This is a genomic window from Solimonas sp. SE-A11 (assembly GCF_030345715.1).
Taxonomy (GTDB): Bacteria; Pseudomonadota; Gammaproteobacteria; order Nevskiales; family Nevskiaceae; genus Solimonas_A.
Genome location: NZ_JAUASX010000002.1, coordinates 1 through 115,008 on the forward strand (window position 1 = coordinate 1; position 115,008 = coordinate 115,008).

Genomic DNA, 115,008 nt, shown 5'->3' on the forward strand with positions numbered 1-115,008 from the left:
ACCCAAGAAAGCACTCGGCGGGCTGGCGCCCGCCGTCTACGCCAAGCAGCTTGCTGCAAAGGCTATTACCATCAACCCAGGGCTCTAAACCAAACCGCTACTCAAGGCGGGGTAACGTCGGGCGCTCGCTGACGCCGAAGCGGTCCTGCAATTGGCTCACCCAGATACGTCTCTGGGGAGCCGTTAGAGCTTTTTTGCGACCACCTCCTGGAGCATCGCCTTGTCGAGGCTCAGGTCGGCCACCAGCTGCTTGAGCTTGCGATTCTCCTCCTCGAGCTGGCGCAGCCGCTTCAGCTCCGAGGGCCCCAGGCCACCGTACTTCTTCTTCCAGTTGTAGAAGGTGGCGTCCGAGATCCCCATCTTGCGGCAGATCTCCGGAACCCCCGTACCCAGCTCCACCTGCTTGAGCGCGAACGCAATCTGCTCTTCCGTAAACCGCGACTTCTTCACTGAACACCCCTGTCTTCGCCACGGGGCCCAGATTGCCGGTTTTTCTACTTCAGCGTGGCACAATTTTCAGGGGGTGGGTCAGGGTATATCGCGGCATGCGGCGATGATGCCAGCATGGCGAAGGTTCGCGACAGGCGGGTCAAGATCCGCCCTATACGGGCTATACGTGCTGCGCGGTTTAGACGATCGGGACGAGATCAAAAGGATAAGCAAGTTTCCATCCGCACTTAAGGAGATCCTCGACCTGAGGGGTCACATAGGCTGACCTCTTAGTGCTTACGACCTTTCGCGACGACTCTTTTAAGGGAGTAATAAAATCAGAGAAGACGCGCTTGATATCTTTTCCCGCATTCTCCGCCATTCCAGATTGCGGATTTTTCGTCTTGGAAAGATAAGAGAATAGGGAGCACGGAACTATAAGTTGGCCGTTTTCCTCAAAAGGCTCGAAGTAGTGAACTTCGATAACTGGGCCGCCCACGCTGGAGAAGGGATGCCAAAATTCCCTCACCCCCCTTTTTACATGCATGATTTCAATGGGATTTCTCATGAAATCATCATGTTCAAGCAAGAAGGCATGCTGTTTTCGTGCGAGGGCCGAGGCTATATCTGCTTCTGATAGGCAGTACTCGGCGTTGGGGCTAGGGAGCTTCTTGCTTTCCTGAATCTTAAATCCATCTACATGTGCTTTACGCAGAAGGGTTTCAAGCTCTTTCTTGGTAATAAAGATATTGAACTCATTTGCCATGATTAATCCAATGGGTAGGTTTCATGTGGAATTCCAAGATCATCATATTCTGCAGATCTATTTCTGCTACGCAGGCTATTAGGATGACGCTCCGCTTCTAGAATTTTCCGAGCCCTGCCTTGCCGGTCCACAAGTTGAACGTCTGGCTTCCGCCTGGAGTCGTACCCCTGAATTTTCCTGTTCTGCAGTACTTGCTCACCCTCTTCTGCTTCATCTAGTGCCTGTTGCGTAAGATCTCGAACCTTACGCTGATGATCTTCCCTACCATTGCATCCATTGGGATTGCGACACACTCTCTTCTTCAGTGCGCCAGTGTCAGCCGTTGGGCACGACTGACTATCCTCAGGGTGAATTGAATTGTAAATATGTACGCCAATAGGGAGGCCAGTAACGGCTTCTACCTGCGAATTTATCCCCCTACCAATACTGCTTCCAATCGCCCAGCCGTTACGGGTCGCCGCTAGAGGTGTCAACCCCGCCGGATCGCTAAACTCTATCGGATTAGCTGCGCTGTACTGATAGGTATTAAGCCCCCCCGCCAACCCAATCGGATCACTCTGCACATACCTGCCAAGCGCCGGGTGATAATCCCGATGCCAGTTCTGGAACAGCCCACTCTCCGCATCGAAGACCTGCCCCGGATGCCGTAGGTTGTAGGTGAAGGAGATGCCGGTGGACAGCGGATCCTCATCCGGGCTCGACGATCCAAACGTGATCGTGTCCCACACCCACACCGGATCGCCGCTGGCATCGTTGATCTGCCGGGGCGTATTCAGATGATCCGCATGCACGTAGTAGGTGCCGGAGCCCTTGACCACCGCGATGGGCGTATCGCCCATCCAGACCGTCTCCTGGATGGCGGTGCCCGTGGCCGCGTCGTACTCGCCCACCAGGTGCCCCGCCTCGTCATAGGCGTAGACCGTGCCTGAGCCCGACACCGTCTTGCTCACCCGCTGGCCCAGGCCGTTGTAGGCGTAGGCGGTGGCATCCACGCTCACCAATCGTCCGGTCTTGTCGTAGCCGTAGGTGTGGCTGCCATCGTTGAGCAGGCTGCCATTCGCGTCGTAGGTGAAGCTCTGCGTGGCGCCGCCCACAGTCAGGCTGTCCAGTCGGTTGCTGGTCAGGCTGGTCGTGTAGTCGGTGGTGCCGGCGGTACCGGACTGCTGGCTGCGGTTGCCGTTGGCGTCATAGCCATAGCCGATGCTGAAGCTGGCCCCCAGGTAGCCGGTCAGCCGGTCCAGGCTGTCGTAGCCGTAGGTCTTGGAGCCCGTGAGCTGGGAGAGGCTGCCGTGGGCCAGGCCGGTGATGCGATCCGCCGTGTCGTAGCCGACGGTCCCCAGGCTGTGCGCCGTTAGGCGCCCGGACAGGTCGAAACTCTTCTGCACCTGCTGGCCGTTGGCGAAGTCCCACTGGCGGGTACCGCCGAAGGGCTCCTGCTGCAGGTTGCTGGCCACGGGGTTGCCGTCCACCGCCATGCCGGTGAGGCGGTTGAGGTTCCAGGCATAGCCCACGACCTTGCCGGAGGGGAGGATCTGGGTGGCCAGGCGGCCCTGTGGGTCATAGCCATAACTGGTGACCAGCGTACGAGCCCCCACCACCTGCGTCTGGCTGGCCACGCGCCCCTGGGCCGTATACGTCCAGTTCAAGGAGGCGCCGGGCCGGCTGATGCCGGTGAGCCGGCCCTTGCCGTAGGTGCCCTGGTCATAGCTGTAGGTGATCGTGGGGCCGCCGGTGTAGACCGCCTGCGTCACCCGGTTGAGCGCGTCATAACTGTAGGTGACGACCTGCCCCTTGGCATCGGTGCGGGTCTTGAGATTGCCGGCCGAGTCGTAGGTGGCCGTGCTGGTGCCGGTGTCCGGGCTCTGCAGCTGGGTCAGGTCGCCGTTGGCATTGAGGGTGTAGGCGGTGACCAGCCCGCGCGGGTCGGTGACGCTGGTGAGTTCGTCCCGCGGGTTGTAGGCGTACTGCGTCACCCCGCTGCCCGGGTCGGTGACCTGGATCAGGCGATCCAGGGCGTCGTAGCCGCGGGTGGTGACCTGGCTGCCGTCGACCGTGGTGCTGGACAGGTTGTGGTTGTCGTCATAGCCCAGCTGCGTGAGCTGGCCGTTGCCGCCCTGGATCTGCCGCAGGCGGTTGAGACCATCGTAGAGCCGGGCCTGGCTGCGGCGCAGCGTGTTGGAGGGGTCGTAGACCGCCTCGGCAGTGCGGTTGCCGGCCCAGTCCAGCGTGTACGCGATGCGGTTGCCGTCCGGGTCGGCGATGCCGGTCAGGCGATGGGCGGCGTCGTAGGTATAGGCCAGCCAGGCCCCGTCCGGCGTGGTGACCTTCCTGAGCTGGCCGACCTTGTCGTATTCGAAGCTCGTGGTTTCACCGGCCGTGGTTCGTGTCTTCAGGCGCTGGCGGGCGTCGTAGGCCAGCAGGGTCTCGACGCCGTTGGCGTCGACGATGCGCAGCGGGTTGCCGTGCGCGTCGTGATCAGTGATGGAGGTGATCTGGCCCAGGGCATTGGTGACCTGGATCAGGTTGCCCTGGCCGTCGTAGGCGAAGCTGCTGATGTCCGAGACGTCGGTCCGCGGGCCGTTGATCGTGGCCAGGCGCTGGTTGCCGGCGTGGTAGGTGTAGGTGGTGCTGCGTGTGGCGGTGCCCAGGACGCGGTACTCCGTCAGCTGGCCCAGGCTGTTGTAATAGTAGCGAGTGGTACGGCCAGGCTCGGTGATCTGATAGGGCGTATCCCAGGTGGTGTTCCAGCTGGTGGAGATGGTCCGCGCCAGCGGCGTGCCGGAGGCTTCGGTACGGCTGTTCTCGCGGTTGTTGCTGGTGCTGTAGGTGGTGACGAGGCCGCGCCGGTCGGTGTGGGAGCTCAGGCCGCCCGTGCTGTTGTAGGTATAGCTCTCGGTGCTGTTCGTCAGGCCGCAGTCCGGGCAGGCGCCGTAGCCGATTGCGGTGATGCGCGAGCCCTGAGTGCCGAAGACGGCGTGGGTGACCAGTTCGTCGGTGTAGCGCGTGGCGTCCTGGTAGGTCCGGACCCGGGTGCTGGTGGGGCTGAGGTACTCGAAGGTGGTGCGGCCGGCGCCGCCGGCGTGCTCGCTGAGCGTCACCCGGCCCTGGGCGTCGTAGGCGTAGGTGGCGTAGCGGTCGCCGTTCTCGTCGAGGATGCCGGTCAAGGCCCGGGGCGTCGGCTCGTTTTCATAGAGGTAGGTCCGGACGGGGTTGTCGTCCGGATCTTCCGGGGTGTCGTCGGGATGGGTGACGGAGGCCAGTCGGCCCAGGGCATCCCAGTGGTAGCGGGTGGTCTGGCCGGCGGCGTCAGTGAAGGCGCGGATGCGGCCCAGCGGGTCCATGGCGACGGCGTAGCTGCGGCCGCTGGCGCTCTGCCATTGCTCGGTGTCGCCGCCCCAGGCATTGCCGCTCAGGCGGCTGATCGAGGTCTGGCGGCCGTCGGGTTCGGTGATCAGGATCGCCAGGCCCTGGCCATCGAAGGTGTAGCGGCGCCCGGAGGCTTCGCGGAAGACGTTGGCGCCACTCACCACTTCCAGCTTGCCGTCGTCGCTGCGGTTGCTGGTCCAGTTGGTCTGGCCGGTCTGGCGGATGAAGGCGCGGCGCCAGGGGCCGTAGGTGAACACGGCGACGTCGTAGATCAGGGTCTGGCTGACGCTCAGCCGCGGCACGGCGAAGCGCCAGTCCATCTCCGCCGGCAGGCCCCGCCCGTCGAAGCCGCGGCGCCAGGCGAAGTCGGCGCTGCGGTAGTCGGTCTCGTCCTGGACCTTGCGGCCGTCGCTGCAGTCCACCGGATTGCTGCGCAGGCGCGAGGGACCCGAGGCCGGCACGGCACCCGTGCTGCTCGGGCGCGGGCAGCCTTGGCCGCTGCCGGGGGTCTGGGGTTCGGTGCGGTCCGGATCAGGCTTCGGACAGTAGGCGCTGTTGAGGCCGCCGGTACGGTAGATGATCAGGGTGTCGTTCTGATAGACGTGCCGGGGCGTGTTGTGCTGCGGGCAATACCTATAATGAGCAGCAAAGTAGGGAGAACCGGTCAACGGTCCGGCATGCTGAAACGCGCCTCCAGAGTAATAACTGTATTCAGTATTTCCAGAGGAGCCGCAATACCCAGCGGTGTAGTTGTGTGATGCGGCTACCTATATACAGGCCGCTTGTGCTTCCTCCCTCAGGTCGCAGTGCCCACGGTGCAGAAAATAATCAGGAGTGGTGCCAACTTGTAGTAATTCTTCCTGGCAAGCTGCTGATGCTAAGGGCGTGTAGCCCAGGCTGGATACCACGAGCAGGAAGCAGAGAAACGCCCAGCGGGCAGCGCCGCCGGACAGGATGGTATGAGTGGGCATGGATGACATTCCGGATAAACCAATAAATCCGGAGTGAACAGGAGTGCAGACGGTTCAGCAATCTGACGTGGTCGTCAGGTGAGACTTTCTTGGCAGTCCAACCCCACTAAATTCTCCGGCCAGCGCAGGCGGCCTGCGGCATGCAAGCAAGCACGGCTGGACAATGAAGACCGCCAACGAAAAAGCCCGCCGTTCGGCGGGCTTTTTCACTGACGAACGACCTTACTTCCGCTTCACCACCCGCAACTCCGGCTTGCCGCGCGGCACGTCGACCACGGCGCCCACGCTCTCCAGCTTTTCCTTGCACTGATCCAGCGTCTGGCTGATCAGGGTCTGGTTGCGGATCATCTCGATGCGCGGCCAGGTGGCACGTTCGCCTTCCAGCATGAAGCGCTTGATCGATTCCATCGTGGGGTTGGCGGTGACGTTGGCATAACGCCAGATGCTCACCTCGGGGAAGATGTTGATGTGCCCGCGGTAGTCCTGGTCCAGGATCGAGCTGGCCGTGTCCAGCGGCGTGCGCAAGACGCCGTTGGGCATGTTGGAGCGCGCCAGGTCGAGGATGCCTTTGGCCTGGCCACTGACGGTAGCGTAAGCGTAGGCGCGCGCCGAGCGCAGCAGGCCACGGGTGTTGGGCTCGTGCTTGGACACGAAGGGCAGCACGTGCGGATTGGTCTGGCTGACGATGAAGTGATTGACGTTGTGCAGGCGGCGCATGCGCAAGGTCGGCAGGTCGGACTTCAGCGAGCCGTCGTTCCAGCGCAGCAACGGCATGTAGGGTACGCGCTCGCCGTTCTCGTCCTGCGTCATGAGCATGACGGGCGGGAACAGGATGGGCACCGCACAGGACGCCAGCACGGCCTCGCGCATGTACAGGTAAGGGAAAGTCAGGTGATTGAGCAGCCGGGGCTGCTGGTTGACGCCCGCCGGCGAGACGGTGATGTTGGTGATACGGCCAGACAGCTTCTGGGCTTCCTCGAAGGTCAGGTCCTTGACGTTCTTGGCGATGGCGCGCTTGAGCTGGCTCTGGTCCATGACGGCACCCCGTCGCAGCATGTGACGAACCGGCAGGATGCGCCAGAAGTGATAGTACGCGCTCTCCGGGTCCATCAGTTCTTCGATTTCATGCGGCGCCCGGCTGCCGACGGTGGCGGCGACGACGGAGCCGGCACTGGAGCCGGACATGACCGCGGGCACCAGGCCCTCGCGGAACAGTGCCTTGACCACGCCCACATGGAACAGGCCCAAGGTAGCGCCGCCGGAAAGCATCAGGGCAGAGCGACCGTAGGACTGCCAGACCTCCTCGAAGAACTTGAGCTTGGCGGCGTGCGGAAACTCCGCCAGCTCCAGGTCGCATAGTTCGTTGAGGGCGGAAGCAACCTCGGTGATGTAGTCGCGGATCAGGTGCTTGGTGCTGATGCGGCAGATGCCATACAGCTCGGGATTGCCAGTGTTGCCCAGGTTCCAGTGCAGGCCCTGGCGCAGGTGGTGGATCAGCTTGATCCAGGACCGGTCCTCACGGTATTGGCGGATCTGACGCAGGCGCGAGCGGATCAGGCGCCAGTCGTAGTCGTTGGAGGTGTCGTCCTCCTTCCACTCGGTAAGGCCGTCGCGGCGATCCAGCTCATCGGAAGCCTCGTACCAGGTGCGGTAGTCGGTCGCGTGCGCCAGTTCGCGGTTCAGTTCGCGGCTGTATCGGTCCACCTGCTCTCCGGTTCCGGGTATTGAATGCCCGGTATGGTGGCCCAGTTCCGTCGGGGTCGCAAACACCGCAAAGGAACTGCAGCGGCCCGGAATTGCCATTCATCCGCAGCCAGTGGCGGTGCGTATACACTGGGACATCCAGACGACCCAGACCCCGATGACCCACGCCATCCAGCCGGCGCTCGACGCGCTCAACCAGATCATCCTCGGCAAGCACAACCAGATCCGCCTGGCGACCGCCTGCCTGCTCGCCCGTGGACACCTGCTGATCGAAGATATTCCCGGCATGGGCAAGACCACGCTGGCGCTGAGCCTGGCCAAGATCCTGGGCCTGGATTTCCAGCGTGTGCAGTTCACTAGCGACCTGCTGCCGGCGGACATCATCGGCGTGTCGATCTACGAACCGCAGGCGGCCGGCTTCCGCTTCCATGCAGGGCCGATCTTCTCGCAGCTGGTCCTGGCCGACGAGGTCAACCGCGCCAGCCCCAAGACCCAGTCGGCGCTGCTGGAGGCCATGGAAGAACGCCAGGTAACCGCGGAAGGCGAGACCCGCCCCCTGCCCGATCCCTTCTTCGTCATTGCCACACAGAATCCGGCCCACCAGATCGGCACTTTCCCCCTGCCGGAATCGCAGCTGGATCGTTTCCTGATGCGCATCTCTATGGGCTACCCGGCGGCTGAGGCCGAGAAGGCCCTGCTGCTGGAGCGCGAGCGGCGCGATCTGCTGGCCGAGGTGCCGCCGGCCCTGTCGCCGCAGCAACTGCTGGAACTACAGGCGCAGGTCAAAGTCGTGCGCGTCATGCCGGCGCTGGTGGACTACATCCTGGCCCTGGTGCGCCACACGCGCGACCACAGCGGCCTGCGGCAGGGCCTGTCGCCGCGCGCGGCGCTGGCGCTCAAGCGTGCCGCCCAGGCCTGGGCTCTGCTGGCCGGCCGGCAAGGCGTGCTGCCGGAGGACGTACAGGCGGTATTTGCCGCGGTGGTCAACCACCGACTGATCGCGGCCAGCGAGCGCGAGGGCGGCGCGCCCAACGCCGACGACATCCTGGCCCGCGTCGCCATCCCCTGAGCGGCAACCGATGCGACCCTGGCTGGTGTTCAAGCTCCTGCTGCACCCGATCCGCTTTGCCCAGGCCCGCATCGACGCCTGGGTGATGGCGCGGGTCAAGCGCCAGCCCGGCCCCATTCAGGTGCCGCGAACGCGCGTCTACATCGTGCCTACGCGCTTCGGCTATGGCTATGCCTTCATGGGCCTGGTGATGCTGCTGGGCTCCATGAACTACTCGAACAGCATGGGCTTCCTGCTGACTTTCCTGCTGGGGGCCCTGGGGCTGGTGTGCATGCACCACACCCATGGCAACCTGGTGAATGTCCAGCTGCGGTCCGGCAAGGCACCGCCCGTGTTCGCGGGAGAGGTGGCGCATTTCGAGATCCTGGTGGACAACCCGGCTCCCGCCCAGCGCTACAGCTTCTCCCTGGCCTGGCCCAAGGACTCCCAGCCGCCCGTCATGACCGATGTACCCGCGCAAGGCACGGCTACCCTGCGCATCGCGCTGCCGGCGGAACGGCGGGGCTGGTTGCCGGCGCGGGTGTTCAGCCTGTCCACCGAGTTTCCGCTGGGCCTGTTCCATGCCTGGACCTGGGCGGAGCTGGATATGGCCTGCCTGGTGTATCCGAAGCCGGCCGCCGCCGGGCGGATGCCGCCGCCCGCCTCGGGTGCGATCGGGCAGATGCCCAGCAACATCGCCGGCCAGGACGAGTTCGCCGGCCTGCGCAACTATCATCGCGGTGATCCGATGAAATCGGTGCACTGGAAGAGCCTGCCCAAGTCGCCGACCGCGCCGATGGTCAAGCAGTTCACCGAACTGCTGGACCAGGAGTTGTGGCTGGAGTGGGACAGCCTGGGCGATCTCGACCCCGAGGCCCGCCTCTCCCAGCTGACCCGCTGGGTGCTGGACATGGAAGACCGGCAACATGCCTACGGCCTGCGCTTGCCCGGCCTGGTGCTGAAGCCCGGCCGTGGCGAGATGCACCAGAACGATTGCTTGCGCGCACTCGCCCTGTACAAGCCGGCCTGATCCCTCGCCTGCCCGCCATGAAAGCCGCAACCCTGTCCGACTACCTCAATCAAGTCTCGTTGCTGCGCCTGATCGCGGTACTGGCACTGGTGCTGGTCGTCCACCTGCCCAGCCTGCCAACCTGGGAAGCGGTACTCGTGGTCGCCGGCCTCGGATGGAGGCTGCTGATCGCACTGCGCCAGTGGCAACTGCCTCCACCCTGGCTACGTACCGGCATCGCCGTGCTGTCGCTCGTGGGCATCTACGCCAGCTATGGCCGCATCCATGGGCAAGTCCCCGGCATCGCCCTGCTGATGATCATGTCGGTACTCAAGCTGCTGGAGATGCGCTCCCGCCGCGACGTCATGGTCACCGTGTTCCTGATGTATTTCATCCTGCTGACCCATTTCCTGAACTCTCAGGAAATATGGACCGCGATCTACCTGCTGGTCTGCGCTTCCGCGATCACAGCCCTGCTGATCGACGTCAATCACCCTGGCGAAGCGCTGCCGCTGAAAAGGATCCTGGCAAGCGGCAGCAAGATGGTGGCGATATCCCTGCCGGTGACGCTGCTGTTCTTCCTGCTGTTTCCGCGTGTTCCCGGGCCGCTCTGGGGCATCCCCTCGGATGCCGGCGCCTCACTCAGCGGCATGTCCAACGAAATGGCGCCCGGCGACATCTCCAACCTGATCATGTCGGACCGCCACGCCTTCTCGGTCAAGTTCCTCGACCACGAACCGGCACCACGTGAACGCTACTGGCGCGGGCCGGTGTTCGACAGCTTCGACGGGCGCGCCTGGAAATCCAGCGGCGTTTCGCAGCGAGTCCAGATGCCGGAGGTGGAACTGCTGCCTCCCGCGGTGCGCTACGAGATCATCGTGGAACCGCATCGCGGCCCCTGGCTGTTCGCACTGGACGTCCCCGACCCCGCAACGCGGCCCGATAAAAGCTTCATCGCCTCCGAGTACCAGCTCATGAAGGGCCGGGACATCATCTCGCGCGAATTGCACGTGCTGACCTCCCATCCCAACCACATCCTGCAAAAGGAACTCCCGGATCTCACCCGGCGAATCAACCTTTCGCTGCCGCGCGGCTTCAACCCCCGCACGATCGCGCTCGCCCGGCGACTGCAAGCGGAGCACGCCACACCCCAGGCGATCATCCAGGCCACGCTGCGGATGTTCCGGCAGCAGCCCTTCGTCTATACCCTGCAGCCGCCCCCCCTGGGCCGCAACAGCGTGGACGACTTCCTGTTCGAAACCCGTCGCGGCTTCTGCGAGCATTACTCAAGCGCCTTCACCTTCTTGATGCGCGCTGCCGGAATTCCCACCAGGGTGGTGACCGGCTACCAGGGCGGCGAGAAGAACGAGCTGGGCGGCTTCTTCCGCATTACCGACGCCGACGCCCATGCCTGGAGCGAGGTCTGGCTGGAGGGCAAGGGCTGGGTGCGGGTCGACCCCACCGCCGCCGTGGCGCCCAATCGTATCGAGCTCGGCTTATCGGAGGCGATGCAGGCCAGCGGCGAACTGCCCAGCTTCCTGAAGCGGGGAGGATGGAACTGGATCCGGGACAACCTGACCGCACAGTGGGACTGGATGAACACCCAGTGGAACCGATGGGTTCTCGCCTACGGACCGGAAGTGCAGATGGATCTGATGCGGCGTATCGGTATCGAGGACTGGCGCGGCATGATCATCGCGTTGACCGTATCCGCAAGCCTGATCCTGGGCGTCATCGGACTGCTGCTGCTGCGACAGTTCGCGCCCGCTCAAAACCAGGAAGTGGCGGTCAGGCTGTGGGCAAAACTGCAGAAACGCCTGCTGCGTGCCGGCATCGCACAGCGCCCTGCAGAAGGGGCCGGCAGCTTTGCCGAACGCGTGGCCTTGGAGACCCCGGAACTGGGCGACGCCGTGCGCCACGCTGCAACCATCTACCAGCAGCTCCGCTATCTGGAAGGTGCCACGCCTGTGCTGCAGGAAGCACTGGCGCAGGCCGTCAAGGAGATACGGACCTGAAGCCGATGGCACCCGCGCAGGCCGAGCGCTTCATCGTGATGGCGGGCCCTTCCGTTCCGCGGGCACCCAATCGTTTCCGTTACTGGATCGGCCGCAGCATCCTGACCCTGGCGGGCTGGAGCGTCGATGTGCGCCTGCCGGACGAACCCAAGCTGATCATCATCGCGGCACCGCACAGCTCCAACTGGGACTTCGTCTACGGCCTCGCGGCGATCTTCGTCACGCAGCTGCATTTCAACTTCTTCGGGAAGCACACCCTGTTCAAGGGACCACTGGGCGGACTGTTCCGCCGCGTCGGCGGCATTCCCGTGGACCGTAGCGTGCCCGGTGGAGTGGTGGCCGAGACGGTACGCGTGTTCGAGTCGCGCCCTAAGCTGCTGCTGGCGCTGACACCGGAAGGCACCCGCTCCAGGGTCACGTCATGGAAGCGCGGCTTCTGGCACATGGCGCAGGCCGCGAAAGTACCGGTAGCGGTGGCCTACATCGACTACCAGCGCAAGCAGGCCGGCATCAAATGGCTGTTCCGCCCTACCGGCGACTGGGAGCAGGATATGCGCCCGGTGTTCGAGTTCTACCGCACGGTGGGCGCGAAGCGACCGGAAGACTTTGCCGTCGAAGAGCTGCCACCCCGCTGAACCCTGGCCTAGGCCGGCTTGCGCGTTTCCGGTCCGTCCACCTTGCTCAGCAACCACGCGCCGATCACGAAGAACGGCAGCAAGGTCAGGATCGGCAGGCGCTGGTTGTCCACCAGCAGCGCCGTCTGGCCCACCACGATGGGACCCAGAACCGCGGCGAACTTGCCCAGCATGTTGTAGAAGCCGAAGAACTGCCCGGCCTGGTCAGGCGGAATCAGCTTGGCGTAGTAGGACCGCGACAACGACTGGATGCCGCCCTGCACCGTTGCGATGGCCGCCGCCATCCAGTAGAACTGCGCCTCGGTCTGCAGCGTGTAGGCCCAGCAGGTCACGCCAATGTAGATGCCGATGGCCACGTATAGCATGGTCTTGGTGCCGAAGCGGTCCGCCAGCCAGCCGTAGGCCACCGCCGCCGGGAAGCCGAGGAACTGCACCAGCAGCAGCGCCTTGATCAGCGAGCCGGGATCAAAGCCCAGCTTCACGCCGTAGTCCACCGCCATGCGGATGATGGTGTCCACCGCGTCGATGTAGAGCCAGTAGGCCGCCAGGAAATACAGCACCGGCTTCATCGTCAGGATCAGGCGGAACGTCGCCTTGAGCTCCTGCCAGTCGTTGCCCGCCGAAGGCTTGGGATGTTCCTGCACGTTGCGAAACAGCGGCAGCGAGAACAGCACCCACCAGATGCCCACCATCAGGAACGACAGCAGGATCGCCTCGGCACCGTTGTCCAGGCCGAAGCTCTGCGGTTTCTGGAACATGAACACGTTGAGCGCGAACAGCAGGCCGCCTCCGAGATAACCCAGGCCATAGCCCAGCGCCGAGGTGCGGTCCATGTCCTTTTCGGAGGACACGTTGACGATCAGCGAGTCGTAGAACGAGGTGCCGGCGAAGAAGCCGATGGACGCCAGCGTGAACAGCAGCAGTGCCGTGCCCCAGTCACCCTTGGCCACCCAGTACATCGCCGCGGTGGAACAGGCGCCCAGCAGCGTGGTGACGAACAGGAAGCGCTTCTTGTAGCCGCGCCGATCGGCCAGGCCACCCAGGAGCGGCGCCAGGATCATCACCACGATGCTGGAGACCGAACTGGCCACGCCGAGCCAGAAGGTACGCTCGCCGGGAGCCAGGTCGCCAGCCCAGTACTGGGCGAAGAACAGGGGAAAGAAGCCGGCCATTACCGTGGTGGCGAAGGCAGAGTTGGCCCAATCGTAGAAGGCCCAGGAGATGCGCTGCTTGCGGCTGTTCGGCACGCTATCCATCAAACGACTCCGCTATTGCTCCGACAACCCGCGAAGCACCCGTTGGTGGAACCTAATGGTGCCAGAGATACCTCACGCCTCACGCGAAGCATCAGACCAGATCCAGCCCCAGCACCAGCGCATCCTCGCGCCCGCCATCGGCCGGATAGTAGTTCTTGCGCAACCCCAGCCGCTTGAAGCCGAACTGGTCGTACAGCCGCTGGGCCGGCCGGTTGGACGTACGCACTTCCAGCAGCACCAGCGTGACGTTGCCAGCCCGCGCCACCATCAGCAGGTGGCGCATCAGGAACTGCGCGATACCACGGCGCTGGTGCTCGGGGCTGACGCAGAGGTTCAGGATGTGGGCCTCGCCCACCGCCATGCTCATCAACGCGTAGCCCAGCACCTCGCCCAGGGTATTGGTGACGACCCAGGAGCTGTACCCCACGCGCAGGCAGTCATGGAAGATGCCCTCGCTCCAGGGAAAGGTATAGACGCGATGCTCGATCTCCAGCACCTGCTTCAGGTGCGAGGGATGCATCGGCGCCAGGCGCCAGAGCTCCTGCGGCTGGGCACTCACCGACGGATGCTCATGTCAGTGAACCCGTGCGCAGGAAGCGGTGGACCTTCTTGAGGTCTTCCCAGCTCTTGGCCTTCTCGCGCGGGCTGCGCAGCAGGTAGGCCGGGTGATAGGTGATCAGCAGCGGCGTCTGGTCTGGCCCATAGTGGTACAGCGGGCCGCGCAGGCGCGAGAGCGGATCCGTGCTGTTGAGCAGGCGCTGCGCGGCGATGCGGCCGAGGCCCACGATCAGCCTGGGCCTCACCAGCCGGATCTGCTGTTCCAGGTACGGCCGGCAGGACTCGACCTCATCGGTCTCCGGATCGCGATTGCCCGGCGGCCGGCACTTCACCACATTGGCGATGTAGGTGTTCTCGCGACGCGAGTGGCCGATGGCCTTCAGCATCTCGTCCAGCAGCTTGCCGGCACGCCCCACGAAGGGCTCGCCCTGCGCATCCTCGTCGGCCCCAGGCCCCTCGCCCACCACCATCAGCGGTGCGGTCTCGACGCCCACGCCGAACACGGTCTGGGTGCGGGTCTGGCAGAGCTTGCACTGGCGACAGTCCTTGACCACCGCCCGCAGGCCCTCCCAGTCCGCCGGCACCTCGATCAGCGGCGCCGGAGCGGGCGCGGCGCGCCCCTGGACCGGGGGAGCCGCCGGGCGCGGGCTGGCCGCCGGCGCAACAGGCGGGGAGCGTGGCGCGGCGGGAGGCGGCGCAGCCGGCCTTGCCGCTGGCGCCGGAGGCGGAGCTACAGCCTCCGCCATCACCGGTTCCGCCACCGCTTCTGCCGGCTCACCACCCGCACGCAGTTGCCAGCGCTCGATCCCGAGCGCATCGAGCACCTGCTGGCGGTGAGGCGAATGCATGGAGGTCATTGTACCCGCGCCGCCGCTGCCTGCAGCGCGTGGCTCAGGCCGCGCGCTGCTTGCCCTCGGCCGCCTGCGCCAGGGCGCGGTTCACGCCCGACAGGATGGCCTTCAGCGAGGCGGTGACGATGTTGGCGTCACGGCCGACGCCGAACAGCGTCTTGCCGCTGCCCAGCTTCAGCTCGATATAGCTGACCGCCGCGGCATCGGCACCCGCGCCGATGGCATGCTCGTGGTAGTCCTGCACCGTCAGGCGCTCGCCCACGACCTTGGACATGGCGTTGATGAATGCGTCGATCGGGCCGTTGCCCTGGCCGGAAATCCGCTGCGCCTTGCCGTTCACCGTGATCTCCGTGGACAGCTCCACCGAATCACGCTTGGAATCCTCCACCAGGTGGTGGGCGACATAGCCGTACGGGCTCTGCGCCTCCAGGTAGCTGCGGCGGAACACGGACTCGATGTCGGAGGCCGTGACTTCCTTGCCGGTGGTGTCAGTCACTTCCTGGACGATCTGGCTGAACTCGATCTGCAGGCGACGCGGCAGCACCAGGCCGTACTCGTGCTCCAGCAAGTAGGCGATACCGCCCTTGCCGGACTGCGAATTCACGCGGATCACCGCCTCGTAGCTGCGGCCCAGGTCCTTGGGGTCGATCGGCAGGTAGGGCATCTCCCAGATATCGCCTTCCTTGCGCGCCGAGAATGCCTTCTTGATGGCGTCCTGGTGCGAGCCGGAGAACGAGGTGAAGACCAGGTCACCCACGTAGGGATGGCGCGGATGGATCGGCAACTGGTTGCTGTACTCCACGGTCTTGCGGACCTCGTCGATGTCGGAGAAATCCAGGCCCGGATGCACGCCCTGCGTGTACATGTTCAGCGCCAGGTTGACGATGTCGACGTTGCCGGTGCGCTCGCCATTGCCGAACAGGCAGCCCTCGATGCGGTCGGCGCCCGCCATCATCGCGAACTCGGCGGCGGCGGTGCCGGTGCCGCGGTCATTGTGCGGGTGCACCGACAGGATGATCGCCTCGCGCCGCGCCAGGTTGCGATGCATCCACTCGATCATGTCGGCGAAGATGTTCGGCGTGGAGTGCTCGACCGTGGACGGCAGGTTGATGATGACCGGCTTTTCCTTGGTACCGCCCAGCGCGTCGACCACGGCATCGACCACGCGCTTGGAGAAATCCAGCTCGGTGCCGGAGAACATCTCGGGCGAGTACTCGAAGACCCAGTCGGTCTCCGGGCGCTCATTGGCCAGTTCACGGATCAGGCGGGCATGGGCCACGGCCAGTTCGTCCAGCACCTGCTCCTGGCTCATGTTGAACACTACGCGACGCATGATCGGCGCCGTGGCGTTGTAGAAGTGCACGATGGCGCGCTTGGCACCCTTCAGGGCCTCGAAGCTACGGCGGATCAGCGGCTCGCGGGCCGGCGTCAGGATCTGGACGGTGACGTCGTCCGGGATCAGGTTCTTCTCGATCAGGTGCCGCAGGAAAGCGAACTCGGTTTCCGAGGCACTGGGGAAACCGACCTCGATTTCCTTGAACCCGATCTTCACCAACTGGTTGAACATCGCCAGCTTGCGGTCGTGGTTCATCGGCTCGATCAGCGACTGGTTGCCGTCGCGCAGATCGGTGGACAGCCAGACCGGAGGCCGAGTGATGACGGCATCCGGCCAGCGGCGGTCGGCCAGCTTGACGGGGGCGAAAGGACGATACTTCGTCTCAGGATTCTTCAACATGGTCATGGGGTTACCTCGCATGAGGTGCCGTCAGGAGAATCTATGGATTCTACTCCCGGCGGCGGGAGATTGGGGTATTTCGGTGGTTTTTGCACGGTTTGGGCCCCGTGCGGGCGCGCGCTTTAGGTTCTGTCTTACGACAGAAGAAGGAGGCTAAGAAGCGCGCGCGCAAACGGCCGTGCGCCCTGGGGCGCAGCGGGAACAGCGAAATGGCCGTTTGCGGATGACATGTCCTGGATATTAGAGCATCTACAGGCCAGCTTTCAAACCACCCGTCCAGCGGTTCACACCGTTGGGGCCGGCTTCCGGCGCAGCTTGCGCCAGGCCACCACCGCCGGCCCGGACAGGGCATAGGCGAAGAACAGCACGAACAGGATGCGCGGCGGGTCGATCAGCACCAGGGCCAGCACGCCGACCACCGAGGCGAAGGACAGGAACTTCAGGCGGGCATTCAGGTTGAGCTTCTTGAAGCTGTTGTAGCGGAAGCTCGACACCATCGACAGCGCCGTGGCCAGGGTCAAGGGCGCGGCGACGATCAGGGCGTCATGCCCGTCGATGGGCACATGGCCGGCCACCCAGGCGAACAGGGAGTGGCTGTCGTCCACGCAACTCCAGACGAAAAAGGTCACCACGGCCGCCGCCGCCGGGCTGGGTACGCCGTAGAAATCCTTGTTGGAACTGGCAATGGCCGCCAGCACGTTGAAGCGGGCCAGGCGCATCGCCGCGCAGGCGGCGTAGGTGAAGGCGATCACCCAGCCCAGCTTGCCGCCGATCCAGCGGTAGTCGGCCAGGCCATTGAGGGAATAGGCGTAGATCAGGATGGCCGGGGCGATACCGAAGGCCACCATGTCGCAGAGGGAGTCGAACTCCTTGCCGAAGTCGCTCTGGGTGTTGGTCCAGCGTGCCACGCGGCCGTCCAGGCCGTCGGCGATCATGGCCGCCAGGATGCCGAAGACAGCGTTCTCGAAGCGCCCATCCATGGCCATGACGATGGCGTAGAAGCCACCGAACAGGGTGCCGGTGGTGAACAGGTTGGGCAGCAGGTAGATGCCCTTGACACGCTTCTTGGCAGGCGCGCTGTCGTCCATTGATCTGTCCTCGGGATTTTGGGCCATCTTACTGTTCTGGAAGGGGGAAATCCAAAGCCTGCCGCCGCTCGCCGTGACACGGGGGAAAAAGGAAGGCCGCCCGGAGGCGGCCTTCTCAAAAGTACTACCGCGCTTTCGCGCTTGTTCTTAGTTCTTGCTCTTGTCGACCAGCTTGTTCTTGCCGATCCAGGGCATCATCGCGCGCAGCTCGCCGCCGACCACTTCGATCGGGTGCGCGGCGTTGAGGCGGCGCATGGCGGTCATTTCCGGGTAGCCCAGCTTGCCCTCGGACACGAAGGCCTTGGCGTACTTGCCGGTCTGGATGTCGAGCAGGGCCTGCTTCATGGCCTTGCGCGACTCGTCGTTGATGACCTTGGGGCCGGTCACGTACTCGCCGTACTCGGCGTTGTTCGAGATCGAGTAGTTCATCGTGGCGATGCCGCCTTCGTACATCAGGTCGACGATCAGCTTGAGCTCGTGCAGGCACTCGAAGTAGGCCATTTCCGGAGCGTAGCCGGCGTCCACCAGCGTCTCGAAGCCGGCCTTGACCAGTTCCACGGCGCCGCCGCAGAGCACGGCCTGCTCACCGAACAGGTCGGTCTCGCACTCGTCCTTGAAGGTGGTCTCGATGATGCCCGAGCGGCCGCCGCCGATGGCGGAGCCGTAGGACAGCGCGATCTTCTTGGCGTTGCCGCTGGCGTCCTGGTAGACGGCGATCAGGTCGGGGATGCCGCCACCCTTGGTGTACTCGTTGCGGACCGTGTGGCCAGGGGCCTTCGGCGCGATCATGATCACGTCGAGGTCGGCACGCGGCACCACCTGGTTGAAGTGGATCGCGAAGCCGTGGGCGAAGGCCAGCACCGCGCCCTTCTTGATGTTGGGCTCGATCTCGTTCTTGTACAGCTCGGACTGGAACTCGTCCGGCGTCAGCACCATGACCACGTCGGCCCAGGCGCAGGCTTCCGCCACGCTCTTGACCTTGAGACCGCCGGCCTCGACCTTCTTGGCGGTGGCCGAGCCCGGGCGCAGGGCGACGACGACATCAACGCCGCTGTCCTTGAGGTTCAGCGCGTGGGCGTGGCCCTGCGAGCCGTAGCCGACGATAGCGACCTTCTTCGACTGGATGATGGAAAGGTCGGCGTCCTTGTCGTAGTAGACGTTGATGCTCACGGTTGGCTCCAGGGGTGCTGATGGATGACGCGGCACGGAGCCGGCGTCGGATAAGTTGAGGTTTCGGGGGTCAGGCGGCTACAACGACCCGGCGGCCGCGGGCCATGGCGGCTACGCCGCTGCGGTCCACTTCCAGGATGCTGGTGATCTTGCCCAGTTCGGAGACCAGCGCATCGATCTCCTGGCCGGTGCCGGCCAGCTGGATCATGCGGGTGTCCTCGGTTTCATCGAGTATCTGGGCACGGTGCTCGCGCACGCACTCCACCACCTTGCGGGCGGATTCGGCGTTCACGGCGACCTTGGCCATCAGCAGCTCGCACTCGATGTGGTCGGTGCTGGACAGGTCGGCGATCTCGACGACATCGATCAGCTTGCGGGTCTGCTTGATGATCTGCTCGATGACGCTTTCGCTGCCGGCCGTGACCAGGGTCAGGCGGGAAACGGTCGGGTCATGGGTCGGGGCGACTGAAAGCGAGTCGATGTTGTAGCCGCGTGCCGCAAACATATTGGCCACACGCGCCAGGGCGCCGGCTTCGTTTTGCAGCAGGATCGTGATGATGTGACGCATAAGGGCGCGCAAGATAAGCGCCTTTTGGCGTCGGCGCAATAGTTTTCAGTGCTTTTTCGGTGCTTTTCCGGATGACTGAGGCCGAAATGCCATGTCATAATGTGCGCTTCTCTCGCCGCTTGGCCGGAATGGGCCCGGAATGCCATGAATGCCGTCCTGAAACCCTCGACCCACCCTCTCGCCGGCAAGGCCATGACCGGCGCGGAAATCGTCGTCCAGCTGCTGGCGGACGAAGGGACCAGCGCGGTATTCGGCTACAGCGGCGGCGCCATCCTGCCGACCTACGACGCGATCTTCCGCTTCAATCGCGAAAACCGGGCCGAGAACGGCGGCGAGAAGATGCCCCTGATCGTGCCCGCTAACGAGCAGGCCGCCGGCTTCATGGCCGCCGGCTATGCCCGCGCCTCCGGCAAGGTCGGCGTCTGCCTGGTGACCTCCGGCCCCGGCGCCACCAATACCGTGACCCCGGTGCGCGACTGCATGGCGGACTCGATCCCCATCGTGGTGCTCTGCGGCCAGGTGCCGACCGGCGCCGTAGGTACCGACGCCTTCCAGGAAGCCCCGATCAGCACCATCATGGGCTCTGCGGCCAAGCACGTGTTCCTGGTCACCGACCCCACCAAGCTGGAGGCCACCGTCCGCACTGCCTTCGAGATCGCCCGCACCGGCCGCCCCGGCCCGGTGGTGGTGGACATCCCCAAGGACGTGCAGAACTGGAATGGGACCTTCAAGGGTGAGGGCGTGCTGCCCATCCCCGGCTACCGCGCCCGCCTCAAGCAGGTCTACGAGAACCGCCTCTCCGCCGAGCAGCTGGCGCAGTTCCACGAGCTGATCAAGGCCTCCAAGCGCCCGCTGATCTACGCCGGCGGCGGTGTGATCCACGGCCAGGCCTCGGACTCGCTGCGCAGCTTCGCCAAGGCCTTCGGCATCCCGGTGACCACCACGCTGATGGGCATCGGCGCCTTCGACACCACCGACCCGCTGTCGCTGGAAATGCTGGGCATGCACGGCACCGCCTTCGCCAACTACGCGGTGGACGACTGCGATTTCCTGATCGCCGTCGGTGCGCGCTTCGACGACCGCGTGGCGGGCGTGCCGGCCAAGTTCGCGCCGAATGCGAAGGGCATCGCCCACTTCGACATCGACCCCTCCGAGATCAACAAAGTCAAGCGCGTGAGCTGGCATCACGTGGGCGAGTTGAACAATGCCCTGGCCCGCGTGGAAGCCCATCTGGGCGAACAGGGCTTCAATCCCGACTACAGCGCCTGGCATGCCCACATCGCCGAGCTGAAGCAGAAGCACCCGATGAACTACGAGCGCGGCGGCGATCACATCCAGCCGCATGCCGTGATCGAGGAGATCAACAAGATCACCCGGGGCGAGGCCATCGTCGCTACCGGCGTGGGCCAGCACCAGATGTGGGCTGCGCAGTACTTCGACTTCAAGCAGCCGCGCCTGTGGCTGACCTCCGGCTCCATGGGCACCATGGGCTTCGGCCTGCCGGCCGCCCTGGGCGCCCAGTTCGCCTGCCCGGACAAGATCGTCATCGACATCGACGGCGACGCCTCCATCCGCATGAACCTGGGCGAGCTGGAAACCGCCACCACCTACGGCACCCCGGTGAAGGTGGTCGTGCTGAACAACTTCGGCGACGGCATGGTCAAGCAGTGGCAGCGCCTGTTCTTCGACAGCCGCTACGCCGGCTCCGACAAGAGCCTGCACCAGAAAGATTTCATCAAGGCCGCCGAGGCCGACGGCTATCGCTACGCCGTGCGCGTCAGCAGCAAGGCCGACCTGCCCCGCGTGGTCAAGGAATTCATCGAGTTCAAGGGCCCGGCCTTCCTGGAAGTCATCATCGACCCGATGGCCTCGGTCTACCCGATGGTCGGCCCCGGCATGTCCTACGGGCAGATGATCACCGGCGACTGGATCCCCTCCCGCAACGCCGCCCCGGTCTCGGACGACGTCAAGAACACCCAGATGTTCTGAGGCCGTCGGCCGGGGCCTGATCTGCCCTGCGCTTGGCCCTAAACGAACGGTACGGCGGCGACCCGGCGCGGCTATGATGGAAGCCCTATGAGGCTACCTCGGTCATGAACGACGCTCTGGACCCGCTCGCCATCGCGCGCCAGCCCACGCAGCAGCGTGCACGGGACCGTTTCGACCGCATCCTGGCGGAAGCCGAGAAACTGCTGATGGAAGCCGGCCTGTCCGGCTTTTCCGTGCCGGTGCTGGCCGAGCGCCTGGACTACACCCGCGGCAGCATCTACGCCTACTTCCCCACGCCCTACGCCATCCTGAATGAACTGGTGGCGCGTTACCTGGTCGAGATAGAGAGCCAGTTCCGTGCCCGTGCCGACGAACTGCGCGGCATGACGCTGCGCGAGGCGATAGGCGCGGTGGTGGACCATTCCGTGAGCTTCTACGAGGCCAACCCGGTGGCCCGCTTGCTGATCCTGGGCGGCGCAGTTACCGATGACAGCTTCCGGGCCCAGGAAATGACCATCAAGCACCTGGGCGACCTGGGTCGCGCGGTGTGGAAGGACAAGGGGGTCCGCCTGCCCAAGGGGCAGCCGGACGTGACGACACTGTCGGTGGACATCGCCACCGCCTGTTTCCGCCGCTCCTACTTCGAACACGGCTCGATCACGCCGGCCTACCGCGATGCCGCGGTGGCCGCGATGATCGGCTTCCTGATGCCGTACGTGGACACGGCATCCGCATCACCCGCTGTGCCGACAAGTAAAAAACCGAGGAGGAAAGCATGAGCAAGACCAACGACGCCCGCACGCCGCTGGCCTGCCTGTATCACTGGGAGAAGACCACTCCCGACACCATCCACCTGACCCAGCCCGTGGGCGGCGGCAAGGTGGTGGACTACACCTGGAAGCAGGCCATGGACGAGACCCGCCGCATGGCGGCACACCTGCGGTCGCTGAACCTGCCGCCGAAGAGCCAGATCGCCATCCTGGGCAAGAACACCGCACACTGGATGCTGGCCGACTGGGCCATCATGATGTCCGGCCACGTCAGCGTACCGCTGTATCCCACGCTCAACGCCGAGACCGTGCGCTACATCCTGGACCACAGCGAGTCCAAGCTGCTGTTCATCGGCAAGCTCGACGAGTGGGAGCAGATGAAGGCCGGCGTGCCGGCCAGCATGCCCGCCATCACGCTGCCGCTGGCGCCCGCCAGCGCACCGGGCAGCAAATGGGAAGAGATCGTCGCCAAGACGGCGCCGCTGCAGGGCGAGCCCGACCGGCCGCTCGACGAGATGGCCACCATCGTCTACACCTCGGGCAGCACCGGCCAGCCCAAGGGTGTGATGCAGACGTTCCGCTCGTTCAACGTCTGCGGCACGATGATGCGCGACGTGATCCCCGCCAACCAGCATGACCGCATGCTGTCCTACCTGCCGCTGGCGCATGTCGCCGAACGCCTGGTGGTGGAGAACAACTCGACTTACCACGGCTTCCATGTGTTCTTCGCCGAGTCGCTGGAAACCTTCGTCAGCGACCTGCGCCGCGCCCGCCCGACGATCTTCTTCTCGGTGCCGCGCCTGTGGACCAAGTTCCAGCTCGGCGTGCTCGACAAGCTGCCGCTGAAGAAGCAGAAGCTCCTGTTCAGCATCCCCTTCCTCGGCAAGAAGGTGAAGCGCAAGATCCTCGAGCAGCTCGGCCTGGACTCCGTGCGCGTGGCCTTCACCGGCGCCGCGCCGCTGCCGCCTCCCACCGTCTCCTGGTACCGCAGCCTGGGCCTGGAGCTGCTGGAGGCCTACGGCATGAGCGAGAACTTCGCCTACTCCCATTTCACCCGCCCGGGCAACGCCCGCGTCGGCTACGTCGGCCCCACCAACCTCGGCGTGTCCTGCCGCATCGGCGACAACAGCGAGATCCTGGTGAAGAGCCCGGCGCAGATGCTGGGCTACTACAAGGAGCCCGAGAAGACCGCCGAGTGCTACACCGAGGACGGCTTCTTCAAGACCGGCGACATGGGCGAGATCGACGAGCAGGGCCGCCTGCGCATCACCGGCCGCGTCAAGGAACTGTTCAAGACCAGCAAGGGCAAGTACGTGGCGCCCGTGCCCATCGAGAACAAGCTCGGCAGCCACCCAAAGATCGAGGCGGTCTGCATCGGCGGCGCCAATCAGCCGGCGACCTTCGCCCTGGTACTGCTGTCGGAGGATGCGCGCAAGCACATCGCCGCCGGTGGCGACAAGACCGAGATCGGCACCGAGTTGACCTCGCTGATGGAACAGGTCAACGAGACCCTGGACCCGCATGAGCAGATCCAGTTCACTGTGGTGGTCAAGGACACCTGGAACATCGACAACGGCTTCCTGACGCCCACGATGAAGATCCGCCGCAACATCATCGAGAAGCGCTACGAGCCGAATGTCGACCAGTGGTTCGGGTCGCGCAAGACGGTCATCTGGGAAAACTAGGGTTCAACGCCTGAACCGGCCCGGCCTCGCCCAGCGACGCCGGGCTTTTTCATGCCCGCTACAATCGTCCCCAGATGAAATTCCGCCGTCTGCCACCACTGCATACACTCGAGGCCTTCGATGCCTCGGCGCGGCGGCTGTCCTTCAAGCTGGCAGCGGAAGAACTGCACCTGACCCCCTCGGCGGTCAGCCACCAGATCAAGGCACTGGAAGCCTTCCTAGGCTTCGACCTGTTCCGCCGCGGCAACCGCTCGCTGGAGCTGTCCGACGGCGGCAAGGCCTACCTCGCCGTGGTGCGCGACACCCTGCAGCGCCTGCGCGACGGCAGCCACCGCGTGGTGCAGCGCCATGCCCGCGCCAGCCTCAAGGTCAGCATGGGGCCGTTCATCGCCAGCGAGCTGATCCTGCCGGCCCTGCCCTCGTTCCAGGAAGCGCACCCGGACATCGACGTGCGCATCGACACCAACCTGAGGCCGGTGGACCTGCTGCACGAGGATCTCGACCTGGCCCTGCGCTTCGGCAATGGCCATTGGCCGCAGCTGACGGCCGAGCACCTGATGACCATGTGGGCCGTGCCGGTCTGCACCCCCGAACTGGCGCGCAGCCTGCGCAAGCGCAGCCCCGCGGACCTGGGCGACATCTCCCTGATCCACTCCTCGCCGATGGCCGAAGGCTGGGCCATGTGGTCGCAGGCCGCCGGCGTCACCCTGGGCAAGGGCAAGCGCGACATCTGGCTGGACAGCTACCTGGCTATCCTGCGCGCCGCCGAGCAGGGCCTGGGCCTGGCCCTGGGCCTGCTGCCGATGGTGGAGCCGCAGCTCAGGCGGCGGCGCCTGGCGGCGCCCTGGCCGCAACTGAAGATCGAGGTACCGCAGGGCTATTACCTGCTGCACCGCGCCAGCGACGGCGACCGGCCCGAGGTGGCGGCGTTCCGCGACTGGCTGCAGGCCCTGCTGCGCTCCGGCAGCCTCTTCAAGTGAACTGAGTTCACCCGAAAGCACTCCCGATTTCGTTTGTCGCCCCGCGCGCGCAGGCCTAGCCTGAAGCCTCAATCCATTGAGGAGCGCGACATGCGCGAAATCCACACCACCCTGGAGTCCCGCGACGGCCACCCGCTCGCGGCCACGCTCTACGAGCCCGAGAAGGCACCGCGCGCCGCGGTGCAGATCAACGCCGCCACCGGCGTCCCGCGCCGCTACTACGCGGCGTATGCGAGATTCCTGGCGGAGCGCGGCTTCGCCGTGCTGACCTACGACTACCGCGGCATCGGGCAGAGCGTCTGGCCCCTGCAGGTCAGCGGAGCCTCCCTGCGCATGCGCCACTGGGGCGAGCACGACCTGGCCGCCACGCTAGGCTGGCTGCACCAGCGCTACCCCGGCCTTCCCATTGCCGCCATCGGGCACTCCGCCGGCGGCCAGATGCTGGGCTTGGCGGACAACAACCACCTCGCCAAGGCCGCGCTGTCCATCGCCTCCCAGAGCGGCTACTGGGGCCACTGGCCGCAGCGCCTGCGCCCGGTGATGGCGGCGCTGTGGCACGTGGTGCTGCCCGGCTCCGTGGCCCTGTTCGGCCGGGTTCCCGCCGCGGTCATGGGCGCGGAACTTCCGGCTGGCGTCGCCCTACAGTGGGCCAGCTGGTGCCGGCACCCGGATTACATCACCCATCGCAGCGGCCAGCCGATCCGCCAGCATTTCGCGTCCTACCGCGGCCCGATGCGCTTCTACGCGATCGGCGACGACATGTTCTATGCCCCGCTCAAGGCCGTGCAGGCCCTCGCCGGCTTCTACCGCAACGCTCGCATCGAGGTGCGCGTGCTGCAGCCGGCCGACCACGGCCTGCGCCAGATCAGCCACTTCGGCTTCTTCCGGCCCAGCATGCCGCAGGCGGCCTGGCAGGAGACCGCGGACTGGCTGGTCCAGGCCCTGCGGCTGCCCCCGACGAATTCCCATTCCCCTTGAGAGCCCCCATGACCCAGCTTGCCCAAACCTTTTCCCGCCTGCGCCGCTACCCCCTCGGCCGCAACCTGTTCTCGCGTGCCGTGACTTGGCGCGCACCCTACTTCGCGTCGATCTCGCCGACCTTCCACGAGCTGAAGCCCGGCCTGGCCGAGGTCTTCATCCGCAACCAGCGCAAGGTGCACAACCACCTGGGCTCGGTGAACGCCATCGCTATGTGCGCCATGGCGGAGCTGGCCGCCGGCACGATGATGGAGACCTCCCTGCCCCGCAGCCTGCGCTGGATCCCGCGCGGCATGACGGTGCGCTACGTCAAGCAGGGCAGCACGGACCTGGTGGCCCGCGCGGAACTGCCGCAGCCGCTGGCGCCGGATTTCACCGGCGACATCGTGGTGCCGGTGCGCGTGCGTAACAGCGCGCAGGAGGTGGTGATGGAGGCCGACATCGCCATGTACGTGTCGGCCAGGAAGGCGAAGGGCTAGAAGCGCTCTAGCATCCTATGTCTGCTACCCCGCCGGCCTGCAACGCCGGCGGTCTTAGGGCCTGTCATCCATTTCCCCGTTGCTGCGACGGGGAAATGGATGATAAGCCCTAGCGTACGAGTAAAGGCTCTGCGGCACGCCGGACTTCGCTGCAACCGCTGCATGAGGCCGGGACGCGCCCCGCGGCCAGGTCGGCACGCAACTCGGCGGAAGACCGGAAGGACGACGTGTCCTTGATGAAGCAGCAAGGCAACTCGGTGCCGTCGAGCGTGTAATAGCTCGTGATGGCCTGCTCCAGGTAGCGGCACTGCAGCGCAAACGGCGCCTCGGCCGGCAACTCACGCGGCGGGGGCTTGTAGCGGTAGCTGCGCACATAGTCCGCCTTGCCCTGCAGCGGCTGCACCCGGTGCTGGCCGAAGCCCTTGGCGCGCGCCCACTCCCGGATATCGTCCAGCGGCTGCCCAAAGTCCACCGTGTGCAGCACGATGCGCCGCGCCCCCATGGCCGCGATCAAGCGATCCACGCCCTTGAGGGCCCGGTGCAGCTTGAGGCGGCCGATGGATTCGGCCAATTGCGCATCCAGGGTGTCGATCGAGATGCCGATCAAGGGGAAGGCCTGCGCGAACCATAGCGGATCGCGAATCAGGCTGGCGTTGGTGATGGTGTAGGGCTCCAGGCCCCGCTGCCGCACCGCCGCCACCAGGTCACGAAAGCGGTTGTGCGCGGTGGGCTCGCCCTCACCCTGCAGCGACACCTGACGCACGCTGGGCGGCAGCCGCTCCAGGATGCCGAGGAAGCGCTCCATCGGCATGTGCTGCTGCGGCATGTCGCGCCCGGCGCAGTAGAAGCATCGGTAGTTGCAGATCGTGGTGATCTCGATCTGGGCGAAGGGCGGTGCGCGCGCTGGCGTCATGGCGGGTGTGCGGTCCCATGCAAGGCGCACAGACTATCAGCAGGGGTGCGGGGGCTGTAAGGACAAGCGGGGAGTAGCCCGGGAGCCCCCGGGGATTCAGTACACGTCCCGCCGGTACCGCCCCTCTTCGAGCATGCTTTCCACCGTCGCCTCACCCAGCACCTCGGTAAGTACGCGCCACACCGCTGGCGCCATGCCTTCCAGGCTGCCGCAGACGTAGACCGCGGCACCCTCGCTCACCCAGGCCTTCAGGTCGGCTGCGGCTTCGCGCAGCCGGTCCTGTACGTAGAGGCGCTGCTCCTGGTCACGGGAGAACACCACGTCCAGGCGCTCGAGATGGCCAGCCCGCTGCCAGGCCTCGATCTCTTCGCGGTGGAAGTAATCCTTGTCGCGGCTGCGCTCGCCGAAGACCAGCCAGTTGCGTTTATGCCCCGCGGCGATGCGCGCCTTCAGATGCGCGCGCAGGCCGGCTAGGCCGGTACCGTTGCCGATCAGGATCAGCGGGCGCCCATCCGGCGGCGGTTGGAACCCCGGGTTCTCGCGGATGCGCAGCGAGATCACATCGTCAACCGCGGCATGCTCGGTGAGCCAGCCGGAGCCCAGGCCCAGGCTGCCATCGGGCTGTCGCATCTGCCGCAGCAGCAGCTCCAGGCGCCCGTCGGCGGGAATCGAGGCAATGCTGTACCCGCGGTGCGGCAACGGCTTTAGTCTTTCCGCGAGTTGCTGCGCCGTAGTGCCACGCAGATCGGCAAGATCCCGCGGCAGCAGGCTGCGCGACAGCCAGGCAGACAAGGTCTCTTCGTCCGGCATCGGCGTAGCCGAAGGCAAGCCGATAGCCTGCAAGGCCTCGGCGACGCGCTGCGGGGCATTGCGCGGACCGATCTCGGCGATGTCACCCGCGCTCCACTTGGGAATGCCCTCCAGCGGCTGCAGCGCCAGATGGTAGGCAGGGCCGCCCAGGCTGCCCGGGTTCAGCAGGCGGCGTTCCACCAGCCGCCAGCGCTGGTACTCGGGAGCGCTCCAGTCCGGCAGCGGCTGCCCGCCGCCGAGCAACTCCAGGTGATGCTGCCAGTGGCGCAGGGCACCCTCGTCGGCATTGTCGACTTCCACCGCGTCGAACAACGGCTGGGCACCGCGCTGACGCAGCCAGCGCTCCAACTCATGGCCAAAGCCGCAGAAGTGGCGGTACTCACGGTCGCCAATGGCCAGCAGGCCGTAGTGCAGGCCCTGCAGGTCCGCGTCCGCGCGCATGACCTTGCGCACGAAAGGAATGCAGGTGTCCGGCGGATCGCCTTCTCCCGTGGTGCTGGCCACGAACAGCACGCGGCCGGCGGACTGCAGCATGGCCGCCGTCACTTCTCCCAGGGGGTACAGTTGCACCGGTGCGCCACTGGACTGCAGGGATTGCGCCGTCTGCAGCGCCAGGCGCTGTGCGAAGCCGGTCTGGCTGGCATAGGCCACCAGGATGGGACTGCTGCCGGCGGGCACCGGCATCCGCAGGCGACGCCGCGCCCGTGCCCGCGACCAGGCGATGAACACGCAGAGCAGCAGCCAGGCGAAGACGACGGCGCCAGCCTTGAACGCACGCTGCCCGTCCGCGGTCGCTAGCCAGTCAGTCACTGGCCAGCGCCTTGAAGGCCGGGGTCAAGCGTTCGACAAAACCGCCACCGCTACGCAGAACGAACTGCGCGGCGAAATCATGCCGGGTAGCGAAGTCATGTGCCTCGTCGGGCTCCAGCACGCCCAGCACAGTGGCCAGGGCATCGGCGGCCATGCATTCCGGATGTAGCACCGTGACCGATGCCAGCGCATGCGTCACCGGCCAGCCGCTGCGCGGGTCCAACGTGTGGGCATAGCGGCGGCCCTCGTGCTCGAAATAGCGGCGATAGTCACCCGAGGTCGCCACCGACAGGCCGTGCAGCGCCAGCACCGTGTGCGTCAGGCTCTCATCCACGCGCTCCAGCTCCACCCACCAGGGCTGGCCGTCGGGCTTGCAACCCTGCCCGCGCAGTTCGCCGCCGACTTCCACCAGCCAGTGATCGACACCGGCACGGCCGAGGTAGCGCGCCAACTGGTCCACGGCATAGCCCTTGGCGATGGACGAGAAATCCAGTTGCAGGCCGCCGGGCTGCAGCAAGCGCTTGCCGGCATCGTCGAGCTGCAGGCGCTGCCAGCCGACGCGTGCCCGTGCGGCGTCGATCTCGGCCGCGGAAGGCGGGTTGTCGCGCTGGGACACGGGTCCAAAGCCCCAGGCATCGACCAGGGGACCAATGGTGGGGTCGAAAGCGCCGGCACTGACCTGCGCATACTCCCGCGCGGCCTCCAGCACTTCCATGAATTCCGCTGGCAATGCGTGCCAGCTGCCGGCCGTGGCGGCGTTGTAGCGGCAAAGATCCGAGTCCGGCTCCCAGTGGCTCATCTGCGCCACCACGCGATCCAGCTCCTGCTGCACGCCGGCACCGAGCCAGCGCAGATCGTCGGCGGGCGCCACCAGCAGCACCGACCAGGTGGTGCCCATGCTGCGGCCCTTGAGCGCATGCAGGCTCCCGCCATCCGGATGCGGCGGCAGGGACTGCGGGCTCAGGTTGCGGGGAACGAGGACACGGTTCATGCGGGGTACCGGAAAGCAGACGACGCCCGCCCCCTTGGAGGGCGACGGGCGTCGTGCCGGCCGCATCAGGGCGACAGCACCTCGAAGCTGGCGGTGTAGCTGCTGCGGCGCTCGGTAGCGGGCTTGTCGGCCTTCTTGTCCTGCACCGAGGCGCTGAGCCAGTACAGGCCCGGCTGCGGCCATTCGAGGGTGAAGCGGCCGTCCTTGCCGGTCTTCAGCTCGATCTCGTTGACGGCACTGCGGTAGCGCGTGCCGTCGGCGACCACTTCCACTTCCACGTCCGCCGCCGGCTTGCCGTCGATCAGGAACTGGAAGGTGGCGGACTCGCCGGTGTAGAGATCATTGAAGCCGGTGACCTGCACCAGTTCCAGGCCCTTGCCGGTGGGCTTGAGCGCGGTGTCGTTGGGCTTGCCGGCGGTGACGAAGGTCTCCAGGCGGCCGATCGACTGTGTCACCTTCAGGTCCTTGGCCTTCTTCGGCACTTCCTGGGCGAAGCCTTCGGGCGTGAACGGCGTGCCGCGGGCCGGCCAGCGCTTGGTCTGGCCATTGTCATCCCAGCTAGCGCTGATGCCGGTGTTGACCACCGCGATCTTGTAGGTGCCGGGCTGCTTGAGCTGCAGGTCAAACGTGGCGCGCAGCTTGCCGGAGGACTGGTTCTCCGGCGCCACGGTGCTGCCATCCGGCGCGGTGATGACCAGGTTGTCCAGGCGCGCGGCGTTGTGGTCGCGCACGAAGGGATCGGTGGACGAGCCGGCGTCGAAGGTGACCCACTGGTCGACGTTCAGCACGGTCTTGGATGGGGCGATCCACTGCTTGTGCGCCAGGGCGGACAGCGGCAGCAGGGCGGCGGCGATGGCCAGCGGCTTGATCAGGTTTTTCATGTCGTTGCTCCGTCCGTTGATCAGGGCTTGACGCTGAGGGAGATAGCGCCAAGCTCGCGCGAGCCCTTGGCCTTGATGACCTGCGCGTCCTTGGCAGGCACCTGGAAAGGCACGTCGACCAGTTCACGGCCGCCCTCCTCGCGCGCCGCCTCGACCACCAGCTTGTACTGGCCTGCAGGCAGGTCGGCCACGTTGAAGCTCATGGCGTGCTCGCCCGGGGCACGGGTGGCGCCGGTGATGCCATCGGCCGGCAGCGTCAGCTCGCGGCCACTGCGGCGCCACCACTGGCGCAGGTCCGGCAGCCACTTGGCACCGCCCTGGGGATTGGCCGCGGCGCCCTGCATGCCGCCCGGCGCACCGGCGGCAGCGGCGGCCGGTACCTTCTCGCCCTTCTTGGGCTGCTGGTACCAGACCGCCAGGTTGGCGGCCACGCTCTTGTCCTCACGTTCGAGCCAGACGGCGACGTAGGGACGGTGATACTCGGCCACGTCCAGGCGGGGAATCTCGATGGTCAGGTCCAGGTTTGCGGCCAGTACGGTGCCCGGCAGCATGCTGCAGAGTACGAGGGGAATGCGGTGACGCATGTGGGAGCCTCGAAAGTTTTTAGTGAATGAACAGGATCGCCAGTACCAAAGGAATCACCAGTCCCAGCCCGACGATCGGCCAGGTGGCGGGCCGGTTCCCTGCATGGATCTGCAGCAGGAACAGGCCGGTGATGCAAAAGATCAGGCAGGCCACCGCGAACAGGTCGATGAACCAGCCCCAGGCCACGCCCGCATTGCGGCCCTTGTGCAAATCATTGAAATACGAAATCCAGCCCCGGTCGGTCTGCTCGTACTCCACTTCGCCGCTCTCCAGGTCAAAACTGACCCAGGCATCGCCGCCCGGCCGCGGCAGCGAGAGATAGATCTCGCCATCGTTCCATTCCGGATCGCGCTGGCTGGCTTCGACCGACAGGGACTCCTGCAGCCAGGCGGCCAACACCGGCGGCAATGCGCCCTTCGTGCCTGCCTGCGCTGCGGCCGCGGTCTCGGCCCGCAGGGGCTCCGGCAACTGCGCCGTCTGCGTCACCACCTCGACCTTTGCCTTGATCTGCGAGGCATGGTTCAGCGTGATGCCTGTGGCGGCGAACAGGATCATGCCGATCAGGCACAGGGCCGAGCTGATCCAGTGCCACTGGTGCAGATGCTTAAGCCAGAACGCCCGGCGTTTTTGGTCCTGCTTGGCTTGCATGCCCGTCCCTCAGACCTCGACCCAGCGACGCAGCAGGTTGTGATACACCCCCGTCAACTGAGTAACGGATGGATGGTCCGGTACGTTGACAGCCAATCGCTGGATCGCGGTATCCATGTCGAAAAGCAGGCTTCGCTGCGAATCTTCCCTCACCAGGCTCTGGATCCAGAAGAAGGACGCCAGCCGTGTGCCCCGCGTGACCGGGTTGACGCGATGCAGGCTGGTACCGGGATACAACACCATGTCACCGGCGGCAAACTTGATGCTCTGTGCGCCATAGGTGTCCTCCACCACCAGCTCGCCGCCGTCGTACTCGCCCGGCTCCACCAGGAACAGCGTGGCGGAGATGTCCGTCCGCACGCGATGCGGCGTGCCGCGCACGTCGCGGACGGCGTTGTCCACGTGCACGCCAAAGTTGCCGCCACCCGAGTAGCGGTTGAACAGCGGCGGGTAGATCTTGGCCGGCAGCGCCGCGGAGCGGAACAGCATGTTGCGCGCCAAGGTCTGTGAGATGAGATCTCCCCACTGCCGCGCAACGGGGTGGTCCTCGGACAACTGCTGGTTGTTCTTGACGCGACCCGACTGGTGTCCGGCGGTCACGCGGCCATCGACCCAGTCGGCCTGCTCTAGCGCGGCACGGCACTGCTCCACCTGTTCGGCCGTCAAGACACCCGGAATCTTCAGCAGCATGTCGCGTCCTCGGAGAAAGCAAAAACCCCACCCAATATAACGGGTGGGGTTTTTGCTGCGTTACTACGATCAGAACTCGTAGTTTGCCGTCAGCACGGCTTGGCGGCCCTCGCCCGGAGTGGCCCAACCGGTACCACGCACGCGGGTGTAGTACTCCTCGTCCGTGAGGTTGTTGAGGTTCAGGCGCAGGTTGAACTCACGGCTCGCCTGCCAACCCAGCGAGGCCTTGTATACCCAGTAGCCGTCGACCCGGACATTGTTCGGCGCGGTGGCCGAGTTGTTCGGCAGCACACTGCCCTGGTACTGCGCGCCGTAGCCCACTTCCAGGCGCAGCGGCAGCTTGTAGGTGGTCCACAGGTTGAAGCCGTTCTTGGGCGTATTGGGCAGGTCCTGGCCCTTCTGCGTGTCGACCACCGGGGTGGTCGCATTCTTGGCGACGCTGCGCTTGATCTCGCTGTCGAGGTAGGCGTAGCTACCGAAGACCGACCACTTGCTCGTGATCAGGCCCGTGGCGCCGAGCTCGAAGCCCTTGACGCGGCTTTCGCCGTCGAGCTGCTGCTCCGGAACGGTCACGTCAGCCGAGGCCACGCGAAAGTTGGTGCGCTCGATGCGGAAGATCGCGCTGGTGAGCTGTAGCTTGGCGTCGAACAGGTCCCACTTGGCGCCGATCTCGTAGCTGCGGGCCTCTTCCGGATCGACGTTGCAGTTGGCGTTGTTCTGGGGCGGCGTCGGAGGAGGCGTGGTGACCACCGTGCAGCTGCCGTTGACCGAGGCCTTGGACGGGGTTTCCGAGTTGCCGTAGTTGACGTAGATGCTCGCCGTCTCGACCGGCTTGAACACCACGCCGGCGCGGTAGGAGAACAGGGTGTCCTCATTCTCGGCGGGCGCGCCCTTGGCGGTGACGCTGCCAAGGTTGCTGTTGTCCGGGGTCGGGTTGGTTCCCGTCGGCGCCGTGTAGGTCTTTACCGTATACGCCGTGGAGCTGCCCTCGTTGCGCTCCACGCGCAGGCCGCCGGTCACGGCCCACTGCTTGGTCAGGTCCAGCGTATCGGAGATATAGATGGCCGCGTTCTTCTGCTCACCCTCGCTCTTGCTGGTGCGGAAGTAGTTGGCCGGGCCGGTGTAGACGTGGTCGGGGTTGTAGATGTCCATCACCGGCAGCGTCGCCGGGCTTCCATCGGTCTTGCGCAGCGTGTTGCCCCCTTCCAGCTCGAAGGTCTCGCGCGTCAACTGCACGCCAGTCACCAGGGCATTGGTCATGCCGCCCAGCGTGGTACGCCAGGTCAGGTCGGTCTGGTTGGATACGATCTCGTTGACGGTATCGCGTACGTTGCCGCGCGGGCCGGACGGCGTGTAGCCCGCCGCGGCGCAAGTCGCCGTGCCACCCAGAACGGTTTGGCCGGCCGCGAGACAAACGTTGCCCTGCGGCGGATCGACGATGAGGAACTGGGTAGTGCGGCCCACGCGCGACAGGTTGCGCAGGCTCAGCGCGTCGTTGAACTTGTGATCCAGGATACCGGTGACCGCGGTGTTCCTGATTTCCTGGGTGTCGAGGTTGCTGTAGCCGTAGTAGTTGCTGCTGTCCACGCCCGGCACCGGGCGGTTGTTGCGGAACAGCACGCCGTACTGCGGGATGTTGTCGTCTTCCTGATGGAACAGTGCCAGCGAGAACTGCGTGCTGCCGCCGAGGCCGAAAGCCACCGAAGGAGCGATACCCCAGCGGTCGAATTTCTCGACGTCGCGGCCCGGCACATCGTTTTCGTGCTTCATCGCATTCAGTCGCAGCGCGATGCCATCGGACACCGGCTGGTTCACATCCACGGTGGCACGGTAGTAGTTGTCAGTGCCCAGGCCAGCGCTGACGCGGGCGAACTGATCCGCCTTGGGCGTCTTGCTGACGAGGTTGATCGTGCCGCCGACGGCTCCGGCGCCGGAGTTGGCGGAGTTGGCGCCCTTGACCACCTCGACGGACTCGAGGTTGAAGGGATCGGAGCGGGTGTACTGGCCGCTATCCCGGATGCCGTCGGTAGTGACGTCGTTGCTGCCGGCGTAGCCGCGGATGCTGATGCTGTCGCCATAGCCACCGCCTCCCTCGCCCGCGCCGAAGGTGATGCCCGGAACGTTGCCGAGGATGTCACGCAGCGTCAGGACGTTCTGATCCTCGATGACCTTCTTGGAGATGACAGTGATGTTCTGCGGCGTGTCCAGCAGAGGCTTGACGTACTTGGGCGACTGCAGGGTTTCGACCTTGTACTCATTGACCTGGCGGTCCTGAACCTTCACGGCCGGCAACTGCACCTTGTCGGATTCGGCTGCGACGGGCGCCGTGGTCTCGGCCACGGCCGGAGCGGTCTCGGCGGCCGGGGCCGCTACGGGTGCGTCTTCGGCCATGGCGAGGGACGGAACGGCGAACATCGCGGTCAGCGCAGCCGCGACAGGCGTCATACGGAATTTCATCTGCAACACTCCCAGGAGGACTCTCGATGTATGGGCGGCACCCCTTTTCCCGGTGGTTTTCGCCATCCACCGCCCCATGTAAGCGCAGCCGGCATAAATCCCGATTCCGCGATCGAATCCATTCTACATGAGAATCATTTGTATTCAAACTAGCGATCCTGTCTTCTGCCTTGTCTCCTGCATCCTGCATGGCCCCGCCGGCCTCCGGAAAGGGGAAAAGGCCGCCGGATTTCTCCGGCAGCCTCCCCATGAATCAACGAATTGGCGCGTCCCGAGCCGCCTTGGAACCGCATCGTCGCCCCGAGCCAGTAGCTGCGCGCACGATCCTTGACGTTGAAGTCGCACATGCAGAGCTCGTAGGCGTCCTGCGCGGCATTCAGCGTGCAGCGCTGCGGGACAGGAATTCCTTGTCCAGCAGGTTGTTGATGCGGCCGTTGAAGGTCAGGGTGTCGCTGGCCTTGAACGAGCCTCCCAGATGGAAGAACTGGTGGTCCTTGCAGAAGCGGTCCTCGGTGCCCACCACGGCGCCGCCCGGGCCCAGGATGTTGATGGTGTCGCGGTAACGGTCCGCCCTCGCCTCCGCGGTCGGGAAGAGATTGGTGCGGGTCGTGGCCTTCCAATCCAGCGTCATGTTGAGCATGTGCCTGGCCGGCGTGGTGTCGGGGATCGGCTTACCCTTGCTAGCGCCGCTCTTCTGCTCCGACTCGGTCAGCGTGTAGTCGAGCCACGATATTAAAAATAATATGAATGATTATCATTAATAATTGATGATACGACCCGCGAGACCCACACGCCCCCGCTAGCGTCGCTGCGCAGGCATCGGAGGCAGCAGCGTCTGCGGGTCCACGCGCGAGCGGAACCAGCCGATACCCCAGTGCAGATGCGGCCCGGTGGCTCGGCCGGTCTTGCCGGACAGCGCCACGACCTCGCCCTGCCGCACCGGCTCGCCTACCCCGATCTTGAGCGCCGACAGGTGCACCATGATCGAATGCACCCCGTGGCCATGGTCGATCATCAGCGTGCCACCGGTGAAATAGAGATCAGGCTCCGCCAGGCTGACGATGCCATCGGCGGGAGCCCTGATCGGCGTGCCCACCGGCACGGCCACATCCACGCCGTAGTGCGGTTGCTTGGGAATGCCGTTGAGGATGCGCTGGTTGCCGAAGACACCGGAAATGCGCCCAGTGGCGGCCCAGGCGAAGCCCTGGCGCCAGCCCTGTCCTGTTGTATCACGGTCACGGGCGGCATTGAGCAGGGCCTGCTCGCGCTCGATGCGGGCCGTCACGGCCGTTGGCGGTTCCACCTTGTCCTGTGGCAGGCCGTCGATGCGCTGGATGTTCCAGGGCCGCGGCGCCACGGCGTAGCGACGGGCCTGCGGGGTGGTGTCGCCCCTGCCCTGCCAACGCAACTCGACCTCGACCTCGACCGGCTCGTCACGATCCAGGCCAAAGACGAAGTTCCCCTGCGGGGAAACCCGCAGGGCGCGATCCTTGAACCAGACCTGCGTGCCGGGCTCCACCTGGCCGGTCACCAGGCTGCCCTGCTGCCAGGAGCCTTTGAGGTCCAAGGCGGCGGCGGGCATGGCCTGCATCGCCGCCAGCAACAGCAAGGCAGCCCGCAAATGAGCGCAAATGAACGCGAATGAATACACGCGGTTACTTGCGTTCATTCGTGGACTGAGGTTTTTCAGGAGGCTTTCAGGCGTGCAATCGCATCCGCCAGCGACAGGGTTTCCTGCTTCTCCTCGCCACGGAAGCGCAGGGTCACGGTGCGCTCCTCCGCTTCCTTGCGGCCGACGACGACGATCACCGGGATTTTCTGCGTGGCATGCTCGCGGATCTTGTAGTTGATCTTCTCGTTGCGCAGATCGGTCTGCGCGCGCAGACCGGCATCCTTCAGCGCCTCACAGACCTCGCTGGCGTAGCCATCGGCGTCCGAGACGATCGGCGCCACCACGGCCTGCACCGGCGACAGCCACAGCGGCAGCGCGCCGGCGTGGTGCTCGATCAGGATGCCGATGAAACGCTCCATGGAACCGACGATGGCGCGGTGGAGCATGATCGGGCGGCGGCGCTGCGAGCTCTCGTCGATGTACGAGGCATCCAGGCGCTCTGGCATCATTGGATCGTACTGGATGGTGCCGACCTGCCAGGAGCGGCCGATCGAATCCTTCAGGTGGTACTCGATCTTGGGACCGTAGAAGGCACCCTCGCCCGGCAGTTCGGTCCATTCCACCCCGGCGGTACGCAGCGCGGCGCGCAGGGCGTCCTCGGCGCGGTCCCAGGCCTCTTCCGTGCCCAGGCGCTTCTCGGGGCGCAGCGCCAGCTTCACGGCCAGATCGGTGAAACCGAAGTCTGCGTAAACTCCCATCGCCTGCTTGTGGAAGGCGGAAACCTCGGACTCCACTTGCTCTTCGGTGCAGAAGATGTGGCCATCGTCCTGGGTGAAGGCGCGCACGCGCATGATGCCGTGCAGCGCGCCGGAGGGCTCGTTGCGGTGGCAGCCCCCGAACTCGGCGTAGCGGATCGGCAGGTCGCGGTAGGAATGCAGGCCGGCGTTGTAGATCTGCACGTGGCCCGGGCAGTTCATCGGCTTGATCGCGTAGCTGCGCTTCTCGCTCTCGGTGAAGAACATGTTGTCCTGGTAGTTGTCCCAGTGACCGGACTTCTTCCAGAGGCTAACGTCCAGAATCTGCGGGCCGCGCACTTCCTGGTAGCCGGCCTTGCGGTAAACACCGCGCACGTACTGCTCCACGGCCTGCCAGATGGCCCAGCCCTTGGGGTGCCAGAACACCATGCCCGGCGCCTCTTCCTGCTGGTGGAAGAGATCCAGTTGGCGGGCCAGCTTGCGGTGATCGCGCTTCTCGGCCTCTTCGACCTGCTTGAGATAGGCCTTCAGCTCATCCTCGGTGGCGAAGGCCACGCCGTAGATGCGCTGCAACTGCGCGTTGTTGGCATCGCCGCGCCAGTAGACGCCGCCGACGCGGATCAGCTTGAAGGCGTTGCCGAGCTTGCCAGTGGACGGCAGATGCGGGCCCAGGCACATGTCCAGCCACTTGTCACCCTGGCGGTAGATGGTCAGCTCTTCGTCGGCCGCGATGCCCTCGCGGATCCACTCGGCCTTGAAGGTTTCGCCCGCTGCCTCGAAGTGCTTCACCGCCGCGTCGTGGTCCCAGACCTCGCGGGTGATCGGCAGGTCACGCTTCACGATCTCGCGCATCTTCGCCTCGATCTGCTCGAGGTCGGTCTCGCTGAAAGCCTGCTCGCGGGCGAAGTCGTAGTAGAAGCCGACCTCGGTGGCGGGGCCGAAGGTGATCTGGGTGCCGGGGAACAGCTCCTGCACCGCCTGCGCCAGCACGTGCGCCGCGTCGTGGCGGATGACCTCGAGGGCCTCCGGCTTGTCGCGAGTGATGATGCTGATGCTGGCGTCGCGGTCGATGGGACGGGTCAGGTCCCAGAGCTCGCCGTTGACGGTGACCAGCGCGGCCTTCTTGGCCAGGCCCGGGGAAATGCCCTGCGCGATCGCGAGACCGCTGACGGGCGCATCGAACGACTTTTTATTGCCGTCCGGAAAGGTGATTTCGATTGCCATGTTTGCTTCTGCCGAAAATGGGGTGACTCAGGACTTGTTCTGGACGTACGCGACGGCGGCCTTGAGCCGCGCGAGCGTTCGATCGCGTCCCAGCAGGAACAGGGTCTGGTCGATCGGCGGCGAGATCGCCATGCCGACCACGGCGACGCGGATCGGCTGGGCCACCTTGCCCAGGCCCAGGCCACGGCCTGCCGCGAAACCATTCACCGCAACGTGCAGCGCCGGGGCGCTCCACTCCGGCAGCGCCTCCAGCGCCGCAGCCAGTTCGTCCAACAGAACGGCACCCTCGGCGGTAAGATGCTTGGCGGCGTCCTTCTCGTTGTAGCCGTCCAGGTCGGCGTAGAAGAACCTGGACTTCTCCGCCATCTCCACCAGGGTGCGGCAACGCTCGCGCTGCTGCTCGATCACCGGCTCCAGCGCCGGGCCGTTAGCCGGGTCCACGCCGATACGGCGCAGGTGCCAGTCGAACTCGGTGGCGACGACGGCCGGATCGGTGATCTTCAGGTACTGGTGATTGACCCAGTAGGCCTTTTCCATGTCGAAGCGCGCCGGCGAGGCGGAGACGTGATCGAAGTCGAACTTCTCGATCATCTCCTGGCGGGTGAACAGCTCCTGGTCGCCATGGCTCCAGCCCAGGCGCACGAGGTAGTTCAGCAGCGCCTCGGGCATGAAGCCCATGGCGCGGTACTCGGTGACCGACAGCGCGCCATGGCGCTTGGACAGCTTGGCGCCGTCGGCGCCCAGGATCATCGAGACGTGCGCGTACTCCGGCGGCGTGGTGCCGAGGGCCTTCAGGATGTTGATCTGGCGCGGGGTGTTGTTGACGTGATCGTCGCCGCGGATGACGTGGGTGATGCCCATGTCCCAGTCGTCCACCACCACGCAGAAGTTGTAGGTGGGCACGCCGTCGGCGCGGGCAATGATGAGATCGTCGAGTTCCTTGTTGTCGAACACGATCTCGCCCTTGATCAGGTCCTTCAGCACGACCTGTCCGTCCAGTGGATTGCGGAAGCGCACCACCGGCCGCACGCCCTCCGGCGGGGCCGGCAGGACCTTGCCCTCCTCCGGGCGCCAGCGGCCGTCATAACGCGGCTTTTCCTTGCGCGCCATCTGCTCGGCGCGCATCTGGTCCAGTTCTTCCTTGCTGGCGTAGCAGTGGTAGGCGGTGCCGGCGGCCAGCATCTGCTTCACCACCTCCGCATAGCGGTCGAAGCGCTGGGTCTGGTAGATCTCGGCGAAGTCGGACTTCAGCCCCAGCCAAGCCATGCCCTCGAAGATCGCGTCCACCGCTTCCTGCGTCGAACGCTCGCGGTCGGTGTCCTCGATACGCAGCAGGAACTTGCCGCCGAAGCGCTTGGCGTACAGGTAGGAGAACAGCGCGGTGCGGGCGCCGCCGATATGGAGGTAGCCGGTGGGGCTGGGAGCGAAGCGGGTGACGGCCATGATGAGGGCTTTTGCAGTGATTCTTCGGGCGAAATCAGGATTTTAGCAGGAAGAACCGCCAGCGACCGATTACAATACGGAGATGATCCGCCTGTTCGTAGAGCAACTGACCGTCCTGGACTGCGCCTTCCTGGACCCCCAGCGCGGCCTGGTGGGCGAAAGCTGGATCGTGGACGTGGAACTGGCCGGGGACCTGGATCAGCAGTCCATGGTGCTGGACTTCGGCGAGGTCAAGAAGCGCCTGAAGAAGTTGCTGGACGGGATCGGTGACCACCAGCTACTGGTGCCGCACCGCCACGCCGGTCTCAAGCTGCAGCACAACAGCCAGGGCAGCGAGCTCCATTTCAGCGGCCCGACGGACGGTCCCATCGAGCACCGGTCCCCCGCGGATGCCATCTGCGTGGTGGATGCACCCACCATCACCACGGAAAGCCTGACCGCCCACCTGCAGCCCCTGGTGGCCCAGCAGGTGCCCACCAACGTCGCGGAGGTCCGCCTGCACTTGCGGCATGAGGTGGTGGACGGGGCCTACTACCACTACGCCCACGGCCTGAAGAAGCACATCGGCCACTGCCAGCGCATCGCGCACGGCCACCGCTCGCGCATCGAGATCCGCCTGGACGGCCGACGCGAGGCGGCGCTGGAGCAGGCCTGGGCCAGCCGCTGGAAGGATATCTACCTGGGCACCCAGGAAGACGTGGTGCTGGACAGCGCCGAGCGCGTGCGTTTCGAGTACACCTCGGTGGACGGCGACTTTGCCCTGGAGCTGCCGGCGCAGCGCTGCGAGCTGCTGGACGGCGACACCACGGTGGAAAAGCTGGCGCGCTACATCGCCCGTACCGTCCACGCCGAGCACCCCGGCCGCCAAGTGGAAGTACGCGCCTACGAAGGCGTGATGAAGGGCGCCATCGCCCGCGCCGGATAAGTGGTTTCCACGTCGACCGCCCGTCGGCCCGGTCTGGCAAAACGCAGGATCGCCCCCATTCATTCCGGATTAATGCCCGCCGAGCGAAAGTAGCGGCGTCCACTACCGGAAACGACCATGCGCCTGTTCCCTGCCGTCCTTGTCCTGCCGAGCCTGATGCTCGCGGGCTGCGTCGCCACGGGTCCGTACTACCCGCAGGAGGTCGGCCGCGTCTACGGCTACGACACCTACTCCTACGACCCCTATCCGTCCTACTACTATGGTCCGGACGTCTACTACTACTCCTACCGACCGGGGCCCGACTACTACTATCGCCCCGGCCATGGCTACTACCGTCCACCTGTGCGCCACGGTCACGACGACCGTGATTACCACGGCCCTCGACCAGACCGGCCGGACCGCGACCGGGGCAATTCCTGGGGCAGCGTGGTCCAGGATGCGACCCGGCCGCCCAACCGCCCGGACCCTCGACCGGATCCACGCCCCAGGGACGATCGCCCGCGCGGCGGCCTCTGGGGCGCAAACTCCGGCGGCCATGGCACCCCGCCCCGCCCACCCCAGGCGCAGCAGCCCGTCCAGCCCTCGCCGCCAGCCTCGCAGGATCGCCCCCGCCGGGGCGGCTGGGCAGGTCAAGCCTTGGGCAGCGCCATTGGCCCGGCCCGCCCGCCCGACGCCACCCGCCCACCTCGCGTCGAACGGCAGCCGCTGCCCACCCCTGAACGAGGCGGAGGTGAGGGACGCCGCCGAGGCTGGGGCAGTATTGCCAACTGAAACAGGCAAACCCCGGCTCAGGCGCCTATAATGCCGCCCGCTTTTTGGGCTTTACCGGAACCAACATGTCCTTTTCCGATATTCAGTTCTTCCCCCGTGTCACGATCGAACAGGTCGAGGAAGGCAATGAGCTCGCGCCGAAGTTCGACGAGCATGGCCTGATCCCCTGTGTCACCACCGCCTCCCACAATGGTGAGGTGCTGATGCTGGGCTACATGAACGCCGAAGCGCTCAAGAAGACGATCCTGACCGGCGAAGCGCACTACTGGTCGCGCTCACGCAAGGTGATCTGGCACAAGGGCGCTACCAGCGGCCTGACCCAGAAGGTCGTGTCCCTGCGCATCGACGACGACCAGGACGCCATCTGGCTCAGCGTCAACGTCATCGGCGACGCCAGCTGCCACGTGGGCTACCGCTCCTGCTTCTATCGCTCGGTGCCGACCGGCGAGGGCCCGGACGTGCGCGTGCTGAACTACGAGGAGAAGGAAAAGACCTTCGACCCCAAGGCCGTGTACGGCGACGCGCCGAACCCAACCATCCTCTGAGCTGGTTCTCAATGAAAATCCCCGCCTTGCGCGGGGATTTTCATTTGCGGCCCGGGCAGAGGACTCAGGGCTCGGCCGGAGCGTTCCACCAGCGCCCGGCCTGATGCCGCCAGCGCTCCGGCAGGACACCGGCTCCGGCCGGCAGGCTCAGCCGCAGCATGCCTTCTACGCCGGTGACGGACTGCCTGGCGCCGATTGCCTCGTAGCGCGCCACGACTTCGGGCCGCGGATGGCCGAAGGAACTGCGCCAGGCAGCCGCATGGATCACCTGCCCGGGCTGCACGGCCGTGACGAATTCCGGCGAGGACGACGTGCGGCTGCCATGGTGTGGCGACAGCAGCAGGTCCGCCCGCAGGCGGCCGCCGTGGCGCTGAAGCAGGGCCTGCTCGGCGGAACGCTCGATGTCACCGGTCAGCAGGGCCACCTGCCTGCCCGCCTCGATGCGCAGCACGCAGGAGCGGTTGTTGTCCGAGCCGCCGCCCTCAGCCTGAGGGTGCAGCACCTCGAAGGCCACACCGTCCCAGTTCCAGCTCAGGCCCTCGGCACAGGGCGCATGGCCGGGTGTGCCGTAATGCTCGCCCAACGGCAGTCTCCGCAGCACAGCTGCCACGCCGCCGGCGTGGTCGTTGTCATCATGGGACAGCAGCAGGCGGTCCAGGCGATGGATGCCCCGGCTCAGCAGGTAGGGCACTACCACCGAATCGCCGGCATCGAAGCCTTCCTCGAAGGCCGGGCCGGCGTCGTAGAGCAGGCTGTGGTTCGCGGTACGCACCACCACCGCCAGCCCCTGCCCCACGTCCAGCACCGACAACTCCACGCTGCCTGCGCGCGGAGCCAGCGACGGAGGAAGCGCCAGTGGCAGGAAGCACAGCAGCGCCAGCGGCCGCAGCGGCAAACCCCGGGGCGCGAACAGCAGCACAGCGCCCAGCAGTGCCAGCAGCAGCGCCGGCCAGGAAGGGCTCCAGGCGACCCAGGCTTGCGGCCATTGCGCCGCCGACTCCAGGCCCAGGCGCAGCCACTGCAGGGCATCGGCACTCCAGCCCAGCAGGGGCACCCCTGCCGCTGGCCATAGCGCAGCCAGCAGCATGGTCACCAGCAGCAGCGGCGTCAGCAGGGCAAACGCCGGCACCGCCAGCAGGTTCACCAGCGGCGCAGGCCAGGAAAGCCCATGAAAGAAATACAGCGTCAGCGGCATCAGCACCACGGTCAGCATCAGCTGCAGCAGGACCAGCGCCCGCAGCCAGTGCGACTGTGCCAGCCGCCCACCGCCAACATAGAAGATCGCCGCCACAGCACCAAAGGACAGCCACAGGCCGGGACTGGTGATCGCCAGGGGATCGGCCAGCAGCACCGCCAGCCAGGCCAGTGCCAATACGCGTGAGGGCTGGCCCAGGCGATTGGCGAAGCCGGCGACGATCACGAACAGCGCCATCAGCGTCGCCCGCGCCACCGGCGCCTCGAAACCCGCCACGGCGCCGTAGGCGATGGCGAACAGCCCCGACACCACCCAACCCGCCTTCTGTGCCGGCACGGATAGCAGCAGGGGCGGCCACAGCGTCCACAGCCAGCGCCCCAGGAAGAAACCCAGCGTGGCGACGATGGCGATGTTGAAGCCGGAAATGGCAACCAGATGGCTGGTGCCGGTGAGCCGGAAGGTCTCCCAGTCGGCATCGCGCAGGCCGGACTGGTCACCCAGCGTCAGTGCCGCCACCATCGGTGCAGCCGGATGGCCCGGCAACCAGGACTCGATGGCATCGCGCAGCCGCTGGCGCAGCGCCAGCAGGCCGGAACCCTCGCCACAGCGCTCGGCCTGCCGCACCGTGGCGGTGCCGCCGATGCCCTCGCGCAGCAACCAGGCCTCGTAGTCGAAGCCTCCCGGATTCATTGAGCCATGCGGGCTGCGCAGCTTCAGTTCCAGGCGCCAGCATTCACCGGCACGTACGACCTGCTGCGTGCGGTACCAGCTGACGCGCAGGTGCCGTGGCACATCGTCCGAGGCGTCGGGGGTGAAGCGGAAGCGCCAGACCTTCTGCTCCGGTGCCCGCGGATCACGCCCTTGCTCAGGCAAGGAGGAGACGCGCCCCTGCAGCGTCAGAATTTCGCCGTGTCTTGCAGCCGGCCAACGCTGGTCCAGTTCGCGCTGGCCCTGCCAGAGGGTGACGCCCAGCCCCAATGCCAGGAACAGGAAATGCCAGCGGTAGCGCCAGCGCGGCAGGGCCGCCAGCAGTGGCGGCGCCAGGAGATACCAGGGCGGCAGCTCACGCCAGGCGTGCAGGCTCAGCACGCCCAGCGTGAAGCAGAGGGTCAGGACGCGGAGGTCGGCACCAGCCGGCCGCTGTCCAGGGTCCATATGCGATCCATGCGTGCGGCCAGGCGCAGGTCGTGGGTGACCACGACCAGGCTGGTGCCGAGCTCCTGGTTCAGCTCCAGCATCAGCTCGAAGACACGCTCGGCGGTCTTGGTGTCGAGGTTGCCGGTGGGTTCGTCGGCCAGCACGCAGGCCGGCCGCGTGACCAGCGCGCGCGCCACCGCGGCGCGCTGGCGCTCGCCACCGGACAGCTCGCCCGGCTTGTGCTGCAGGCGATCGCCCAGGCCCACGCGCTTTAGCAGGTCGCCGGCCTGGTCGTAGGCCTCCCGCTCGTTGGTGCGGCGGATCAGCAGCGGCATCGCCACGTTCTCCAGCGCCGTGAACTCCGGCAGCAGGTGGTGGAACTGGTAGACGAAGCCCAGCGACTGGTTGCGCAGGCGCCCACGCGCGGCATCGCTCAGCGCCGACATGCGCTCGCCGCCGACCCAGACCTCGCCGGTGCTGGGCTCATCCAGCCCGCCCAGGCAGTGCAGCAGGGTGGACTTGCCAGTACCGCTGGCACCCACGATGGCGACGCGCTCGCCGCGCGCGACCTCGAAGTCGATGCCGGACCACACGTCGAGCCGCAGGCGTCCGTCGTCGAAGGTCTTGGAGAGATTGGTGGCCTTGAGGATCGACATCATTCGTACCTCAGGGCTTCGGCCGGCTGCACGCGCGAGGCGCGCCAGGCCGGGTAGATCGTGGACAACAGGCCTAGGGTCAGCGACAGGATACTGATCTTGGTCACGTCGCTCCATTTGAGCTCGGACGGCAGGTCGCTGATGTAGTAGACGTCTGGCGCCAGTACCGGGCCGCCCATCAGCATCTCCAGCAGCGGCACAATCCGCTCCACGTTCAGGGCCAGCGCAATGCCGCCGACCACGCCCAGCAGGGTGCCGACCACGCCGATGATCGAGCCCTGCACCATGAAGATGGCCATGATCGAACGCGGGCTGGCGCCCAGGGTGCGCAGGATAGCGATGTCGGCCTGCTTGTCCTGCACCACCATCACCAGCGTCGAGACGATGTTGAAGGCGGCCACGCCGACGATCAGCGACAGGATGATGAACATCACCATCTTCTCGGTCTTCACGGCGCGGAAGAAGTTGGCGTGGCTGCGCGTCCAGTCGGACACGAAGTAGATGCCTGCCATGTCCTGCGCCAGCTCGTGCGCCACCCGCGGTGCCTCGAACAGGTCGTGAAGCTTCAGGCGCACGCCGGTGACATTGTCGCCCATGCGCAGCAGGGTCTGGGCGTCCTGCAAGTTGATCAGCACCATGCCGCGGTCGTACTCGTACATGCCGACCTTGAACACGCCGGCCACGGTGAAACGGCGGAAGCGCGGCAACACGCCGGCCGGCGTGACGCTGGCCTGCGGGATCATCAGGTCCACCTTGTCGCCGGGCCCCACGCCCATGGCCTGGGCGATCTCGTAGCCCAGCACGATCTTGTACTCGCCGGGCTTGAGGTCGGTGAGCTTGCCGGCCTTCATGTGCTGGGCGACCTCGTTGACGCGGGATTCGCGCTCCGGATCGATGCCGCGCAGCAGGGTGCCGGACAGTTCACCACCGACGCGGATCATGCCCTCGCCCTCGATATAAGGCGCCACGGCGACGATCTCCTTGTGGGTCTCGGCCTTCTTCGCCGCCTCCTGCCAGCCCGACAGCCCGCCCTCGAACGCCGAGATGGTGGCGTGGGATGCCATGCCGAGGATGCGGGTCCGCAGCTCGCGCTCGAATCCGTTCATCACCGACAGCACCGTGATCAGCGCCATGGCGCCCACGGCGATGCCGGCCATGGAGGCGGCGGAAATGAAGGAAATGAAATGGTTACGCCGCTTGGCCCGCGTATAGCGCAGCCCCGCGTAAAGCTCGAATGGATTTCGCATTTCTGGGTCTTTTTGCCCGTGTATTACAGCATGATCGCCGTTTGCCTGGCTTTGGGCAGACCACGCCGCCGCCCGAGCGTTCCCGGAACAGCGCAATCGTGCATTTGCCTGTTGCCGCCCTCCGCCCGGGTGCTATAGTTCGGCAAAACTGATCGGGGTCAGGGAGTTATGCGCACAACCTTGCTTGCTTTCGCAGTGGCGCTCGGCGCCGCCGCCGGCGCTGCCCAGGCCGATGTGCTGACGCTGCCCGAGGAACCCTCGGCCGCCACGGTCAGCGTACCCGCCCGCGGCAGCTCCATGGCCACGGTCAGCCGCCAGTTCGGCGAGCCCAGCGTGAAGCACCCGGCCAAGGGCGGCGGCTCGGCCCAGCAGCCGCCGATCACGCGCTGGGACTATCCGGCCTTCTCGGTGTTCTTTGAGCGCAGCGCCGTGATCAACGTGGTGGTCAAGGGCGCACCCATGCCGATCCAGAACAAGGATGAATTGCAATCCGCGAGCCCCTAGAATCGCGGGCCGCTGAACCGTATCCAAGGGGCGCGCAAGCGCCCCTTTCTCGTTTTGGAGATGCCGATGTCCGTGATCCTGCCTTCCGAGTGGGCCCCTCAGTCCGCCATCCAGCTCACCTGGCCGCGGCCGGACGGCGATTTCGCCGAGCGTTTCGAGGCCGTGGAGGACAACTTCCTGCGTCTGGCCGCTGCCATCACCCGCTTCCAGGAACTGATCGTGGCCTGCGGCGAAGACGTGGAAGGCCTGCGCGCCCGCCTGCTGGCGGCTGGCTGCCCAGCCGCACGCCTGCGCCTGTTCGCCGTGCCGGCGGATGACGTCTGGGCCCGCGACCATGGCCCGATCACGGTGTTCCGCAACGGCAAGCCGATCCACCTGGATTTCATCTTCAACGGCTGGGGCAACAAGTTCGACGCCAGCCAGGACAACGAGGTGACGCAGGGCCTGGCCAAGGCCGGCGCCTGGAACACCCTGGTGGAATCGATCGCCTTCGTGCTGGAAGGTGGCGGCATCGAGAGCGACGGCCAGGGCACGCTGCTGACCACCGAGCGCTGCCTGCTGGCGCCGACCCGCAATCCGCAGTTCGACAAGGCCCATATCGAGGCCAAGCTCAAGGCCTGGTTCGGCCTGGAGCGCGTGCTGTGGCTGAAGCACGGCGACCTGCTGGGCGACGACACCGACGGCCATATCGACACCGTTGCGCGCTTCTGCGACGCCGCCACCATCGCCTACCAGGCCTGCGACGAAGCCTCCGACGCGCACTACGAGGACCTCAAGGCCATGGAGGCGGAGCTGCAGGCCTTGCGCCAGGCCAACGGCCAGCCCTACAAGCTGGTGCCGCTGCCGCTACCGACCGCGATCTTCGACGAGACCGGCAAGCGCCTGCCGGCCGGCTACCCGAACTTCCTGATCATGAACGGTGCCGTACTGGTGCCGACCTACGGCGTGGAGACCGATGCCGAAGCCCTGCGCCGCCTAGTGCCCTGCTTCCCGGGGCGCGAGGTGATCGGCGTGGACTGCCGCACCCTGATCCACCAGTACGGCAGCCTGCATTGCGTGACCATGCAGATCCCCTCGGCAGTGGGCTGAAGACAGCCCGAGCAGGAGAACCCGATGACCGCCAAGACCCAGATCCTCCGCGTCGGCCTGGTGCAGCAGAGCTGCAGCGGCGAGCGCGAACCCACTGTGAAGACCACCGAGCAGGGCATCCGCGAGGCCGCCGCGCGCGGCGCGCAGCTGGTGCTGCTGCAGGAGCTGCACACCGGCCTGTACTTCTGCCAGCACGAGGACACCAGCCTTTTCGACCTGGCCGAGACCATCCCCGGCCCGTCCACCGAGCAGTTCGGCGCACTAGCCGAGGAACTGGGCATCGTGCTCGTCACCTCGCTGTTCGAGAAGCGTGCGCCGGGGCTGTACCACAATACCGCCGTGGTTTTCGACCGCAGCCGCAAGATCGCCGGCACCTACCGCAAGATGCACATCCCGGACGACCCGGGGTACTACGAGAAGTACTACTTCACTCCCGGCGACCTTGGCTTTACGCCGATCCAGACCAGCGTCGGCAAGCTCGGCGTGCTGGTCTGCTGGGACCAGTGGTACCCGGAAGGCGCGCGCCTGATGGCCCTGGCCGGTGCCGACCTGCTGCTCTACCCCACCGCTATCGGCTGGAACCCGCAGGATCCGGAGGACGAGCAGGCCCGCCAGCGCGACGCCTGGGTGACCATCCAGCGTGCCCATGCCGTGGCCAACGGCCTGCCGGTGCTGGTGGCCAACCGTGTCGGCTTCGAGCCGGACCCCGCCGGGCAGTGGCCGGGCTCGCGCTTCTGGGGCCACAGCTTCGTCGCCGGCCCCCAGGGCGAATTCCTGGCCAAGGCCGGCGTGGAGTCCGAGGTACTGGTGGTGGACGTGGACCTGGCGCGCAGCGAAAGCGTACGCCGCTGGTGGCCATTCCTGCGTGACCGGCGCATCGACGCCTACGGCGACCTGGTGAAGCGTTACATTGGCTGATGCGGCCATGAGCGGTCGCGACGGAGCGGCATGCAGTCGATAGAAGTCGTCCTGGCGATGCTGCTGGCGGTGCTCGCCAGCGGCTATCTCGTGCGCATGCTGCCCTTCAGCCTGCCGCTGCCACTGGTGCAGATCGGCCTGGGTGCGGTGATCTCCGGCGTGTTCAAGCAGGGCGTGGAGCTGGACCCGGACATCTTCTTCCTGCTGTTCCTTCCGCCGCTGCTGTTCCTGGACGGCTGGCGCATCCCCAAGAGCGGCCTGTTCCGCGACCGCGGCGTGATCCTGGCCCTGGCGCTGGGCCTGGTGGTTTTCACCGTGCTGGGCGCCGGCTTCCTCATCCACTGGATGATCCCGTCGATCCCGCTGCCGGTGGCCTTTGCCCTGGCGGCCATCATCTCGCCCACCGACCCGGTGGCGGTCTCGTCCATCGCGGCACGCGCGCCGATCCCCAAGCGAATGATGCACATCCTGGAGGGCGAGTCGCTGCTGAACGACGCCTCCGGCCTGGTGTGCTTCCGCTTCGCCGTGGCCGCCGCGATGACCGGCGGCTTCTCGCTGGCCTCGGCCTCGGTGACGTTCCTGTGGGTGGCACTGGCCGGCCTGGCGGTGGGCGTGGCGGTCACCCTGGCCATCGCGCGCGCGCAGAACTGGATTTCCCGGCACTTCGGCGAGGAGAGCGGCTCGCCGATCCTGGTGAGCTTGCTGACCCCCTTTGGGGCCTACCTGCTGGCCGAGCACCTGGAAGCCTCCGGCATCCTCGCCGCCGTGGCGGCGGGCATCACCATGAGCCGCGTGGAACTCAGCGGCCAGGCCCTGGCCAGCACCCGGGTGCAGCGCGCGGCCGTGTGGGACACCGTGCAGTTCACCCTCAACGGCATCATGTTCGTGCTGCTCGGGGAGCAGTTGCCGGGCATCCTTAGCGACGCCCTGGGCTCGGTCGAGGAAGCCGGCCACATGAATACCTGGTGGCTGGCCGTCTATGCCCTGGGCATCAGCACCGGCCTGGCGCTGCTGCGCTTCATCTGGGTCTGGTGCTCGCTGCGCTGGAGCTTGCTGCAGGCGCACTGGCGAGGCGAGCAGCCGGAGCCGCCACATTGGCGCCTGGTGGCGGCGATGTCACTGGCCGGTGTGCGCGGTGCCATCACCCTCGCCGGCGTGCTGACGCTGCCGCTGCTGCTGCCCGATGGCCGCCCCTTCCCGGCCCGCGAGCTGGTGGTCTTCCTGGCCACCGCGGTGATCCTGCTGTCGCTGGTCGTGGCCAGCCTGGCCCTGCCGCGGGTGCTGCGCGGCCTGCAGATGCCGGCCGAACCGGCCGAGCGCCGGGAAGAGGATCTGGCCCGGCTGGCCGCCGCGCGCCGGGCGGTGGCGGCCATCGAAAAGGCCCAGCGGGAGCTGCCGGCCCGCGCCGGAGAGGCGGAGCTGTACACCGCGGCGGCGGCCCGGCTGCTGGCGCTATACCAGAACCGGCTGCATGATGTCGCCCCCAGCGGGACCGATGCGGCCCAGTTGCGGCAGGCCGACCAGATCGAGCGGACGCTGCGCCTGGCCGCCCTGCAGGCGGAGCGCGAGGAGATATTCACCCTTGCCCGGCACCGCCGCATCTCTGACGAGACATCGCGAAAGCTGGTGCGCGAGATCGACCTGATCGAGTCGCGCTATCGCTGAACCGGAGGACAACGTGCACAAGATCCTGATGCTGGGCCTGGCCCTGCTGGCCGCCCCCGCCCTGGCGGCCAAGCCGGCCGACGACGACGCGCTGCGCGTCACGCAGTTCAAGTGGCTATCCGGCTGCTGGGGCTTCGACACCGCCGACGGCGTCTACGAGGAGCAATGGACCACGCCCACCGGCAACAGCATGCAGGGCCTGTCGCGCCGCGTCGGCGAAGGCTACACCCGCGAGTACGACTTCATGCGCCTGGTCACCAGTGGCGGTGGCGGCTTCGATTTCGTCTCGCAGCAGTACGGCGGCGACGAGAGCCGCTACAACTCCAGCAGCGTCGCGCCCAACCGCGTGGTGTTCGAGAACCCCGAGCGCCCCTTCCCGCGCAAGATCTCCTACGAGTACGCCGCCCCCGACAAGCTCACCATGCGCCTGGAGGGCACCAGCGACGGCCGCCCCACGGGCCTGAGCTTCCCGATGAAGCGCAAGAGCTGTCCTTGAACGATTTTTCTTCACTTAGCACAGGAAACACCGTGAGCAACGAACTGGAGCTGTTCCGCGACAACGTCCGCCGCTTCTTCGCCGACGAGGTCGAGCCGCATTACGAGAAGTGGGAGAAGGACGGCATCCTGCCCAAGTCCCTCTACCTGAAGATGGGTGAAGCCGGACTGCTCTGCGTAGACCAGCCGGAGGAATACGGCGGCATCGGCGCACCCTTCGAGTTCTCCTGCGTGATCGTGGAGGAAGCCGCGCGCATGGGTTTCCTGGCGCTGGCCTCCAACCTCACCGTGCACTCCGACATCGCCGCGCCCTACATCCTGCACCTGGGCACCGAGGAGCAGAAGCAGAAGTACCTGCCGCGCATGGCCTCCGGCGAGTGCATCGGCGCCATCGGCATGACCGAACCCGGCGCCGGCTCCGACCTGCAGGGCATGAAGACCAGCGCCCTGCTGGAGGGCGACACCTACGTCCTCAACGGCTCCAAGACCTTCATCACCAACGGCCAGAATGCCGGCGTGGTGGTGCTGGCGGCCAAGACCGACCCCAAGGCCGGCGGCAAGGGCACCACCCTGTTCACCGTCGACACCGACCTGCCCGGCTTCAAGCGCGGCCGCAACCTGGAGAAGATCGGCCTGCACTCGGCCGACACCTCGGAGCTGTTCTTCGACAACGTGCGCCTGCCGGCCTCGACCGTGCTGGGCCGCGTCGGCGGCGGCTTTGGCCACCTGATCGACGAACTGCCGCGCGAGCGCCTGGTGCTGGCGGTCAGCGCCATCGGCCACGCGCAGGGCGCGATGGAGAAGACCATCGAATACGTCACCACGCGCAAGGCCTTCGGCCAAGCCATCGCCAGCTTCCAGAACACCCGCTTCGAGCTGGCCAAGATCAAGACCGACATCGAGGTGCACCGCGCCTTCACCGAGAAGTGCGTGGCGCTGTACGCCGAGCAGAAGCTCGACGTGCCGACCGCCGCCATGATCAAGCTCTCCACCACCGAGATGGAAGGCCGTGTCACCGACGCCTGCCTGCAGCTGTTCGGCGGCTACGGCTTCATGGCCGAGTACCCAATCTCGCGCTACTGGGCCGACGCGCGCATCCAGCGCATCTACGGCGGCACGTCGGAGATCATGAAGGAAGTGATCGCGCGCTCGCTGGTCGGGCGCTGAGTCGCGGCACCTGGGCTCCGGGGGGCGCGGCAACAGCCGCGCCCCTTGTCGTTTTGGGGGGCGGACCGCCGTGTTTCGCTTGCGCGTCATGGGCCATCGCGTAGCATGCAGGCATCACGAACACACGGAGCCCCGCGATGTCCGACACCTCCTTCCGCAAGGTCTCCGCCGGACGTGGCCTGGCCTGGGTCACCGAGGGCTTCGGCCTGTTCAAGCGATCGCCGGGGCTGTGGATCGGCGCGATCCTGCTGTGGTTCGCGGCGGCGGTGCTGCTGTCGCTGATCCCGCTGGTCGGTTCGCTGGCCTTCAACCTCTGCTTCGCCATGGTGCTCGGCGGCTTCCTGCTCGCAGCCCGCGAACAGGACGAGGGCCAGACCCTGCGGCTCCAGACCCTGTTCGCCGCATTCAAGCCACCGCACCTGGAACCGCTCCTGCTGCTGGGCGTGGCCTACCTGGTGATCGGCCTGGTCATGGCCCTTGCCGTCGTCATTCTGGTGGTGCTGGTGTTCGGAACCGCCGTCCTGTCGGGCGACATGCAGGATTTCAACCTGGGCCTGGGCGCCATCATTGCCACCATCCTGTCCCTGCTGATGATCGCGGCGTTCTCGCTCGCCACCTGGTTCGCTCCGGGGCTGGTGGTGTTTCGCGGTGCCACGGTGATGGAAGCCCTGAAGCTCAGCTTCAAGGCGGGCCTCGGCAATCTCGGCGCCTTGTCGGCCTATGGCTTGGTCGCCATTGGCCTGGGCCTGCTGGCCATCATCCCCTTCGGTCTCGGCCTGATCCTGCTGGCACCGGTGATGATGGCCTCGGCCTGGCGCTGCTACCGCGACATCTTCGGCAGCGGCGACGAGCCGGCGGCAGAGCCCGAACCGTCGGTGCTGTAGCTTCCTCGGCGCGGCCCGGGCGTCTGAGCTGTCCCTTCGCCGCAGGGACGCGGCGCCAGGAGCAAGTCATGGATTTCCTGCTCAACCTCGATGTCGACGACCTCGGCAGGGCCACCGCCTTCTACCAGTCCGCCTTCGGCCTGAAGCCCGGCCGGCGGATCGGCGGCGGTGGCGTGGAGATGCTGGGCGGCCCGGCCCCGATCTGGCTGCTGGAAAAGCCAGCCGGCTCATCCACTTCAGGTACCATGGGCGAAACCCGGCGCTATGGCCGGCACTGGACCCCGCTGCACCTGGACTTCATCACCCCGGACGTCGACGCCGCGGTGACGCGCGCGCTGGCAGCCGGTGCGACGCTGGAGCACCCGGTATCCACGCACCCCTGGGGCCGGCTGGCGCTGATGGCCGATCCCTTCGGCCATGGGTACTGCTTCGTGCAGTTCCTCGGGCAGGGTTACGACGAAATCGCGGAGTAGACAGACTTGATTGACGCAAAGGAAGCCCTGCGACGCCTACAGGATGGCAACCACCGCTTCGTATGCGGTGATCGCAGCATGGACGCGGCCGCCGAGGCGGCGCGACGCAACCAGTTGGCCAACGGCCAGGAGCCGTTCGCCATCATCCTCGGCTGCTCGGACTCGCGCGTGCCGGCGGAGATCGTCTTCGACCAGGGCCTGGGCGACCTCTTCGTGATCCGCGTGGCCGGCAACATCGTGGCCCCGACGCAGATCGGCAGCGTGGAATTCGCCGCCGAGAAATTCCGCACGCGGCTGGTGGTGGTCCTCGGCCACACCTGCTGCGGCGCCGTGGAAGCCACGGTGGATGACCTTACCCGCCCTGCGGGCAACCAGTCGCTCAACCTTCGCACCATCGTGGACCGCATCCGGCCCTCTGTCTCGCCGCTGATGGACTCGGCCCTGCGCCATGACCGCCCCGCCCTGTTGCAGGAAGCCGTGCGCGCCAACGTGCGAGTCTCGGTCAGCCAGCTGCGCCAGGGCTCTGAGATCCTGGAGAACCTCGTGTGCAACGACGGCCTGCTCGTCGTGGGCGCCGAGTATTCCCTGGAGACCGGTAAGGTCGACTTCTTCGACGGCCTGCCGTCGGACTAGGACGGCCCGGGCCATGCTGATCCGCGCATATCGTCCTGGAGAAGAGGCGGCACTGCGCGAGGTCTTCCGCTCCTCGGTGCACCAGCGCGCCCGGCGCAATTATTCCGCCGAGCAACTGGACGCCTGGGCACCGCTGGAGTATGACCAGGACTGGTGGAACAACCGCATCCGCGGCAACCGCCCCTTCGTGGCCGAGATCGACGGACGCATCGCCGGCTACGCCGACCTGCAGGACTCCGGCTACATCGACCAGTTCTTCGTCGCTGGAGGCCACACCGGCCACGGCGTGGGCAGCGCCCTGATGCGCCATCTGCTGGCCGAAGCGACCCGGCGCCGCATCGGCGGCCTGTTCGCCGACGTGAGCCTAACCGCAGAATCCTTCTTTGCCCGCCACGGCTTCACGGTGGAGACGCGCCGCCAGGTGGTGGTGCGGGGCGTCACCCTGGCCAATGCGCGCATGCGCCGCACCGCGCCCGAGCCGCCCGTGGCGCGCTCGGGCCAGTACCAGCAGGATGAGGAGCCCCCGGCCTGAGTCACGGGGCCTGATGGGCGCGAGCCACCGTGGCATGATGCGACCGGTTTTCTACGGAAGGGCCTCGAGCCGATGCGCACCCTGCTGTCCCTACTGCTGATCGCCTGCGCTGGCGCTGCTGCCGCGCAACCGCTCGCCCCCGGCCTGCCCGCCGCTCCCATCGCCGCCCCCGCTCCACCGGTGAACGTAGCGCCGCTCTATCCGGAAGCGGAGCGCATGGCAGGCCACGAGGGACGCGTGATGCTGGACGTACAGGTGCTGGTGGATGGCAGCGCCGGCGCGGTCGCCGTCTTCCAGGGTTCCGGCTATCCGGCGCTGGATCAGTCGGCCCTGGACGCCGTCCGGCAGTGGCAGTTCAAGCCCAAGCTGGGCACCGACGGCAGGCCCGTCACCTCGATGGTGCGCCTACCGGTGGACTTCCGCCTGGCACAGGCCCAGACGGCCAGCAGCACCGCCCTGCAGGCGTTGATGCAACAGCCCTGCTCCCAGCTCACGGCGGAGGTCTCGGCCTTCCGCGCCGCCACGCCGGAGCGCAGCCTGGGCGACCTGCCAGTGTTCCGCACCAGCGGCGAGCTGGTGTTCGCCGCCGCCAGCCGCAAGAGTTCCGAGGTGAAGGCCCGCGTACTGCGCACGCTGCCCCAACTCTACGAGCAGGTGGCGCTGGACTGCGCCACCGCGCCGGATGCACTCTACGAGGACGTGCTGGCCGAGGCGACGCGACGGCTGATGCGCTAGGGCGCAGCAGGCTCGCCGCCGTTGGCCAGTGCTGGCTGCAACCCCCAGAGCTCGCCTGCCAGCTTGGCGAAGGCCTCTCCGGCAAGCTGGGTCACGGCTGCCACGTAGGCTTCAGGCGCGGAATCGGCAGGCAGCGGACGCTGCCCGTTCACGACCAGGTTGCGCAGCGGACGTCCATCACGGTCATTGACCAGGAATTCAAGCGACAGCACGGCGCGGCGCCCACCCTCGGTCTGCAATTCCATCTGACGGATCGCCGGCTGCACGGAGACGTCACCACGTACACGATTGCCGGCGGTATAGACCTCGGTGGCACCCGACGCGCGCAGCGAATCCACCAGCGCGCCATGCAGCTCCAGGCCCGGCGACTCCGCCCAGAAGTGGCGGTAGTACTGGCGCAGCGCCGACCCGCGCGCCCACAGCAGCGGCCGCTCGGCATAGACCCCCGGTGCACTGAAGGGCATCACCACCACGCGCGGAGTGAAAACTCCCAGGGCCGCGGCGGCAGGAGGCTCAAGCCGGTAGTAGACCTCCTGCGGCGGCGTCGGCACGGACAGGCAGCCGGCCAGCAGCGCGGCCAGCAGGATCGGCAGGAACAGCTTCATGGTTTCACCTCGGCCGGCGGGCCGTCTTCACGCGGCGGTTCGGGAGACCGCAGCAGGGTGCCGGGGCTGCGGCGGATCTGGCGGCTGAATTCCTGCAGGTTGCGAGTGCTGCTTTCCACGTTCTGGGCAATGGACTCGGAGCGCCGCGACAGACTCTCCAGCGTCAGGCGCAACTCGCGCAGGGCCGCCAGCGCGTCGGGTGTGGCCTGCTCCAGCTGCTTGCTGCTCTGGCGCAGGCTCAGCATGGTCTGGTCGGCGTTGTCGATGGTGCGGCCCAGGGCTTCGACACGCTGCGGCGACAGCATGCGGTCGGTGCGCTCGCTGAGACGCTGCAGGTTGGCCAGGATCGTCGGCACCTCTGCGGACGCGGCCGCCATGACCTTGTTGCTGTTCTGCGCCAACGGCCGGATGTCCTCCTGCAGGATGGTACCGAGCAGGGTCACCTGGGTATTGAGATTCTTCAGCAATGGCAGCAGGGCCTCGTCGGTCAGCTCGTCGACGTTGCCGGCCAGGCCCTGGACCGTGGACATCAGCCCACCGGCGCCACCGCCAGTGATGGTCGCTCCGGGCGCCAGCGCCTGCGGGCTGACGCCGGCGGAAATCTCGATGGTCTGCGGCGCCAGCACGCCGCTGGCGGTGGAGCGGGCGATGCTGTCGCTAGGGATCTTCCAGCCCTCGATCACCGACAGGCGCACGCGAAAGCGCATCTGCCCCTGCTGCTCGAAGGGTTCGATCTCCTCGACCTGCCCCACCGGATAGCCCTCGAACAGCACCTTGGAGCCGAACTTGAGTCCGGTGACGTTGCTGTAGAGGGTGTAATAGGTTTCGGTGCTGCCGGTGCGGCCGGCCAGGAAGGCCAGCGTCAGCACCAGGCTGGCGAGGCACAGCAGCACGAAGCCGCCGACCAGCGTCAGGTTCCATTTGTGGTTGATCATGCGATCGCTCCGCCGCTCACCGGCCCGCCGGTGAGGCGCTTCAGGTATTCCTCGGGATTCAGTTCCAGCGGCTGGATGCGCCGGTTGAGCAGTGCCTGCACCCGCTCGCTGGGGCTGGCCCTGACCTCGGCCACGCTGCCGCAGACCAGGATGTCACCGTGGTCCAGCACTGCGATGCGGTCGGCGATCTTGAAGGCGCTTTCCAGCTCATGCGTGACCACCACCAGACTCATGCCTGTGGCGTCGCGCAGCTTCAGGATCAGCTCGTCCAGCGAGGCCGCCACCACCGGATCCAGGCCGGCGCTGGGCTCGTCCAGGAACAGCAACCGTGGGTCCATGATGATGGCGCGCGCCATGGCGGCGCGCTTGATCATGCCGCCGGAAAGCTGTGCCGGCATCAGGTTCTCGCAGCCGGCGAGATTCACGATGTCGAGCTTGAGCCGCATCATGATCTGCATGGTGGACTCGTCAAGCCGCGCGTGCTCGCGCAGCGGCAGCATGACGTTCTCGCCCACGCTCATGGAACTGAACAGCGCGCCGCCCTGGAAGGCCACGCCCATCTTGCGGCGCAGCTCCACCAGGCGCTGCGCCGGAATGGCGTTGATGTCCTCGCCCAGCAGGCGCACGTGACCGGAGTGCGGCGTCTGCAGGCCCAGCAGGTGGCGCAGCAGCGTGCTCTTGCCGGAGCCCGAGCCGCCCATGATCACCATGATCTCGCCGGCCTGGACCTGCAGGTCGATGCACTTGAGCACGGTGTGCTCGCCGTAGCGGGCCACCAGGTTTTGCACCTCGATCACGGCGCTCATCGGGTCATCAGGAACGTGTAGGCATTCATCGTCTTCACTTTTATCTTGTCATCAGGAAAGTGAAGACCATATCCGTGATCACGATGGCCGAGATCGCGTGCACCACCGAGCGTGTGGTCATGCGGCCCACGCCCTCGGCGCCGCCGGTGACCCCCAAGCCGTTGACCACGCCGACCAGGGTGATCAGCATGCCGAACAGCACGCTCTTGCCGATGCCGTGCAAGATGTCGTGGTTATCCAGGTACAGGCGCAGCTCGCCGAGATACGCGGTGAACGACATGCCCAGATCCAGAGACACGTAGATGCCGGCACCGAGCAGCGCCACCATGTCGGAATACCAGGTCAGCAGCGGCACCATCAGCACCATCGCCAACAGCGAGGGTGCTACCAGGTAGCGCACCGGGTTGATGCCGATCACCGTCAGGGCGCTGATCTCCTCGTTGATCTTCATGGTGCCCAGGCGCGCCGCCAGTGCCGAGCCGGAGCGGCCGGCGACCAGGATGCCCGTGATCAGTGGCGCGAACTCGCGCGTGATCGACAGGGCGATACCCAGGGTCACCTGGCTTTCCGCGCCGAAGATGCTGAGGGTATGGATGCCCTGGATCGCCACCATGGCGCCAATGGCGAAGCTCAGCACCGTGACGATGGGCAGCGCCCGCAGGCCGATGTCCATGCACTGCGCCAGTACCGCGGAGAAGCGCACCGGCTGGCGCCGCCGAGCACCGGTGAAGATCCAGCCCAGGCTTTCCAGCAGCAGCACGGCCGCCAGCCCCAGCTCGGCGATGCCGGCCAGCGTGTTGCGCCCGATCGTCTCCGCCGCATTGCGCATCAGGTCACCGGTTTTTCGCAGGATACCTCACAGGATGCGGAAGACCTTGTCCAGGCGCGCCAGGGCCAGCACCTTCTGCACCGTGCCGCCGACGCGCACCAGGGAGAACTCGTGACCAGCCGCCTTCGCCTTCTGGAAGGCTTCCACCAAGCTGGCGATGCCGGAGGAGTCCATGTAGCTCACCCCTCCCATGTCGACTACCACCGGCATGCCCCGGCCCACGGCCTCCAGCAGCGTCTGGCGCGCCAGCGGCGAGGTTTCCAGGTCGATATCCCCGGTCAGGACCACCGTGGCGGCGCCGCCGTCCTCGCTGATGCGGAAACTCATTCCTGCCCTCCCTGTTTCTTGCCGGCCAGGCGCTTGCTCAGCGCCAGGCGGTTGCCCGCACCGCGCGGCGGCCGCAGGTATTTCATGCTGTCGGTCAGGGCCGACATGAAGAAGGTCCCCAACCCCCCGGGCCGCAGTTCTTCCAGCGGCCGTCCCTTGCACTCATCCTGTTTGACCGGCGGCGCGAAGTCCACCAGTTCCACCGTCAGTCGGCCGGCCACGCGGCGCATGCTCAGGTCGATCCGCCCGCCCACGTGATCCCGATAGCCGTGGCGGATGATGTTCTGGCAGGCCTCGTCCACCGCCAGCACCAGTTCCTGGGCGGTTTCGGCGGCCATGCCGGCCTTGCCGGCGATATCCGCCACCAGGTGGCGGATCACCTTGAGCTGTGTAGCTTCCGCCGGGAAGGACTGGCGCAGCAGCAGGTCGCGGCGGGCCCGCCTGGACGCCTTGCCCTCCACCACCAGCAAGGTGATGTCGTCGCGCAGGTCGGCGCCATCCGGCGCCAGCGAATCCGCCAGGGCTTGAACCCGCTCGGCCAACGGCAGGCTGGCATAACGCCCGATCAGGGCCTGGATGCCCTCGGCACCGCGCATGGCGCCGCGTTCATCGCGGCTCTCGGTGCAGCCATCGGTATAGAGGTACAGGCTGCCGCCGTCGAGCCGCAGGACCGTCTCGGGGTAGATGCCGCTCTCCGGCATGACGATACCCAGCGGGGGCTCCTCCGCCGGGAAAGCCTGGTACTGGCCATTGCGGTCACGCCAGACCGGCGGCTCATGTCCAGCATTGGCGAAACGGACCGTGTAGCTGCGAGGGTCGTAGATGCCCACGACCATGGTCACGAACATGCCCTGCGACATGGTTTCCATCAACTCGGTGCCGATGCGTGCCAGCAGCTTGCCGGGCTTGCGCATCTGCCGGGCCTCGCTGCGGAATAGGGTGGCGGCCTTCACCGCGACCAGTGCGGCATTCATGCCCTTGCCGGAGACGTCCGCCAGGGCGAAGGCGATGCTGCCGCCAGCCAGCGGCAGCACATCATAGAAATCCCCGGAGACCCCGCGGGCCGGCAGGTTCACGCCCCGCACCCATTCACTGGTGATGCCGTCACGGGGCAGCAGAGCGCGCTGCACGCTGGCGGCCAGTTCCAGCTCGCGCCGCGTACGGGCCTGCTCCACCTGCTGCTGCATCAGCCTGGCATTGGTCAGGGCCAACGCCGCGGCATTGGCCAGGGTGGCCAGGGCCTCGCAGTCGCGCTCCGAGAACAGGTTGTCGCAGTCGCGCCGGTTGACCACCTCCACCGCCCCCAGGCGCTGGCCCTTGACGCTCAGGGGCACGCAGATCAGCGAGCGAATCTGGTAGTCCATCTGCGCTGAGGGTGGCACGAAGTCGGGGTCCAGGCGCGTATCGGCCACCAGCTGGGGTTCATCGCGCTGCACGGCACGGCCGACGACGCCGGTCCCGACGGGCAGCGATAGGCCCGTGATGTCGCTGGGGCCGACGCTGGCCTGGCAGACCAGCCTCGCCCGGGGATCGTCGTGCTCTCCCTCCAGAAGGAACAGGCAGGCCGACTCGGCGTTCATGGCCTCGGCGATGCGGCCCAGCGCCCGCCGGACCATGGACAGTTCGATGTCGAGGCTGGCGAAATCCTCCAGCAACTCGGCGAACAGCGAGAGATAGTCGGTGCCTGGGGAGGTCCCGGCCGGCATCCCGGGCGTCATGCCCTATTCCGGGGCCTTGCCATCGGCGGATGGGGCCGACGGATCCGCCGGCTCCTCCTTGGGCTTGGGCTTCTTGATGTCGTCCGGGTCCACCAGCTTGTTGACCTTCAGTTCCGGCGGCAGCATCCACTCACCCAGGTCATGCCCGGCCGCGCGCATGGCCTTGGCCATCTTGTAGAGCTGGCGATCATTGCCCTTGGTGCCGGCGAAGCTGCCGGGGCGCGCCACCATGACCTGGAACTGCTCCAGGAAGCGGCCACGGTCGGATACCACGTTGCCGCTGCTGAGGCGGGACTGGGCCCACTTGTGGGCCACCATGTACTCGTCCATCGCCACGATCATGGCCCCACCCCCGTCAATCACGATCATCGCCACCTCGCCCTGCTTGGCCACGCGGGCTCGCTGGGAAAAGGCCTCGAACAGGGTTTTCTGCTTCTGGGACATCCTTATCTTCCTGGTTCCCGCCGCTCCGGGCGGGGGCTCTGCAACGGATATTGACCCGCCGACCGCGAAAAGGCCATTTGAAGCTCGAACGGACGCGGACCGGCGACGGCGGACGGGGTAGAATTACTGCCTTTCCAGCGAACACTCCCACCATGTCCCAGTACGTCTACACCATGAACCGGGTCGGCAAGATCGTGCCGCCCAAGAAGGAAATCCTTCGCGATATCTCCCTGTCCTTCTTCCCGGGGGCCAAGATCGGCGTGCTGGGCTACAACGGCGCCGGCAAGTCCACGCTGCTGAAGATCATGGCCGGCATCGACAAGGACATCGTCGGCGAAGCCCGGCCGATGCCGGGGCTCAAGGTCGGCTACCTGCCGCAGGAGCCCAAGCTGGACCCGACCAAGAACGTGCGCGGCAACGTCGAGGAAGCCCTGGGCGAGCTGCTCAAGCTCAAGGCAGACCTGGAGGCGGTCTACGCCGCCTACGCCGAGGAAAACGCCGACTTCGACAAGCTGGCCGCCAAGCAGGCCGAGCTGGAGGCGCAGATCGCCGCCGCCGACGCCGAGAACATCGACCTGATCCTGGACAAGGCTGCCGAGGCCCTGAACCTGCCGCCCTGGGACGCCGACGTCACCAAGCTCTCCGGTGGCGAACGCCGCCGCGTGGCGCTGTGCCGCCTGCTGCTGTCCAAGCCGGACATGATCCTGCTGGACGAACCCACCAACCATCTCGACGCCGAGTCGGTGGCCTGGTTGGAGAAGTTCCTCAAGGACTTCCCGGGCACCATCATCGCGGTCACTCATGACCGCTACTTCCTGGACAACGTCGCTGGCTGGATCCTGGAACTGGACCGCGGGCACGGCATCCCCTGGCAGGGCAACTACTCCTCCTGGCTGGACCAGAAGGACAAGCGCCTGGAGACCGAGCAGAAGCAGGAAGACGCTCGCGCCAAGGCGATCAAGGAAGAACTGGAGTGGGTGCGCAAGAACCCCAAGGGCCGCCAGGCCAAGAGCAAGGCCCGCATCAAGGCTTTCGAGGAACTGGCGTCGCAGGAATACCAGAAGCGCAGCGAGACCAAGGACCTCTACATCCCCCCCGGCCAGCGCCTGGGCGACATGGTGGTGGAGGTCAGCAACCTCGGCAAGAAGTTCGGTGACCGTACCCTGTACGAAGGCGTGAACTTCAAGGTGCCGCGCGGCGCCATCGTCGGCATCATCGGCGCCAACGGCATGGGCAAGACCACGCTGTTCCGCATCCTCACCGGCCAGGACAAGGACTACCAGGGCACGGTCAAGGTCGGCGAGACGGTGCAGTTCGCCTATGTCGACCAGAGCCGCGACGACCTGGACGGCGACAACACCGTGTTCAAGGAGATCTCCGGCGGGCTGGACATCCTGCGGGTCGGCAACTTCGAGATGCCCTCGCGCGCCTACATCGGCCGCTTCAACTTCAAGGGCGAGTCGCAGCAGAAGCGCGTCAAGGAGCTCTCGGGCGGTGAACGCAACCGCCTGCACCTGGCCAAGATGCTGCTGCAGGGCGGCAACGTGCTGCTGCTCGACGAACCGACCAACGACCTGGACGTGGAGACCCTGCGTGCGCTGGAGGAGGCGATCCTGGACTTCCCGGGCTGCGCCATGGTGATCTCGCATGACCGCTGGTTCCTGGACCGCGTCGCCACCCACATCCTCGCCTTCGAGGATTCGGGCGAGGTGACCTGGCTCGAGGGCAACTACCGCGAGTACGAGGAAGACTTCCGCCGCCGCACCGGCTCCGAGCCGGGCGTCAACCGCCGCTCGCGCCACAAGAAGCTGGCCTGAGCGAGATGGAAACTGGCCTGAGCTCGATAGATGGCCATTGATGGATGATGAATAGTAGATGTCGGCAACAAGGCCCGCTTCGGCGGGCCTTGTTTTTCCTCACTATCCACAGACGCCTCTCCGCTGCAGCCAATGCCATGAGCCCGACCGCCGCCCCCTTGCCCCCCGCCCTGGCCTACCGCTGGCGCCATGGCGCCCTGCAGCCGCTGGAGTTCGTGCAGCAGCTGCCGCCGGACCAGCTCCTGGCGGTGGACCGGCAGAAGCAGTTGCTGATGCGCAACACCGAACGCTTCGTGCGCGGCCTACCGGCCAACCACGCCCTGTTGACCGGCGCCCGCGGCACTGGCAAATCCTCACTGGTCAAGGCCATGCTGGCGGCCTACGCCGGCGAGGGCCTGCGCCTGGTGGAGGTGCCGCCGCACGACCTGATCGACCTGCCGGAGATCGTGGCACCCCTGCGCAGCCAGCGCGAGCGCTACGTGCTCTACGTGGACGACTTCTCCGTGGCCTCCAGCGACCCGGCCCTGACGGCCCTCAAGACCGCCCTGGACGGCGGCGTGGAGGAGCCGCCCGAGAACGTGCTGATCTACGCCACCAGCAACCGCCGGCACCTGATGCCCGAGTCGCGCCGCGACAACGGCGAGTACCACTGGATCGACGACGAGCTGCACCCCGGCGAATCCACCGAGGAGAAGATCGCCCTGTCGGAACGCTTCGGCCTGTGGCTGTCGTTCCAGTCCTTCAACCAGGACCAGTACCTGGACCTGGTGCGCCTGCACCTGGGCAACCTCGGGCACACCGCCTGGGACGAAGAAACCGAGAAATCGGCACTGCGCTGGGCACTGAACCGTGCCTCGCGGTCGGGCCGCGTGGCCCGGCAATTCGCAAGGGATTGGGCGGCCTCCGGGCCGAGAACGACGACAAGCTGAAAAACATCTGTTAAGCGCTTAAAAACTGGCTAGAATCCGCCCCATCAGGGGCCAGCTTCGCCGCAATCCATATGCGGCTTTCATCAATCAGGCCCCGCGCGGTTCTTTTTGATGAGGAGATTCGAATGGCGTCAGCCCCCCTGCGGCGCGTGGCATTGCCCGCCCTTGCCCTGTCCAGCCTGCTGGCCGCCACCCCGGCTTCCGCCCTCAACCTGAGCCTGTTCGACGGCCAGGTGGAAGGCGTACTGAACACCGCGATCAGCGTCGGCGCCGCCTGGCGCATGGAGGATCGCACCCCCGAGCTGGTCGGCAAGTCGAACCTGAATCCGGATCTCTGCAACAAGCAGTACCAGCAGTGCCAGGCCCTTTTCCGTGACCAGATCTATCCGTCGCAGCGCCTGGCCAATGCACCTGGTCAGTTCAGCATGCGCAACGACGACGGCAACCTGAACTACGACAAGCATGACATGGTGCAGGGTGTCGCCAAGATCACCCAGGACATCAACCTGACCTGGGGGGAATTCGGCTTCTTCGCGCGCTGGCTGGCGTTCTACGACTTCGTCAACAACGACTTCACCGAGTACCACCCCAACCGCATCACGCGCGAGAACGTCAACCAGGTCGGCTATGCCGGCGACAACGATATCTCCAACCGTTACTTCGCCACCAAGCGGGTCTATGGCCCCGGCGGCGTGGTGCGCAACAGGCGCAATGACGGCGAGGTCCTGCGCCAGATCGGCTCCGACCTGCAGTGGCTCGACGCCAACATCTACGGCCGCCTACCGGTATGGGGCGAAAAGGAGATCAGCTTCAAGATCGGCCGCCAGACCGTCAACTGGGGTGAATCCACCCTGCTGGTGATCGGCTCGGTCAACCAGGCCCAGCCAGTAAACGCCAACAACCTCTATCGCGTCGGCTTCCAGGTGGAGGAGGTATTCACGCCGATCGCCTCGGTCTTCGCCAGCATGGACCTGTTCGAGAACGCCACCGTCGAGGCCTACTACCAGCTCGAGTGGAAGCCGGTCGAGGCACCGGCGCCGGGCAGCTACTTCGGCTTCGCCGACATCGGCACCAACAACGCGGTGATGAACGCCAACCTGAGCTTCGGCGGCTCCGCCGAGGATCCAGACCGCGCCTATCGCGGCGACAGCGCCGCCACCCAGACCGGCTACCTCGACAACCCGCTGACGCTGGTGACGCCGACCTCGGCCACCGTGCTACGCGACAAGGATCGCGAGGCCCGCGACAGCGGCCAGTACGGCCTTGCCTTCAAGTACTACGCCGAGAACTTCAACTCCGGTACGGAGTTCGGCTTCTACTTCATGAACTATCACTCGAAGCTGCCCTACGTCAGCTTCATGTCCACCGACGCCTCCTGCGCCCGCCGCGAAGGCAACCCGATGGGAATCGACGTCACCAACACGCTCGAATACATCTCCGCGTGCAAGGACAACCCGGTCTTCACCAACGGCAACGCACTCAACCCGAACTCGCCGTCCGCCCAGCTGCTGGCCGACGCCCTGCCGCTGTTCACGCGCCCCGGCATCATCAACGACCTGGGCCTGCTGCAGGACCCCGTGGGCGGCGTGGTGGACCTGCTACGCGCGCTGCCGACGCTGGTCGGTGGCGGTAATCCCAACGCCACCGGCACCACCCGCTCCGCCGTGGCACTGGATACCGCCCGCATCTTCTTCGAGTACCCCGAAGACCTGAAGATGTTCGGCATGAGCTTCAACACCACGGTCGGCGACTACTCGATCCAGGGTGAAGTCGCCTACCGTCCGAACCAGCCGCTGCAGGTCGCCATCGCCGACCTGTCGCTGGCCGCCGCCGGCCCGACGCTGACGCGCTGCCATGATCCGAACCTGAACTGCGCCGGCTCTCTCGCCGGTGGCCAGGGCTTCGACGAGAACGGCAACCAGGTCCACTACGACCCCAGCGACTTCCTCGACCAGAACGGCAACAACCCCTACCGCGACACGGTCAATATCCTGCTGGGTCACGGCCCGGGCTCGGCGCGCGCCTTCCCGAACTTCGTGATTCCCTACCGTGGTGGCGTGGTCGGCGAGAACGCGCCCAACAGCTATATCCGCGGCTACGAGCGCTTCGATACCTTCCAGTTCAACCTCGGCTTCACCCAGGTGCTCGGCGCGACCGACAACCCGATCGGCGCCGACCAGGTGCAGCTGGTGGGTGAGTTCGGCGCGGTCTGGATCCCCGACCTGCCCTCGCTGGACCAGTTGCAGATCGAAGCACCGGGCGTCTTCACCAGCGCCACCGCCGGTGCCGACGGCTCGGGTTTCGTGCTCAAGGACCCGTCCCTGCCGCACAATGCCCAGACCAATCCCTGGGTAGCCGTGGGCGGCCAGCAGCAGGCCTGCTCCACCAACCCGACCTGCAGCTACGGCCCGGACGGCCTGCGCTTCAATCCCCACCAGGCCAACCTGGATGACTTCGTCGACAAGTTCTCCTGGGGCTACCGCATCATCAGCATCATCAAGTACGAAAGCGTCGCCCCGGGCATCAGCCTGCAGCCCTTCATCATCTGGAGCCACGACGTGAACGGCACCGGCCCAGGCCCGGCCGAGAATTTCGTCAAGGGCCGCAAGTCGGTGCTGGCGAACCTGGAGACGCGCTACAAGGAAGCCATTTCCTTCACCGTGGGCTACGGCTGGTACTTCGGCGGCGGCGATAACAACCTGTACAGCGACCGCGATTTCGCACAGGCCTTCGTGCGTTACCAGTTCTGAGAAGCAACTTTTATGACCAATTAAAAGGCCCGCTTCGGCGGGCTTTTCCTTTTTCGGAGCAAAAGTCCGGTGGCGCCATCCATGGCGGGACCTTGTTTCGCCCATGTTCCCCTGCCCCGGCCATCCATGGCCGTGCGTTCGGCGCCGCAGGCGATGCGATTCAACGCATCGCCAAAGCGCGTCACCTCAACCGCCTCGGCAGGCTTTGTCTTTTTTGGTTTGCCCTACCCCGTTAAGATGGTTGCAACGACGACCGGACTCCATGCAGGGCCCGGCGCGACACTTGACGAGGATTTCCCCCATGAAGAACAGCCACACGTGGTTGATCCGTTCCGTTCCGGGATTGCTGGCCCTGGCCTGCAGCGCTCCTGCCCTGGCCCTCACCTTCGACTTCGCCGGCGGCGAAGTGACCGGTGTACTCAACACGGCGATCACCGCCGGTGGCGCCTGGCGCATGGAGGACCGCGCCTCCGACCTGGTCGGCAAGGCCAACCTGAATCCGGACCTCTGCGGTGGCCGCTACCAGTCCTGCCAGGGCCTGTTCAAGGAGCAGACCTACCCGGCGCAGCACCTCGCCGCCGCCCCCGGCCAGTTCAGCATGCGCAACGACGACGGCAATCTGAACTATGACAAGGGGGACATGGTCCAGGGCGTCGCCAAGGTGACGCAGGACCTGACGCTGAACTGGAACGGTTTCGGCTTCTTCGCGCGTTGGCTGGCGTTCTACGACTTCGTCAACAACGATTTCACCGACTACCACCCCAACATGATCACGCCGGAGAACGTGAATCGCGTGGCCACTACCGGGAATGCGGAATCCAATCGCTTCTTCACCCGCGTCTACGGCAAGGGCGAAGCCGTGCGCAGCCAGCGGCGCAACGGCGAGGTGCTGCGCCAGGTCGGCAGCGACCTGCAGTGGCTCGACGCCAACATCTCCGGGCGCCTGCCGCTGTGGGGTGACAAGGACATCTCCTTCAAGCTCGGCCGCCAGACGGTGAACTGGGGCGAGTCCACGCTGCTGGTGATCGGCTCGGTCAACCAGGCCCAGCCAGTTGACGCCAACAATCTCTACCGCGTCGGCTACCAGGTGGAAGAGGTGTTCACGCCGATCGCCTCGCTGTTCGCCAGCATGGACGTGTTCGAGAACGCCACCGTCGAGGCCTACTACCAGTTCGAGTGGAAGCCCGTGGTGGCGCCGGCTCCCGGCAGCTTCTTCGGCTTCAACGACATCGGCACCAACAATGCCATCGACAGCCTCAACCTGACCTTCGGCACCTCGCCGGACGACCCCGACCGCGCCTATGCCGGGGCCACCGCGCGCCAGCAGCTCGGCTATGCCGACAACCCGCTGACCCTGATCACGCCAACCACCACCACCTTCCAGCGCGGGCGTGACCGCGAGGCCAGCGACCAGGGCCAGTTCGGCATCGCCTTCAAGTACTACGCCGAGAACCTCGGCTCTGGCACCGAGCTGGGCTTCTACTTCATGAACTACCACTCGAAGCTGCCCTACGTCAGCTTCAACTCGTCCGCCGCCTCCTGCGCCCGCGCCGAGGGCAACCCGCAGGGCATCAACGCCACCAACACCAGTACCTTCCTGCAAGCCTGCCCCAACGTGCCGGTCACCACCAACCTGGGTGCCACCCTGCGCCTGACGGGTGACGCCCTGCTGCTGGGCCTGTCGAATCCGGCGATCCTCGCGGACCTCGGCCTCTCCAACCTCGCGGGCCTGGGCGAACTGCTCACCGGCCAGCCGGGCCAGCCGCACTCCAACGCCATTGCCCTGGATTCGCCGCAGCCCTTCTTCGAGTATCCCGAGAACCTGAAGATGCTGGGCCTCAGCTTCAACACCACCCTGGGTGACTACTCGATCCAGGGCGAGGTCGCTTACCGCCCCGACCAGCCTCTGCAGGTCGCGGTCACCGACCTGGCCTTTGCCGCGCTGGGCCCCACGCTGACGCGCTGCCACGACGCCAGCCTCGGCTGCGCCGGCTCGCGCGGTGGCAGCGGCTTCAACGAGAACGGCCAGTTCGTCACCAACGAATACGGCAGCAGCGACTTCACCGACGCCAACGGCAACATCGTCTATCGCGACACTCTGAACCTGCTGGTGGGCCACGTGCCGGGCTCCGCCCGCGCCTTCCCCAGCTTCGTCATCCCCTACCGCGGCGGCGTGATCGGCGAGAACGCACCGAACAGCTACATTCGCGGCTACGAGAAGTTCGATACCTTCCAGTTCAACCTCGGCTTCACCCAGGTGCTGGGCAACACCGACAACCCCATCGGCGCCGACCAGGTGCAGATCGTCGGCGAGTTCGGCGCGGTGTGGATCCCCGACCTGCCGCCCCTGGACCAATTGCAGATTGAAGCCCCCGGCGTCTACACCCACGCTAGCGCCGGTGCCGATGGCAGCGGTGCCGACGGCTCGCGCCAGGCCTGCTCCACCAACCCCAGTTGCACCGTCAACTACGACCGCAACGGTGACGGCATCTACGACGTGAATGCCGGCGACGTCTACGGCGACGGCCTGCGCTTCAACCCGCACCAGGCCAACCTCGACAACTACGTCGACAAGTTCTCCTGGGGCTACCGCCTGATCACCATCATCAAGTACGAGAGCGTGGCACCCGGCATCAGCCTGCAGCCCTTCATCGTGTGGATGCACGACGTCAACGGCACCGGCCCCGGCCCGGCGGAAAATTTCGTCAAGGGCCGCAAGCAGGTGATCGCCAACCTGGAGACGCGCTACAAGGAGGCCATCTCCTTCACCGTGGGCTATGGCTGGTTCTTCGGCGGCGGCGAGACGAACCTGTACCGGGATCGCGACTTTGCCCAGGCATTTGTGCGGTATCAGTTCTGAGCAGGGCCGCTACCCCATGAGCCCAGAGCAGCACGCAATGATGCTCTGGGCTCAACCTTTCAAAATCTTGGTGAGCGCAAGCGAGCGCCTTTGACGATGGGGGCCCATTATCCGAGTGCCTGCGCGGGGAGCGGATGCAGGGTCGCGCCGGACAGGATGTCCGGCCGAGGGGCCTGAGGCCATGGATGGCCTGTGGGCCTGACCCGTCGCGCCCGACCGCCGTGCAGATTGCCCCGCTTCAGTGGCCGCTCGGACTTGGGGCGCTTTCTTTTGGTTATCTTTTCTTTGCGCACACAAGCAAGGAAAAGTAACTCGCCCTCAGGTGAAACCAATCCTCAGTGTTCCACGGCACCTGGCCATGGCGGGTCGTATCGAGGGACGCGACACTCGGCATGAACGGTTGGATACTGCAAAACGAAGAAGGCGGCCATCGGCCGCCTTCTTCGTTAACGGTTCGCCACTACTTATGCGTCTTCAGCAGCGAAGCCACCTTGTCGATGTACTGCTGCTGGGCCTTGTCCGCCGAGGTGCCCTTGAGCTTGGCCCAGGCGTCGTACTTGGCGCGGCCGACCATGTCGAGCATGCCGGGGCGGCTGCCCTTCACGTCGCCGTCGTTGGCCTGCTTGAACAGCGAGTACAGGGCCAGGAAATCGTCGTTGCTGGGGCGCTTGGTGATGGTCTTGACGTCGATCTGCGCCTGGGCGAAGGCGGCCTTCAGGTCTGCCATGGATATCTCCGTATCGTTGTGGAATGACGGCTGCTCTTATAGCAGCTCAGACCCGGCCCGCAAAGAAACGGGCGCCACCGTCGTCGCCGACCGGCATGGCCACGCCGGCCTCGATCTCCAGGTTCACGAACCAGCTCATGCGGAACCGCAGGGCCAGCCCCAGGCTGCCGTAGATGCGGTCCAGGCTGAAATCCCCGGGCTCCGGGTAGGCATTGCCAGCCTCGCCGATCACCACCCAGCGCAGCCAGCGCCAGTGCAGAGGCCGCGCGAACTCACCGGCTACGCGCCAGTAGGCATCGCCCTCGACGAACTCCTTGTCATAACCACGCAGCAGGGCATCGCCGCCCAGATAGAAGCCGTCGTTCTCCGGCGGGCCATCCACGCGCAGGCCCAGGTCGGCGAAGAAATGCAGGGTCTGGTGATCGGTCTGGCCGACACGCCAGTAGCGCGCGTAGCGGCTGCTCCAGGTGGTGAAGCCATAATCAGAGGCAAGGCCGTCGACCGCCCCCTGCAGCGAGGTGCGGAAGCTCACGCCCTCTTCGCTGTAGATGTTCAGGTGCAGATCCCGGTAGCCCAGCGTGGCGAAGGGAGCCGTGGCATTCCCGTAGCGCGGCGGCGCGGCGGCGCCTTCCGTATCCTGGCCCAGCCAGCCCAGTCCCCCGCCGACGCTCCAGCCCTGGCTGGGCGGACCGTCGGACAGACTGCGGACCACGCCCACGGACGCATTGCGCAGGGTCTCCTGGTAACTGCCACCGCCGGGCAACTCGATGGGGCGGCGCACCTGTCCAGCCGAAACCCCGAGGCTGTACGGGCTGTCGAAGAGCTGCGGCGCGTTGTAGCCGAAGCTGTGGTTGGTTTCCAGGCCGACGCCGCTTTCCTTGTTGTCTTCGCGCTCCCACACCACCCGCAGGGTATGGTCCAGGCCCCAGAGGTTGTTCCACTGCAGCTGCGCGCCATAGCTGTATTCGCCGCCGGCCTTGGCGTCGACACGCGGCGTCGGCAGGATGTACCAGCGCTCGCGAACCTTGAACACCAGGCGCACGCCGCCGTCCAAGGGCTCCTCGCGCAGGCTGACTTCCTTGAACAGTCCGAGATCCTGCACGGCCTGGCGACTGCGCTCGACGCGCTCAGGGTCGGCGGGATCGCCGACACGTACCGACATCTCGCGCAGCATGGTGCGCGGGCGCGTGGTGTCGTTGCCTTCGAAGACGATCTCGCGAATGGTCGGTGGCCCCTGCTCTGCCTGGGCCCAGGCGCTGGCGAGCAACAGCAGCCAGGCGAGTCGCCTCATTGCCGATCGTGGCAGACGAAGCTGTAGGGGCAGGCGTGCTGCGCATCGGCGGGGTGATCCTCGCGCCAGGACTCCTGCCAGTCCGCCGCGTCGAACTCGGGAAACCAGGCATCGCCTTCGAAGCGGCCATGCACCTCGGTCAGGTACATGCGCTGCACCCGCGGCAGAGCCTGGCGGTAGAGCTCAGCCCCGCCGATCACCACCAGCTCGCGCTCCCCGGCGGCGGCCAGGGCCTCGCCGAGGTCATGGAACACACGGGCACCGGCGGGTGCAAAGGTGGCGTCGCGCGTCAGCACCCAATTCTCGCGCTGCGGCAGCGGCCGGCCCAGGGAGTCCCAGGTCTTGCGGCCCATCAGCACGATCTTGTCGAGCGTGCTGCGCTTGAAGAACTTCAGGTCGTTGGGCAGGCGCCAGGGCAGCGCATTGTCGCGGCCGATCAGGCGGTTGTCGTCGAGCGCCGCGATCAGGGAAATCATCAGGGCCGGCCCTAGATCGCCACCGGCGCCTTGATGTGCGGATGCGGGTCGTACTCGCTGAGGGTGAAGTCCTCGAAGCGGAACGCAAAGATGTCCCTGACCGCCGGGTTTAGGATCATCTTCGGCAGCGGACGCGGCGCGCGCGTGAGCTGCTCGCGGGTCTGCTCCAGATGGTTGCTGTACAGGTGGCAGTCACCGCCAGTCCAGACGAACTCGCCCGGCTCCAGGTCCGTGACCTGCGCCACCATCATCAGCAGCAGCGCGTAGGAAGCGATGTTGAAGGGCACGCCCAGGAAGATGTCCGCGCTGCGCTGGTAGAGCTGGCAGGACAGCCGGCCGTTGGCGACGTAGAACTGGAAGAAGGCATGGCAGGGCATCAGCGCCATCTTGTCCAGCTCGCCGACGTTCCAGGCGGAGACGATCAGGCGGCGCGAGTCGGGGTTCTTGCGGATCTGCGCGATCACGTCGCTGATCTGGTCGATGTGGCGGCCGTCGGGCGCCACCCAGTCGCGCCACTGCTTGCCGTAGACCGGGCCCAGCTCACCCTCGGGGCTGGCCCACTCGTCCCAGATGGAGACGCCGTGTTCCTTGAGGTAGGCGGTGTTGGTCTCGCCCTTCAGGAACCACAGCAGTTCGTGCAGGATCGAGCGCAGGTGCAGCTTCTTGGTGGTCAGCAGCGGGAAGCCCTGGGCCAGATCGAAGCGCATCTGGTAGCCGAATACGGAGCGCGTACCGGTGCCGGTACGGTCCGACTTCTCGGCGCCGTGCTCCAGCACATGCCGCATCAGGTCCTGGTACTGCTTCACGCCGTCTTGCTCCCGCGCCCGTAGGCCACCGCCAGCATCACCGCACCGGTGGCGATCATGGGGAAGCTCAGCACCATGCCCATGGTCAGCCAGCCGGTGCCGTAAAGGTAACCGATGTGGGCGTCCGGCAGGCGCACGAACTCGACCGAGGTCCGGAACACGCCGTAACCGATCAGGAACAGGGCCGACACCGCCATGCGCGGCCGTGGCTTGGCCGCGAACCACCACAGCAGCGCGCAGAGCACCAGGCCTTCGAGGAAGGCTTCATAGAGCATCGACGGGTGCCGCGGCTCGGGGCCGGCGCCGCGGAAGACCATACCCCAGGGCAGCGTCGTCGGTGCGCCCCAGAGCTCGCCGTTGATGAAGTTGCCGATGCGGCCAGTGAACAGGCCCACCGGAACCAGCGGCGCGGCGAAGTCCGCGATGTCGAAGACGTTGAGCTTGTTCTTCCAGGCGAACAGGAAGTAGGCGGTGATGACGCCGAGTAGGCCGCCATGGAAGGACATGCCGCCCTCCCACATGCGCAGGATCACCAGCGGTTCGTGGATGAAGCCGGAGAAGTTGTAGAACAGGGTGTAGCCGATGCGGCCACCCAGGATCACGCCCATGACGATGTAGAACAGCAGATCCGACACCTGGTCCCTCGTCCAGCCGATGTGCGGCTGCCGGGCACGGATGGTGCCCAGGTACCAGGCGCCCCAGAAACCCAGCAGGTACATCAGGCCGTACCAGTGGATGGCCAGGGGGCCAAGCTTGATCGCGATCGGGTCGATGTTGGGATGGACGAGCATGGGAGACCTGAAGGTGGTTGCCCTATTGTCGCGGATCGGGCCGCCCCGCGCACCGGGGCCGGCTCTCCGCCGAACGCCGCCTCAACTGGCCAGGACGCGGCAGTAGAAGGCCTTGAGGTACCGCGTTTCCGGGATCCCGGGGTGCACCGGGTGGTCGGCCGACTGGGCGCCCTGTTCCAGGATCTGCAGGCGCCGCCCGGCGTTGCGCGACTCGCGCAGCAGGATGCGCTGCAAGGCCTCGGCCTCCAGGTGGTGCGAGCAGGAACAGGCGATCAGGATGCCGTCTGCCGGCAACAGTTGCAGCGCGGCCCGGTTCAGGGCGGCATAGTGCTCCAGGCCGGCCTCGTAGTCCTTCTTGCGCTTGATCAGGGCCGGCGGGTCCACCACCACCACATCGAACTGGCGCTGCTCGCGGCGCAGGGCCTTGAGGGCATCCAGGGCCTCGTCGCGGATGGTCTCGATCTGGAAGCCGTTCAGGGCGGCGCTGCGCTGGGCGGCATCCAGGGCCGGCTGCGAGCTGTCGATGCAGGTCACGCCGGTGGCGCCGAAGGCTGCCGAGCGGATCGCCCAGCCGCCAACATAGGAGAACACGTCGAGCACGCGGGCGCCGCGCACGTAACGTGCCAGGCGGTCGCGGTTGTCGTGCTGGTCGTAGAACCAGCCGGTCTTCTGGCCGGCGCGCAGCGGCGCCAGGAAGCGCACGCCACTTTCCAGCAACTCGACCTCGTCCGGCACCTCGCCCACCGCCTCGACATAGGCAGGCAGGCCCTCCAGCTCGCGCAGGCCGCCGTCGTTGCGCAGCAGGATGCCGCGCGGCTGCAGCACCTGCTGCAGGCCGGCAATCACCTCGGCCTTCAGGTTTTCCATGCCGGCGGTGCCGAGCTGCACCACGCAGTACTCGCCGAAACGGTCCACCACCAGGCCCGGCAGGCCGTCAGACTCGCCGTGCACCAGGCGGTAGTACGGCGCGTCATAGAGCCGCTGGCGCAGCGCCAGGGCCGACTCGATTCGCCGCGCGAACCAGCTGCCGTCGATCGCAGCCTCGGAGCTGTCGGCCAGCAGGCGCACCGACAGCAGGGCATGCGGATTGACGTAGCCGATACCCAGCGACTTGCCGCGGTCATCGCTGACCCGGCAGAGGCTGCCGGGAGCGATGCTGCGGAAGGACGCGTCGGTCTGCAGCTCGTTGGAGTAGGCCCACAGGTGGCCGGCGCGCAGGCGCCGGTCTTCGCGGGGCTTGAGCTTCAGCTCGATCATGCGAAATCGTAGCGGAATTCCTCGCGGAAACGCTCGCGGAATTCGTCAATGGTGAAATGGTGGTTCTGCGTGCCCGGGCGCTCGATGTTGTAGGCCCCCATCAGCGAGGCGATGCGTCCGGTGGTCTCCCAGTCCTTGCCGTTCTGCAGGCCGTACAGAAGGCCGGCGCGGAAGGCGTCGCCGCAGCCGGTGGGATCGGTCAGCGAGCCGGCCTCGGCGCAGGGAATCTCGTACTGCTTCTTCGGCGTGATGATGTGCGAGCCCTTGCCGCCGCGGGTCACGATCAACGCATCAAGGCGCTCTGCGATCTGTCGGAGCGTCCAGCCGGTGCGCTCCATCAGCAGCTCCGCCTCGTAATCGTTGACGGCGACGTAGGACGCCTTCTGGATGAAGTCGCGCAGGTCGTCACCGCCGAACATCGGCAGGCCCTGGCCGGGGTCGAAGATGAAGGGGATGCCGGCCTCGGCAAACTGGCGTGCGTGCAGCAGCATGCCGTCGCGGCCGTCCGGAGACACCGTGCCGATCTTCACGCCGGCCGGCACGTCCTGCTGGTGCGAGAAGCTCATCGCGCCCGGATGGAAGGCGGTGATCTGGTTGTCGTCAAGGTCGGTGGTGATGTAGGCCTGCGCGGTGTAGGCGTCCGGAACCAGCTTGACGTAGTCGCGCGCGATGCCGTTCTTGTCCATCCACTCGGCATAGCGTTCGAAATCGTTGCCCACCGTGCCCATCGGCAGCGGCTCGCCGCCCAGCAGCTTGAGGTTGTAGGCGATATTGCCGGCGCAGCCGCCGAACTCGCGGCGCATCTGCGGCACCAGGAAGGACACGTTCAGGATATGAACCTTGTCCGGCAGGATTTCGTTCTTGAAGTGGCCGGGGAACACCATGATGGTGTCATAGGCGAAGGAACCGCAGATCAGGGCAGACATGTCTTGGATTCTTGTTCAGCTGAAATAGACCAGGCCCCAGACCACCGGGACCTGCACGAGGGACAGATGGACCGCGGCCGAGCCGAGATCCTTGGCGCGGCCGGAGAGTTCATGGCGCTCCAGTCCGATACGATCGACAACGACCTCGACGGCGGTGTTCAGCAATTCCGTGATCAGCACCGCGAACAGGCTCATCACCATCACCGCCCGCTCCAGCCCGGTGTCTCCCAGCCACAGCGCGGCAGGCACCAGCAGCAGGCACAGCGCCGCCTCGATGCGGAAGGCCTCCTCCTCGCGGAGCGCCCAGCCCAGTCCCCAGTACGACACCCGAGTCGCACGCAGGATCCGGGCCCAGCCCTTGATGCCGTCAGCCATCGAAAGTGCCCTCAGACCGCCGGTTGCCAGCGCAGGTCGAGCTGGCGTGCCGCGCGCACGTCATCCAGGCGCCGCACCGGCATGGTGTAGGGCGCACCCTTGACGTAGGCGATGTCGGCCTTGGCCTCGTCCCAGATACGCGCCAGGGTCTCGACGAAGGCATCGAGCGTCTCGCGGTCCTCGGTCTCGGTGGGCTCGATCAGCAGGCACTCCGGCACCAGCAGCGGGAAGTAGATCGTCGGCGCGTGGAAGCCATAGTCCAGCAGGCGCTTGGCCACGTCGGTGGCGGTGAGCTCGATTTCCTGCTTCTGCTTCTTCAGCGTGATGATGAACTCGTGGCTGGCGCGGCGCTTGGGAAAGGCCAGGTCGAAGCCCTTTTCGCGCAGGCGCGCCGCCAGGTAGTTGGCGTTGAGCGTGGCGAACTCGGCGACGCGGTGCATGCCGTCGCGGCCCAGCAGGCGCGCGTAGATGTAGGCGCGCATCAGCACACCGGCATTGCCCATCCAGGCCGACAGGCGGCCGATGGTCTGCGGCAGGTCGCGCTCGTCGAGCCAGCGGTAGCGGCCATTGTCCTTGCCCACCACCGGGATCGGCAGGAAGGGCTTGAGGCGCTCCGACACTCCGACCGCGCCGGCACCCGGACCGCCGCCGCCGTGGGGCGTCGAGAAGGTCTTGTGCAGGTTCATGTGGATCACGTCGAAGCCCATGTCGCCCGGGCGCACCTTGCCGAGGATGGCATTGAGGTTGGCGCCGTCGTAGTACAGCAGGCCGCCCGCGTCGTGGACGATGCCGGCGATCTCCTTGATGCGGCGCTCGAACACGCCGAAGGTCGAGGGGTTGGTCAGCATGATGCCGGCCGTCTTCGGGCCGACCGCGGCCTTCAGCGCTTCCACGTCGACGTCGCCGTCGGCATTGGTCTTGATCTCGCGCACGGTGCAGCCCAGCATCGCCGCGGTCGCCGGATTGGTACCGTGGGCGGCGTCGGGCACCAGGATCTCGGTGCGCTCCAGGTCGTTGCGGGCGCGATGGTAGGCCTGGATCATCGCCACGCCGGCGAACTCACCCTGCGCGCCGGCCATCGGCGTCAGCGAGACGCCGGCCATGCCGGTCACCGCCTCGAGGATTTCCTGCAGGTCGTGCATGCAGGCCAGGAAGCCCTGGCTGCGAGAATCCGGCGCCAGCGGGTGGCGCTGCAGGAACTCCGGGATCGACGCCAGCGTGTTGCAGGCTCGCGGGTTGTACTTCATCGTGCACGAACCCAGCGGGTAGAAGTGCGTGTCGATGGAGAAGTTCTTCTGCGACAGGCGTGTGAAGTGACGCACCGCCTGCAGCTCGGAGACTTCCGGCAGCAGCGGCTTGTCGCTGCGGCGCAACGCCTCGGGGATGCCGGTGAAGTCGATGTCGCCGCCGGGGTTCTGCGCGGCGGCCTCGCGGCCCGGCCGCGAGTGTTCGAAGATCAGCTTTTCGCTCATGTCTGGCTCAGAGCACGGCCAGCGCCGCGTCGTAGTTCGGTTCGTCGGCGATTTCCGCAACCAGCTCGCTGTGCAGCACACGGTTCTGCTCGTCCAGCACCACCACGGCGCGGGCGGTGAGGCCGGCCAGCGGGCCGGTCTCGATCAGCAGGCCGTAGTCCTTGGAGAACTGGCGGCCGCGCATCAGCGACAGCATCTGCACGCTGGCGATGCCTTCCGCACCGCAGAAGCGGCCCTGCGCGAACGGCAGGTCGGCGGAAATGCACAGCACCACGGTGTTGTCCAGGCTGGCAGCGCGCTGGTTGAACTGGCGCACCGACATGGCGCAGGTCGGCGTATCCACCGACGGGAAGATGTTGAGCACCTTGCGCTTGCCGGTGAAGTCGTGGAGCGAAACGTCCTTCAGGTCCTTGGATACCAGGCGGAAGCCGAGCGCCTCGGTGCCCACCTTGGGCAGGTCGCCATTGGTCTGGACGGGGTTGCCCTTGAGGGTAATCGTTGCCATGAATGTCTCCTTGGTCTTGGTTCAGGCGAGCGCCGCGGCGAGCGCGTCGGCGAACTGCTGCAGTTGTTCGGGGGTCTTGGTTTCGGTGGCGCAGACCAGCACGGCATTTCCCAATTCCGGGTAGTGCCGCGACAGGTCGAAGCCGCCGAGGATGCCCTGCTCCGCCAGCGTCGCCAGCACCGGTGCGACGGGCTTGGACAGGCGGATCACGGCCTCGTGGAAATGCGCACCGCCGAAGCCGCGGGTGACGCCGGGAACGGCGGCCAGCTTCTTCAGCAGTTCGCGCGTGTTGGCCAGCGAGGCCGAAGCCACCTTGGCCAGCCCCTGGGGGCCGACGATGCTCATGTAGATCGTCGCGGCCGTGACCAGCAGGCCCTGGTTGGTGCAGATGTTGGACTTGGCCTTGGCGCGGCGGATGTGCTGCTCGCGGGCCTGCAGGGTCAGCGTGAAGCCGGGCTTGCCCTCCAGGTCCACGGTGCGGCCGACGATGCGGCCCGGCATCTCGCGCACGAACTCCATCTTGGTGGTCAGGAAGCCGAAGTACGGGCCGCCCGACGCCAGCGGCGCGCCCAGGGGCTGGCCGTCGCCGCAGACGATGTCGGCCCCCCTGGCGCCCCAGGAACCCGGCGCCTTGAGCATCGCCAGCGAGGTCGGGTTGACCACGGCCACCACCATGGCGCCCTGGGCATGCGCCCAGTCGGTGATGGCATCCACGTCTTCCAGCGTGCCGAAGAAGTTCGGCTGCGCGATCACCACGGCCGTCGGCGCCGTGCCCTCATGGGCCTTGAGCGCCGCCAGCGGGGTCTGGCCGCTGGCCGGGTCGTAGTCCACCAGCACCTGCTGCACACCTTGGGCAGACGCCGTAGCGGCCACCACGTCGCGGTAATAGGGGTGCACCGCGCGCGGCATCAGCACCTTGCAGGAGCCGTTGGTCTTGTTGGCGCGCACCGCCATCAGCAGGGCCTCGCCCAGGGCCGAGGCGCCGTCGTACATCGAGGCGTTGCTGACCTGCATGCCGGTGAGGCCGCAGATCATGGTCTGGTACTCGTAGAGCACCTGCAGCGTGCCCTGGCTGGCCTCGGCCTGGTAGGGCGTGTAGGCGGAGTAGAACTCGCCGCGCGTGGTGATCTCCCACACCGCCGCCGGGATGTGGTGCTCGTAGGCGCCGGCGCCTATGAAGGTCAGGGCCGAGCCGTCCTGTGCGGCACGCGCGTGCATCAGCTGCGCCACGCGCATCTCGGGCAGGCCTTCCGGCACCTCGCTGAGGCTGCCGCAGCGCAGGTTCTGGGGAATCTCGTCGAACAGTGCGTCGATCTTCGGCGCGCCGATGACGGCCAGCATCTCGCGGACGTCGGTCTCGGTGTGGGGTATGAACGGCATGTCGCTTCCGCTTTAGAGGGTCTTGATGAAGCTCTCGTAGCCGGCCGCGTCGAGCAGGCCAGCCAGGGCGCCAGCGTCGGCCGGCTGGATGCGGAACAGCCAGCCTTCACCGTAAGGGTCGGAGTTGAGCAGTTCCGGGGCATTGCCGAGCTTGTCGTTGGCCGCCACCACTTCACCGGCGATCGGGGCGTAGACGTCGGAAGCCGCCTTCACCGATTCCACCACCGAGCAGGCCTCGTCGGCGGCCACGTTGCGGCCGACCTTGGGCACCTCGACGAACACCAGGTCGCCCAGCGAGTTCTGCGCGTAGTCGGTGATGCCGATGGTGATGCTGCCGTCGGCTTCGGCGCGCAGCCACTCGTGGGTCTTCACGTACTTCAGGTCAGCGGGAATGTTGCTCATGCGTCTTCCTCTCGATATCGAATGTCTTGGATGTCAAACCAGAATCTTGCCATTGCGGACAAAGGGCGGCTTCACCACCCTGGCCGCCACCCACTGTCCGCGGATTTCCACTTCGCAGGCGCCCGAGGCGCCCGCATCGACCCGCGCCAGGGCGATGGACTGCTTCATGCTGGGCGCAAAGCCGCCGCTGGTGATCTCGCCTGTGGCACCGGAGGCGAAACGAACCTTCATGTGTGCTCGGGCGATACCCCGCCCTTCCAGGACCAGGCCAGTAAACTGGCGCGGCGACTTGCCACGCAGCGGCTCCAGCGCGGCACGGCCGATGAAGTCACGGCCCGCCGGCTCCCAGGCCACGGTCCAGCCCAGTCCGGACTCCAGCGGCTGGGTGGTCTCGTCCATGTCCTGTCCGTAGAGGTTCATGCCGGCTTCCAGGCGCAGGGTGTCACGGGCACCCAGGCCACAGGGCCGCACGCCGGCCTCCAGCAGCCCCTGCCACAGCGTCACCAGCTCGGCATGCGGCAGGACCAGTTCGAAGCCATCCTCGCCGGTGTATCCAGTGCGGCCGACGAAGCATTCACCGTCCTGTGCCGCCTGGAACACCTGCAGCGCGTCCACGGTATGGCGCACCCCGGCCGGCAACAGCGGCAACAGGCTGGCCCGGGCCTGAGGTCCCTGGACAGCCAGGATGCCAAGATCGGCGCGGCGCCGGACCTCGACGCCATAGGCCGGCGCATGGTGCTCCAGCCAGGCCAGGTCCTTGTCGGCGGTCCCGGCGTTGACCACCAGCCGGAACCAGTCCTCGCGCATGAAATAGGCGATGAGGTCGTCGAGGATGCCGGCATCCTCGCGCAGCAGGCAGGAATACAGTGCCTTGCCCGGCAGCGTCAGGCGGGCGACGTCGTTGGCCAGCAGATGACGCAGGAACTCGCGGACCCGGGGGCCGTGCAGATCGACCGCCGCCATGTGCGCCACGTCAAACATGCCGGCGCCCTGGCGCACGGCATGATGCTCGTCGAGCTGCGACTGGTACTGGATCGGCATTTCCCAGCCGGCGAAATCGACCAGGCGGGCGCCGAGGCGGGTGTGTTCGGGGTGCAGCGCGGTTTTTTTGAGCATGCGGTCCTGTAAATCCGTTTTAGCCGGCAAGAACCGCCCCAACTCTGTCCTTGGACCTGAAAGTTCGGAGACGTTGCCGTCTCTGCCTCGTCGGTGGCCCGCCTGAGGGCGGACACTCTCCAGAGTACGCGTGAAAACCGTCCGCTCCTGGGTGCCTGAGCGATTCCGGGCGGATTTGCGCCTTCGGCGCCACCGGCATGCGGTGGTCTCTCGCGGACGGGATGATGCGTGGCGGCATGATACCGGCCCGCGCCGGCCTTTGCGAGCATTCCCGGACGCCTCGATCAGGGCTCCAAATGTGAAGCTCGGCACACTTGGAAATAAAACATGCAAGGCGTTGAAAGAACTGCGTCACGCCAGCGCCCGATACCACCTTCTTGTGTGGTTGGAACCCCCCTTTTCATGGGCTATAGTCGGATTCGCATCGACGGCCATGCGGCCGCAGCCGCTATTCGGGGGAATTAATGAGCGTATCGACCATCGGACCGCGGTCCGCCCTTCTCGCTTCGGGCTGCCTGCTGGCCTGCTTCGGCGCCCAGGCGCAGATCACCCCGGGGCAGGTCGGCGACACCCTGAAGAAGCCGATCGAGCTGCAGCCGGCCAAGCCGGCGCCTACGGTCCAGACCCAGCCCCAGGAAGCCCCGGCAGGCCCCGCCAGCAACAAGACCTTGACGGTCCAGCAGTTCGAGTTCGCCGGCAACACCCTGTTCAGCGGCGCCGAGCTGTCAGAACTGGTGAAGGGCTACCTCAACCGCCCGGTCACGCTGCTCGACATCTTCGAGGCGGCCGACAAGGTGGCCGACTTCTACGTGTCCAAGGGCTATACCCTGGCCTCGGTCAACGTGCCGCCACAGAAGATCGAGCAGGGCTCCGTGCGCCTGCTGGTAAGCGAGGGCCGCATCGCCCGCATCGCCACCGAGGACAACAAGCTCTATACCCGCGAGCAGATCACCGAATACCTCGGCGAGGTCCGCACCGGAACGGTTTACCAGGGCACGACCCTGGCTGAGCGCATCCGCGACCTCAACACCCTGCCCGGCCTGCAGGCCAAGGCGGTGGTCCGCCCCGGCGAGAGCTACGGAACCAGCGACCTGGTCATCAAGACGGTCGAGGACCCCATCAGCGGCTCGCTGATCGTCGACAACTACGGCCGCGAAAGCATCGGCGAGGTGCGCTTCTCCGCCTTTGCCCAGGTCAACAATCCGCTGAAGGTCGGCGACCAGCTGCAACTGCTGCTGCTGCGTTCCGAGGAAAACCTGCTGCGCTATGGCTACGCCGCCTACAGCCTGCCGGCAAACAACAGCGGCACGCGCGTCACCGCCTCCGCCGGCCTGGCCGAGTTCGACGTCAAGGACAACAACCTGGTCGACGGCGAGAACAAGAGCGCCCGCCTGACCATCAACCATCCGCTGCTGGTCACGCCCAACAGCCGTCTGGGCGTCAACATTGGCGGTTCGCGCACCATCGCCAACTCCGACTTCGGCGGCTTCAGCTTCAGCAACACCTCGATCTCCCTGCTGGAGCTCGGCGCGGACTACTCCTACAACCATGCCGACCTGGCCGTGACCCAGGCGGTGTTCAGCCTGGCCACCAACTTCAAGGAACTGGTGCGCGCCGACCTGAACCCGCCCGCGGGTGAGCGAGTCTCCGCCGGCCAGCGCCTGCGCGCCGAAATCGACGTGCAGCACCTGCGGCCGCTGGTGAAGGGCTTCCAGCTCTACCTGCACGTCAATGGCGTCTACTCGCCGGATCCGCTGTCGGACATCACCGCCTACTCCCTCGGCGGCCCCAACGGCGTGCGCGGCTATCCGGCCTCCGAAGTGCGCGGCGACCGCGGCTACTTCGGCCAGCTGGGCTTCAACTTCCCGGTGGCCGTGGGCGGCGCCCGCATCACGCCGCGCGTCTTCGCGGACTCTGGCAAGGTCTTCTCGGTGGATCCGCTGCCGGCGGCATCGGACGAAAAGACCCTGACCAGCGTCGGCTTCGGTGCCGACCTGCAGTACCAGCGCATCACCGCGAAGTTCGACTGGTCGTTCCCGCGCGAGGATCGCACCTCCAGTGATGGCGACGATGACCGCCTGTTCGGCTCGCTGGCCGTTTCATTCTGAGGACAACGCCATGCTCAAGTTCACGCTCCTTCCGCTGGTCGCCGCCCTGCGCAGTCCGCGCTGGCCCTTGGCACTCGCCGGTGCGGTGGTTCCAGGGCTGGCCCTGGGCGCCCCGAGCGGCGGCACCGTCGTCGGCGGCCAGGCAACGATTGGCGGCAGCGGCGGCAACGTCGTGGTCAACCAGACCTCGAATGCCGCGATCATCAACTGGCAGCAGTTCTCGGTCGGCAGCAACGAGTACGTGCAGTTCAACCAGTCCTCGTCCTCCGCGGCCGTGCTGAACCGCGTGGTCGGCGGCAATGCCTCAGAAATCCTCGGCAACATCTCGGCCAACGGCCGCGTCTTCATCATCAACCCCAATGGCGTGATGTTCGGCCAGGGGGCCAAGGTGGATGTCGGCGGCCTGGTGGCCTCCACGCTGAACATCAGCGACAGCGACTTCATGCAGGGCCGCTACGTGATGACGGGTTCGCCGTCCGGCACGGCGGGCGTCAGCAACGCCGGCCGCATCACCGCTGCGGACGGCGGCTTCGTGGTGCTGGCAGGTAGCAGCGCCAGCAACAGCGGCCTGATCCAGGCCCGCCTGGGTACCGTGGCCCTGGCCTCCGGCTCCGCCGTGACCCTGGGTCTGGACGCGCAGGGCCTGGTGGACTTCAGCGTCGACGCCAAGACCCTCGCCGCCGCGGCGGGCGTCGAGAACCTGGGCAGCATCGTGGCCGACGGCGGCAGCGTCGTCATGAGCGCGCAGACCGCCCGCGGCCTGATCGGCAATGCGGTCAACAACAGCGGCACCGTGCGGGCGCGCTCCATCGGCGAGCACGAAGGCTCGGTATACCTGCTCGCCGAGGGCGGCGACATCCTGCAGGACGGCGTCATCGACGCCTCCGGCGCCAGCGGCACCAACGGCGGCACGGTGAGCATCAAGGGCGACGGCAATATCCTGCTGTCGGGCAACTCGCGCATTACCGCTACCGGCGACAGCGGTGGCGACGTGCGCGTCATCGCCACCGGGACGACGACCTATGCCAAGGGCGCCAAACTGGACGTGTCGCGCAAGACAGCATCCGGCAGCGGCGGCTTCGCCGAGCTCTCCGGCTTCGGACACTTGCGCGTGGAAGATCTGGTCACCGTCGGCGACCATGGCCGCCTGCTGTTCGACCCCACCGACATGATCATCGGCTCCAGCACCGGCGCCACGATGAGCGAGACCCAGCTGGAAACACAGCTTCGCAGTATGGGCCAGGGCAGCATCTTCTCACTGGAGGCCGACCGTTCCATCACGTTTGAAAAGTTCAGCGACGGCGTACTGGACGGGACCAATGCCCAGTCCTCGGGCTATGGCGGCGGGCTGGACATCCGCATCACCGGCTCTGCCAGCGATGCCTTCATCAAGTTCAACGACCTCAACGACATCATCAAGGCTGAGGGCCCGCTGAGCGTCTACGCCGGCGGCTCCTATGGTGGTACCGTCTCCATCGGCAAGCTGATCAGCGGCGACGATATCGCGATTACCAGCCGGGGCCAGGTCACCACCGGCGACCTGACGTCCAGCGGCGGTGGTATCCAGATCGAGAGCTACAACGGCGGCGTCACCACGGGCAAGCTGACCAGTGGCGACACCCTGTCGATCTCCGCCAGGAACAATATCGACGTCGGCGACATCCTGGTCACCGACGGCTCCGTGGACATCGACAGCAGCGCCGGCCGAATCGACGCCGACAAGATCGAAGTCAAGGGCTTCTCGTCCACCCAGTTCGACGGAGAGGGCAGCTCGGCCTACGTCTACGCGGGAATCGCCCTTAGTGCCTATCGCGGCATCCAGACCGGCGACCTCAAGCTGACCTTGACCGGCGATGAGACCAACGCCTCGCAAACCTACCTGAACGGCTTCATCTTCCTTGACGCCAACAGTTCGCCCGTCGAGGGCGGCCCCAATGCCGACCTGGTCACCGGCAGGATCGATGTCAGCGTGGGCGCCGCCCAGGGTGTCACCGGAGACGTGCAAGCCACCGCGGACGTCTTCCTGACCAATGGCGTGGACGCCGAGGGTGACGGGATCCCTTCTGCCAATACCTCCGGCGGCAGCATCACGACCGGCCCAATCACGATCAAGACCCGAGGCACCGCATCGCTGCAGGATTCGGCCGCCGCACAGTCGCACCTGATCCTCGCCGCCGACGGCAAGATCAATGTACAGGGCAACCAGGTCACCGTGGAGTCTGCCAGTTCGGACGGCAGCGACCAGGCTCTGGCGCAATTCTTCAGCTACTTCGACAGCGTCGTGCTCGGCAATGTCAGCATGGCCGGCGCCGACACGTGGATGCAGGCATTCGCCACACTACAGCAGGAGGGGCAGACCGCATCACCGGTTGCCGACGTCACCGTCGGCAGCATCCAGGGCGCCAAGTACATCGACCTGTATGCCAGCCGTAATGTCACGACGGGTTATATCCAGCCCGCGCAATCCCTGACCCTGTTCGCGGGCAACGATCTGCTCATCAACGCCGGCACGCAGTCGATCCTGCTGGGCAGCGGCGGCACGCCGTCGCTGCGCGCCGGCAACCGGATGACACTCAAGGGCAACGATATCCAGCTTTCCGGCTCGATCGATGCGCAAAAGCTGGTGATCGAGGCCAACGGCGACGTCACCGCCTATGCCAATTCCTACGGTGGCCTGGCTGTCGCCGAATCCGGATATACCTTCATCGACGTCGGCGGCCTCAGCGTGGCCGCCCGCAGCATCGACCTGCGCGATGCCGCGATTTATGTCGGCAGCGAAAGCATGGACCTGGGCAAGGACCCGGGGCTGCTGTCCAAAGTGCCTCAAGCGCTGCGCCCACTCACGGACGGGCCCAATGCGGCCTTCGTGGCCTCGGAAGGGGTGCAGTTGGGCGAAATCTCGATCGACGGCGGTTACCTGTTCGTCAAGGCGCCGTCCATCGCTCCGCTCAGCATCAGCAGCGAGCGGCCGATCTTCTACAACTACCGCCCCTTCGCCGATACCGCCAATTTCAGCGTCGTGCCGGCCAACCTGCAGTCCGACATCGGCATCACCTTCGCACTGGGCGGCACCGGCTACCGCGGTAACATCACGGTGGACCAGCAGCAGAACACGGTGGAATCGCTCGCGCTCGAGCCCAAGGAGCTGAGCGACACCAACAACTACCTGTTCCTGACCCAGGGCCGCGTCGACGGCGCCGTGCCGCTCAGCGCAACCACCAGCGGCCAGGTCCTGGTGCTGGACGGCATCACTGGCCCTCAGGAGCCCGAGGATGACGCTCTGGAGCAGGCTCAGACCGCGCAGACGGCCATCAGCCAGATGCAAACATTCAAGATGGAAGGCGGCATCGGCTTCGAAGTGTCCGATACCTCGGATGTCGAGGAAGTCTCCGACTCGCCCGACGAACTGGAGTGCCGCTAAATGGGAACCTATGCCATGCGCATGAAACTGAGCGGGGCGCTGGCCGCCCTGGGTCTGCTGCTCGCCGTTCCTCAAGCCTGGGCGGCGGTCGCCGCGGGCGAGGTGGCGCTGATCACCGGCCGCGGCACGGCGACCCATCCGGCCACCGGTGGCATCCGCGACCTCGGCAAGGGCGCGCAGGTGTTCCCCGGCGAGATCATCAGCTCGGCGGTAAACAGCTACGTGAACATCAAGTTCGCCGACGGCAGTTACATCCTGCTGCGTCCGAACACGCGCTTCCAGATCGAGGAATTCGAGCTGGCGGCCGCCACCCCGCCTCCGGCCGCCGAGAAGCCGGCCGTGCCGGCCAAGGCTCCGGCGGCACCCGCCGCCAAGCCGGCTACCCCGGCCGCAGCGGCCAAGCCGGCGGCGCCGGCAACGGCCAGCACCGCAGCGCCCGCCACACAGCAGGCGGCGGCCGGCCCGGGCTCGCGCGCCTTCTTCAAGCTGCTCAAGGGCGGCTTCCGCGCCGTGTCCGGCCTGATCGGCAAGGTCGACCGCAACGACTATCGCGTCACCACGCCGGTGGCCACCATTGGTATCCGCGGCACCGATTACCTGCTGGTGCTCTGCGACGAGAAGTGCAGCACCGATCCGGTCATCAGCGACAGCGTGCCGGAAGGCGCCAGGATCGAGGGCGGCCTGGTCGTGGGCGTGGTCAGCGGCGGTGTCGCCGTGCTGAACAATGCCGGCAAGGAAGCGTCCCTGACCGAAAACCAGTACCTGATCAACCTGCCCGACGGCACGCAGATCATGCTGCCCTTCGAGCCGCGCTTCCTGCGCGTGGACCCGATCCCGAACCCGGTCGCCGTCTGCCCGGTCTGATCGTTATCGCTTGTTCCCCAAGCCCCGCACTGCGGGGCTTCTTTTTGCCGGCGCGGTGCCGCCGGCATTGCGGTCCAGCGGCTTGCGTGCAATTTTTGGCGCCCGCATGAAGGAGTGGAGTGCATGACGCTGTCGCTGAAACTGCATTCGCCCCCGGGCTACGGGCCGGTGGTGCCCCTGGAGCCCAAGCGCCATGCCGGCATGGGACTGAAGCCGGGACTGGACCATCGTTGGGCCGCAGGGCTCAACGTCCTGCCGATCAGCGCCTCGGAGTTCTTCAAGGCGGGGCTGGACTACCCCATCGGCTTTTTGCGCAAGGACCAGGAAGGCGAGTTCATTCCGGTCATCGCCACCGGCCTGCGTGACGGCCAGAACCTCTACCTGGGCGCTGACGGCAACTGGCGCGTCCAGACCTATGTCCCCGCCTACGTGCGGCGCTACCCCTTCTGCATCGCACCGGTACCCGGCAAGGAAAAGGGCAGCACGGCCCGCCCCCTGGTCTGCGTGCAGGAGGATCAACTGGAGGCCGACAGTACCTGGCCGCTGTTCGACCGCAACGGCCTGCCGACGCCCGCCTGGAAACCGCTGTCCGAGTTGCTGGAAGCCGTGGAAGGCGCACACCAGCAGACCCGGGTACTGTGCCGGCGCCTGGAGGCCCTGGGCCTGCTGGTGCCCTTCGAGGCCCTGGCCACGCCGCGCCGCGGAGAGCCCTCGCGCCTGCAGGGGCTGTTCCGCGTGGACGAGCAGAGGCTGCTCAAGGTGCCCGGCCGCGACCTGCGGACCATGATGAACAAGGGTGAACTGCGCGCCGTGTACGCCCACCTGAATTCGCTGGAGAACTTCGGGCGCCTGCTCGATCTCAGCCAGGCGGCCGACGCCGGATGAAACGCATCCTGCTGGCCTGGGAACTGGGTGGCGGCTACGGCCACGTCGCCATCATGCGCGGCGTGGCGCAGGCGCTGCGCGAGCTGGGGCACGAGTGTGTCTTCGCCGTGCGCGAACTGCGCCCGGCGGAGGAATACCTGCCGCCGGAACTCGGCACCGTCCTGCAGGCCCCGCGTACGCCGATCCAGGCGCGCAGCCCGGTCCGCATCCAGACCAGCTACGCCAGCCTGCTGCACAACACCGGCTTCGACGATCCGATCGACCTGGCAGGCCGGCTGCGCGCCTGGATCGGCCTGCTGCGCGCCTCCCGCATCGACGCCGTGCTGGCCAATCACGCGCCGGTCGCGCTGCTCGCCGCGCGTGCCGTCGGCCTGCCCAGGGGGCAATTCGGTGCCAGCTTCGTCATACCGCCCCAGGCGTCGCCCTTCCCCGGCTTCCAGCCACAGCTACAGGTCAAGGACAGTGTGCTGCGGCATAACGAAGCCGAGGTCCTTCGTGCGCTGAACCAGGCACTGGAGCGGCTGCGCTTGTCGCCGCTGGAAAAGCTCCAGCAGATCTTCGAGGACTGCCACACCCGCATCTTCGGTTACCCGGAACTGGACGCCTACGGCGCCGCCTCGCGCGAGACCGGCGCCCACATGGGCATCGCCGACCAGTCCTACGGCGAGGTACCGCAATGGCCGGCCATGCCGGGCCCGCGCGTGCTGGCCTACCTGCGCCCCTTCGCGCATCTCGACGCGCTGATGCAGGCCCTGCAGGCCAGCCGGCTCAACCTGCTGGTGCGCATCTCCGACATGTCACCGGACAAGCTGCGCGCTTTCGAGCGGCCGGGCCTCACCATCACCGGACGTTCGATCCACCTGCGCCAGGCCGCGGAAGCCTGCGACGCCATGGTCCACTACGGACCGGACGGCACCACCGCGGAGATGCTGCTGGCCGGCAAGCCGGGCCTGCTGGTGCCGCTCGACGTGGAGAAGGTGCTGTTGACAGGGCGCGCGCAGCAGCTCGGCGCCGTGCTGGCCAGCGGCAGCAATGACCCGCGGCAGATCGGACAACTGCTGGAACGCCTGGTCGAGGACCAGGACCTGCGCCGCAACGCGGAGGCCTTCGCCGCCCGCCACCGCGGCCAGGACCGCAACGCGATCCTGCCCGCCTATGCCCGGGACTTCAGCCGCTCGCTATAGCCCGGCGGCCTGGCGCGCCAGCAAGGTCTTCAGCGGCTGCAGGCGCTGCACCGCCTGCATGCCCAGGTCGCGCAGCGGCGCCCAGCCCGGCAGATCCAGGTCGAAAGCGCGGGCCAGCCCGTCGGTGACCGCCAGCATGTCTAGGTTGGCGGCCTTGCGGGCACGCTCGTAGCGCTTGAGGCAGCGCAGGCTGCCGTAGTCGCGGCCGGCATCACGCGTTTCGGTCAGCACAGACACCAGCGCCGCGGCATCGGAAAAGCCCAGGTTCACGCCCTGCCCCGCCAGCGGATGCACGCTGTGCGCGGCATCGCCGGCCAGCGCGAAACTGTCGCGCACATAGTCACGCGCATGGTTCAGGCGCAGCGGGAAGCTGGCACGGGCCGTGGTGCCCGTGAGGGCGCCGCGCTCGTACTGGATCGCCCCGGCCAGCTCGGTTAGGAAGGCGGCATCGTCCAGGCCCAGCAGGCGCTCGGCCTCAGTGCTGGACCAGACGATCGAGGAGCGGCCATCGCCCAGCGGCAGGAAGGCCAGCGGCCCCGTCTTCAGGAAACGCTGTAGCGCCACCTGCCCATGCGGCTTGGCCGTCTGCACGTGGGCCACGATGGCACGTTGCTCGTAGGACCAACCGATGGTGTCGATGCCGGCCATGCCGCGCAGGCGCGAATCCACGCCGTCGGCCGCCACCAGCAGGCGGCACTCCAGCCGCCGGCCATCCGCCAGGCGCAGCTGCGCGCCCTGCTGGTCCAGGGCCAGTTCCTCCACCGGCGCGCCGGTATGCAGGCGCGCCGGATCCAGCCGGCTCCACAGGGCCCACTGCAGCAACTGGTTCTCGACAATGCTGCCGAGCGCCGGCAACCGCAGGTCGGCCGCGTCGAAGCCCAGCGCCCGCGACGGCTCCTCGGACCAGACCTTCATCGCCTGGTAGGGCCCCTCGCGCCAGCCCTCGGCCTGCTGCCAGACGCCCAATGCCTGCAGCCAGCGGATCGAAGCCGGCGACAGCGCGTAGACCCGCAGATCGTCCATCGCGGGGTCGAAGGGCCGCGGTGCGTTGCCGCGCTCCACCAGGGCGGCATCGAAACCCGCCTGCTGCAGCGCGCGGACGATGGCGCAGCCCACCAGGCCCGCTCCCGCGACGATGATGTCGTGCCGCATCAGCCCTGCCCCCCGCGCGCCATGCGCGGCGCATGTCCGTAGCCCAGGTTCTGCCACATCACCGCCTGCTTCAGCGGCGGCGCCAGGTCCATGGCCAGCAGGCCAAGGTGGCGCAAGGCCGAGAAACCCGGCAGGCGATTGGAGAAGGTGCGCACCAGGCGATCGGTGAACTGCGATACGCGCTCGCGGTCGGCCTGGCGCGCGTTCTCGTAGTCGCCCAGCAAGGCCGCGGCGCCCGGATCCTGCGCGTCCTGCAGTATCTCCGCGATGGCCGCGACATCGCGCAGCCCCAGGTTGAAACCCTGCGCCGCGACCGGGTGCAGCGACTGCGCCGCATTGCCGGCGAACAGCACGCGCGGCAGCGTCAGGCGCTCGCTCATCACCCGCGACAGCGGATGCGCATTGCGCCGGCCCAGCACGGTGAAGCGGCCAAGCCGCTCACCGAAGGTATCTTCCGCCGCCGCCAGGAACTCCGCCTCGCTCCAGCCCAGCATCGTCTCCACCCGCCGCGCCGGCACCGTCCACACCAACGAGCAGGCGCCATCCGGCTTGGGCAGCAGCGCGATGGGCCCGTCCGGCGTGAAGCGCTCATAGGCACAGCCCTGGTGGGCGCGCGAGGGCCGCACCGCCGTGACGATGGCGGACTGCTCGTAGTCGCGGCTGTCGTGTCCGATCCCCAGCATCTGGCGCACCGCCGAATGCGCGCCGTCGGCCGCCACCACCAGGCGCGCGGACAGCCGCTGCCCGTCTTCCAGCTCCAGCTCCGCACCATCGCCCTGCAGACGCAGGCCCGACAGCCGCGCCGGGCAAAGCAGCGTCGCCTGCGTGCCCTGTGCCAGGTGCCACAGCGTCCGGCCGAGATGGCGCACGGGAATGTTGTATCCCAGCGCCGGCAGGCCGGCCCCCGCCGCCGTGAAGCGCGCCACGCCAAAGCGCCCGCGCTCGGAGATATGCGTGGACAGGATCGGCTCCGCCGCCGGTGCCAGCTCCTCCCAGGCGCCCAGCGCCGAAAAGATCGCCTGGCTGGCCGCGTTCAGCGCAATGCAGCGCTCGTCCCAGGACGGGCCACTCGCCGGCGGAGCCGCCGCCTCGAGCAGGGCTACGCGATGGCGGGTCTTCGAAAGCGCCAGCGCGAGGCTGGCACCGACCAGGCCACCGCCGACGATAATGACGTCAAATTCTTTCATCGGAATGCACCACTAAGAATCCGATCCGAACCCCAATATCCTGGTGAGCGCAGCGAATGCAGTTGACGTTGGGGTCCCATGTGCGAGTGCCTGCGCGGTGGTTGGGCGCAGGGTCGAGCCGGACAGGATGTCCGGCCGAGGGGCCTCAGGCCAGGGATGGCCTGTGGGCCCGACCCGGCAGCGACTGACCGCCGCGCAGGTTGCCCCGCATCAGCGGGGCCACTCGGACTTGGGGGTGCTTTCTTTTGGTTACCTTTTCTTTGCACAAGCAAAGAAAAGTAACTCGCCCTTAGGCGAAATAAACCTCCAAAGAACCGCAGCACCTGACCGGCGTCGTCGCCGGCATCCCCGATGTGGTCACTCACAGTGAGCGACCGACCCTCACCCCACTCACAGGGAGAGGGAGACCAGAAAGCCTGCATCTTCAGGCTGTCGGACCTCATGCCCGCATCAGGGCTTCGATCTCGCGTACCGTCTTGGGCACGCCAGAGGTCAGCACCTGCGGCCCCTTGTCGGTAACCAGCACGTCATCCTCGATACGGATGCCAATGCCCCAGTACTTCTTGTCGACGCCCTTGGTGCCGGGCGCGATATAAAGACCCGGCTCGATCGTCATCACCATGCCCGGCTCGAACTCGCGCGGCAGGCCGTCCAGCCGATAGCGGCCGACATCGTGCACGTCCATGCCCAGCCAGTGGCCGGTGCCGTGCATGAAGAACTGCCGATGCGCGTTGTCGCGCACCAGCTGCTTCGGGTCGCCCTTGAGCAGGCCCAGCGACACCATCCCCTCAGTGAGGATGCGCGTCGCGATCTCGTGCGGCCGGCCCGAGGAACTGCCCGGCTGCATCGCCTTGATCGCCGCGAGGTTGGCCGCCAGCACCACCTCGTAGACCGCCTGCTGCGCCTTGCTGAACTTGCCGTTGACCGGGAAGGTGCGAGTGATGTCGGCCGTGTAGCCGGCCAGCTCGCCGCCGGCATCGATCAACAGCAGGTCGCCATCCTTGAGCTGCGCGTTGTTCTCGACGTAATGCAGGATGCAGGCATTCTCACCGCCACCCACGATGCTGCCGTAGCCCGGCTCCATATGGTGATGCCCGAAGTGGGCGTGGATCTCGGCGGCGATCTGCCATTCGTACTTGCCGGGCTGCGTCGCCTTCATGGCGAGGCAGTGCGCCTCGGCGCTGAGCTCGGCGGCGCGCTTCATCACCGCGATCTCGGCCGGCGTCTTGATCAGCCGCATCTCGTGCAGCGTGCCTTCCAGGGCCACGAACTCGGTGGGCGCGGCCGCCCCGCGACGCGACACCTCGCGAATCTCGCGCACGCAGGCGGTGACCTGCGGGTCCAGCACCGGATGCTCGCCCAGGTTATAGAACACCCGCGAGCGGCCGCCCAGCAACTGCGGCAGGCGCTCGGCGAATTCCTCGATCGGATAGGCCTCATCGGCGCCGTAGTCGGTCACCGCACCCTCGGGACCGGCGCGGCGGCCGTCCCATATCTCGCGTTCCGGGTTGCGCGCCCGCACGAACAGGATGAAGGCACCGTCCTTGCGGCCGGGGACCAGCACGGCAATGCAGTCCGGCTCCAGGAAACCGGTCAGGTAGCGGAAATCGCTGTCCTGGCGGAAGGGGTAATGCGTGTCGCGCGAGCGCGTGACCTCACGTGCACCCGGCAGGATCGCGACCGCGCCGGCGCCCATGCGCTTCATCAGCCGCGCGCGGCGGCCCGCGTATTCCCTGAGGGCCTTCGGGTTGGGCTTCAATGCAGTTGCCTCGATTCGGAAGGGTCCGGCAGCGGCCGGGCCCGGAACTCCATGAACACCAGTTGGGCGCCCACGCGGACGTACTCCACCAGCTCGGTATAGGCGCCCTCCTCCAGCTCCATGTCTTCCTCGTCGCCGAGCGACGCCTGGGTGAACTGGCTGAAGTCGCGCAGCACCTCGCGGACCTCCTCCGAGCACTTCTTCAGGTCCAGCCCGGGGCGGCTGGCCAGCCCGTAGAGGAAGCCCTCGCACCAGGAGGCCAGGGCCTGGGTGCGCGCCGCCAGCGCGGCATCGTCGTCCGGCAGCAGGGGGGTGAAGCCCATGTCCTCGTCCTGCAGCATGCGCAGGGCCTCGCCGCAGAGGCGGCGCAGCTCGGCCTGGGCCTGGGCGTCCGGACGCAGGGCCTGCTCCTCGTCGCCGGCATCGAGCAGGCGCGTCAGGTTGAGATCTTCGGGGGCACGGACGCACAGGGCGCCGCAGAGGGTGCCGTGGTATTCGGCGGGGTTGTCGCGACTGCCGATGCGGGCAAAGGTATCGGACAACGCTTCGTAGGAGACGGAATCTTGCATCCCACTGATTATACGGGGATGCCGTGGCGCCTTCAGGTGGCGGCAGGCCTCTTCGGAGCCGCCCGATCGCCCCGGCTCGGGGGTCTCAGGCCCTTTTACGCCCCGCCGACACCCGGGGGGCGGCCAAAACCCGCGAATGCACTATAATTTATGCATGAATCCTGCTGATTTTGTTGCTGCTTTACGCGGTTGTGCGCCCTATGTGCATGCGCACCACGGCCGCGTGTTCGTGATCGCCTTCGAGGGCGAGGCGGCCGAGCGGGCGGATTTCGACCAATGGCTCTATGACGTGGGCCTGCTGCACAGCCTGGGCGTGAAGCTGGTGCTGGTGCACGGCGCGCGGCCGCAGATCAACCAGCAGCTGGCGCTGCGCGGCGTGGAGCCGCGCTACTCCGGCGGCGTACGCATCACCGACCGGCCGACGCTGGAAGCGGTCAAGGGCGCCGTCGGCAGCCTGCGCATGGACATCGAGGCCCGGCTCTCCACCTCGCTGGCGAGCACGCCCATGGGCGGCGCGCGCATCAAGGTGGCCTGCGGCAACTGGATCACCGCGCGGCCGGTCGGCGTGCGCGACGGCGTGGACCATCAGTTCACCGGCGAAGTGCGCCGGGTGGACGTGGACACCATCCGCCAGGTGCTGGACCAGGACCGCATCGCCCTGCTCTCGCCGGTGGGCTACTCGCCGACCGGCGAGATCTTCAACCTGCGCGCCAAGGACGTGGCCACCGCCGTGGCCGCGGCGCTGGGCGCGGACAAGCTGGTGTTCGTGCTGTCCTCCGACCCCAACGAGTGGAAGCTGGCGGACGACACCGGCGATGCCGGCCAGCTGTCCATGGCCGGCGCCGAAGCCCTGCTGTCGCAGGTCAGCGCCGCCGAGGATCGTGCCTACCTGCAGTCGGCCATCGCGGCCGGCCTCGGCGGGGTCAAGCGCGTGCACCTGATTGCCGCGGCCGTGGATGGCGCCCTGCTGCGCGAGCTCTATACCCGCGACGGCGAGGGCCTGATGCTCTACGCCGACACCGAATACGAAGCGACCCGCGACGCAACCATCGAAGACGTCGGCGGCGTGCTGCAGCTGATCCAGCCGCTGGAACAGCGCGGCGTGCTGGTGCCGCGCTCGCGCGAGCAGCTCGAGCTGGACATCCAACACTTCAACGTCATCGTGCGCGACGGCTTGGTGATCGCCTGCTGCGCGCTGTTCCCCTATGCCGAGGCCGGCATGGGCGAGCTGGCCTGCGTGGCCGTACATCCCGACTACCAGCGCGCCGGACACGCCGCCGCGCTGCTCAAGCGCGTGGAAACCGAGGCACGACAACTCGGGCTGAAGAAGCTCTTCAGCCTCACCACGCAATCCCCGCACTGGTTCATCGAGCGCGGCTTCTCCGAGGCCGCCATCGAGGCGCTGCCGCAGGAGCGCCAGAAGTTCTACAACTGGCAGCGCAATTCCAAGGTCCTGGTGAAATCGTTGTGAACAACGAAGAGATGATGCGCCGCTCGCTGGCGCATGTCTGGCATCCCTGCACGCAGATGAAGGACCACGAGTGGCTGCCGCTCGTGCCGATCAAGCGCGCCGAAGGCGCCTGGCTGGAGGACTTCGAGGGCAAGCGCTATCTCGATGCCGTCAGCTCCTGGTGGACCAACATCTTCGGCCACCGCCATCCGGTGATCGTCGAGCAACTCAAGCAGCAGCTCGACACGCTGGACCACATCATGCTCGGCGGCTTCACGCACGAGCCGGTGGTGGAACTTTCGGAGCGCCTGGTGCGCCTCGCCCCGCCCGGCCTGACGCGCTGTTTCTACGGCGACAACGGCTCCTCGGCGATCGAGATCGCGCTGAAGATGAGCTTCCACTACTGGCAGAATGCCGGGAAGCCCGCCAAGAAGCGGTTCATCGCCCTGACCGGCGGCTACCACGGCGAGACCCTGGGCGCGCTGGCGATGGGCGGCCCCAGCATGTATCGCGACACCTATGCGCCGCTGCTGCTGCAACCGATCCACGTGCGCTCGCCGGACTGCTACGAGCGCGGTGCAGGCGCCTCCTGGGAAGACCATACGCGCCAGATGTTCCGCCACATGGAACTGGCGCTGGAGCAGCACGCGCACGAGACCTGCGCGGTGATCGTGGAGCCCCTGGTGCAATGCGCCGGTGGCATGCGCATGTACCACCCGCTGTACCTGACCATGCTGCGCGAGGCCTGTGATCGCCACGGCGTGCACCTGATCGCCGACGAGATCGCGGTGGGTTTCGGCCGCACCGGCCGCCTGTTCGCCAGCGACTGGGCACCGCCGACGCGCCGCAACCCGGACGCGCAGCCCGGCATCACGCCGGACTTCATGTGCCTGTCCAAGGGACTCACCGGCGGCACCCTGCCACTGGCGGTGACGCTGACGCGCGACTCGATCTACGAAGCCTTCTACGACGAGTACAAGTCGGGCCGCGCCTTCCTGCATTCGCATTCCTTTACCGGCAACCCTCTGGGCTGCCGCGCCGCGCTGGCGACACTGGACCTGATCCAGGACACCCGCGTGCTGGCCACCAACCAGCTGCTGTCGCAGTACATGTGGGCGCAGACCGCCGAGATCCGCAGCCTGCGGCACGTCGCCGAGGTACGCCAGCAGGGCATGATCCTGGCGATCGAACTGTCCAAGGGCGGCCGCAAGGAGACGCCCTTCCCCGCCGAGGAACGCCGCGGCCTGCGCGTGTACCAGCATGGCCTGGAGAAAGGCATGCTGCTGCGTCCGCTGGGCAACGTCATCTACTTCATGCCGCCCTACGTGATCGAACCGCGGGAAATCGAGCTGATGTGCAAGACCGCGCTCGAGGGCATCGACAAGGCCACGCGCGGATGACGCGCATCCACCTTGCGCCGCCGCTGCAGGAAGGCAGCGAGATCGCCTTGCCCGAGGAGGCCTTCCGCCACCTGGTGCAGGTGCTGCGGCTGCGCGAAGGCGAAAGCTTCATCGCCTTCTGCGGCGATGGCGCCGAATACGAGGCCACCCTGACCGCCGTGGCCAAGCGCAGCGCGACGCTGCGCCTGGGTGCGCGCCGCGATGTGGACCGTGAATCCCCCCTGCAGCTCACGCTGGCCCAGTGCGTCTCCAAGGGCGACCGCATGGACTACACCCTGCAGAAAGCCGTGGAGCTGGGCGCGCAGCGCATCCTGCCGCTGCTGTCCTCGCGATCGGTGGTGAAGCTCGACGGCGAGCGCTGGGAGAAGAAGCTGGAGCACTGGCGCGGCATCGTCGTCTCCGCCTGCGAGCAATCGGGGCGCACCCGCATCCCCGAGGTGGCCGCGCCGCTGGCGCTGGACCGCTGGCTGCCGGCCTGCGAGGAGAACGGCCTGCGCCTGACGCTGGACCCGCTAGCATCGCAGGGGCTGGCAACCCTGCCGGAGGTCCGCTCCGCCACCCTGCTGATCGGCCCGGAAGGCGGGCTGTCCGACGCCGAGATCCGCCAGGCCGCACAAGCCGGCTTCCAGGGCCTGCGCGTCGGCCCGCGCGTGCTGCGTACCGAGACCGCCGGCGTCGCCGTGCTGGCGGCGCTGCAGGCCCGATTCGGCGATTGGGCCTAGGGGCTGGCCGTCGCATTGACGGTGGCCGGTCCGGGCTGTCAGCGTGTCGGCATGGGGAATCAAGACAACATGAGAATCATGGCGCCGGCCATCGTTGTACTCGCCGGAATGCTGTCGGGCTGCGGCGGCAGCGATGGCGCCTCCGGCGATACCGCTCCTCAGTCCCTGCACTTCAGCGATTGCGAGGAGCAGACCGCCCTGCTGGTGGTGCCTCCCTCGTCGCTGCCATCGCTGCCGGAGGGCTTCAGCTACGGCAACCCGCTGCCCGGCGTGCCGCTGGCGGGCATCCATATCGCCGGCAGCCGCTGCGCCGACCTGGACGGCCAGGGCCCCACGCAGGACCTGCTGGCCTTCGCGCTGATCGAGCCGCCGGAGGCCTTCAAGTCCGCCGAAGTCACGGCCTACGGCATCCTGCTCGGCGGCTACACCCAGCACGCCTCCACCGCCGCCGCCTTCGAGGCCTGGGGCATGCAGGGCAAGGTGCAGCCGGGCAGCGTGGACTTCCAGCTGACGACAACTCCCCTGGCACGCATCGGCTCGGTCAGCGCCAGCGGCAACGGCAGCAGCGTCACCACGCGCATCAACGGCCTGGGCCCGGCCTACCAGCCCGGCGGCGGGCTCACCCGCGCCTTCCACTTCGCCGGCGGCAAGGTGGTGGCCAGCCTGGATGCCTTCTACACCCCGCAGACCGCGATGATCGGCCTGGGCAGCGCACAGCAGCAGGGCGACGGCCCCCTGCCCCTGGGCTTCTCGTTAGCCACCGGCTCGCATGCCTGGGGCTACGACCTGGAACTGCGCAATCCGCAGAGGTATCCGTGAGCTGGACCGAGGAACGCGCCGCACTGGTCGCCAGCGACTGGTTCCGCGAACTGCCGCCGGACGTGGTGACGCAGTTCGCCGCCATGGCGGTGCGCCGCCGCCTGGCTGATGGCGAACTGCTGTTCGCCCAGGGCGATGCCCCGGACGGACTGTGGAACGTGGTCAGCGGACGCATCCGCGCCGGCAGCGTCTCAGGCGAAGGCAAGGAATTGCTGGTGATGCAGTTCGAGCCTGGCGCCTGGTTCGGCGAGATCTCGATGTTCGACGGCCTGCCGCGTACGCACGACTCGCGCGCCGTGGGCGCCACCGAGATGCTGATGCTGCCGCGCGACAAGTTCCTGGCCGTGCTGGCCGCGCAGCCGGAGCTGTACCCGCACTTCGTGAAGATGCTGTGCCGCAAGCTGCGGCTGGCCTTCAGCTACATCGAGGACGCGCAGTTCGCCTCCTTGCCGGCACGGCTGGCGCGGCGCCTGGTGGACCTGCTGGCACTCTACGGACGCGAGACGCCGGAGGGCCTGCTGATCGACCTGCACCTGCCGCAGGACGACCTGGGCCGCATGCTTGGTGCCTCGCGCCAGAGCGTCAGCAAGGAACTCAAGGCGCTGGAAGCCGGCGGCGTGGTCGCCGTGGACTACGGCAAGCTGCGCATCCGCGATCTGTCGGCACTGCAGAAGATCGCCGACGCGGGCTGACGCCCTCCCGTGGGAGCAAGGCGAGTCGCGACCTTGGAGTTCACAGCAGAAGATCGCGACTCGCGTCGCTTCCACCAAGATAAACGCTGCCCAACGTAGGAGCGGCCGTTGGCCGCGAATGGTTCGGCGGACGGCCGACCCTTTCAGGGCCAACGGCCGCTCCTACATGAAGACTTTTGTACCTGAGGCTTTTACACGCCCAGCTTGCGATACACCTTATCCATCACGAACAGCGGCCCGATCAGCAGGAAGCGTAGGTCATCGACCAGCGAGGGCTTGGCGCCTTCCACCTTGTGGCCGTAGACCTGCACCGCCCAGGCGATCACCCAGGTCGCCAGGCCGATCCACAGCAGCGGGCCACCGGACTGCTGGATGGCGACGATCGCCAGGATCGAGATCGCGAACCACACCGTCATCGCCGCGAAGCTGCCAAAGGACAGGCGCAGGTAGAACAGCCCCGTGGGCAGGGCAAAGATCGTCACCGGGTTGACCCAGGGCGCGATCTCGGCCGACAGGCCCAGCCAGCGGCCCACCGGGATCAGCCACAGCAGCGCCAGCGTGGAGAAGAAGATCGCCGGCACGCAGACCATGTGGATGGCCGAGTTGACCGGGTTCTGGTGGCTGACCTGGTATTCGTTCAGGAACTGCTTGAGCGTGGGCATGTGGGGTCTCCTCGTTTGATGGATGCATCTTGCGCCCCCACCCCTGCCCAAGACTGTCAGCCGCGCGACAGTCGCAGGGGTAAAAATGCCTCAACCCACTCCTTTCGGATCAGGTCAAGCACTTGAAAGCCTTCTGGTTTTGCCTTGAACAACCCATAAAATCGAGGAGAAACCATGAGCAAGCCCATCCGGGTCGTCCAGTGGAGCACCGGGGTGGTCGGCAAGCCCTCGCTGAAGGCCATCGTCGCGCACCCGCTGCTGGAACTGGTGGGCTGCTGGTGCCACTCCCCGGACAAGGAGGGCCAGGACGCCGGGGAACTCTGCGGCCTGCCGCCGCTGGGCATCCGCGCCACCCGCGACATCGACGCCCTGCTCGCAACCCAGCCCGACGTGGTCTGCTACATGCCGCAGTTCCCCAAGGTGGACGAGATGGTGAAGATCCTGGAAGCCGGCTGCGACATCGTCTCCACCGCCTACTTCATCACCGGCACGCAGTTCGGCCCCGAGGCCAAGGCACGCCTGGAGGCCGCCACCCGCAAGGGCGGCTCCTCGGTCTACGGCGGCGGCGTGAACCCGGGCCACGCCAACATCATCGCCCTGGTGGCCTCGGCCGGCTGCGCGCGCATCGACAAGATCTCCGTGCTGGAATCCGTGGACGCCACGCCCTACGAATCCGCCGGCACCTGGGAGGCCATCGGCTTCGGCCTGAAGGTGGACGACCCCACCGCACCGCCGCTGGCCGAGCGCGCCATGCCCTCCTTCAAGGAAGCCGTGGAGATGATGGCGGAGGCCCTGAAGATCTCAGTAGACGAGATCCGCTTCGACGTGGAATACGCCGCCGCCACCGAGGACGTGGACCTGGGCTACATGAAGATCGGCCAGGGCTGCATCGGCGGCCTGCGCTGCTGCTGGTCCGCCCGCGTCAACGGCAAGGCCGTGATCGAGCTGAAGGTGGCCTGGAAGCTGGGCACCAAGCTGCAGCCGAACTGGGCCGTGGAAGACGGCTGGCTGGTGGAGATCCAGGGGCAGCCCAACATCCGCTGCCTCTACCAGCAGACCGGCGGCACGCGCGACTTCGACCCCGCCACGCTGACCGCGATGCCGATGATCCACGCCATTCCCCACGTGTTCGCCGCGCCGCCGGGCATCATCCGCGCGCACCAGCTGCCGCTCATTGCAGGTGCTTACACCGTAGCGACCTGAGCCCGTGTAGCCCGGATGAAATCCCGGATTAGTCCTCGCAGGGAACTGCCCCGGATTTCATCCGGGCTACACGACTTATCGTCACACCGGCTTTCGCCGGCATGACGTGTCTACTCTCCCAACCGCGCCCGCTGCAACTCCCGCAGCAACGCCTCGCCGCTCCACTGCCGCTGGCCACCGTTCTCCACTTGGTGCACCAGCGACATCAGCCGCGCGTTCACCGGCGCCTGCCGACCCTGCGCATAGGCCAGCTTCACCACCTCGCCATTGAGGTAGTCGACCTCGGTCTTGCGGCCCGCCTGCAAGTCCTCCCACATCGAGGAGCGCGCCAGCGGATCGATCTCCAGCATCTGGCTGGCGAGGCGGCGGAACAGGAAGTCCGGCACACCCAGCAGCTTCGGGATCCAGTGCGGCGGCAGCGGCGTGAGCTTGGCCGGCTGCACGCCGGCGGTGTCGAGCAGCGCCAGCAGCTCTTCCTGCGCCATGGCCACGCAGCGCCGGTAGGCACGCTGCGACAGCTCCTCCTTCAGCGGCAGGTCGGACAAGGCATTGACCGCGTTGTTGAGGTTGAGCAGCAGCTTGGCCCAGAGCACCGGCAGCATCTGCGCGTGGCGTTCCAGCGGCAGCCCCGCCTGCTCGAAGGGCGGCAGGAAGCGCTCCAGGGCGGAATGCTCCTCTACTTCAAGCTGGCCCTCGGAGCCGTGGTGGAAGGCGCCGCCGCCCCGGTTGAGCACGTTGAACGGCACCATGCCGGTCAGCACCAAGCGGCCCGGCAGGCGCTTGCGCAGCACCTCGGCGTTGTGCAGGCCGTTCTGGAAGCTGATGACCACCGCGCCCGGCTTGAGCACGCCGGCCAGTTGGGCACCCGCCTCGTCGGTGCCGGCGGACTTAACCGTCACCAGCACCAGGTCGGCATCCGCTGCCGCCTGCGGCGTGGTGGAGAAACGTAGTGCCTGCGGCGCCACGCGCAGGTCGGCGCCCTGCCAGTCGGTAAGCCGCAGGCCGCTGGCGGCCAGCTCCTGCGCCAGCCGGGCACGCCCGACGAAACTCACATCGCTGCCGGCAGCAGCCAGGCGCCCGCCGACATAGCAGCCGATGCTACCGGCGCCGAAGACACAGATGCGGATGGGGCCCGTCATGGTTTCTCCTCGTCTCTAGAAACCGAAGCCCGCACCCAGCCGCCGGATCACGTCCAGCTCCTGTACGTGGCTCACCAGCCGCAGCAGCGGCTCGTCCAATCCCGGGATCGGCGGCAGTTGGATCTGCTCGGGCAGTGGCACCACCGGCAGTTCCGGCAGCGGCACCGGCGACTCAAGCCCGGCCAGGTGCAGGATCGTGGCCAGCGGCAGGCAAAGGCCACCGAAGGGCCCGCCCGGCACATCGAAGGCCGGCGCAGCCGGCTTCGGCGCGCTGGAGAAATCCAGGGCATGCGCCAGGTTGGTGGAACTGGCACGCGCACCCAGCGGCTCGAAGCCGAAGCGCCAGGCGATCATGTTGAGGATCGAGTTCGGATCGAACTGCTGGTGCTCCACGTGCCCGCGCCGCGCGCGCGGCCCGATGATGACGCAGGGCACGCGTCCGCCGAGGCGTCCGTCGTTGCCCAGCGCCGCCTCTTCCGCCGTGACAGGCGCGAACGGCGGCGGCACGTGATCGTAGAAGCCGCCCCACTCGTCGTAGTTGATCACCAGCAGCGTGCGCTCCCAGTCCGGGCCCTGGCGCAGGATGTCGTAGACCTCGTTGAGGAAGGCCTGGCCGTCGCGGATGTCGGCCACCGGGTGATCGTCGCGCGACAGGCTGCCGCCCTCGTTGAAAGTGGAGCCGACGTTGTCGATGTAGGTCAGGTTCGCCAGGCGGCCGGCCATCACGTCGGACTTGAGGCGACTCTTGGTGTAGCGGTTGGAGAAGCCGGTGTACTTGCTGCCCCAGAACGACAGGTAGGACACGTCCTGGTAGTAGTAGGCCACGCTACGGCCCTTCTCGATCATGCGGTCCCAGACCGTCGGCAGCTTCGAGATCTCCACCGAGTTGACCAGGCGATCGGTCTGGCCGGCATGCATGTAGATGCGGTTGGGCGTGGTCAGCCCGAGCATGCTGCTGAAGTAGCGGTCGCAGATGGTCCAGTGCTCGGCGCAGCCCTTGTAGAACGGCAGGCTGTCGGCGGTGTAGTAGCCCACCGCGAAGTCGTCGCCGACCGGCTGCGTCATCAGGAAGCCGTCCATCTTGCCGTCGTTGACGTGGATGCGCCCGCCGTCATAGCTGTGGTCCGGGTCGGCGAGCTGGCAGTTCTGGAAGTTCGGCGCCAGGTTGCGGGACTGGCGCGTGTTGCCGGCCTTGTCCTTGAGGCTCACCCCTGCCTGCACTCCATCCGCCCCCGGCACCCAGCCAAGGAAATGGTCGAAGGAGCGGTTCTCCATCATCAGCACGACGATATGGTCGATGCCGGACTCCTCCGGCGGCGGCAGGCCGCCGGAGCCACCGGGCTGCGTGCTGTTGCCGCAGCCGGGCAGGATCAGGCTGCCGGTGGCCGCGGCCATGCCGTGGATGAAGTCCCGGCGCGTCAGTCCCTGCTGTGTCGCAGGCTTGGTCTTTTTCATGTCGCCCTCCTCTGCCCGAGTGTGCGGCAAAACCCCGGCAACCGCACCGGGGCGCGGAGGTCACTGCACCTTGAGGCGCTTGGCGAAGGCGGTGTAGACCGACAGCGGCAGGAAGCGCTTGATGTACACCACGATGGCCTCCTTGCCCGCGATCATCACCTCGTAGCGGTCCTGCTCCACGGCTTGCCAGATGCGCTCCGCGCAGATCGCCGGGTCCATGCCGGCGCCGATGTCCTTGTCCACCTGCCCCCAGGGCTGGCCGTCCGGCCCCAGGGCATTGGCGGAGACATTGGTGCGCACGAATCCCGGGCAGACCAGGGTGAAGTTCACGCCCTTGTCGCCCAGCTCGATGCGCGCGCTGTCGTAGAAGCCGTGCAGCGCGTGCTTGGCGGCGGCATAGGCCGTGCGCCGCGCCATGGCGATGTGCCCGAACACGCTGCTGACCGTCACCACGTGACCCGACCCGCGCGCCACCATGGCCGGCAGCAGGGCCTTGGTCAGCGCCACCGGCGCGAAGAAGTCTACCTCCATGATCTGGCGGTAGGCCGCCATCGGCGTCTCCAGCGCCGTCGTGCGCTGCGAGATGCCGGCGTTGTTGGCCAGCACGTCCACCGGGCCGAAGAAAGTCCCGGCGCGGCGCGCGGCCTCTTCCGGGTCATCGAGCCGCGACAGGTCCAGCGGCAGCAGGGCCACGTCCTGCGGCCGCGGCAGGGCCTGGCGCACGCGCTCCAGCTCGGCCTCGCGCCGCGAGCTCAGCACCAGCTTCGCGCCGCGTTGCGCCGCCTGTGCGGCCAGGCCTTCGCCGATACCGCTGGAAGCGCCGGTGATCCAGACCACCTTGCCCGCGAGCTGCGTCATGTTCGATTCTCCTTCAGGGGTTGCAGTGTCCCACCGGCGGCGGTACCAGCGCCTCCAGCGGTATGACCTGTGCCATCGCCGCGAAGCCAATGGAGTTCGGGTGCAGCAGGTCGGGAAAATACAGGGCCGTGTTCGGCAGCGACGGCAGACCCGGCAGGCCGAGTGCCGCCTCAAAGTCCGCGATGCCGTAGAAGGAGCCGTCCGCGCGCAGCAGTTCGTTCAGGCGCCGGCGCTGCGGCTCCATGGTGGCGGGCTTCCAGTTGTCCAGCGGCGGGATCACGTCCAGGCGCGGCGGGATCGTGCCGACCACCACGCAGAGGCCCGCGGCGCGGGCGCGGTCCGCCAGCGAGCGGATACCGGCATAGATCGGCTCGGCCGCGACGCCGGCGCCAAGGTCATTGGTGCCCTCGAAGATCACCACGGAACGCACGCCGGAGCGCTGCAGCACATCCCGGTCGAAACGTTCCACGGCTGGCGGGCCCTGGTAGGCACTGTCAGGGTCCAGCGCCTCGCGGGTCACGGTGTTGCTGTTGATGCCCTGGTTGAGCATCGCCATGTCGATGCCGGCGCTGCGCAGGCGCGCGGCAAACCAGTCGGGCCAGCGCGTGTTGGTTTCAGGCACGGAATAGGCGCCGTCGGTGATCGAGTCGCCGATGGCGACGATCGCGCCCGGCGAGCCGGGGGCCAGCACGTCGATGCCGCTCAGGAAGAACCAGCCCAGCGTCGGCTGCGGGAAGCTCAGTCCGGTGGGATCACCGGTGCCGTCGCCCAGGAACGGCAGGCCGACGTAGTTCAGCGCGAAGGACACGGCATGCCAGGTGATCGGCCCGCTCTCGCCGACAACCTGGAAGGACACGGCGAGGTCCGTGCCCACGGCAAAGGGGAACTCCACCGCGTCGCTGACCGCCTCCGCACCGGGGGCGATGACCACCTCCGCCTTTCCGCCGAACAGTACCGTGCGGCCGCTGCCGGGCAGGATCGCCGGCCCGATCAGGCGCTGCGCCACCTGCACCGGACCGATGTGCAGCGGGCGGTCGCCCACCAGATTGGACAGGCGCACGCGCAGCGTCTCGCCGCCGAGCGAAGGGCGCACCACCATGCGGAAACTCTGGTCCACTGCTTGGTTGCCGGGCAGCAGGCTCGGAATCGGCGGCAAGGGCACTGGCAGGGCCACCGGCAGCAGGCCACTCAGGGGCCCTAGGGGATACGGACCATAGGGCGCGGCGGCCCAGGCGCCGACCCAACCTTGGTCGCTGCGCGCCGTCGCGGGATCGACCGCCTCGCTGCCGCCGCAGGCGGACAGCAGCAGGATCAAGGCCAGCAGCGCCGTGCGGCTCCAGACCATCCCCTCTCTCCTCGTCGTTGTCGTTATTCCGACAGTCTGCCTCGGCCAGCGCCGGGCAGACTGTCAGCCTCGCGACAATGCGTGGGAGAAATTCAGCCCACCCCGCTCAAGGGCAGTCGGATACCGGGGCGCCGACGGTGAACGGGCTGGAGACGCCGCTGTAGGCCGCCTTGGGCAGCACCAGCGTCTGCGCCGAGCCCTCCAGGCGCAGGCGGTAGATGCCCGCCGGCGTGTTCTTCGGGATGGACCACACCGCCTCGGCGGTGGAGGACAGGCCGCTGCCCACCACCGGCAGGTCGATCGGCAGCACCTGTGGCAGCGCCGGCTTCCAGACGAACAGCAGCTCCGGATCGCGGTCCTGCGCCACCACCTCCCAGTTGCCGTCCGCCTTCTGGCGCTCGGCATAGACGTAGCTCTGCTGGGTGCGCAGGTCGTTGCGCGGGTGGCCGGACTGGAACTCGGCGGTCACGGTGTCACCCGGCGCAGCCGTGGCGGGCACATCGGTCACCAGGCTGCCGAACGCGCGCACCGGCAGATCGCCGGCCACGTAGGGCGTGCGCAGCAGCACCGGGTTGCCTTCGACGTAGGCCGGGCCTTCCGGTGCCGGCTGGTCGTCGCGCATCGTCAGCGCCAGCCGGCGCAGTTCCTGCTGCACGGCGGCCAGCGTCCAGGGCCCGAAGATGTTGGAGGCGCCCTCGTACTGCTGTGCGGCGTATTCCTCGCGCGTCGGCAGGTAGTGCACGAAGTCGTTGGTCAGCGGCGCCACCACCACGGTGTCCACACCCACCGGCGCCAGCACCTCCAGCATCTGCTTGCGGATGCGCCGCGCCGACATGGTCGGCACCTCCCAGGGCAGGCCGACCACGGCCAGATTGCCCAGGCGGATCACCTGGAACGGCAGCACCAGCGGCTCGGCCGGGATGCCGCCCGCCGACAGCGGCAGCGCTACCGGCTTCTCGGCCTGGCAGGAGAAATCCCCCAGCACCGGGTTCGCCGGCAGGTACTTGAGGTTGCACATCAGCGCCGTGGACACCAGGTTCAGCGGCAGGATGGCGGGCGGCAGGCCCACGGCCTCCGGCGGGCGGATCGCCAGCAAGGTCTGGAAGTCCGCCGCGGCAGCGGCCAGCAGGTCGAAGCCCGCGGAGCAGCCCACGCCCTCCACCGCCGGGCCCGGGCCGTCCTCGGCGCCGGCGGCGAACGACGGCCCCAGGGCCGGCGAGCAGGTGCGCTTCACCTCGGCGTCCATCTCCGCCGGGTGCTGCAGGCTGGCCAGCACCACCGGGTCGGTCACCTCCACGTCGTCCATCCGCACGTGGAACAGGCGGTAGTCCACCGGGCCCGACAGCGCCGCACCGCGGGCGTAGAGCTCCAGGGCCTTGGCCAGGTGCTTGGTGCCGGAGATGGCGTTGGACTCGGCGTCGTCGGCACCGCCGCCGCGCGTCGGGTCCGGATGCGGCCGCTCCAGGATGAAGAGGTTGGGCGAGGCATCGCCCTGGTCGGCCTGGGCGAAGGCGGCCACGAAACTGTCAGCACCCAGCTGGTTGTCGTAACGGGTCTTCATGATGCGCTCGAAGCCCAGCGCCGCGTAGCCCTTGTTGTCCGAGCTGACCAGGTGCTGTGTCGGCCCCATCACGGTGGCGTGCACGCCGAACCAGTTGAGGATGCCCACCGCGGAGCCGTCGGCGCGCACCAGGTTGAGCTGCACCATGCGCTTGTTGTTGCGCACCTCCTCACCCCGCGTGTTGAGGAACTCGCGGCGCTCGGACTCGGCGTTCATCTCGTAGGCCGGCGCGGAGCGCTGGATGCTGGCGTTGAGCAGCTCGCCCGAGGCCATGCCGATGGCCGCCGTCTGCGGATGTGCCTGCAGGTTGGCGTCGGCGCGCTTCAGCGCCTCGATCATGCCGCCGGCGATGGCCTGGAAGGTCGTGGCGTCGAAGCCGAAGTGGAGCAGGTTGTGCGCGAGGTGGTGCGAGTATCCGGCCGGACCCTGGTGGGTGTGCGTGGCCGACAGCATCAGGTTGTCGGGGCCGTAGCGCCCGGCCAGGGCCGGGTCGGCGGCGATAGCGGCCAGCACCTGGCTGCGCAGCGCGCCGGTCATGATGCCGATGTCGGCCACCACCAGCATCACGCGCTTGCCGTTGCAGGGCGACTCGATGGCGAAGGCACGCGCGTACTGGCGCTGGTGCAGGCCGGCGAAAACCTGGGCAGGGTTCTCCCAGCCCATGCCGCTGGTGTTGGCCACCGGGGCCGTGATGTCGTACAGGCCCGAGCCGAAGCGGAACTGGCTATTGCCCTGGCAACTCGCGGGCGTGCCCACCCGGGGCACGGCCACGTCCAGGCGACCCGGCGCATCCAGGCCGGCGCCCACCTGCAGGTAGGGGCTCTTCATCACGCAGGCCGCACGCTGCGGGTCTGCCAGCGTGGCGGAGCCCACCGCCCCGCCCTCCGGCGCGGAACTGCGGCTGTTGCAGCCGGACAGGACGGTGGCCAGCAGGAGGGCCACGGCCGGGACGATGTGCTTTCTCATGGGGACGCTCTCCCTCTACGCCGGTTCGACCGGCTTGGATTAGTAATGGTGAAACACGGCCAGGATGCTGGCCTCAGGCCAGCACCGGCCATTGCTCGACGATGCGCCCGCCGCGCACGGCAAGCAAGTCCCCGAACTCCAGCAGTACCGCCTCGGATTGCTGCGGCCGCAGGAAGACGTGGTCATCCACCGCCAGGCCGGTACCGGCGGAGGCGGTGACGTTCTCCTGGTTGGAGCTCTTGCCATAGAGCCCGTTGCGGCGCAGGCCGCGCGGCGACTCGTAGTCGGCCATCCAGTTGCCGCCATAGACGAAGAACATCTCGCGCGCATTCGGATCCCAGGCCCGGACCAGGCTCGACAGGCCCTCCAGCTCCGGCAGGCGCAGCGGCCCCACGGCCTTCAGCACCGGCGTGGCGATGAACGCGGCCGGGACATGTTCCGCCAGGGTGTCGATGTCGAAATGCGTGGGCTTGAGCAGGGCCGAGCCCACCGAGATGTCGTTGCAGAGGCTTTCCTGCTCGTGCAGCTTGTAGGTGGGGCTGCCGGCGGTGTTCAGCGTCAGGTCCTCGCGCCACAGCGCCGGGTGCCGGCCGCGCAGCAAGGCCACGCGGCTCTCGTAGGTCTGCATGACGGCCGCTAACAGCGACTCGCGCGAGCCAGCCAGGCGCGGCAGCGCCGTGACCTGGGGGTCATAGCCCATGAAGCCGGCAAACTCCAGCCGCTGCGGCTGCGCCTCGATCAGCGCCAGCATGCGCGCCAGGGTCTCGTCGTCGCCCACGCCGCCACGATGCAGGCCGACGTCGATCTCGATGTTGATGCGCAGGCGCGTACCCAGGCCCTGTGCCAGCTCCAGGTACTGCTGCAGCCGCTCCGGCGTATCCACCAGCCACTGCATCTGCCGCACCGGGTCGAAAGTGCCTTTCAGCTCGCGATAGAAGCGCTCCGCCGAGCGCACCGGCAACGGCTTGCCGAGCAGGATGTCGCAGCCTGGAAACAGCCGCGCATCGGCGTTGGCGAAGGGCTGGTGGAAGGACATCAGCCGGTTCGTGCCGGCCTTGCGCATCACGTAGTCCAGCAGCTTGGGGCTGGGCAGCGACTTCTCCACCACGCGGTAATGCCTGGGAGCGCGCACGGACGCCATGACCACATCGATGTTGCGGTCAAGCCGGTCCAGGTCGATCAGCAGGCAGGGCCGCGCCGGCCCGTTGCGACGCAGCTCGTCGTTGAGCGCGCGGAAGTAGTCGTCATAGGGCTGGGCCTCGGCCCGCGGCCGCAGCGCCAGGGCCGCGCCGGCACCCAGGGCCGCGGCACCGATCACGAAATGGCGTCGCTTCATCTTTGACTCCTCACCCACCCTCGCCACCGTTCGCCCCGAGCCTGTCGAAGGGTGAACGGCCCAGCCCTCTCGGCAATGCTGTTCAAATCACGCCGAACACCGACCGTAGATGCGCATTCAGGAAGCGCCCCTGCGGATCCAGCGCCTGCCGCACGTCCGTGAACTCCCTCCAGCGCGGATAGAGCTTCTGCAGATGGCGTGCGTTGAGCGAGTGCAGCTTACCCCAGTGCGGACGGCCGCCGTACTTCCAGAAGATCGGCTCGATCTCGGCGAAGTAGTTGTGGTGGTCCATGGTGTAGTGCTGGTGGATCGAGATGGCACAGCGCTCCCCGCCTTCGAACATCGAGATGGGGATATCGTCGCCCTTGATGTAGCGGTACTCGATGGGGAACCAGGTCGGCAGGCGCTTCTTGTCGATCAGCGCCAGGATTTCCCTCAGGCAGGCCGGCCCCACCTCCGAGGGCACGGAGTATTCCATCTCGTTGAAGCGCACGTTGCGCACGTTGGCGAAGACCTCGTAGGACTCGCCAACGCGTTCCTCGAAACCCGCTGTGGACGCCACCAGGTTCAGCAGGGCGCGCCGCGCGGCCGGCCAGTCGCTGCCGTACTTGTCGAGCCGCGCGATCCACTTGATGTACTCGTTGCCGCCCTCCGCCTCGGGATCGGCCGGCGGCGGGCTCGGCGGGTCGGAGGTTTCGTTCAGCGAAACGGCGGCGGAATAATCGGAGTGCGTGAGGACATGCATCTCCCAGTGCTGGTTGCCGCGACGCAGTTCGTCGATGCCCTCCAGGATCTCCTCGGTCTTCCGCACCCACATCTTCTCGCGCAGGCGGAAGGCCGGCCGGTTCTGCAGCTTCACGCGCGTGACGAAGCCCAGCGCCCCCAGGGAAACGCGCGCGGCATTGAAGACCTCCGGGCGGTTCTGCGCGTCGCAGTCCAGCGTCTCGCCGGCCGCCGTGACCAGGCGCAGGCCGGTGACCTGGGTCGAGTACGAACCAAAGCCGATTCCCGTGCCATGCGTGGCGGTGGCGATGGCGCCGGCCAGGCTCTGGTGGTCGATGTCCGCCATGTTGGTCAGCGCCAGGCCCGCCGCCTTCAGCGGCGCGCCCATCTGCGACATCGGCGTGCCGCCCCACCATTCCGACTGCTGCTGACCGGCATCCAGGCCAATCAGCCCGCTGAGGCGGGCCAGCGAGACGATGGTGCCGTCGGTGGGCACCAGCGCACTGAAGGAATGCCCCGCGCCCACCGGGCGGATGACATCGCGGCTGGCCCGTAGCAGTTCGGCCAGGGCCTCTTCGCTGGCGGGGCCCAGGCGCGCGGCCGGTATGCAGCTCTGCGCACCGGACCAGTTACGCCAGACCATCACACGGTTGCGCCGCGCCGCGGCCGCGAGGCCCGGCAGGCCCATGGCCCCGGCCGCACCCACCAGTGCCAGCCCCTTGATCAGTTCACGACGTGACAGGCTCATCGGAGGCTCAGTCGAATGTGGTGCCAGACATCAGCTCGATCAATTCCTCGAACTGTTCCTCGCTGCAGTCCATGCAGGCGCCCATCGGCGGCATGGACTGGAAGCCATTGATGGTGTGATCCAGCAGGGTGTCGATGCCCTGCGCCACGCGCGGCGCCCAGGCCTTGGCATCGCCGGTCAGCGGCGCGCCGGTGCCCGGCACGGCATGGCAGCTCCTGCAGCTACGGTCGTAGAGCGCCTGCAGTTCGGCACTCGCAGCCACCGGAGCGGAGGCCGCCGCAACCGGGGCGGCAGGCGTCTCGGTCCTGCCGCAGGCCGCCAGCAACAGGAGCAGCACGGGCAGCATGGCCCGCTTGGCCGATTCGATACGCATGAGGTCCCCTCCGACCCGGAATGTCGTAGTGGGCATGCTAGGTCCCCGCCCTCAGCCTCACGAGCGCCGCCGCGGACGCCCAGGGGGTTCGCGGCGGACGGCTGTGACGCAGGCCTCCCGGCGCAGCCGCGGGGCCCGGTAAGCTGCGCAGGAACACCGACCCTGGCGAGTTCCCGCACCATGCAGCCTGATTCCCCGCGTGTCGTCCTCATCACCGGCGCCTCCTCGGGCATCGGCAAGGCCTGTGCCGAGCACCTGCAGCGCCGCGGCTACCGCGTCTACGGCACCAGCCGTCGTGTCCCGCCGCTGCCGGCGGAGCCCGCCCCTGGCCTGCGCATGATCGCGATGGACGTCACCTCGGAGACCTCCGTGCGCCAGGCGGTGGAGCTGGTCCTGGCCCGGGAGGGCCGACTCGACGTGGTGGTGAACAACGCCGGCTGGGGCATCGCCGGCTCGGTGGAGGACACCAGCATCGCCGAAGCCCAGGAACAGCTCGATACCAATTTCTTCGGCGTGCTGCGCGTCTGCCAGGCGGTGCTGCCCACGCTGCGCCGCCAGGGCTCGGGCTACCTGATCAACATCAGCTCCATGGGCGGGCTGGTGGCCATCCCCTTCCAGGGCCTCTACAGCGCCAGCAAGTTCGCGGTGGAAGGCATGACCGAATCCCTGCGCATGGAACTGCGGCCCTACGGCGTGCAGGTGGCCATGATCGAGCCGGGCGACTTCCGTACCGGGTTCACCGCCGAACGCCGCATGGCCGTGGCCGCCGCGGAAGGCCCCTACAAGCAGGCCCTGTGCACCGCGGTGACGGTGATGGAGAAGGACGAACAGGGCGGCGCCACGCCGGAGGCGATCGCCTGGCGGCTGGAGAAGATCATCAACACGCGCCAGCCGAAGCTGCGGCACTTGGTGGGTCCGCTAGCACAGCGCTTCGCCGTGGGTGTGCTGAAGAAGCTGCTGCCGCAGCGCTGGTTCGAGCGGATGATTGCGGGGTATTACCGCATTGTTTGAAGCGAGCCCCTCGCTCACTTGTGGGAGAGGGGTTGGCAAGGGCATGGATGCCCGAGGTGGGGCAACGCAGGAGCAGTTGCCGGGGAGAGGGTGCTGTGAATCGTGCCCACCTTCCGAATGCCAGAAAAGCGGTGGCGCCGTCCATGGCGGGACTTCATCTCCCGATCTGGCCCCGGCCCGGCCATCCTTGGCCGGGCGTTCGGCAATGCAGGCAATGCCATTTAGGCATTGCCAAAGCGCATTGCCTCACCCCTTCTTCGCCACTCTTCGGAACGGGAAGGTCCACGCAATGAACGCCCCCACCTTGCGCGTCTGGATCCAGACGCGGCCGCGGCCGGAGAAGCGGCAGACCAGGCCCTCGCCCGAGAAGAACAGCGACTTGTAGCCGCCGACCTTGGTGATGCGGTACTCCAGGCCGTCGGTAAAGGCCACGATGTTGCCGGTGTCCACCACGTAGTCACCGTCCACATCCACTTCAATTACGCCGCCGTAGCTCGAGAACCATAGGTCGCCCTTGCCCGAGCAGCGGATCAGGAACAGGCTCTCGCCCGAGAAGAAGCCCTTGGTCAGGCCCTGCCACTTGCTCTCCACCGCCACGCCGGGGGTGGAGGCGACATAGCCCGAGTTCTGCAGGTAGATCGTCTGCCCGTCGAGATACAGGTGGCGCATGTCGCCCGGTGCGCCAGCGGCAATGCCGATCTCGCCCGGCGCATGCTGCGCGGTGAACTCGTTGATGAAGATTGACTCGCCGGTGACGAAACGGCTGAGGCCTCCGCCGAGCTTGGTCTTCATGGTGATGTGCGTGTCCATCGTCGCCATCGCCGAGGCCTCGACCTTCAGCGTCTCGCCGGCCGGGATCTTCACGGTGAGGAAGGCGAAGTCCGGCTCGCCCTCGATGCGGAAGGCCAGGCCAGGCTGCGCTGCCGGCGGCGGCGGCACGGGAGCAGTGGCGCGCGGCACTGGCGGCGGGGACAGCGGAACCGGAGGCGGAGTCGCGCCATTGGCGCGCGCTGGCACCTGCGGCGGCACGGCTTCGGCAGGCTGTGCCGTGGCATGCGCCCCCATCTGCTGCACCTGCTCGACGATGCGCTGCGCCGTGGCGGCGTCCACGCCCTTCTTGATCACCACGGGGCGTCCGCTGATCAGGCCTTCCGCCTGTGCCGGCTGCAGGCCGAACTTGGCACCGAACAGCGCCACCACGCGGCTGCGCTCGGCGCCCGCCACCAGTTCGCCGGTGAGCAGGACGTTGTATTGGGTTTCGCTCATGGTCGGTTCCTCAGCGGCTGCGCGGCTTGAGGCTCGGCGTCAGCGCACGGCCGAAGCTGCCCGGGTTGTGCGACTGGCACCAGACCGTGCCACGGCCCTTGAACTTGCAGACCAGGCCTTCGCCGCCGAGGATCGAGTGGATCCAGCTCTTGCCGGCCTTGCTGAGCTCGAACTTCAGGGTCTCGTTGAAGGCCACGATATGGCCGCTGTCGACGATGTACTCGCCGTCGACCGGCACCGGGTAGATCGCACCGAAAGAGCTCAGCAGCACCTTGCCGCGGCCCTTCAGGTTGAGCCAGAAGACATGCTCGCCGGACAGCAGCGACTTGAAGCCCTGCCAGCCCATGCCAACCTCCACGCCCTCCTCGCTCGCCACCCAGGAGCCGCCCTGGACGATCAGGCTCTCGTTGTCGAGTTCATGTACCAGCATGTCGCCGGCGAGCGGCGTGCCCAGCCAGACCTCGCCGCCGTCGCGCGGCGAGCTGAAGTGGTTGAGGAACAGCGACTCGCCGCCCAGCATGCGCTTGAGGCTCTTCAGCAGCGAGCCGGAGCCTTTCTTGTGCGTGGTGGTGGTGATGCCCATGTCGCCGCTCATGGCGATCATCGCGCCGCCCTCGGCGGTCAGGGTCTCGCCCGGCTCCAGCCGCACCTTCGCCGCGGTGTTGCCCGGGCGGTGTACCAGTTCGATCTGCATGCCCTATCCCCAGAGCTTCGGGTTGATCCAGCCGCTGAGGCCGCTGATGCTGCGCGTCTGGATGACGTACTTGCCCTTGCCGGACAGGCGCGTCACCAGACCTTCGCCGCCGAAAATGCTGGAGAAGATGCCGCCCGCCAGCTGCAGGCGCAGCTGCACCCCCGGCTCGTAGGCCACCAGGTGGCTGGTGTCGACGATGGTCTCGCCGTCCAGCGCACGCTCCAGCAGCGCACCGTAAGCGCCGTACCAGACACGGCCCGGGCCGGTGACGGCCATCTTGAACAGCCCCTCGCTGGCGATCCAGGACACCAGCCCCGCCCACTTCAGGCCCAGTGTCACCGACTCATCGGCGGCCAGGAAGGCGCCCGGCTGCAGGTAATAGGTCTCGCCGGCCGCCAGTTCGCGGCACAGGATGTCGCCCGGCGTCGGCTGCACCAGCGTGAGCGTGCGCGGCTGCTGCGTGGCATTGCTG

Annotated in this window: 100 protein-coding genes, 1 pseudogene and 1 riboswitch (1 of these 102 only partly in view); of the genes and pseudogenes, 39 read left to right on the plus strand and 62 right to left on the minus strand. The window is 66.9% G+C overall.

The features are described 5' to 3' along the window. Positions 1 to 186: 186 nt before the first annotated feature. The 4 genes and pseudogenes from QT386_RS03520 to QT386_RS03535 form a co-directional block, all read right to left on the minus strand. Positions 187 to 450: pseudogene (locus QT386_RS03520) on the minus strand (transposase); the annotation flags it as partial. Positions 451 to 628: 178 nt separating this feature from the next. Beyond that, a complete protein-coding gene (locus QT386_RS03525) occupies positions 629 to 1,195 on the minus strand; it encodes a hypothetical protein (RefSeq protein ID WP_289272357.1) in 567 nt (188 codons plus the stop codon). Between the two features lie 2 nt (positions 1,196 to 1,197). Continuing rightward, positions 1,198 to 5,229, minus strand: coding sequence for an RHS repeat-associated core domain-containing protein (locus QT386_RS03530; protein WP_289272358.1), 4,032 nt, complete (start codon positions 5,227 to 5,229; stop codon positions 1,198 to 1,200). 525 nt (positions 5,230 to 5,754) lie between these two features. Then, complete coding sequence (locus QT386_RS03535) at positions 5,755 to 7,236, minus strand: DUF3336 domain-containing protein (RefSeq protein WP_289272359.1); 1,482 nt, start codon at positions 7,234 to 7,236, stop codon at positions 5,755 to 5,757. A 157-nt stretch (positions 7,237 to 7,393) separates the two neighbouring features. Between QT386_RS03535 and QT386_RS03540 the strand changes: the two genes are divergently transcribed. Genes QT386_RS03540 through QT386_RS03555 form a run of 4 tightly spaced genes read left to right on the plus strand, consistent with a single transcriptional unit; the run spans position 7,394 to position 11,943 of the window. Then, the gene (locus QT386_RS03540; RefSeq protein WP_289272360.1) at positions 7,394 to 8,305 is read left to right on the plus strand and encodes a MoxR family ATPase; all 912 of its coding nucleotides are present in this window, start codon (positions 7,394 to 7,396) and stop codon (positions 8,303 to 8,305) included. A gap of 10 nt (positions 8,306 to 8,315) precedes the next feature. Continuing rightward, positions 8,316 to 9,314, plus strand: coding sequence for a DUF58 domain-containing protein (locus QT386_RS03545; RefSeq protein WP_289272361.1), 999 nt, complete (start codon positions 8,316 to 8,318; stop codon positions 9,312 to 9,314). 17 nt (positions 9,315 to 9,331) lie between these two features. Next, positions 9,332 to 11,308: a DUF3488 and transglutaminase-like domain-containing protein gene (locus QT386_RS03550; RefSeq protein WP_289272362.1), complete on the plus strand. Its 1,977-nt coding sequence runs from the start codon at positions 9,332 to 9,334 to the stop codon at positions 11,306 to 11,308. 5 nt (positions 11,309 to 11,313) lie between these two features. Beyond that, positions 11,314 to 11,943: a lysophospholipid acyltransferase family protein gene (locus QT386_RS03555; protein WP_289272363.1), complete on the plus strand. Its 630-nt coding sequence runs from the start codon at positions 11,314 to 11,316 to the stop codon at positions 11,941 to 11,943. Positions 11,944 to 11,951: 8 nt separating this feature from the next. Here QT386_RS03555 and QT386_RS03560 read toward each other — a convergent pair whose 3' ends face one another. The 7 genes from QT386_RS03560 to ilvN all read right to left on the minus strand — a co-directional run bounded on the left by QT386_RS03560 (position 11,952) and on the right by ilvN (position 19,169). Next, entirely contained in the window at positions 11,952 to 13,199 is a 1,248-nt protein-coding gene (locus tag QT386_RS03560) for an MFS transporter (RefSeq protein ID WP_289272364.1), read from the minus strand. A gap of 91 nt (positions 13,200 to 13,290) precedes the next feature. Further along, the gene (rimI, locus tag QT386_RS03565; RefSeq protein WP_289272365.1) at positions 13,291 to 13,758 is read right to left on the minus strand and encodes a ribosomal protein S18-alanine N-acetyltransferase; all 468 of its coding nucleotides are present in this window, start codon (positions 13,756 to 13,758) and stop codon (positions 13,291 to 13,293) included. Positions 13,759 to 13,768: 10 nt separating this feature from the next. Further along, positions 13,769 to 14,614 carry a uracil-DNA glycosylase gene (locus tag QT386_RS03570; protein ID WP_289272366.1) on the minus strand — a complete coding sequence of 282 codons (846 nt, stop codon included), beginning with the start codon at positions 14,612 to 14,614 and terminating at the stop codon, positions 13,769 to 13,771. A 34-nt stretch (positions 14,615 to 14,648) separates the two neighbouring features. Then, positions 14,649 to 16,343 carry a 2-isopropylmalate synthase gene (gene leuA, locus QT386_RS03575; RefSeq protein ID WP_367401384.1) on the minus strand — a complete coding sequence of 565 codons (1,695 nt, stop codon included), beginning with the start codon at positions 16,341 to 16,343 and terminating at the stop codon, positions 14,649 to 14,651. Positions 16,344 to 16,627: 284 nt separating this feature from the next. Then, entirely contained in the window at positions 16,628 to 17,431 is an 804-nt protein-coding gene (gene pssA / locus QT386_RS03580; protein WP_289272368.1) for a CDP-diacylglycerol--serine O-phosphatidyltransferase, read from the minus strand. A 147-nt stretch (positions 17,432 to 17,578) separates the two neighbouring features. After that, positions 17,579 to 18,595 (minus strand): ketol-acid reductoisomerase, encoded by a 1,017-nt coding sequence (gene ilvC / locus QT386_RS03585; RefSeq protein WP_289272643.1) that lies wholly within the window; start codon positions 18,593 to 18,595, stop codon positions 17,579 to 17,581. A gap of 76 nt (positions 18,596 to 18,671) precedes the next feature. After that, positions 18,672 to 19,169 (minus strand): acetolactate synthase small subunit, encoded by a 498-nt coding sequence (gene ilvN, locus QT386_RS03590; RefSeq protein ID WP_367401385.1) that lies wholly within the window; start codon positions 19,167 to 19,169, stop codon positions 18,672 to 18,674. A 144-nt stretch (positions 19,170 to 19,313) separates the two neighbouring features. Between ilvN and ilvB the strand changes: the two genes are divergently transcribed. The 6 genes from ilvB to QT386_RS03620 all read left to right on the plus strand — a co-directional run bounded on the left by ilvB (position 19,314) and on the right by QT386_RS03620 (position 26,050). Continuing rightward, the gene (ilvB, locus tag QT386_RS03595; RefSeq protein ID WP_289272370.1) at positions 19,314 to 21,158 is read left to right on the plus strand and encodes a biosynthetic-type acetolactate synthase large subunit; all 1,845 of its coding nucleotides are present in this window, start codon (positions 19,314 to 19,316) and stop codon (positions 21,156 to 21,158) included. A gap of 104 nt (positions 21,159 to 21,262) precedes the next feature. Beyond that, positions 21,263 to 21,937, plus strand: a complete 675-nt coding sequence (locus QT386_RS03600; RefSeq protein ID WP_289272371.1) for a TetR/AcrR family transcriptional regulator — start codon at positions 21,263 to 21,265, stop codon at positions 21,935 to 21,937. After that, entirely contained in the window at positions 21,934 to 23,613 is a 1,680-nt protein-coding gene (locus QT386_RS03605; protein ID WP_289272372.1) for an AMP-binding protein, read from the plus strand. The genes QT386_RS03600 and QT386_RS03605 overlap by 4 nt, the downstream gene beginning before the upstream one ends. Positions 23,614 to 23,687: 74 nt before the next feature. Next, the gene (locus QT386_RS03610) at positions 23,688 to 24,593 is read left to right on the plus strand and encodes a LysR substrate-binding domain-containing protein (protein ID WP_289272373.1); all 906 of its coding nucleotides are present in this window, start codon (positions 23,688 to 23,690) and stop codon (positions 24,591 to 24,593) included. Positions 24,594 to 24,683: 90 nt separating this feature from the next. Continuing rightward, positions 24,684 to 25,571 (plus strand): alpha/beta fold hydrolase, encoded by an 888-nt coding sequence (locus tag QT386_RS03615; RefSeq protein WP_289272374.1) that lies wholly within the window; start codon positions 24,684 to 24,686, stop codon positions 25,569 to 25,571. 8 nt (positions 25,572 to 25,579) lie between these two features. Next, entirely contained in the window at positions 25,580 to 26,050 is a 471-nt protein-coding gene (locus tag QT386_RS03620) for a hotdog fold domain-containing protein (protein WP_289272375.1), read from the plus strand. Between the two features lie 109 nt (positions 26,051 to 26,159). On the opposite strand, the gene QT386_RS03625 is transcribed toward QT386_RS03620, so the two are convergent. From QT386_RS03625 to gltX, 12 genes are all read right to left on the minus strand, one after another. Further along, positions 26,160 to 26,963, minus strand: coding sequence for a radical SAM protein (locus QT386_RS03625; protein WP_289272376.1), 804 nt, complete (start codon positions 26,961 to 26,963; stop codon positions 26,160 to 26,162). Between the two features lie 96 nt (positions 26,964 to 27,059). Beyond that, a complete protein-coding gene (locus tag QT386_RS03630; RefSeq protein ID WP_289272377.1) occupies positions 27,060 to 28,583 on the minus strand; it encodes a flavodoxin domain-containing protein in 1,524 nt (507 codons plus the stop codon). Beyond that, positions 28,576 to 29,574 (minus strand): FAD:protein FMN transferase, encoded by a 999-nt coding sequence (locus QT386_RS03635; protein WP_289272378.1) that lies wholly within the window; start codon positions 29,572 to 29,574, stop codon positions 28,576 to 28,578. Before QT386_RS03635 ends, QT386_RS03630 begins: the two co-directional genes overlap by 8 nt. A 65-nt stretch (positions 29,575 to 29,639) precedes the next feature. Further along, positions 29,640 to 30,455: a DUF4198 domain-containing protein gene (locus QT386_RS03640; RefSeq protein ID WP_289272379.1), complete on the minus strand. Its 816-nt coding sequence runs from the start codon at positions 30,453 to 30,455 to the stop codon at positions 29,640 to 29,642. Positions 30,456 to 30,475: 20 nt separating this feature from the next. After that, a complete protein-coding gene (locus QT386_RS03645) occupies positions 30,476 to 31,039 on the minus strand; it encodes a DUF2271 domain-containing protein (RefSeq protein ID WP_289272380.1) in 564 nt (187 codons plus the stop codon). Between the two features lie 19 nt (positions 31,040 to 31,058). Then, a complete protein-coding gene (locus QT386_RS03650; RefSeq protein WP_289272381.1) occupies positions 31,059 to 31,688 on the minus strand; it encodes a PepSY-associated TM helix domain-containing protein in 630 nt (209 codons plus the stop codon). Positions 31,689 to 31,697: 9 nt separating this feature from the next. Next, positions 31,698 to 32,378, minus strand: a complete 681-nt coding sequence (locus QT386_RS03655; protein WP_289272382.1) for a Fe2+-dependent dioxygenase — start codon at positions 32,376 to 32,378, stop codon at positions 31,698 to 31,700. A gap of 69 nt (positions 32,379 to 32,447) precedes the next feature. Then, positions 32,448 to 34,823 (minus strand): TonB-dependent siderophore receptor, encoded by a 2,376-nt coding sequence (locus tag QT386_RS03660; RefSeq protein ID WP_289272383.1) that lies wholly within the window; start codon positions 34,821 to 34,823, stop codon positions 32,448 to 32,450. Positions 34,824 to 35,211: 388 nt separating this feature from the next. Next, positions 35,212 to 35,475 carry a hypothetical protein gene (locus tag QT386_RS03665; protein ID WP_289272384.1) on the minus strand — a complete coding sequence of 88 codons (264 nt, stop codon included), beginning with the start codon at positions 35,473 to 35,475 and terminating at the stop codon, positions 35,212 to 35,214. 159 nt (positions 35,476 to 35,634) lie between these two features. After that, positions 35,635 to 36,417: a M23 family metallopeptidase gene (locus QT386_RS03670; protein WP_289272385.1), complete on the minus strand. Its 783-nt coding sequence runs from the start codon at positions 36,415 to 36,417 to the stop codon at positions 35,635 to 35,637. A 104-nt stretch (positions 36,418 to 36,521) separates the two neighbouring features. Then, complete coding sequence (thrS, locus tag QT386_RS03675; protein WP_289272386.1) at positions 36,522 to 38,426, minus strand: threonine--tRNA ligase; 1,905 nt, start codon at positions 38,424 to 38,426, stop codon at positions 36,522 to 36,524. Between the two features lie 27 nt (positions 38,427 to 38,453). Beyond that, complete coding sequence (gene gltX, locus QT386_RS03680) at positions 38,454 to 39,872, minus strand: glutamate--tRNA ligase (protein ID WP_367401386.1); 1,419 nt, start codon at positions 39,870 to 39,872, stop codon at positions 38,454 to 38,456. 79 nt (positions 39,873 to 39,951) lie between these two features. On the opposite strand from gltX, the gene QT386_RS03685 reads away from it, so the two are divergent. Continuing rightward, on the plus strand, positions 39,952 to 40,794 hold the full coding sequence (locus QT386_RS03685; RefSeq protein WP_289272388.1) for a 6-carboxytetrahydropterin synthase: 843 nt from the start codon (positions 39,952 to 39,954) through the stop codon (positions 40,792 to 40,794). An 836-nt stretch (positions 40,795 to 41,630) separates the two neighbouring features. Beyond that, positions 41,631 to 42,110: a phosphoribosyl-AMP cyclohydrolase gene (hisI, locus tag QT386_RS03690; protein ID WP_289272389.1), complete on the plus strand. Its 480-nt coding sequence runs from the start codon at positions 41,631 to 41,633 to the stop codon at positions 42,108 to 42,110. Between the two features lie 64 nt (positions 42,111 to 42,174). Here the strand turns inward: hisI and QT386_RS03695 are convergent, their stop codons facing one another. The 3 genes from QT386_RS03695 to QT386_RS03705 are packed head-to-tail and all read right to left on the minus strand — an operon-like array spanning position 42,175 to position 46,345. Continuing rightward, positions 42,175 to 44,460 (minus strand): DNA internalization-related competence protein ComEC/Rec2, encoded by a 2,286-nt coding sequence (locus QT386_RS03695; RefSeq protein WP_289272390.1) that lies wholly within the window; start codon positions 44,458 to 44,460, stop codon positions 42,175 to 42,177. Then, entirely contained in the window at positions 44,415 to 45,098 is a 684-nt protein-coding gene (gene lolD, locus QT386_RS03700; protein WP_367401387.1) for a lipoprotein-releasing ABC transporter ATP-binding protein LolD, read from the minus strand. Before lolD ends, QT386_RS03695 begins: the two co-directional genes overlap by 46 nt. Next, positions 45,098 to 46,345, minus strand: a complete 1,248-nt coding sequence (locus QT386_RS03705; RefSeq protein WP_289272392.1) for a lipoprotein-releasing ABC transporter permease subunit — start codon at positions 46,343 to 46,345, stop codon at positions 45,098 to 45,100. Before QT386_RS03705 ends, lolD begins: the two co-directional genes overlap by 1 nt. A 180-nt stretch (positions 46,346 to 46,525) precedes the next feature. Here QT386_RS03705 and QT386_RS03710 point away from each other — a divergent pair, with 180 nt between their 5' ends. The 11 genes from QT386_RS03710 to QT386_RS03760 all read left to right on the plus strand — a co-directional run bounded on the left by QT386_RS03710 (position 46,526) and on the right by QT386_RS03760 (position 55,440). After that, positions 46,526 to 46,849, plus strand: coding sequence for a hypothetical protein (locus QT386_RS03710; RefSeq protein WP_289272393.1), 324 nt, complete (start codon positions 46,526 to 46,528; stop codon positions 46,847 to 46,849). Between the two features lie 66 nt (positions 46,850 to 46,915). Next, a complete protein-coding gene (locus QT386_RS03715; protein WP_289272394.1) occupies positions 46,916 to 47,938 on the plus strand; it encodes an agmatine/peptidylarginine deiminase in 1,023 nt (340 codons plus the stop codon). A gap of 24 nt (positions 47,939 to 47,962) precedes the next feature. Next, complete coding sequence (locus QT386_RS03720; protein ID WP_289272395.1) at positions 47,963 to 48,856, plus strand: carbon-nitrogen hydrolase; 894 nt, start codon at positions 47,963 to 47,965, stop codon at positions 48,854 to 48,856. Between the two features lie 30 nt (positions 48,857 to 48,886). Then, entirely contained in the window at positions 48,887 to 50,521 is a 1,635-nt protein-coding gene (locus tag QT386_RS03725; protein ID WP_289272396.1) for a Na+/H+ antiporter, read from the plus strand. 13 nt (positions 50,522 to 50,534) lie between these two features. Then, positions 50,535 to 51,017: a DUF6265 family protein gene (locus tag QT386_RS03730; protein ID WP_289272397.1), complete on the plus strand. Its 483-nt coding sequence runs from the start codon at positions 50,535 to 50,537 to the stop codon at positions 51,015 to 51,017. 32 nt (positions 51,018 to 51,049) lie between these two features. Next, positions 51,050 to 52,183 (plus strand): acyl-CoA dehydrogenase family protein, encoded by a 1,134-nt coding sequence (locus QT386_RS03735; protein ID WP_289272398.1) that lies wholly within the window; start codon positions 51,050 to 51,052, stop codon positions 52,181 to 52,183. A 137-nt stretch (positions 52,184 to 52,320) separates the two neighbouring features. Then, positions 52,321 to 53,067 carry a BPSS1780 family membrane protein gene (locus QT386_RS03740; RefSeq protein WP_289272399.1) on the plus strand — a complete coding sequence of 249 codons (747 nt, stop codon included), beginning with the start codon at positions 52,321 to 52,323 and terminating at the stop codon, positions 53,065 to 53,067. Positions 53,068 to 53,135: 68 nt separating this feature from the next. Then, the gene (locus QT386_RS03745) at positions 53,136 to 53,540 is read left to right on the plus strand and encodes a VOC family protein (RefSeq protein WP_289272400.1); all 405 of its coding nucleotides are present in this window, start codon (positions 53,136 to 53,138) and stop codon (positions 53,538 to 53,540) included. A gap of 6 nt (positions 53,541 to 53,546) precedes the next feature. After that, positions 53,547 to 54,173 carry a carbonic anhydrase gene (locus QT386_RS03750; protein ID WP_289272401.1) on the plus strand — a complete coding sequence of 209 codons (627 nt, stop codon included), beginning with the start codon at positions 53,547 to 53,549 and terminating at the stop codon, positions 54,171 to 54,173. Between the two features lie 13 nt (positions 54,174 to 54,186). Then, positions 54,187 to 54,705 (plus strand): GNAT family N-acetyltransferase, encoded by a 519-nt coding sequence (locus QT386_RS03755; protein ID WP_289272402.1) that lies wholly within the window; start codon positions 54,187 to 54,189, stop codon positions 54,703 to 54,705. Between the two features lie 72 nt (positions 54,706 to 54,777). Continuing rightward, complete coding sequence (locus QT386_RS03760) at positions 54,778 to 55,440, plus strand: energy transducer TonB (protein WP_289272403.1); 663 nt, start codon at positions 54,778 to 54,780, stop codon at positions 55,438 to 55,440. Here QT386_RS03760 and QT386_RS03765 read toward each other — a convergent pair. Genes QT386_RS03765 through QT386_RS03795 form a run of 7 tightly spaced genes read right to left on the minus strand, consistent with a single transcriptional unit; the run spans position 55,437 to position 61,104 of the window. Beyond that, on the minus strand, positions 55,437 to 56,045 hold the full coding sequence (locus QT386_RS03765) for an ABC-type transport auxiliary lipoprotein family protein (protein WP_289272404.1): 609 nt from the start codon (positions 56,043 to 56,045) through the stop codon (positions 55,437 to 55,439). The genes QT386_RS03760 and QT386_RS03765 overlap by 4 nt on opposite strands. Further along, positions 56,042 to 56,980, minus strand: coding sequence for an MlaD family protein (locus QT386_RS03770; protein WP_289272405.1), 939 nt, complete (start codon positions 56,978 to 56,980; stop codon positions 56,042 to 56,044). The genes QT386_RS03765 and QT386_RS03770 overlap by 4 nt, the downstream gene beginning before the upstream one ends. Further along, positions 56,977 to 57,786 (minus strand): ABC transporter ATP-binding protein, encoded by an 810-nt coding sequence (locus QT386_RS03775; RefSeq protein WP_289272406.1) that lies wholly within the window; start codon positions 57,784 to 57,786, stop codon positions 56,977 to 56,979. The genes QT386_RS03770 and QT386_RS03775 overlap by 4 nt, the downstream gene beginning before the upstream one ends. A gap of 40 nt (positions 57,787 to 57,826) precedes the next feature. Beyond that, a complete protein-coding gene (locus QT386_RS03780) occupies positions 57,827 to 58,615 on the minus strand; it encodes an ABC transporter permease (protein WP_289272407.1) in 789 nt (262 codons plus the stop codon). Between the two features lie 27 nt (positions 58,616 to 58,642). Continuing rightward, the gene (locus QT386_RS03785) at positions 58,643 to 58,942 is read right to left on the minus strand and encodes an STAS domain-containing protein (RefSeq protein ID WP_289272408.1); all 300 of its coding nucleotides are present in this window, start codon (positions 58,940 to 58,942) and stop codon (positions 58,643 to 58,645) included. After that, entirely contained in the window at positions 58,939 to 60,660 is a 1,722-nt protein-coding gene (locus QT386_RS03790) for a SpoIIE family protein phosphatase (protein WP_289272409.1), read from the minus strand. Before QT386_RS03790 ends, QT386_RS03785 begins: the two co-directional genes overlap by 4 nt. Before the next feature lie 3 nt (positions 60,661 to 60,663). After that, the gene (locus QT386_RS03795) at positions 60,664 to 61,104 is read right to left on the minus strand and encodes a hypothetical protein (protein ID WP_289272410.1); all 441 of its coding nucleotides are present in this window, start codon (positions 61,102 to 61,104) and stop codon (positions 60,664 to 60,666) included. Positions 61,105 to 61,256: 152 nt separating this feature from the next. Here QT386_RS03795 and ettA point away from each other — a divergent pair, with 152 nt between their 5' ends. The 4 genes from ettA to QT386_RS03815 all read left to right on the plus strand — a co-directional run bounded on the left by ettA (position 61,257) and on the right by QT386_RS03815 (position 69,460). Next, positions 61,257 to 62,921 (plus strand): energy-dependent translational throttle protein EttA, encoded by a 1,665-nt coding sequence (gene ettA / locus QT386_RS03800; RefSeq protein ID WP_289272411.1) that lies wholly within the window; start codon positions 61,257 to 61,259, stop codon positions 62,919 to 62,921. A gap of 137 nt (positions 62,922 to 63,058) precedes the next feature. Continuing rightward, positions 63,059 to 63,850, plus strand: a complete 792-nt coding sequence (locus tag QT386_RS03805; RefSeq protein ID WP_289272412.1) for an ATP-binding protein — start codon at positions 63,059 to 63,061, stop codon at positions 63,848 to 63,850. 125 nt (positions 63,851 to 63,975) lie between these two features. Beyond that, positions 63,976 to 66,600 (plus strand): DUF1302 domain-containing protein, encoded by a 2,625-nt coding sequence (locus tag QT386_RS03810; protein ID WP_289272413.1) that lies wholly within the window; start codon positions 63,976 to 63,978, stop codon positions 66,598 to 66,600. Positions 66,601 to 66,901: 301 nt separating this feature from the next. Further along, positions 66,902 to 69,460, plus strand: coding sequence for a DUF1302 domain-containing protein (locus QT386_RS03815; protein ID WP_289272414.1), 2,559 nt, complete (start codon positions 66,902 to 66,904; stop codon positions 69,458 to 69,460). Between the two features lie 460 nt (positions 69,461 to 69,920). On the opposite strand, the gene QT386_RS03820 is transcribed toward QT386_RS03815, so the two are convergent. From QT386_RS03820 to gcvT, 13 genes are all read right to left on the minus strand, one after another. Then, positions 69,921 to 70,187, minus strand: a complete 267-nt coding sequence (locus QT386_RS03820; RefSeq protein WP_289272415.1) for an acyl-CoA-binding protein — start codon at positions 70,185 to 70,187, stop codon at positions 69,921 to 69,923. A gap of 46 nt (positions 70,188 to 70,233) precedes the next feature. After that, positions 70,234 to 71,478: a POTRA domain-containing protein gene (locus QT386_RS03825; RefSeq protein WP_289272416.1), complete on the minus strand. Its 1,245-nt coding sequence runs from the start codon at positions 71,476 to 71,478 to the stop codon at positions 70,234 to 70,236. Continuing rightward, the gene (locus QT386_RS03830; protein WP_289272417.1) at positions 71,475 to 71,954 is read right to left on the minus strand and encodes a dihydrofolate reductase; all 480 of its coding nucleotides are present in this window, start codon (positions 71,952 to 71,954) and stop codon (positions 71,475 to 71,477) included. The genes QT386_RS03825 and QT386_RS03830 overlap by 4 nt, the downstream gene beginning before the upstream one ends. An 11-nt stretch (positions 71,955 to 71,965) precedes the next feature. After that, positions 71,966 to 72,760 (minus strand): thymidylate synthase, encoded by a 795-nt coding sequence (locus QT386_RS03835; protein ID WP_289272418.1) that lies wholly within the window; start codon positions 72,758 to 72,760, stop codon positions 71,966 to 71,968. Then, positions 72,757 to 73,551 (minus strand): prolipoprotein diacylglyceryl transferase, encoded by a 795-nt coding sequence (lgt, locus tag QT386_RS03840; RefSeq protein WP_289272419.1) that lies wholly within the window; start codon positions 73,549 to 73,551, stop codon positions 72,757 to 72,759. Before lgt ends, QT386_RS03835 begins: the two co-directional genes overlap by 4 nt. Before the next feature lie 81 nt (positions 73,552 to 73,632). After that, entirely contained in the window at positions 73,633 to 74,808 is a 1,176-nt protein-coding gene (locus QT386_RS03845; RefSeq protein WP_289272420.1) for a class I SAM-dependent rRNA methyltransferase, read from the minus strand. Further along, positions 74,805 to 75,734, minus strand: coding sequence for a carbohydrate kinase family protein (locus tag QT386_RS03850; RefSeq protein WP_289272421.1), 930 nt, complete (start codon positions 75,732 to 75,734; stop codon positions 74,805 to 74,807). The genes QT386_RS03845 and QT386_RS03850 overlap by 4 nt, the downstream gene beginning before the upstream one ends. Before the next feature lie 15 nt (positions 75,735 to 75,749). After that, positions 75,750 to 76,109, minus strand: a complete 360-nt coding sequence (locus QT386_RS03855) for a diacylglycerol kinase (protein ID WP_289272422.1) — start codon at positions 76,107 to 76,109, stop codon at positions 75,750 to 75,752. Between the two features lie 11 nt (positions 76,110 to 76,120). Then, positions 76,121 to 77,581, minus strand: coding sequence for an aminomethyl-transferring glycine dehydrogenase subunit GcvPB (gcvPB, locus tag QT386_RS03860; protein WP_289272423.1), 1,461 nt, complete (start codon positions 77,579 to 77,581; stop codon positions 76,121 to 76,123). A gap of 7 nt (positions 77,582 to 77,588) precedes the next feature. Continuing rightward, positions 77,589 to 78,086 (minus strand): thiol peroxidase, encoded by a 498-nt coding sequence (gene tpx, locus QT386_RS03865; RefSeq protein ID WP_289272424.1) that lies wholly within the window; start codon positions 78,084 to 78,086, stop codon positions 77,589 to 77,591. Positions 78,087 to 78,107: 21 nt separating this feature from the next. Next, positions 78,108 to 79,466, minus strand: coding sequence for an aminomethyl-transferring glycine dehydrogenase subunit GcvPA (gene gcvPA, locus QT386_RS03870; protein ID WP_289272425.1), 1,359 nt, complete (start codon positions 79,464 to 79,466; stop codon positions 78,108 to 78,110). A 12-nt stretch (positions 79,467 to 79,478) separates the two neighbouring features. After that, positions 79,479 to 79,868 (minus strand): glycine cleavage system protein GcvH, encoded by a 390-nt coding sequence (gene gcvH / locus QT386_RS03875; protein WP_289272426.1) that lies wholly within the window; start codon positions 79,866 to 79,868, stop codon positions 79,479 to 79,481. A 33-nt stretch (positions 79,869 to 79,901) separates the two neighbouring features. Next, positions 79,902 to 80,984 carry a glycine cleavage system aminomethyltransferase GcvT gene (gcvT, locus tag QT386_RS03880; protein ID WP_289272427.1) on the minus strand — a complete coding sequence of 361 codons (1,083 nt, stop codon included), beginning with the start codon at positions 80,982 to 80,984 and terminating at the stop codon, positions 79,902 to 79,904. A gap of 132 nt (positions 80,985 to 81,116) precedes the next feature. Further along, positions 81,117 to 81,209: riboswitch (glycine riboswitch) on the minus strand. 239 nt (positions 81,210 to 81,448) lie between these two features. Between gcvT and QT386_RS03885 the strand changes: the two genes are divergently transcribed. From QT386_RS03885 to QT386_RS03905, 5 genes are all read left to right on the plus strand, one after another. Continuing rightward, a complete protein-coding gene (locus QT386_RS03885) occupies positions 81,449 to 83,092 on the plus strand; it encodes a ShlB/FhaC/HecB family hemolysin secretion/activation protein (RefSeq protein WP_289272428.1) in 1,644 nt (547 codons plus the stop codon). A gap of 10 nt (positions 83,093 to 83,102) precedes the next feature. Then, the gene (locus QT386_RS03890; protein ID WP_289272429.1) at positions 83,103 to 86,513 is read left to right on the plus strand and encodes a filamentous hemagglutinin N-terminal domain-containing protein; all 3,411 of its coding nucleotides are present in this window, start codon (positions 83,103 to 83,105) and stop codon (positions 86,511 to 86,513) included. 15 nt (positions 86,514 to 86,528) lie between these two features. Beyond that, positions 86,529 to 87,377 (plus strand): hypothetical protein, encoded by an 849-nt coding sequence (locus QT386_RS03895; RefSeq protein WP_289272430.1) that lies wholly within the window; start codon positions 86,529 to 86,531, stop codon positions 87,375 to 87,377. A 123-nt stretch (positions 87,378 to 87,500) separates the two neighbouring features. Then, on the plus strand, positions 87,501 to 88,262 hold the full coding sequence (locus QT386_RS03900) for a SapC family protein (RefSeq protein WP_289272431.1): 762 nt from the start codon (positions 87,501 to 87,503) through the stop codon (positions 88,260 to 88,262). Then, positions 88,259 to 89,446, plus strand: coding sequence for a glycosyltransferase (locus QT386_RS03905; RefSeq protein ID WP_289272432.1), 1,188 nt, complete (start codon positions 88,259 to 88,261; stop codon positions 89,444 to 89,446). Before QT386_RS03900 ends, QT386_RS03905 begins: the two co-directional genes overlap by 4 nt. Here QT386_RS03905 and QT386_RS03910 read toward each other — a convergent pair. The 4 genes from QT386_RS03910 to QT386_RS03925 form a co-directional block, all read right to left on the minus strand. Then, positions 89,441 to 90,598 (minus strand): UbiH/UbiF/VisC/COQ6 family ubiquinone biosynthesis hydroxylase, encoded by a 1,158-nt coding sequence (locus QT386_RS03910; RefSeq protein WP_289272433.1) that lies wholly within the window; start codon positions 90,596 to 90,598, stop codon positions 89,441 to 89,443. The two genes, QT386_RS03905 and QT386_RS03910, sit on opposite strands and share 6 nt — an antisense overlap. Then, positions 90,598 to 91,785, minus strand: a complete 1,188-nt coding sequence (ubiH, locus tag QT386_RS03915; protein ID WP_289272434.1) for a 2-octaprenyl-6-methoxyphenyl hydroxylase — start codon at positions 91,783 to 91,785, stop codon at positions 90,598 to 90,600. Before ubiH ends, QT386_RS03910 begins: the two co-directional genes overlap by 1 nt. Positions 91,786 to 92,224: 439 nt before the next feature. Then, entirely contained in the window at positions 92,225 to 93,544 is a 1,320-nt protein-coding gene (gene pepP, locus QT386_RS03920) for a Xaa-Pro aminopeptidase (protein ID WP_289272435.1), read from the minus strand. After that, positions 93,541 to 94,113: a UPF0149 family protein gene (locus QT386_RS03925; protein WP_289272436.1), complete on the minus strand. Its 573-nt coding sequence runs from the start codon at positions 94,111 to 94,113 to the stop codon at positions 93,541 to 93,543. The genes pepP and QT386_RS03925 overlap by 4 nt, the downstream gene beginning before the upstream one ends. A 154-nt stretch (positions 94,114 to 94,267) precedes the next feature. Between QT386_RS03925 and argA the strand changes: the two genes are divergently transcribed. From argA to QT386_RS03950, 5 genes are all read left to right on the plus strand, one after another. Continuing rightward, on the plus strand, positions 94,268 to 95,584 hold the full coding sequence (gene argA, locus QT386_RS03930; RefSeq protein ID WP_289272437.1) for an amino-acid N-acetyltransferase: 1,317 nt from the start codon (positions 94,268 to 94,270) through the stop codon (positions 95,582 to 95,584). 11 nt (positions 95,585 to 95,595) lie between these two features. After that, the gene (locus QT386_RS03935) at positions 95,596 to 96,963 is read left to right on the plus strand and encodes an adenosylmethionine--8-amino-7-oxononanoate transaminase (protein ID WP_301334151.1); all 1,368 of its coding nucleotides are present in this window, start codon (positions 95,596 to 95,598) and stop codon (positions 96,961 to 96,963) included. Further along, positions 96,960 to 97,685 carry a 16S rRNA (uracil(1498)-N(3))-methyltransferase gene (locus QT386_RS03940; protein ID WP_289272439.1) on the plus strand — a complete coding sequence of 242 codons (726 nt, stop codon included), beginning with the start codon at positions 96,960 to 96,962 and terminating at the stop codon, positions 97,683 to 97,685. The genes QT386_RS03935 and QT386_RS03940 overlap by 4 nt, the downstream gene beginning before the upstream one ends. Positions 97,686 to 97,754: 69 nt before the next feature. Further along, the gene (locus QT386_RS03945; protein ID WP_289272440.1) at positions 97,755 to 98,504 is read left to right on the plus strand and encodes a hypothetical protein; all 750 of its coding nucleotides are present in this window, start codon (positions 97,755 to 97,757) and stop codon (positions 98,502 to 98,504) included. Further along, a complete protein-coding gene (locus tag QT386_RS03950) occupies positions 98,501 to 99,196 on the plus strand; it encodes a Crp/Fnr family transcriptional regulator (protein ID WP_289272441.1) in 696 nt (231 codons plus the stop codon). The genes QT386_RS03945 and QT386_RS03950 overlap by 4 nt, the downstream gene beginning before the upstream one ends. 191 nt (positions 99,197 to 99,387) lie before the next feature. On the opposite strand, the gene QT386_RS03955 is transcribed toward QT386_RS03950, so the two are convergent. Beyond that, on the minus strand, positions 99,388 to 99,858 hold the full coding sequence (locus tag QT386_RS03955) for a DUF962 domain-containing protein (RefSeq protein WP_289272442.1): 471 nt from the start codon (positions 99,856 to 99,858) through the stop codon (positions 99,388 to 99,390). Between the two features lie 174 nt (positions 99,859 to 100,032). Here QT386_RS03955 and QT386_RS03960 point away from each other — a divergent pair, with 174 nt between their 5' ends. Continuing rightward, entirely contained in the window at positions 100,033 to 101,061 is a 1,029-nt protein-coding gene (locus QT386_RS03960; RefSeq protein ID WP_289272443.1) for a hypothetical protein, read from the plus strand. 110 nt (positions 101,062 to 101,171) lie between these two features. On the opposite strand, the gene QT386_RS03965 is transcribed toward QT386_RS03960, so the two are convergent. From QT386_RS03965 to QT386_RS04000, 8 genes are all read right to left on the minus strand, one after another. Continuing rightward, entirely contained in the window at positions 101,172 to 102,200 is a 1,029-nt protein-coding gene (locus tag QT386_RS03965; RefSeq protein WP_289272444.1) for a 2-dehydropantoate 2-reductase, read from the minus strand. Positions 102,201 to 102,215: 15 nt separating this feature from the next. After that, positions 102,216 to 103,655, minus strand: a complete 1,440-nt coding sequence (locus QT386_RS03970) for an alkaline phosphatase family protein (RefSeq protein ID WP_289272445.1) — start codon at positions 103,653 to 103,655, stop codon at positions 102,216 to 102,218. Positions 103,656 to 103,715: 60 nt separating this feature from the next. Then, a complete protein-coding gene (locus QT386_RS03975) occupies positions 103,716 to 104,513 on the minus strand; it encodes an SDR family oxidoreductase (protein ID WP_289272446.1) in 798 nt (265 codons plus the stop codon). 13 nt (positions 104,514 to 104,526) lie between these two features. Next, positions 104,527 to 105,858, minus strand: a complete 1,332-nt coding sequence (locus QT386_RS03980; RefSeq protein ID WP_289272447.1) for a GDSL-type esterase/lipase family protein — start codon at positions 105,856 to 105,858, stop codon at positions 104,527 to 104,529. A 106-nt stretch (positions 105,859 to 105,964) separates the two neighbouring features. After that, positions 105,965 to 108,385: a neutral/alkaline non-lysosomal ceramidase N-terminal domain-containing protein gene (locus QT386_RS03985; RefSeq protein ID WP_289272448.1), complete on the minus strand. Its 2,421-nt coding sequence runs from the start codon at positions 108,383 to 108,385 to the stop codon at positions 105,965 to 105,967. A 73-nt stretch (positions 108,386 to 108,458) separates the two neighbouring features. After that, entirely contained in the window at positions 108,459 to 109,721 is a 1,263-nt protein-coding gene (locus QT386_RS03990; protein ID WP_289272449.1) for a DSD1 family PLP-dependent enzyme, read from the minus strand. 82 nt (positions 109,722 to 109,803) lie between these two features. Further along, positions 109,804 to 111,192 (minus strand): D-arabinono-1,4-lactone oxidase, encoded by a 1,389-nt coding sequence (locus QT386_RS03995; protein WP_289272450.1) that lies wholly within the window; start codon positions 111,190 to 111,192, stop codon positions 109,804 to 109,806. Between the two features lie 7 nt (positions 111,193 to 111,199). Further along, positions 111,200 to 111,565, minus strand: coding sequence for a cytochrome c5 family protein (locus QT386_RS04000; RefSeq protein ID WP_289272451.1), 366 nt, complete (start codon positions 111,563 to 111,565; stop codon positions 111,200 to 111,202). A gap of 180 nt (positions 111,566 to 111,745) precedes the next feature. Here QT386_RS04000 and QT386_RS04005 point away from each other — a divergent pair, with 180 nt between their 5' ends. Beyond that, positions 111,746 to 112,576 (plus strand): SDR family oxidoreductase, encoded by an 831-nt coding sequence (locus QT386_RS04005; RefSeq protein WP_289272452.1) that lies wholly within the window; start codon positions 111,746 to 111,748, stop codon positions 112,574 to 112,576. Positions 112,577 to 112,822: 246 nt separating this feature from the next. Here the strand turns inward: QT386_RS04005 and QT386_RS04010 are convergent, their stop codons facing one another. The 3 genes in view from QT386_RS04010 to QT386_RS04020 are tightly spaced (at most 10 nt apart) and all read right to left on the minus strand, a layout consistent with a single transcriptional unit that may run on beyond the window. After that, on the minus strand, positions 112,823 to 113,842 hold the full coding sequence (locus QT386_RS04010; protein ID WP_289272453.1) for a TIGR00266 family protein: 1,020 nt from the start codon (positions 113,840 to 113,842) through the stop codon (positions 112,823 to 112,825). 10 nt (positions 113,843 to 113,852) lie between these two features. Further along, entirely contained in the window at positions 113,853 to 114,536 is a 684-nt protein-coding gene (locus tag QT386_RS04015) for a TIGR00266 family protein (RefSeq protein WP_289272454.1), read from the minus strand. Between the two features lie 3 nt (positions 114,537 to 114,539). Continuing rightward, a protein-coding gene (locus QT386_RS04020) for a TIGR00266 family protein (protein ID WP_289272455.1) crosses the window boundary here: on the minus strand, positions 114,540 to 115,008 show its 3' portion. 200 nt of this gene lie beyond the right edge of the window; the window shows 469 of its 669 coding nt (coding positions 201-669); the start codon falls outside the window, past its right edge; it ends in the stop codon at positions 114,540 to 114,542.

Coding starts and splice junctions, on each gene's coding strand:
- gcvT (WP_289272427.1), bottom strand. CDS start 80,984: ATGCTCAAAAAAACCGCGCTGCACCCCGAACACACCCGCCTCGGCGCC.
- QT386_RS03845 (WP_289272420.1), bottom strand. CDS start 74,808: ATGATCGAGCTGAAGCTCAAGCCCCGCGAAGACCGGCGCCTGCGCGCC.
- QT386_RS03815 (WP_289272414.1), top strand. CDS start 66,902: ATGAAGAACAGCCACACGTGGTTGATCCGTTCCGTTCCGGGATTGCTG.
- lgt (WP_289272419.1), bottom strand. CDS start 73,551: ATGCTCGTCCATCCCAACATCGACCCGATCGCGATCAAGCTTGGCCCC.
- QT386_RS03940 (WP_289272439.1), top strand. CDS start 96,960: ATGACGCGCATCCACCTTGCGCCGCCGCTGCAGGAAGGCAGCGAGATC.
- ubiH (WP_289272434.1), bottom strand. CDS start 91,785: ATGAAAGAATTTGACGTCATTATCGTCGGCGGTGGCCTGGTCGGTGCC.
- QT386_RS03525 (WP_289272357.1), bottom strand. CDS start 1,195: ATGGCAAATGAGTTCAATATCTTTATTACCAAGAAAGAGCTTGAAACC.
- QT386_RS03825 (WP_289272416.1), bottom strand. CDS start 71,478: ATGAGGCGACTCGCCTGGCTGCTGTTGCTCGCCAGCGCCTGGGCCCAG.
- QT386_RS03975 (WP_289272446.1), bottom strand. CDS start 104,513: ATGACGCAGCTCGCGGGCAAGGTGGTCTGGATCACCGGCGCTTCCAGC.
- QT386_RS03820 (WP_289272415.1), bottom strand. CDS start 70,187: ATGGCAGACCTGAAGGCCGCCTTCGCCCAGGCGCAGATCGACGTCAAG.
- lolD (WP_367401387.1), bottom strand. CDS start 45,098: ATGTCGATCCTCAAGGCCACCAATCTCTCCAAGACCTTCGACGACGGA.
- QT386_RS03910 (WP_289272433.1), bottom strand. CDS start 90,598: ATGCGGCACGACATCATCGTCGCGGGAGCGGGCCTGGTGGGCTGCGCC.
- QT386_RS03640 (WP_289272379.1), bottom strand. CDS start 30,455: ATGAAAAACCTGATCAAGCCGCTGGCCATCGCCGCCGCCCTGCTGCCG.
- QT386_RS04000 (WP_289272451.1), bottom strand. CDS start 111,565: ATGCGTATCGAATCGGCCAAGCGGGCCATGCTGCCCGTGCTGCTCCTG.
- argA (WP_289272437.1), top strand. CDS start 94,268: ATGAATCCTGCTGATTTTGTTGCTGCTTTACGCGGTTGTGCGCCCTAT.
- QT386_RS04010 (WP_289272453.1), bottom strand. CDS start 113,842: ATGAGCGAAACCCAATACAACGTCCTGCTCACCGGCGAACTGGTGGCG.
- QT386_RS03635 (WP_289272378.1), bottom strand. CDS start 29,574: ATGAACCGTGTCCTCGTTCCCCGCAACCTGAGCCCGCAGTCCCTGCCG.
- QT386_RS03760 (WP_289272403.1), top strand. CDS start 54,778: ATGCGCACCCTGCTGTCCCTACTGCTGATCGCCTGCGCTGGCGCTGCT.
- QT386_RS03780 (WP_289272407.1), bottom strand. CDS start 58,615: ATGCGCAATGCGGCGGAGACGATCGGGCGCAACACGCTGGCCGGCATC.
- QT386_RS03795 (WP_289272410.1), bottom strand. CDS start 61,104: ATGTCCCAGAAGCAGAAAACCCTGTTCGAGGCCTTTTCCCAGCGAGCC.
- QT386_RS03745 (WP_289272400.1), top strand. CDS start 53,136: ATGGATTTCCTGCTCAACCTCGATGTCGACGACCTCGGCAGGGCCACC.
- QT386_RS03925 (WP_289272436.1), bottom strand. CDS start 94,113: ATGCAAGATTCCGTCTCCTACGAAGCGTTGTCCGATACCTTTGCCCGC.
- QT386_RS03810 (WP_289272413.1), top strand. CDS start 63,976: ATGGCGTCAGCCCCCCTGCGGCGCGTGGCATTGCCCGCCCTTGCCCTG.
- hisI (WP_289272389.1), top strand. CDS start 41,631: ATGTCCTTTTCCGATATTCAGTTCTTCCCCCGTGTCACGATCGAACAG.
- gcvPA (WP_289272425.1), bottom strand. CDS start 79,466: ATGCCGTTCATACCCCACACCGAGACCGACGTCCGCGAGATGCTGGCC.
- QT386_RS03740 (WP_289272399.1), top strand. CDS start 52,321: ATGTCCGACACCTCCTTCCGCAAGGTCTCCGCCGGACGTGGCCTGGCC.
- QT386_RS03670 (WP_289272385.1), bottom strand. CDS start 36,417: ATGCCCGCCGCCGCCTTGGACCTCAAAGGCTCCTGGCAGCAGGGCAGC.
- QT386_RS03885 (WP_289272428.1), top strand. CDS start 81,449: ATGAGCGTATCGACCATCGGACCGCGGTCCGCCCTTCTCGCTTCGGGC.
- pssA (WP_289272368.1), bottom strand. CDS start 17,431: ATGGACGACAGCGCGCCTGCCAAGAAGCGTGTCAAGGGCATCTACCTG.
- QT386_RS03955 (WP_289272442.1), bottom strand. CDS start 99,858: ATGCCCACGCTCAAGCAGTTCCTGAACGAATACCAGGTCAGCCACCAG.
- QT386_RS03900 (WP_289272431.1), top strand. CDS start 87,501: ATGACGCTGTCGCTGAAACTGCATTCGCCCCCGGGCTACGGGCCGGTG.
- QT386_RS03830 (WP_289272417.1), bottom strand. CDS start 71,954: ATGATTTCCCTGATCGCGGCGCTCGACGACAACCGCCTGATCGGCCGC.
- QT386_RS04015 (WP_289272454.1), bottom strand. CDS start 114,536: ATGCAGATCGAACTGGTACACCGCCCGGGCAACACCGCGGCGAAGGTG.
- QT386_RS03765 (WP_289272404.1), bottom strand. CDS start 56,045: ATGAAGCTGTTCCTGCCGATCCTGCTGGCCGCGCTGCTGGCCGGCTGC.
- QT386_RS03855 (WP_289272422.1), bottom strand. CDS start 76,109: ATGGCTGACGGCATCAAGGGCTGGGCCCGGATCCTGCGTGCGACTCGG.
- QT386_RS03935 (WP_301334151.1), top strand. CDS start 95,596: ATGATGCGCCGCTCGCTGGCGCATGTCTGGCATCCCTGCACGCAGATG.
- QT386_RS03785 (WP_289272408.1), bottom strand. CDS start 58,942: ATGAGTTTCCGCATCAGCGAGGACGGCGGCGCCGCCACGGTGGTCCTG.
- QT386_RS03615 (WP_289272374.1), top strand. CDS start 24,684: ATGCGCGAAATCCACACCACCCTGGAGTCCCGCGACGGCCACCCGCTC.
- QT386_RS03570 (WP_289272366.1), bottom strand. CDS start 14,614: ATGACCTCCATGCATTCGCCTCACCGCCAGCAGGTGCTCGATGCGCTC.
- QT386_RS03790 (WP_289272409.1), bottom strand. CDS start 60,660: ATGACGCCCGGGATGCCGGCCGGGACCTCCCCAGGCACCGACTATCTC.
- QT386_RS03995 (WP_289272450.1), bottom strand. CDS start 111,192: ATGAGCCTGTCACGTCGTGAACTGATCAAGGGGCTGGCACTGGTGGGT.
- QT386_RS03755 (WP_289272402.1), top strand. CDS start 54,187: ATGCTGATCCGCGCATATCGTCCTGGAGAAGAGGCGGCACTGCGCGAG.
- QT386_RS03660 (WP_289272383.1), bottom strand. CDS start 34,823: ATGACGCCTGTCGCGGCTGCGCTGACCGCGATGTTCGCCGTTCCGTCC.
- ilvB (WP_289272370.1), top strand. CDS start 19,314: ATGAATGCCGTCCTGAAACCCTCGACCCACCCTCTCGCCGGCAAGGCC.
- QT386_RS03705 (WP_289272392.1), bottom strand. CDS start 46,345: ATGCGAAATCCATTCGAGCTTTACGCGGGGCTGCGCTATACGCGGGCC.
- QT386_RS03695 (WP_289272390.1), bottom strand. CDS start 44,460: ATGGACCCTGGACAGCGGCCGGCTGGTGCCGACCTCCGCGTCCTGACC.
- QT386_RS03715 (WP_289272394.1), top strand. CDS start 46,916: ATGTCCGTGATCCTGCCTTCCGAGTGGGCCCCTCAGTCCGCCATCCAG.
- QT386_RS03770 (WP_289272405.1), bottom strand. CDS start 56,980: ATGATCAACCACAAATGGAACCTGACGCTGGTCGGCGGCTTCGTGCTG.
- QT386_RS03650 (WP_289272381.1), bottom strand. CDS start 31,688: ATGCAAGCCAAGCAGGACCAAAAACGCCGGGCGTTCTGGCTTAAGCAT.
- QT386_RS03620 (WP_289272375.1), top strand. CDS start 25,580: ATGACCCAGCTTGCCCAAACCTTTTCCCGCCTGCGCCGCTACCCCCTC.
- QT386_RS03775 (WP_289272406.1), bottom strand. CDS start 57,786: ATGAGCGCCGTGATCGAGGTGCAAAACCTGGTGGCCCGCTACGGCGAG.
- QT386_RS03550 (WP_289272362.1), top strand. CDS start 9,332: ATGAAAGCCGCAACCCTGTCCGACTACCTCAATCAAGTCTCGTTGCTG.
- QT386_RS03850 (WP_289272421.1), bottom strand. CDS start 75,734: ATGTCTGCCCTGATCTGCGGTTCCTTCGCCTATGACACCATCATGGTG.
- QT386_RS03610 (WP_289272373.1), top strand. CDS start 23,688: ATGAAATTCCGCCGTCTGCCACCACTGCATACACTCGAGGCCTTCGAT.
- gcvPB (WP_289272423.1), bottom strand. CDS start 77,581: ATGAGCGAAAAGCTGATCTTCGAACACTCGCGGCCGGGCCGCGAGGCC.
- QT386_RS03560 (WP_289272364.1), bottom strand. CDS start 13,199: ATGGATAGCGTGCCGAACAGCCGCAAGCAGCGCATCTCCTGGGCCTTC.
- QT386_RS03945 (WP_289272440.1), top strand. CDS start 97,755: ATGAGAATCATGGCGCCGGCCATCGTTGTACTCGCCGGAATGCTGTCG.
- QT386_RS03540 (WP_289272360.1), top strand. CDS start 7,394: ATGACCCACGCCATCCAGCCGGCGCTCGACGCGCTCAACCAGATCATC.
- QT386_RS03555 (WP_289272363.1), top strand. CDS start 11,314: ATGGCACCCGCGCAGGCCGAGCGCTTCATCGTGATGGCGGGCCCTTCC.
- QT386_RS03905 (WP_289272432.1), top strand. CDS start 88,259: ATGAAACGCATCCTGCTGGCCTGGGAACTGGGTGGCGGCTACGGCCAC.
- QT386_RS03685 (WP_289272388.1), top strand. CDS start 39,952: ATGATCCGCCTGTTCGTAGAGCAACTGACCGTCCTGGACTGCGCCTTC.
- QT386_RS03985 (WP_289272448.1), bottom strand. CDS start 108,385: ATGAGAAAGCACATCGTCCCGGCCGTGGCCCTCCTGCTGGCCACCGTC.
- QT386_RS03655 (WP_289272382.1), bottom strand. CDS start 32,378: ATGCTGCTGAAGATTCCGGGTGTCTTGACGGCCGAACAGGTGGAGCAG.
- QT386_RS03890 (WP_289272429.1), top strand. CDS start 83,103: ATGCTCAAGTTCACGCTCCTTCCGCTGGTCGCCGCCCTGCGCAGTCCG.
- QT386_RS03970 (WP_289272445.1), bottom strand. CDS start 103,655: ATGAAAAAGACCAAGCCTGCGACACAGCAGGGACTGACGCGCCGGGAC.
- QT386_RS03605 (WP_289272372.1), top strand. CDS start 21,934: ATGAGCAAGACCAACGACGCCCGCACGCCGCTGGCCTGCCTGTATCAC.
- QT386_RS03600 (WP_289272371.1), top strand. CDS start 21,263: ATGAACGACGCTCTGGACCCGCTCGCCATCGCGCGCCAGCCCACGCAG.
- QT386_RS03545 (WP_289272361.1), top strand. CDS start 8,316: ATGCGACCCTGGCTGGTGTTCAAGCTCCTGCTGCACCCGATCCGCTTT.
- QT386_RS03720 (WP_289272395.1), top strand. CDS start 47,963: ATGACCGCCAAGACCCAGATCCTCCGCGTCGGCCTGGTGCAGCAGAGC.
- QT386_RS03990 (WP_289272449.1), bottom strand. CDS start 109,721: ATGAAGCGACGCCATTTCGTGATCGGTGCCGCGGCCCTGGGTGCCGGC.
- QT386_RS03725 (WP_289272396.1), top strand. CDS start 48,887: ATGCAGTCGATAGAAGTCGTCCTGGCGATGCTGCTGGCGGTGCTCGCC.
- tpx (WP_289272424.1), bottom strand. CDS start 78,086: ATGGCAACGATTACCCTCAAGGGCAACCCCGTCCAGACCAATGGCGAC.
- QT386_RS03965 (WP_289272444.1), bottom strand. CDS start 102,200: ATGACGGGCCCCATCCGCATCTGTGTCTTCGGCGCCGGTAGCATCGGC.
- QT386_RS04005 (WP_289272452.1), top strand. CDS start 111,746: ATGCAGCCTGATTCCCCGCGTGTCGTCCTCATCACCGGCGCCTCCTCG.
- thrS (WP_289272386.1), bottom strand. CDS start 38,426: ATGGCAATCGAAATCACCTTTCCGGACGGCAATAAAAAGTCGTTCGAT.
- gcvH (WP_289272426.1), bottom strand. CDS start 79,868: ATGAGCAACATTCCCGCTGACCTGAAGTACGTGAAGACCCACGAGTGG.
- QT386_RS03960 (WP_289272443.1), top strand. CDS start 100,033: ATGAGCAAGCCCATCCGGGTCGTCCAGTGGAGCACCGGGGTGGTCGGC.
- leuA (WP_367401384.1), bottom strand. CDS start 16,343: ATGTTGAAGAATCCTGAGACGAAGTATCGTCCTTTCGCCCCCGTCAAG.
- QT386_RS03665 (WP_289272384.1), bottom strand. CDS start 35,475: ATGCTCAACATGACGCTGGATTGGAAGGCCACGACCCGCACCAATCTC.
- ilvN (WP_367401385.1), bottom strand. CDS start 19,169: ATGCGTCACATCATCACGATCCTGCTGCAAAACGAAGCCGGCGCCCTG.
- QT386_RS03625 (WP_289272376.1), bottom strand. CDS start 26,963: ATGACGCCAGCGCGCGCACCGCCCTTCGCCCAGATCGAGATCACCACG.
- QT386_RS03805 (WP_289272412.1), top strand. CDS start 63,059: ATGAGCCCGACCGCCGCCCCCTTGCCCCCCGCCCTGGCCTACCGCTGG.
- QT386_RS03980 (WP_289272447.1), bottom strand. CDS start 105,858: ATGGTCTGGAGCCGCACGGCGCTGCTGGCCTTGATCCTGCTGCTGTCC.
- ettA (WP_289272411.1), top strand. CDS start 61,257: ATGTCCCAGTACGTCTACACCATGAACCGGGTCGGCAAGATCGTGCCG.
- QT386_RS03645 (WP_289272380.1), bottom strand. CDS start 31,039: ATGCGTCACCGCATTCCCCTCGTACTCTGCAGCATGCTGCCGGGCACC.
- QT386_RS03895 (WP_289272430.1), top strand. CDS start 86,529: ATGCGCATGAAACTGAGCGGGGCGCTGGCCGCCCTGGGTCTGCTGCTC.